General features: G+C 73.2%; 93 protein-coding genes (1 of these 93 running past the window's edge). 67 read left to right on the forward strand and 26 right to left on the reverse strand.

The features are described 5' to 3' along the window. The first annotated feature begins 204 nt into the window (after nt 1-204). The 4 genes from ABTY61_RS27430 to ABTY61_RS27445 all read left to right on the forward strand — a co-directional run bounded on the left by ABTY61_RS27430 (nt 205) and on the right by ABTY61_RS27445 (nt 3,776). Nucleotides 205-399 (forward strand): DUF3046 domain-containing protein, encoded by a 195-nt coding sequence (locus ABTY61_RS27430; RefSeq protein WP_350507756.1) that lies wholly within the window; start codon nt 205-207, stop codon nt 397-399. 36 nt (nt 400-435) lie between these two features. Then, on the forward strand, nt 436-1,641 hold the full coding sequence (locus ABTY61_RS27435; RefSeq protein WP_502895442.1) for an AI-2E family transporter: 1,206 nt from the start codon (nt 436-438) through the stop codon (nt 1,639-1,641). Between the two features lie 214 nt (nt 1,642-1,855). Beyond that, nucleotides 1,856-2,971 (forward strand): recombinase RecA, encoded by a 1,116-nt coding sequence (gene recA, locus ABTY61_RS27440; protein ID WP_350507757.1) that lies wholly within the window; start codon nt 1,856-1,858, stop codon nt 2,969-2,971. A 187-nt stretch (nt 2,972-3,158) separates the two neighbouring features. After that, nucleotides 3,159-3,776 (forward strand): regulatory protein RecX, encoded by a 618-nt coding sequence (locus ABTY61_RS27445; RefSeq protein ID WP_502895447.1) that lies wholly within the window; start codon nt 3,159-3,161, stop codon nt 3,774-3,776. Between the two features lie 217 nt (nt 3,777-3,993). Here ABTY61_RS27445 and ABTY61_RS27450 read toward each other — a convergent pair whose 3' ends face one another. From ABTY61_RS27450 to ABTY61_RS27470, 5 genes are all read right to left on the reverse strand, one after another. Beyond that, nucleotides 3,994-5,721: an FAD-dependent monooxygenase gene (locus tag ABTY61_RS27450; protein WP_350507758.1), complete on the reverse strand. Its 1,728-nt coding sequence runs from the start codon at nt 5,719-5,721 to the stop codon at nt 3,994-3,996. A gap of 122 nt (nt 5,722-5,843) precedes the next feature. After that, a complete protein-coding gene (locus ABTY61_RS27455; protein ID WP_350507759.1) occupies nt 5,844-6,692 on the reverse strand; it encodes an amino acid ABC transporter permease in 849 nt (282 codons plus the stop codon). Next, a complete protein-coding gene (locus ABTY61_RS27460; RefSeq protein WP_350507760.1) occupies nt 6,689-7,339 on the reverse strand; it encodes an amino acid ABC transporter permease in 651 nt (216 codons plus the stop codon). Before ABTY61_RS27460 ends, ABTY61_RS27455 begins: the two co-directional genes overlap by 4 nt. A gap of 47 nt (nt 7,340-7,386) precedes the next feature. Beyond that, nucleotides 7,387-8,295: a glutamate ABC transporter substrate-binding protein gene (locus ABTY61_RS27465; protein WP_350507761.1), complete on the reverse strand. Its 909-nt coding sequence runs from the start codon at nt 8,293-8,295 to the stop codon at nt 7,387-7,389. A 140-nt stretch (nt 8,296-8,435) separates the two neighbouring features. Further along, on the reverse strand, nt 8,436-9,209 hold the full coding sequence (locus ABTY61_RS27470) for an amino acid ABC transporter ATP-binding protein (protein WP_350507762.1): 774 nt from the start codon (nt 9,207-9,209) through the stop codon (nt 8,436-8,438). Between the two features lie 402 nt (nt 9,210-9,611). Between ABTY61_RS27470 and ABTY61_RS27475 the strand changes: the two genes are divergently transcribed. Both ABTY61_RS27475 and ABTY61_RS27480 read left to right on the forward strand, forming a co-directional pair. After that, entirely contained in the window at nt 9,612-10,370 is a 759-nt protein-coding gene (locus ABTY61_RS27475; protein ID WP_350507763.1) for a response regulator transcription factor, read from the forward strand. A 6-nt stretch (nt 10,371-10,376) separates the two neighbouring features. Further along, nucleotides 10,377-11,807 carry a sensor histidine kinase gene (locus ABTY61_RS27480; protein WP_350507764.1) on the forward strand — a complete coding sequence of 477 codons (1,431 nt, stop codon included), beginning with the start codon at nt 10,377-10,379 and terminating at the stop codon, nt 11,805-11,807. Here the strand turns inward: ABTY61_RS27480 and ABTY61_RS27485 are convergent. Further along, nucleotides 11,804-12,823: a TAXI family TRAP transporter solute-binding subunit gene (locus tag ABTY61_RS27485; RefSeq protein ID WP_350507765.1), complete on the reverse strand. Its 1,020-nt coding sequence runs from the start codon at nt 12,821-12,823 to the stop codon at nt 11,804-11,806. The two genes, ABTY61_RS27480 and ABTY61_RS27485, sit on opposite strands and share 4 nt — an antisense overlap. A gap of 119 nt (nt 12,824-12,942) precedes the next feature. On the opposite strand from ABTY61_RS27485, the gene miaB reads away from it, so the two are divergent. After that, the gene (gene miaB / locus ABTY61_RS27490; RefSeq protein WP_350507766.1) at nt 12,943-14,445 is read left to right on the forward strand and encodes a tRNA (N6-isopentenyl adenosine(37)-C2)-methylthiotransferase MiaB; all 1,503 of its coding nucleotides are present in this window, start codon (nt 12,943-12,945) and stop codon (nt 14,443-14,445) included. Nucleotides 14,446-14,529: 84 nt separating this feature from the next. After that, nucleotides 14,530-15,228: a class III extradiol dioxygenase subunit B-like domain-containing protein gene (locus ABTY61_RS27495; protein WP_350507767.1), complete on the forward strand. Its 699-nt coding sequence runs from the start codon at nt 14,530-14,532 to the stop codon at nt 15,226-15,228. 6 nt (nt 15,229-15,234) lie between these two features. Here ABTY61_RS27495 and ABTY61_RS27500 read toward each other — a convergent pair whose 3' ends face one another. Further along, nucleotides 15,235-15,480: an antitoxin gene (locus tag ABTY61_RS27500; RefSeq protein ID WP_350507768.1), complete on the reverse strand. Its 246-nt coding sequence runs from the start codon at nt 15,478-15,480 to the stop codon at nt 15,235-15,237. 177 nt (nt 15,481-15,657) lie between these two features. Here ABTY61_RS27500 and miaA point away from each other — a divergent pair, with 177 nt between their 5' ends. The 5 genes from miaA (at nt 15,658) to hflX (ending at nt 22,357) form a co-directional block, all read left to right on the forward strand. Next, nucleotides 15,658-16,593 carry a tRNA (adenosine(37)-N6)-dimethylallyltransferase MiaA gene (gene miaA, locus ABTY61_RS27505; protein ID WP_350507769.1) on the forward strand — a complete coding sequence of 312 codons (936 nt, stop codon included), beginning with the start codon at nt 15,658-15,660 and terminating at the stop codon, nt 16,591-16,593. Between the two features lie 229 nt (nt 16,594-16,822). Next, on the forward strand, nt 16,823-17,335 hold the full coding sequence (locus tag ABTY61_RS27510; protein ID WP_350507770.1) for a hypothetical protein: 513 nt from the start codon (nt 16,823-16,825) through the stop codon (nt 17,333-17,335). A gap of 71 nt (nt 17,336-17,406) precedes the next feature. Then, entirely contained in the window at nt 17,407-18,327 is a 921-nt protein-coding gene (dapF, locus tag ABTY61_RS27515) for a diaminopimelate epimerase (RefSeq protein ID WP_350507841.1), read from the forward strand. A 188-nt stretch (nt 18,328-18,515) separates the two neighbouring features. Next, nucleotides 18,516-20,858, forward strand: coding sequence for a RelA/SpoT family protein (locus tag ABTY61_RS27520; protein WP_350507771.1), 2,343 nt, complete (start codon nt 18,516-18,518; stop codon nt 20,856-20,858). Beyond that, nucleotides 20,855-22,357, forward strand: a complete 1,503-nt coding sequence (gene hflX / locus ABTY61_RS27525; protein WP_350507772.1) for a GTPase HflX — start codon at nt 20,855-20,857, stop codon at nt 22,355-22,357. Before ABTY61_RS27520 ends, hflX begins: the two co-directional genes overlap by 4 nt. A 41-nt stretch (nt 22,358-22,398) precedes the next feature. Here hflX and ABTY61_RS27530 read toward each other — a convergent pair whose 3' ends face one another. Both ABTY61_RS27530 and ABTY61_RS27535 read right to left on the reverse strand, forming a co-directional pair. Next, nucleotides 22,399-23,586 (reverse strand): trypsin-like serine peptidase, encoded by a 1,188-nt coding sequence (locus ABTY61_RS27530; RefSeq protein ID WP_350507773.1) that lies wholly within the window; start codon nt 23,584-23,586, stop codon nt 22,399-22,401. A 28-nt stretch (nt 23,587-23,614) separates the two neighbouring features. Then, the gene (locus ABTY61_RS27535; RefSeq protein ID WP_350507774.1) at nt 23,615-24,793 is read right to left on the reverse strand and encodes a trypsin-like serine peptidase; all 1,179 of its coding nucleotides are present in this window, start codon (nt 24,791-24,793) and stop codon (nt 23,615-23,617) included. Between the two features lie 360 nt (nt 24,794-25,153). Here ABTY61_RS27535 and ABTY61_RS27540 point away from each other — a divergent pair, with 360 nt between their 5' ends. The 5 genes from ABTY61_RS27540 to ABTY61_RS27560 are packed head-to-tail and all read left to right on the forward strand — an operon-like array spanning nt 25,154 to nt 32,935. Continuing rightward, the gene (locus ABTY61_RS27540; protein WP_350507775.1) at nt 25,154-26,968 is read left to right on the forward strand and encodes an IucA/IucC family protein; all 1,815 of its coding nucleotides are present in this window, start codon (nt 25,154-25,156) and stop codon (nt 26,966-26,968) included. Next, complete coding sequence (locus ABTY61_RS27545; RefSeq protein WP_350507842.1) at nt 26,857-27,531, forward strand: GNAT family N-acetyltransferase; 675 nt, start codon at nt 26,857-26,859, stop codon at nt 27,529-27,531. Before ABTY61_RS27540 ends, ABTY61_RS27545 begins: the two co-directional genes overlap by 112 nt. A 9-nt stretch (nt 27,532-27,540) precedes the next feature. Then, a complete protein-coding gene (locus ABTY61_RS27550; RefSeq protein WP_350507776.1) occupies nt 27,541-28,995 on the forward strand; it encodes a lysine N(6)-hydroxylase/L-ornithine N(5)-oxygenase family protein in 1,455 nt (484 codons plus the stop codon). After that, nucleotides 28,973-30,808, forward strand: a complete 1,836-nt coding sequence (locus ABTY61_RS27555; protein WP_350507777.1) for an IucA/IucC family protein — start codon at nt 28,973-28,975, stop codon at nt 30,806-30,808. The genes ABTY61_RS27550 and ABTY61_RS27555 overlap by 23 nt, the downstream gene beginning before the upstream one ends. 12 nt (nt 30,809-30,820) lie before the next feature. Further along, nucleotides 30,821-32,935, forward strand: coding sequence for an ATP-dependent DNA helicase (locus ABTY61_RS27560; protein WP_350507778.1), 2,115 nt, complete (start codon nt 30,821-30,823; stop codon nt 32,933-32,935). Between the two features lie 105 nt (nt 32,936-33,040). Here the strand turns inward: ABTY61_RS27560 and lexA are convergent, their stop codons facing one another. Next, nucleotides 33,041-33,736, reverse strand: a complete 696-nt coding sequence (gene lexA, locus ABTY61_RS27565; RefSeq protein ID WP_350507843.1) for a transcriptional repressor LexA — start codon at nt 33,734-33,736, stop codon at nt 33,041-33,043. Between the two features lie 529 nt (nt 33,737-34,265). Here lexA and nrdR point away from each other — a divergent pair. From nrdR to ABTY61_RS27630, 13 genes are all read left to right on the forward strand, one after another. Continuing rightward, nucleotides 34,266-34,763 (forward strand): transcriptional regulator NrdR, encoded by a 498-nt coding sequence (nrdR, locus tag ABTY61_RS27570; RefSeq protein WP_350507779.1) that lies wholly within the window; start codon nt 34,266-34,268, stop codon nt 34,761-34,763. 236 nt (nt 34,764-34,999) lie between these two features. Then, the gene (locus ABTY61_RS27575; RefSeq protein WP_350507780.1) at nt 35,000-37,873 is read left to right on the forward strand and encodes a vitamin B12-dependent ribonucleotide reductase; all 2,874 of its coding nucleotides are present in this window, start codon (nt 35,000-35,002) and stop codon (nt 37,871-37,873) included. A gap of 207 nt (nt 37,874-38,080) precedes the next feature. Continuing rightward, entirely contained in the window at nt 38,081-38,317 is a 237-nt protein-coding gene (locus tag ABTY61_RS27580) for an RNA polymerase subunit sigma-70 (RefSeq protein ID WP_350507781.1), read from the forward strand. A gap of 391 nt (nt 38,318-38,708) precedes the next feature. Further along, complete coding sequence (locus tag ABTY61_RS27585) at nt 38,709-40,481, forward strand: sensor histidine kinase (RefSeq protein ID WP_350507782.1); 1,773 nt, start codon at nt 38,709-38,711, stop codon at nt 40,479-40,481. Continuing rightward, complete coding sequence (locus ABTY61_RS27590) at nt 40,478-40,924, forward strand: roadblock/LC7 domain-containing protein (RefSeq protein WP_350507783.1); 447 nt, start codon at nt 40,478-40,480, stop codon at nt 40,922-40,924. Before ABTY61_RS27585 ends, ABTY61_RS27590 begins: the two co-directional genes overlap by 4 nt. Further along, a complete protein-coding gene (locus tag ABTY61_RS27595) occupies nt 40,921-41,289 on the forward strand; it encodes a DUF742 domain-containing protein (protein ID WP_350507784.1) in 369 nt (122 codons plus the stop codon). Before ABTY61_RS27590 ends, ABTY61_RS27595 begins: the two co-directional genes overlap by 4 nt. Then, nucleotides 41,270-42,025 (forward strand): GTP-binding protein, encoded by a 756-nt coding sequence (locus tag ABTY61_RS27600; RefSeq protein ID WP_350507785.1) that lies wholly within the window; start codon nt 41,270-41,272, stop codon nt 42,023-42,025. Before ABTY61_RS27595 ends, ABTY61_RS27600 begins: the two co-directional genes overlap by 20 nt. Next, nucleotides 42,022-43,260, forward strand: coding sequence for a cytochrome P450 (locus ABTY61_RS27605; RefSeq protein WP_350507786.1), 1,239 nt, complete (start codon nt 42,022-42,024; stop codon nt 43,258-43,260). Before ABTY61_RS27600 ends, ABTY61_RS27605 begins: the two co-directional genes overlap by 4 nt. Before the next feature lie 153 nt (nt 43,261-43,413). Further along, nucleotides 43,414-44,634, forward strand: a complete 1,221-nt coding sequence (locus tag ABTY61_RS27610) for a cytochrome P450 family protein (RefSeq protein ID WP_350507787.1) — start codon at nt 43,414-43,416, stop codon at nt 44,632-44,634. 316 nt (nt 44,635-44,950) lie between these two features. Beyond that, nucleotides 44,951-46,333: an ABC transporter substrate-binding protein gene (locus ABTY61_RS27615; RefSeq protein WP_350507788.1), complete on the forward strand. Its 1,383-nt coding sequence runs from the start codon at nt 44,951-44,953 to the stop codon at nt 46,331-46,333. A 144-nt stretch (nt 46,334-46,477) separates the two neighbouring features. Continuing rightward, nucleotides 46,478-47,500: a carbohydrate ABC transporter permease gene (locus ABTY61_RS27620; protein WP_350507789.1), complete on the forward strand. Its 1,023-nt coding sequence runs from the start codon at nt 46,478-46,480 to the stop codon at nt 47,498-47,500. Continuing rightward, nucleotides 47,497-48,441, forward strand: coding sequence for a carbohydrate ABC transporter permease (locus ABTY61_RS27625; protein ID WP_350507790.1), 945 nt, complete (start codon nt 47,497-47,499; stop codon nt 48,439-48,441). The genes ABTY61_RS27620 and ABTY61_RS27625 overlap by 4 nt, the downstream gene beginning before the upstream one ends. A gap of 210 nt (nt 48,442-48,651) precedes the next feature. After that, a complete protein-coding gene (locus ABTY61_RS27630; protein WP_350507791.1) occupies nt 48,652-50,310 on the forward strand; it encodes a DUF4153 domain-containing protein in 1,659 nt (552 codons plus the stop codon). A 113-nt stretch (nt 50,311-50,423) separates the two neighbouring features. Here ABTY61_RS27630 and ABTY61_RS27635 read toward each other — a convergent pair whose 3' ends face one another. Next, nucleotides 50,424-51,974, reverse strand: a complete 1,551-nt coding sequence (locus ABTY61_RS27635; RefSeq protein WP_350507792.1) for an MFS transporter — start codon at nt 51,972-51,974, stop codon at nt 50,424-50,426. A gap of 266 nt (nt 51,975-52,240) precedes the next feature. On the opposite strand from ABTY61_RS27635, the gene ABTY61_RS27640 reads away from it, so the two are divergent. The 3 genes from ABTY61_RS27640 (at nt 52,241) to ABTY61_RS27650 (ending at nt 54,640) form a co-directional block, all read left to right on the forward strand. Beyond that, nucleotides 52,241-53,017 carry a TetR-like C-terminal domain-containing protein gene (locus ABTY61_RS27640; RefSeq protein WP_350507793.1) on the forward strand — a complete coding sequence of 259 codons (777 nt, stop codon included), beginning with the start codon at nt 52,241-52,243 and terminating at the stop codon, nt 53,015-53,017. Between the two features lie 141 nt (nt 53,018-53,158). Beyond that, nucleotides 53,159-53,857, forward strand: coding sequence for a ribonuclease HII (gene rnhB, locus ABTY61_RS27645; RefSeq protein WP_350507794.1), 699 nt, complete (start codon nt 53,159-53,161; stop codon nt 53,855-53,857). Between the two features lie 99 nt (nt 53,858-53,956). After that, nucleotides 53,957-54,640 carry a hypothetical protein gene (locus tag ABTY61_RS27650; protein ID WP_350507795.1) on the forward strand — a complete coding sequence of 228 codons (684 nt, stop codon included), beginning with the start codon at nt 53,957-53,959 and terminating at the stop codon, nt 54,638-54,640. A gap of 274 nt (nt 54,641-54,914) precedes the next feature. Here the strand turns inward: ABTY61_RS27650 and ABTY61_RS27655 are convergent, their stop codons facing one another. Next, a complete protein-coding gene (locus ABTY61_RS27655) occupies nt 54,915-55,634 on the reverse strand; it encodes a hypothetical protein (RefSeq protein WP_502895443.1) in 720 nt (239 codons plus the stop codon). A gap of 365 nt (nt 55,635-55,999) precedes the next feature. After that, nucleotides 56,000-58,195, reverse strand: a complete 2,196-nt coding sequence (locus ABTY61_RS27660) for a RecQ family ATP-dependent DNA helicase (protein ID WP_350507796.1) — start codon at nt 58,193-58,195, stop codon at nt 56,000-56,002. Nucleotides 58,196-58,424: 229 nt separating this feature from the next. On the opposite strand from ABTY61_RS27660, the gene ABTY61_RS27665 reads away from it, so the two are divergent. Next, nucleotides 58,425-59,948: a DUF4192 domain-containing protein gene (locus ABTY61_RS27665; protein ID WP_350507797.1), complete on the forward strand. Its 1,524-nt coding sequence runs from the start codon at nt 58,425-58,427 to the stop codon at nt 59,946-59,948. 31 nt (nt 59,949-59,979) lie between these two features. Here the strand turns inward: ABTY61_RS27665 and ABTY61_RS27670 are convergent, their stop codons facing one another. Continuing rightward, nucleotides 59,980-61,293 (reverse strand): alpha/beta fold hydrolase, encoded by a 1,314-nt coding sequence (locus ABTY61_RS27670; RefSeq protein WP_350507798.1) that lies wholly within the window; start codon nt 61,291-61,293, stop codon nt 59,980-59,982. 702 nt (nt 61,294-61,995) lie between these two features. Between ABTY61_RS27670 and ABTY61_RS27675 the strand changes: the two genes are divergently transcribed. The 8 genes from ABTY61_RS27675 (at nt 61,996) to ABTY61_RS27710 (ending at nt 72,583) form a co-directional block, all read left to right on the forward strand. After that, nucleotides 61,996-64,119: an amylo-alpha-1,6-glucosidase gene (locus ABTY61_RS27675; RefSeq protein ID WP_350507845.1), complete on the forward strand. Its 2,124-nt coding sequence runs from the start codon at nt 61,996-61,998 to the stop codon at nt 64,117-64,119. A 223-nt stretch (nt 64,120-64,342) separates the two neighbouring features. Then, nucleotides 64,343-65,101, forward strand: coding sequence for an NUDIX hydrolase (locus ABTY61_RS27680; protein WP_350507799.1), 759 nt, complete (start codon nt 64,343-64,345; stop codon nt 65,099-65,101). 154 nt (nt 65,102-65,255) lie between these two features. Further along, a complete protein-coding gene (locus ABTY61_RS27685; protein WP_350507800.1) occupies nt 65,256-65,591 on the forward strand; it encodes a hypothetical protein in 336 nt (111 codons plus the stop codon). 159 nt (nt 65,592-65,750) lie between these two features. Then, a complete protein-coding gene (locus ABTY61_RS27690) occupies nt 65,751-67,223 on the forward strand; it encodes an ATP-binding cassette domain-containing protein (protein WP_350507801.1) in 1,473 nt (490 codons plus the stop codon). Nucleotides 67,224-67,226: 3 nt separating this feature from the next. Continuing rightward, a complete protein-coding gene (locus ABTY61_RS27695) occupies nt 67,227-68,132 on the forward strand; it encodes a hypothetical protein (RefSeq protein WP_350507802.1) in 906 nt (301 codons plus the stop codon). Nucleotides 68,133-68,295: 163 nt separating this feature from the next. Further along, nucleotides 68,296-69,228, forward strand: a complete 933-nt coding sequence (locus ABTY61_RS27700) for a FadR/GntR family transcriptional regulator (RefSeq protein WP_350507803.1) — start codon at nt 68,296-68,298, stop codon at nt 69,226-69,228. Between the two features lie 589 nt (nt 69,229-69,817). Beyond that, nucleotides 69,818-71,464, forward strand: a complete 1,647-nt coding sequence (locus tag ABTY61_RS27705) for an RNA polymerase sigma factor (RefSeq protein ID WP_350507804.1) — start codon at nt 69,818-69,820, stop codon at nt 71,462-71,464. 216 nt (nt 71,465-71,680) lie between these two features. Then, entirely contained in the window at nt 71,681-72,583 is a 903-nt protein-coding gene (locus tag ABTY61_RS27710; RefSeq protein WP_350507805.1) for a S1 family peptidase, read from the forward strand. Nucleotides 72,584-72,917: 334 nt separating this feature from the next. On the opposite strand, the gene ABTY61_RS27715 is transcribed toward ABTY61_RS27710, so the two are convergent. Beyond that, complete coding sequence (locus tag ABTY61_RS27715) at nt 72,918-73,151, reverse strand: DUF7455 domain-containing protein (protein WP_350507806.1); 234 nt, start codon at nt 73,149-73,151, stop codon at nt 72,918-72,920. A 538-nt stretch (nt 73,152-73,689) separates the two neighbouring features. Between ABTY61_RS27715 and ABTY61_RS27720 the strand changes: the two genes are divergently transcribed. The 6 genes from ABTY61_RS27720 (at nt 73,690) to ABTY61_RS27745 (ending at nt 80,827) form a co-directional block, all read left to right on the forward strand. After that, a complete protein-coding gene (locus ABTY61_RS27720; protein WP_350507807.1) occupies nt 73,690-75,801 on the forward strand; it encodes a DNA gyrase/topoisomerase IV subunit B in 2,112 nt (703 codons plus the stop codon). A 152-nt stretch (nt 75,802-75,953) separates the two neighbouring features. After that, nucleotides 75,954-76,439, forward strand: a complete 486-nt coding sequence (locus ABTY61_RS27725; protein ID WP_350507808.1) for a DUF1453 domain-containing protein — start codon at nt 75,954-75,956, stop codon at nt 76,437-76,439. Between the two features lie 30 nt (nt 76,440-76,469). After that, on the forward strand, nt 76,470-77,645 hold the full coding sequence (locus ABTY61_RS27730) for a sensor histidine kinase (protein WP_350507809.1): 1,176 nt from the start codon (nt 76,470-76,472) through the stop codon (nt 77,643-77,645). Then, the gene (locus ABTY61_RS27735; RefSeq protein ID WP_350507810.1) at nt 77,642-78,373 is read left to right on the forward strand and encodes a response regulator; all 732 of its coding nucleotides are present in this window, start codon (nt 77,642-77,644) and stop codon (nt 78,371-78,373) included. Before ABTY61_RS27730 ends, ABTY61_RS27735 begins: the two co-directional genes overlap by 4 nt. A 127-nt stretch (nt 78,374-78,500) precedes the next feature. After that, a complete protein-coding gene (locus ABTY61_RS27740; RefSeq protein WP_502895444.1) occupies nt 78,501-79,127 on the forward strand; it encodes a DUF485 domain-containing protein in 627 nt (208 codons plus the stop codon). Next, nucleotides 79,124-80,827, forward strand: coding sequence for a monocarboxylic acid transporter (locus ABTY61_RS27745; protein WP_502895445.1), 1,704 nt, complete (start codon nt 79,124-79,126; stop codon nt 80,825-80,827). The genes ABTY61_RS27740 and ABTY61_RS27745 overlap by 4 nt, the downstream gene beginning before the upstream one ends. 25 nt (nt 80,828-80,852) lie before the next feature. On the opposite strand, the gene ABTY61_RS27750 is transcribed toward ABTY61_RS27745, so the two are convergent. Both ABTY61_RS27750 and ABTY61_RS27755 read right to left on the reverse strand, forming a co-directional pair. Then, the gene (locus tag ABTY61_RS27750) at nt 80,853-81,539 is read right to left on the reverse strand and encodes a response regulator (protein WP_350507811.1); all 687 of its coding nucleotides are present in this window, start codon (nt 81,537-81,539) and stop codon (nt 80,853-80,855) included. Next, nucleotides 81,539-83,131, reverse strand: coding sequence for a sensor histidine kinase (locus tag ABTY61_RS27755; RefSeq protein ID WP_350507812.1), 1,593 nt, complete (start codon nt 83,129-83,131; stop codon nt 81,539-81,541). Before ABTY61_RS27755 ends, ABTY61_RS27750 begins: the two co-directional genes overlap by 1 nt. Nucleotides 83,132-83,352: 221 nt before the next feature. Between ABTY61_RS27755 and ABTY61_RS27760 the strand changes: the two genes are divergently transcribed. From ABTY61_RS27760 to ABTY61_RS27770, 3 genes are read left to right on the forward strand one after another with little or no spacing between them, the layout of a single operon-like run. Beyond that, nucleotides 83,353-84,162 carry an ABC transporter ATP-binding protein gene (locus ABTY61_RS27760; RefSeq protein ID WP_350507813.1) on the forward strand — a complete coding sequence of 270 codons (810 nt, stop codon included), beginning with the start codon at nt 83,353-83,355 and terminating at the stop codon, nt 84,160-84,162. Further along, nucleotides 84,152-85,033 (forward strand): ABC transporter permease, encoded by an 882-nt coding sequence (locus ABTY61_RS27765; RefSeq protein WP_350507814.1) that lies wholly within the window; start codon nt 84,152-84,154, stop codon nt 85,031-85,033. Before ABTY61_RS27760 ends, ABTY61_RS27765 begins: the two co-directional genes overlap by 11 nt. Before the next feature lie 38 nt (nt 85,034-85,071). Further along, nucleotides 85,072-86,142 carry an ABC transporter substrate-binding protein gene (locus tag ABTY61_RS27770; protein WP_350507815.1) on the forward strand — a complete coding sequence of 357 codons (1,071 nt, stop codon included), beginning with the start codon at nt 85,072-85,074 and terminating at the stop codon, nt 86,140-86,142. Nucleotides 86,143-86,222: 80 nt separating this feature from the next. Here the strand turns inward: ABTY61_RS27770 and ABTY61_RS27775 are convergent, their stop codons facing one another. Next, nucleotides 86,223-87,125: a ferredoxin family protein gene (locus ABTY61_RS27775; protein WP_350507816.1), complete on the reverse strand. Its 903-nt coding sequence runs from the start codon at nt 87,123-87,125 to the stop codon at nt 86,223-86,225. 196 nt (nt 87,126-87,321) lie between these two features. Then, complete coding sequence (locus ABTY61_RS27780; RefSeq protein ID WP_350507817.1) at nt 87,322-89,772, reverse strand: DNA gyrase/topoisomerase IV subunit A; 2,451 nt, start codon at nt 89,770-89,772, stop codon at nt 87,322-87,324. A 316-nt stretch (nt 89,773-90,088) separates the two neighbouring features. Between ABTY61_RS27780 and ABTY61_RS27785 the strand changes: the two genes are divergently transcribed. From ABTY61_RS27785 to ABTY61_RS27795, 3 genes are all read left to right on the forward strand, one after another. Continuing rightward, nucleotides 90,089-91,435 (forward strand): M16 family metallopeptidase, encoded by a 1,347-nt coding sequence (locus ABTY61_RS27785; RefSeq protein WP_350507818.1) that lies wholly within the window; start codon nt 90,089-90,091, stop codon nt 91,433-91,435. After that, nucleotides 91,432-92,820, forward strand: coding sequence for a M16 family metallopeptidase (locus tag ABTY61_RS27790; protein WP_350507819.1), 1,389 nt, complete (start codon nt 91,432-91,434; stop codon nt 92,818-92,820). Before ABTY61_RS27785 ends, ABTY61_RS27790 begins: the two co-directional genes overlap by 4 nt. 324 nt (nt 92,821-93,144) lie before the next feature. After that, the gene (locus ABTY61_RS27795; RefSeq protein WP_350507820.1) at nt 93,145-94,338 is read left to right on the forward strand and encodes an RtcB family protein; all 1,194 of its coding nucleotides are present in this window, start codon (nt 93,145-93,147) and stop codon (nt 94,336-94,338) included. Between the two features lie 42 nt (nt 94,339-94,380). Here ABTY61_RS27795 and ABTY61_RS27800 read toward each other — a convergent pair whose 3' ends face one another. Next, nucleotides 94,381-95,193: an LAGLIDADG family homing endonuclease gene (locus ABTY61_RS27800; protein WP_350507821.1), complete on the reverse strand. Its 813-nt coding sequence runs from the start codon at nt 95,191-95,193 to the stop codon at nt 94,381-94,383. 142 nt (nt 95,194-95,335) lie between these two features. Next, nucleotides 95,336-95,617 carry an HPr family phosphocarrier protein gene (locus ABTY61_RS27805; protein ID WP_350507822.1) on the reverse strand — a complete coding sequence of 94 codons (282 nt, stop codon included), beginning with the start codon at nt 95,615-95,617 and terminating at the stop codon, nt 95,336-95,338. 225 nt (nt 95,618-95,842) lie between these two features. Here ABTY61_RS27805 and ABTY61_RS27810 point away from each other — a divergent pair, with 225 nt between their 5' ends. The 4 genes from ABTY61_RS27810 (at nt 95,843) to ABTY61_RS27825 (ending at nt 101,411) form a co-directional block, all read left to right on the forward strand. Continuing rightward, nucleotides 95,843-98,689, forward strand: a complete 2,847-nt coding sequence (locus tag ABTY61_RS27810; RefSeq protein WP_350507823.1) for a bifunctional acetate--CoA ligase family protein/GNAT family N-acetyltransferase — start codon at nt 95,843-95,845, stop codon at nt 98,687-98,689. Between the two features lie 92 nt (nt 98,690-98,781). Continuing rightward, complete coding sequence (locus ABTY61_RS27815; RefSeq protein ID WP_350507824.1) at nt 98,782-99,381, forward strand: DUF5998 family protein; 600 nt, start codon at nt 98,782-98,784, stop codon at nt 99,379-99,381. Nucleotides 99,382-99,505: 124 nt separating this feature from the next. Further along, nucleotides 99,506-100,693, forward strand: a complete 1,188-nt coding sequence (locus ABTY61_RS27820; protein ID WP_350507825.1) for an alkaline phosphatase family protein — start codon at nt 99,506-99,508, stop codon at nt 100,691-100,693. A 61-nt stretch (nt 100,694-100,754) separates the two neighbouring features. Continuing rightward, the gene (locus ABTY61_RS27825) at nt 100,755-101,411 is read left to right on the forward strand and encodes a thymidine kinase (protein WP_350507826.1); all 657 of its coding nucleotides are present in this window, start codon (nt 100,755-100,757) and stop codon (nt 101,409-101,411) included. 46 nt (nt 101,412-101,457) lie between these two features. Here the strand turns inward: ABTY61_RS27825 and ABTY61_RS27830 are convergent, their stop codons facing one another. After that, nucleotides 101,458-102,201, reverse strand: coding sequence for a VOC family protein (locus ABTY61_RS27830; protein ID WP_350507848.1), 744 nt, complete (start codon nt 102,199-102,201; stop codon nt 101,458-101,460). Between the two features lie 177 nt (nt 102,202-102,378). On the opposite strand from ABTY61_RS27830, the gene ABTY61_RS27835 reads away from it, so the two are divergent. Continuing rightward, the gene (locus tag ABTY61_RS27835) at nt 102,379-103,254 is read left to right on the forward strand and encodes a sulfurtransferase (RefSeq protein ID WP_350507827.1); all 876 of its coding nucleotides are present in this window, start codon (nt 102,379-102,381) and stop codon (nt 103,252-103,254) included. A 58-nt stretch (nt 103,255-103,312) separates the two neighbouring features. Here ABTY61_RS27835 and sepH read toward each other — a convergent pair whose 3' ends face one another. Continuing rightward, nucleotides 103,313-104,392, reverse strand: coding sequence for a septation protein SepH (sepH, locus tag ABTY61_RS27840; RefSeq protein WP_350507828.1), 1,080 nt, complete (start codon nt 104,390-104,392; stop codon nt 103,313-103,315). A gap of 517 nt (nt 104,393-104,909) precedes the next feature. On the opposite strand from sepH, the gene ABTY61_RS27845 reads away from it, so the two are divergent. Next, nucleotides 104,910-105,761 carry a hypothetical protein gene (locus ABTY61_RS27845; protein WP_350507829.1) on the forward strand — a complete coding sequence of 284 codons (852 nt, stop codon included), beginning with the start codon at nt 104,910-104,912 and terminating at the stop codon, nt 105,759-105,761. 9 nt (nt 105,762-105,770) lie between these two features. Here the strand turns inward: ABTY61_RS27845 and ABTY61_RS27850 are convergent, their stop codons facing one another. Then, a complete protein-coding gene (locus ABTY61_RS27850) occupies nt 105,771-107,093 on the reverse strand; it encodes a D-arabinono-1,4-lactone oxidase (protein WP_350507830.1) in 1,323 nt (440 codons plus the stop codon). A gap of 123 nt (nt 107,094-107,216) precedes the next feature. After that, nucleotides 107,217-108,485: an MFS transporter gene (locus tag ABTY61_RS27855; RefSeq protein ID WP_350507831.1), complete on the reverse strand. Its 1,269-nt coding sequence runs from the start codon at nt 108,483-108,485 to the stop codon at nt 107,217-107,219. Nucleotides 108,486-108,616: 131 nt separating this feature from the next. Here ABTY61_RS27855 and ABTY61_RS27860 point away from each other — a divergent pair, with 131 nt between their 5' ends. Beyond that, complete coding sequence (locus tag ABTY61_RS27860; RefSeq protein WP_350507832.1) at nt 108,617-109,759, forward strand: ferrochelatase; 1,143 nt, start codon at nt 108,617-108,619, stop codon at nt 109,757-109,759. A 23-nt stretch (nt 109,760-109,782) separates the two neighbouring features. Beyond that, the gene (locus ABTY61_RS27865) at nt 109,783-110,601 is read left to right on the forward strand and encodes an inositol monophosphatase family protein (protein ID WP_350507833.1); all 819 of its coding nucleotides are present in this window, start codon (nt 109,783-109,785) and stop codon (nt 110,599-110,601) included. A 138-nt stretch (nt 110,602-110,739) separates the two neighbouring features. Here ABTY61_RS27865 and ABTY61_RS27870 read toward each other — a convergent pair whose 3' ends face one another. Then, a complete protein-coding gene (locus ABTY61_RS27870; RefSeq protein ID WP_030285471.1) occupies nt 110,740-110,925 on the reverse strand; it encodes a hypothetical protein in 186 nt (61 codons plus the stop codon). Nucleotides 110,926-111,370: 445 nt separating this feature from the next. Between ABTY61_RS27870 and ABTY61_RS27875 the strand changes: the two genes are divergently transcribed. The 4 genes from ABTY61_RS27875 to ABTY61_RS27890 all read left to right on the forward strand — a co-directional run. After that, complete coding sequence (locus ABTY61_RS27875) at nt 111,371-112,024, forward strand: response regulator transcription factor (protein ID WP_063349384.1); 654 nt, start codon at nt 111,371-111,373, stop codon at nt 112,022-112,024. A 168-nt stretch (nt 112,025-112,192) separates the two neighbouring features. Continuing rightward, the gene (locus tag ABTY61_RS27880) at nt 112,193-113,497 is read left to right on the forward strand and encodes a sensor histidine kinase (RefSeq protein ID WP_350507834.1); all 1,305 of its coding nucleotides are present in this window, start codon (nt 112,193-112,195) and stop codon (nt 113,495-113,497) included. A 301-nt stretch (nt 113,498-113,798) separates the two neighbouring features. Then, entirely contained in the window at nt 113,799-114,782 is a 984-nt protein-coding gene (locus ABTY61_RS27885) for an acyl-ACP desaturase (RefSeq protein ID WP_350507835.1), read from the forward strand. Between the two features lie 542 nt (nt 114,783-115,324). Continuing rightward, nucleotides 115,325-115,343 carry the start of a DUF4193 domain-containing protein gene (locus ABTY61_RS27890; protein WP_030057692.1) on the forward strand. 281 nt of this gene lie beyond the right edge of the window, so 19 of the gene's 300 nt are visible here — the first part of the coding sequence; it begins with the start codon at nt 115,325-115,327; its stop codon lies off the right edge, out of view.

Raw genomic sequence — 115,343 nt, forward strand, 5'->3', positions numbered from 1 at the left:
GGCGCCGTTGGCGGTCTGAAAATCACCCGTCACGCCCCTCTCCGCACCCACCCCCTCCACCGCCCCCTCCCGCAGCGCGTCCCTCTCGCCTGGGGTGGGGAGGGGGGAGGGGGTGGTGGGGGTGGGTGGGTTGGTGCGGGTGGGTGGTGCGGGTGGGTGGTGCGGGTTGGGGGTGGGGTCTGGTGGGTTCGGGATACTGGGGGCATGAGGCTGACGGAGTTCTGGCGACGGATGTACGCGCACTTCGGGGAGGGGTACGCGGAGTCGTTCGCGTCCGATCACGTGATGAGTGAGTTGGGTGGGCGGACGGTGCGCCAGGCGTTGGAGGCGGGGTGGGAGGCCAAGGACGTGTGGCGGGTGGTGTGTGAGACCCAGGGGGTCTCGGCGCAGTTGCGCTGAGCGGCTGTCGTGGGGCGGGTGGGACAGACTGTCCGGGTGACTACGAGTGGAGAGCAGAAGAGCCGGGGCGAGGGGGAGCGGACGGGCGGCGGGACGCTGTGGGGTGGGATGCCGCCCTGGTTGCCCCGGGCGATGGTGCTGTTCCTGGTGTTGGTGGGGCTGTTCCAGCTCGCCGACTGGGCCTTCCGGCAGTTGATCGATCTGTTCGTGATGTTGTTGGTGGCCTTCTTCCTGTCGCTGGCGCTGGAGCCGGCCGTGGACCGGATGGCGGCGCGCGGGGTGCGCCGGGGGGTGGGCACCTTCCTGGTGTTCGTCGCGGTCGGGGTGGCAGTGGTCGGGTTCCTGGCGGCGCTCGGGACCTTGTTGGTGGATCAGGTGGCGAAGATCGCGGGGGACCTGCCGCACCTGGTGGACAACCTGATCGGGTGGGTCAACCGGACCTTCCATCAGGACCTCTCGCTGGGTGAGCTGCAGAAGAAGCTGCTCAAGGACTCCGGCACGATCGAGAACTACGCCCAGCAGGCGGCCGACAACGTGTTGGGTGTCTCGTCCACCGTGCTCGGGGGGCTCTTCCAGACCTTCACGGTCGGGCTGTTCACCTTCTACTTCACCGCCGAGGGACCGCGGGTCCGCCGGACTGTGTGTTCGCTGCTGCCGCCCGCCAAGCAGGGCGAGGTGCTGCGGGCCTGGGAGATCGCGCTGGCCAAGACCGGCGGCTACCTGTACTCGCGGGCGGTGCTGGCGGTGGTGTCGGCGGCCGGGCACTGGCTGATGTTCGTGCTGATCGACCTGCCGTACTCGGCGGCGCTGGCGATCTGGGTCGGCGTCATGTCGCAGTTCGTGCCGACCATCGGGACGTACCTGGCGGGTGCCCTGCCGGTGCTGGTGGCGCTCACGGTGCAGCCGGTGGACGCGCTGTGGGTGCTGGTCTTCACGGTGGTCTACCAGCAGGTGGAGAACTACGTGCTGCATCCGAGGATCACCGCCCGGACGGTGGACGTGCACCCGGCGGTGGCCTTCGGCGCGGTGATCGCGGGGGCGGCGCTGCTGGGGGCGGTGGGTGCGCTGATCGCGATCCCGGCGGCGGCGACGCTGCAGGGCTTCGTCGGGACGTACGTGCGGCGGTACGAGGTGGCCACCGATCCGCGGATCGACCGGGGGGAGCAGCGGCGGGCGCGGCGGGAGCTGCGTCGGGAGGCGGCCCGGCGGCTGCGGCGGATGGTGGGTGGGGACGGGGAGTGATGGTGGGGCGGGGGTGACGGGGCGGGGCGGGTGGTCGGGGGACTGCCCGCCCTGCGGTGTGTTCGGACCTCGGGGCTTGAATCGAACAGATGTTCTTTGTACTCTCCGGCGTGGAGTTTTCCACAGGGCGAGCCGGGTGGGGCTCGTTTGTCAGTGGGACGCGCTAGCGTCGAGGACGATGAAGCGCACAGCACAGAACCCGAGGGAAAAAGCCATGGCAGGTACGGACAAGGAGAAGGCCCTCGAGGCCGCGCTCGCCCAGATCGAGCGGCAGTTCGGCAAGGGCTCGGTGATGCGCCTCGGTGAGAAGGCGAACGAGCCGGTCGAGGTGATCTCCACCGGGTCGACGGCCCTGGATGTCGCCCTCGGTGTCGGCGGCATCCCGCGCGGCCGGGTGGTCGAGATCTACGGCCCCGAGTCCTCCGGTAAGACCACCCTGACGCTGCACCTGGCGGCCAACGCGCAGCGGGCCGGCGGCACGGTCGCCTTCGTCGACGCGGAGCACGCGCTCGACCCCGAGTACGCCAAGAAGCTCGGCGTGGACACCGACGCCCTGCTGGTCAGCCAGCCGGACACCGGTGAGCAGGCCCTGGAGATCACCGACATGCTGATCCGCTCCGGCGCGATCGACCTGGTGATCATCGACTCGGTCGCGGCCCTTGTCCCGCGCGCCGAGATCGAGGGCGAGATGGGTGACTCGCACGTCGGTCTGCAGGCCCGTCTGATGAGCCAGGCGCTGCGCAAGATCGCCGGTGCGCTGAACCAGTCGAACACCACCGCGATCTTCATCAACCAGCTGCGCGAGAAGATCGGCGTCATGTTCGGCTCGCCGGAGACCACGACCGGTGGCCGGGCGCTCAAGTTCTACGCCTCGGTCCGACTGGACATCCGCCGGATCGAGACCCTGAAGGACGGCACCGAGGCGGTCGGTAACCGTACCCGTGTCAAGGTCGTCAAGAACAAGGTCGCCGCGCCGTTCAAGCAGGCCGAGTTCGACATCCTGTACGGCATCGGCATCAGCCGCGAGGGTGGCCTGATCGACATGGGCGTCGAGCACGGCTTCATCCGCAAGTCCGGCGCCTGGTACACCTACGAGGGCGACCAGCTGGGCCAGGGCAAGGAGAACGCCCGTAACTTCCTGCGGGACAACCCGCAGCTCGCCGACGAGATCGAGCGGAAGATCAAGGGCAAGCTCGGCATCGGCCCGAAGACCGAGGAGCCGGCCGAGGGCGAGCCGGAGGCCGCGGCGGCCGACGGCGCTGCCAAGCCGATCACCGCGACCGCAGCCAAGACGGCCGCGGCGAAGAAGACGGCGGCTGCCAAGGCCTGAGCTGTTGACGGAGTACGACATGGTGGGCGGCGGTCCGGCCGGGCCGGAGGACGACGACTACGGGCCGCCGGAGTGGTTCGCGGCGGTTGCTGAGGAGCCGGAGCCGGGTTCCGGGCAGCCGGTCGAGGGGCTTGGGCTGGTTTCGGCCTCCGAGCTGCCTGCCGGTCGGCGTCGGCGTCGTTCGGCGTTGGCGGACGCGGACGGGTGGCGGAGTGGGTCCGGGGCGGTCGGTCACGGGGGTGTGGCCGCCCCGGCGGCCCGGGCGCGGCGTGGCGAGGGCCGGTCGGCGGACGGGGGCGTCGGCCGTGGTGCCCGGAAGCGGGTCGAGGAGCAGGGCGATCCGGAGAACCGGGCCAGGGATATCTGCCTGCGGTTGCTGACCGGCGCGGCCAGGAGTCGCAAGCAGCTCGCCGACGCGCTGCGCAAGCGGGAGATCCCGGAGGACGTCGCCGAGCAGGTGCTCACCCGGCTGGAGGAGGTCGGGCTGATCGATGACGCGGCCTTCGCCGCGGCCTGGGTGGAGTCCCGGCACGCCGTCCGGGGGCTGTCCCGGCGGGCGCTGGCCCAGGAGCTGCGCACCAAGGGTGTCGCCGCCGACCTGGTCGAGCAGGCCCTCGTCCAGGTCGACCACGATGACGAGGAGGAGGCGGCCCGGGCGCTGGTCGAGCGCAAGCTGCGGTCCACCCGGGGGCTGGACCCGCAGGTCCGCACCCGGCGGCTGGTCGGCGTGCTGGCCCGGCGAGGGTACTCCGAGGGGCTGGCCTTCCGGGTGGTGCGCGCCGCGCTGGAGGACGAGGGGGAGTAGTTCCTGTTCGGGCGGGCGCCCGGGGGCGCGCAAGGAGTCGTCGGAGCTGTACGCGCGGCGGCCGGCCCGACTGGAGGAGATCACCCGTTCGAACGCCGGGGCGCCGAGGCGTACGCGATGCAGGCCGGGCGCGAGGTGCGGGTGATGGTGCGGCCGGACGCGGTGGACGACCTGGGGGCGGAGCTGACCCACCCGGCCACGGGGGTGGCGGGGTAGGTCAGGACGCGCTCCGGGTCGCGGAGTCCACCTGTTCGGGTTCCGGTGCCGCCTCCGGCTCGGGCGGGCCCTCGATCGGGGCCGGGCCGCCGCGGGCGCGGTCGGCCAGGGCCAGGAGGTCCTCGGCGGCGGCGCCCTGGGTGACGCCGACCAGGTGCCCGTCCGGCCGGATCAGCAGCACGGTGTGCGGCCCGGCGCCCGGGTACTCCTCGGTGACCAGCACCTCGGCCGGCACCGGCAGTGCGGCGGCGACCTCGGCGAGCCGGGGCATCAGGCCGGCGCCCAGCCAGTGCTCGGCCGACCAGACGGCGGTGCCGGGGGCGACCAGCAGCAGCAGGAAGGTGGCGCCGAGCCGGGCGTGGAGGTGGTCCGGGGTGCCGTCGGCGGAGAGCACCGGGAGGTCCGGGACGAGCACGCCGGGGGCGGTGGCGGGCAGCAGTTCGCTGAGCGAGGTGGTGCCGCGGGCGCCGCGCTGCACCGGGACCCGGCCGGGGACGCCGGAGGGCGCCGCCGGGTAGGCGGGCGCGCCGCCGAAGCGGCCGGTGCCCAGCTGGCCGTCGGCGAGCATCGGGGCGTGCTTGCGGAAGCCGCCGACCAGCAGCGAGCGGCGGGTCTGCTGCCAGCCGCGCAGCGGGCGCAGCAGCGGCATGGACTGGTCGACGGCGCGCAGCCGGGCGCCGACCGCGCCGCGCCGCTCGGCCTCGTAGCCGTCCAGTAGCGAGCCGCCGGGCTGGGGGCCGCCGGAGTGGAGGTGCCAGGCGAGGGCGAGCCGCCAGGCGAGGTTGTCGGCGTCGCGCAGCCCGTCGGCGAGGTTCTGCATGCCGAGGGCGCCGTGCAGGTGGGCGGCGTCGCCGGCCAGGAAGCAGCGGCCGCTGCGGAAGCGGGCGGCGAGGCGCTGCTGGGCGGTGTGGTCGGCGGCGGCGAGCAGCTCGTAGCGGGGGAGTTCGCCGCACCAGCCGGTGAGGGTGGCGGTGACCCGGGTGAGCAGGGTGTCGCCGGTGACGATGCCGGGCCAGGTGGCGTGCGGGTCGACCTGTTCGGTGGGGGCGGGGCGGCCGGGGGGCAGGCGCCAGTCGATCCGCCAGACGCCGTCGGGCAGCGGACGGGCGGTGGCCTCGCGGTCGCCCCGCCAGGGGGGTTCGCGGTGCAGCCGGGCGCCGTCGAAGGGCAGGTCGACCCGGACGGTGGCGATGGCGTTGCGGTCGACCGCGGGGCGGCCGGGGAAGCGGATCTTCAAGAGCTTGCGGACGGCGGAGCGGGCGCCGTCGCAGCCGACCAGGTGGCTGCCGCGCCACCAGGTGCTGGAGCCGTCCTGGGTGCCGTGGGTGCGGACGCTGACCCCGTCGCGGTCCTGTTCGAGCTCGACGACCCGGTTCAGCGGGACCAGCCGGACCAGCGGGGTGCCGGTCAGGGCGTCCCGCAGGCCGCGCTGGAGGCGGTGCTGGGGGAGGTGGAAGGTGGGCGAGTCGGTGAGGTCGATCCGCAGCACCTCCTGGCGCCGCCGCCAGACGGCGAAGGAGTCCCACAGGGCCGAGTCGGAGACGGCCCGGGAGTAGCCGATCCGGGTGAGGAAGGCGGCGGAGTCGGCGCCGAGGACGACGCTGCGGGGGCCCTCCGGGCAGAGCCCGGAGCCCTCGTCCAGGACGACGGTCGGCACCTCGTGCCGGGCCAGCGCGAGGGCCAGGGCCAGACCGACCGGTCCGGCCCCGACCACGATCACCGGATCCATGCGGGGACCTCCGGGGACGAACCGGCCCATGGGCCGGCGTCAGTTACCGCTGCCGCATATGCCGCGTGGATGCTCCCGGGAGGTGTCACGAAGAGCAATGCAACAGTTCGCCTGGGTGTCCGTCAAGCAGCAGCTGAAGTGCGCCGGTTCGCGCCGCGACGGCCACGTGCTTCGATCCACCGCGCGAGCGCGGTCAACAGGAGGCACAGGAGGATGTAGATCGGGGCGATCACCAGGACCACGGGGATGTAGGGGAAGCCCGCGGCGTTCAGCGGCTGGCTGGCGATCTTCTTGCCCATGAACAGCAGTTCGTTGTACGTGATGATGTAGCCCAGCGAGGTGTCCTTGAGGGTGACGACCAGCTGGCCGATCATCGACGGCAGCATCGAGCGGACGGCCTGCGGCACCAGGATGGCGGACATCACCTGGGTCTTGCGCATCCCGAGGGCGTACGCCGCCTCGCCCTGTCCGCGCGGCACGGCGTTGACGCCGCTGCGGATGATCTCCGCCTGGACCGCGCCGTTGTAGAGGGTGAGGCCGAGCACCAGCGCCCACATCGGGTCCTTGGCGAAGAACGCGTAGTAGAGCGCGACGATCAGGATCAGCAGCGGCATCGCCCGGAAGAACTGGACGATCGCGGTGCAGGTCCAGCGGAGCGGCTTGTGGTCGGACAGCTGTCCGGCGGCCAGCAGCGCGCCCAGGGTGAGCGAGAAGGCGGCCGCCAGGCCGAAGGCCTTGAGGGTGGCCAGCAGGCCGTCCACGATCATCTGCTGGACGAAGGTGTACTGGAACGGGTCCCACAGGTCGGCGTCGAACTGGCCGTTGTCGGCGAGCGTGGAGACGACGTACCAGAGGAGCCCCGCGATGCCGATCGCCCCGAGGGCGCCGAACAGGCGGTAGCGGGCGCGGGCCCGGGGGCCGGGGGTGTCGTAGAGGACACTGGCCGAGGCCTGGCGCTGGAACAAACTCATCGGGCCACCGCCAGTCGGGATTCCAGGAAGCGGAAGAACGAGGCGACCGTCGCGCTGATCAGCAGGTAGGCGCAGGCCACCCAGAAGAAGATCGAGAAGATCGAGTAGCCGCGTTCGGAGAAGGTCTGCTGGGCGCTGTACAGCTCGCCGACGCTGAACGCGCCGGCGATCGCCGAGTTCCTCGGCAGCGCGATGAACACGCTGCTCATCGGGGCCAGCACCGTCCGGGTGGCCTGCGGCAGGACGACCAGGGTGAGGGTCTGGAAGAAGTTCATGCCGAGGCTGCGGGCGGCCTCGGCCTGGCCGAGCGGCACGGTGTTGATGCCGGAGCGGATCACCTCGCAGACGAACGAGGCGGTGTACCCGCCGAGCGCCAGCACCGCGAAGACGAGGTGGCTGAAGTGCACGCCCAGCGGCGGCAGGCCGAAGGTGACGGCGAAGAACAGCAGGGTCAGCGGCGTGTTGCGGAACAGCGTCACCCAGGTGGTGCCGAAGGCACGCAGGACCGGGACCGGGGAGACCCGGAAGGCCGCCAGCAGGGTGCCCAGCAGCAGGGCGAGCAGGGCGCTGAGCGCGCTCAGCTCGATCGTCTGCAGGAAGCCGTCGCGGAACAACGCGAAGTTGTCCTGCTCGAACAGGAACCCCATCCGGCGGCCCTCCTCTCACAGATGGTCAGGGGCGGACAGTGTGCGGATCAGTAGCGGTCGAGGGTCGGGATCGCCGGAGCGGCCGAGCCGGACGCACCGAGGGTGGCGTCGTAGGCCTTCTTCCAGTCGCCGTTGTCCTCGTGGGCCTTGAGGGCGTCGCTGATCGCGTCCCGCAGCGCCTTGTCGTCCTTGTTCAGGCCGACGCCGTAGTTCTCCTTGGTGAAGGGCTTGCCGACGACCTTGAGCTTGGGGGCGTACTTGGAGGCGTAGCCGTTGAGGATCGCGTCGTCGGTGGTGACCGCGTCGACCTCGCCGTTGAGCAGCTTCTCGACGCAGGCCGAGTAGGTGTCGAACTGGGTGATCTTCGGGTTGTACTGCTGGATGTTCTTGATCGAGGTCGAGCCGGTGGCGGTGCAGACGTTCTTGCCGCTGATGCTGTCCGGGCCGGTGATCGAGGTGTTGTCCTTCTTCACCAGGAAGTCCTGGCCGGCGATGTAGTACGGGCCGGCGAAGGAGACCGTCTTCTTGCGCTCGTCGTTGATGCTGTAGGTGCCGACGTAGAAGTCGATCTGGCCCTTGGCGATGGCCGGCTCGCGCTGCGAGGAGACCAGGGTCTGCCACTTGATCTGCTGCGGGGTGAAGCCGAGGTCGGCGGCGACCATCTTGGCGATCTCGATGTCGAAACCGCTGCGGTCGCCGCTGGCGACGTCCTCCCAGCCGAGGTTCGGCTGGTCGGCCTTGGCGCCGATGATCAGCTGGCCGCGCTTCTTGGCCTCGGCCAGCACCGCGGAGTCGATCTTGACGTCGGTCTTGACCGTGTAGGTCGGCAGCGCCGGAGCGTTGCTCGCGCTCGCGGCGTTGCCGGAGGAGGCGGGGGTGCCGTCCTTGCCGCAGGCGGCGGTGGCGGTGAGCGCGACGGCACAGAGCGCCACGGCGAGGGTGCGGGAAGTCCTCATGAGGGTTGGTCTCCTGGGGCTGGGCCACGGCGTGGACCGGGCTCTGGCGTCTGGAAGTCGGGCACGGGCGGGGTCGGCCGGCGCCCTCGCCGGCGGCGGTCCCGCGTGGTCTCGGAGTCGGGCCCGATCGGGCCCCGGGCTCAGTGGTGCAGGATCTTCGAGAGGAAGTCCTTGGCGCGGTCGGAGCGCGGCGCGGTGAAGAAGGCCTCCGGGGTGTTCTGCTCGACGATCTTCCCGTCGGCCATGAACAGCACCCGGTTGGCGGCGGAGCGGGCGAAGCCCATCTCATGGGTGACCACGACCATCGTCATGCCGTCGGCGGCCAGTTGGCGCATGACCTCCAGCACCTCGTTGACCATCTCCGGGTCGAGCGCCGAGGTCGGCTCGTCGAAGAGCATCACCTTCGGCTTCATCGCCAGCGCCCGGGCGATCGCCACGCGCTGCTGCTGGCCGCCGGAGAGCTGGGCCGGGTACTTGTCCGCCTGGGCCGCGACGCCGACCCGCTCCAGCAGCTCGCGCGCGGTCTTCTCGGCGTGCGAACGGAGCACCTTGCGCACCTTGACCTGCGCGAGGACCACGTTCTCCAGCACGGTCTTGTGTGCGAACAGGTTGAACCCCTGGAAGACCATGCCGACCTCGGCGCGCAGCCGGGCCAGCTCCCGGCCCTCGGCGGGCAGCGGGCGGCCGGAGAGGGTGATCTCCCCGGAGTCGATGGTCTCCAGCCGGTTGATCGTCCGGCAGAGCGTGGACTTGCCCGACCCGGACGGGCCGATCAGCACCACGACCTCGCCCTGCCGGATCTCCAGGTCGATGTCCTGCAGCACGTGGAGCGCGCCGTAGTGCTTGTTGACCTTGTTCAACACGACCAGTGGGGCGGCTGCGGGGGTGGAGTCCTCGACCGGGCTCTCAGTCATCGCGCCTGCTTCCTCATGTGTCGAACTGTGTCGAACTGGGTTGATTCGTGCCTGCTCCGGAAGTTCCAACTCCCTTGAGCGGCAATGCTGGTAAGAATCCGGGAGCCGCGACCGGCGGAGCCGCAGCCCCCGGTGGGGCGACCTTAGGAGTGCTGACGGCGCCCCGTCAGCCGATCTGAGCGGAACTTGAGGATCACGAAACGGCCACGCCATGCGTACGTACTGTTCGCGAGTGCGTCGACGGGGCATGTCACAGCGGGAATCCGCGCCGGTGCCCGCCGTCCCCCACGAGGCCGGTCCGCGGCCGAACCTGGCGCCTGGCCGCCCGCTGGCCCATACTGCGCAGGGCCGGGCCCCGACCGATCGGCCCGGTGATCACAAGGGGGAAAGGAGGAGAACAGGATGCGACTGCTGCTCGTCGAGGACGACGAACGCGTGGCCGCGGCACTGGTAGCGGTGCTCGGCCGGCACGGCTTCCAGGTGCGGCACGCCCGCAGCGGGCACGAGGCGCTGGACGCCCTGGTGCCGGACGGCAACGACCCGTACCGCGTCGTGCTGCTCGACCTCGGGCTGCCCGACCGCGACGGCTTCGAGGTGTGCAGCCGGATCCGGGCCGGCAGCGGTGTGCCGGTGATCATGGTGACCGCCCGTGCCGACATCCGCTCCCGGATCCACGGCCTCAACCTGGGCGCCGACGACTACGTCACCAAGCCGTACGACATGGGCGAGCTGCTCGCCCGCATCCACGCCGTCGCCCGCCGCGGCGCCCAGCCGTCCTCGGTGGCGGTGCCCGCGCCCGACACCGTGCCGCAGCAGCGCGGCCCGCTGGAGTCCCGGGGCATCCGGATCGACCGGGAGCGCCGCCGGGTCAGCGTGGACGGCCGCGACGTGCCGCTCACCCGCAAGGAGTTCGACCTGCTGGCACTGCTCGCCCAGAGCCCCGGCGTGGTCTACCGGCGCGAGCAGATCTTCAGCGAGGTCTGGCGCAGCGGCTGGGAGGGCAACGGCCGCACCCTGGAGGTGCACATCGGCTCGCTGCGCAACAAGCTGGCGCTGCCCGGCCTGGTCGAGGCCGTGCGCGGCGTCGGCTACCGGCTGATACCCGACTCCCCGGCCGCCACCGCCGCCGACCAGGCCCCGTCCTCCTCCGCGGAGCACTGACCGCACGTGCGCACCCGCCTGCTCGGCATCCTGATCGCCCTCATGCTCTGTGTCCTGGCCGCCCTGGGGCTGCCGCTCGCGGCGGCGTTCGCGGCGGCCGAGCAGAGCAGGGTGGTCGTCGACCGGCTCGACGACGCCGCCCGCTTCGCCCAGGACCTGCCCACCTCCGGCGCCACGCTGGACTCCGCCCGCAAGGGCGACCCGGAGCCCGCCCCCGGCGACCTCAGCCGGCGCCACGCGATCAAGACCGAGGTCCAGCGCTACTTCGACCTGTACGGCGTCCGGCTGGGCATCTTCCAGCGCGACGGCATGCCGATAGCGGTCGCGCCCGAGGACTGGCGGGTGCCCGCCGTCGGCTGGGGTGCCCAGGCCTTCCAGGAGGCGCTGGACGGGCGGCGCAGCCACAACCCGCCGCAGGTCTGGCCGTGGACCGGGGACCGGACGATCACCGTCGCCGCCCCCGTGGTGCGCGACGGCGATGTGGTCGCGGTGGTGCTGAGCGAGTCCCCGACCGGGGCGCTGCGGGACCGGGTGCTGCACAAGTGGCTGGTGCTGGCCGGCGGCGAGGCGGCCGCGATGGCCGTCGCCGTGCTGCTGGCCGTCCGGCTCACCGAGTGGGTGCTGCGCCCCGTCCGCACCCTCGACCGGGCCACCCACGACATCGCCACCGGCCAGATGGCGGCCCGGGTCGCCCCCGGCGGCGGACCGCCCGAACTCCAGCGGCTGGCGCGCTCGTTCAACGAGATGGCGGACCACGTGGTGCTCGCCATGGACCAGCAGAAGGCCTTCGTCGCGGACGCCTCGCACCAGCTGCGCAACCCGCTCTCGGCCCTGCTGCTGCGGGTCGAGGTGCTCGGCCTGGAACTGCCCGAGGGGCACGAGGAGGAGCTCAGCGGGGTCCGGGAGGAGGGCTCCCGGCTGGCCCGGGTGCTGGACGACCTGCTCGGACTGGCCACCGCCGAGCACGCCCGCCCCGAACCCGAGCAGACCGACCTCGCCCAGCTGACCCTGGCCCGGGTGGACGGCTGGCGGCCGGTCGCCGAGCAGCGCGGGATCGAGCTGCGCTGGGACGGCCCGGCGCTGGCCATCGGGATGGCCGACCCGATCGGCTTCGGCTCCGCGCTGGACGCCGTCCTGGACAACGCGCTCAAGTTCGGCCCGACCGGCAGCCAGGTGCGGCTGCGGGTCGTGGTGCGCCGGGACGAGGTCGCGGTGACCGTCAGCGACGCCGGGCCGGGGCTGACCGAGGACGAGCTGTCCCGGGCCGGGGACCGGTTCTGGCGCAGCGCGCGGCACCAGAACGTGGACGGCTCCGGGCTCGGCCTGTCCATCGCCCGCACCCTGCTGGCGGCCGGCGGCGGCTCGCTCGGCTTCGCCCCGGTCAAACCGACCGGGCTCGCGGTGACCCTGGCGGTGCCCCGGCCGGAACGGCCCTAGGGTTTCACCGAGCGGTAGTAGCGCGCCGCGCCCGTGTGCAGCGGGAGCGGGTCGGTGTAGACGGCGGTGCGCAGGTCGACCAGCTGGGCGGCGTGCACCTGGGCGCCGATCTGGTCCCGGCTGTCGATCACCGCCCGGGTCATCCCCTCGACCAGCCCCGGGTCCACGTCGTCCCGGGTGACCAGCAGGTTGGGCACGGCCATGGTGGCCACGGCGTCCTTGGGCTCGGCGCTCGGGTAGGTGCCCTTGGGCATGGTGGCCGCCCGGTAGGCGTCCACGCCGTCGCCCTCCGCCTTGTGCAGCGCCTCGGACAGGTCGCCCAGCGGGACGATCCGGATCCGCATGTGGTCGGAGAGGTCGGTGAGCGCGCTGGTCGGCAGGCCGCCGGACCAGAAGAAGGCGTCGATCTTGTGGTCGCGCAGCTCGTCGGAACCGTCGCTGACGCCCCCGGGGACCGGGGTGATGTCGTGGTCCGGGTCCAGCCCGGCCGCGGTCAGCAGCTGCCTGGTCACCAGGTTCACCCCGGACTGCGGCAGGCCGATGCCCACCCGCAGGCCCTTGAGGTCGGCGGTGCGGTGCACCGGGGAGTCGGCCGGGACGATCAGCTGCAGGTAGTCGTCGTACAGCCGGGCGATCGCCCGGAGCCTGTCCTTGCCGGGGCCCTGGTAGGCGGCGACCGCGTCGGCGGTGGCGATGGCGAAGGTGTCCTGGCCCTTGATCACCCGGCGGAGGTTGTCCACCGAGCCCTCGGAGCTGTCCAGGGCCAGCCGCACCCCCGGCATGGTCTGCGACACGTGGCTCTGCAGCAGCTTCCCGTACCGGTCGTAGACCCCGCGCGGGACGCCGGTCGCGAAGCGGGTCTCCCCGCGCGGGTACCCCGGCGAGCGGCCCGCCGACAGCCACCAGCCGCCGAACCCGGCCACCAGCAGCACCAGCACCAGCACCGTCCGCCACAGCGGGCTGCGGGCCGCGCGGCGGACGGCGGCGCCGAGTCGTGACGGATCGGTGGGGGTCATGCAGGGATACTGCCAGGCGCTCCGGCCGAACGGGAGGGGAACGGCCGGGGGAAAGCTCCGGAACCGGCTCCGCGAAGATCCGGGGAAAGCCCGGCCGCGGCTGCCCGTACCCTGGTCTGGTGAGCGGTGAGAGCGGATTGAAGAGCTACAAGGTCGTCACGCACGGCTGCCAGATGAACGTCCACGACTCCGAGCGGCTGTCCGGCCTGCTGGAGGACGCGGGGTACGTCAAGGCCGGGCCGGAGGGCGATCCGGACCTGGTCGTGTTCAACACCTGCGCGGTGCGCGAGAACGCCGACAACAAGCTGTACGGCAACCTCGGGCAGCTCGCGCCGGTCAAGAGCCGCCACCAGGGCATGCAGATCGCCGTCGGCGGCTGCCTGGCCCAGAAGGACCGCGAGTCCATCGTCAAGCGCGCCCCCTGGGTCGACGTGGTGTTCGGCACCCACAACATCGGGCACCTGCCGGCGCTGCTGGAGCGGGCCGCGGTCGAGCGCAGGGCCCAGGTCGAGATCCTGGAGTCGCTGGAGACCTTCCCCTCCACGCTGCCCACCCGCCGTGAGTCGGCGTACGCGGCCTGGGTCGCGATCTCGGTCGGCTGCAACAACACCTGCACCTTCTGCATCGTCCCGGCGCTGCGCGGCAAGGAGGAGGACCGCCGCCCCGGCGACGTCCTCGCCGAGATCGAGGCGCTGGTCGACGAGGGCGTCATCGAGGTGACCCTGCTCGGCCAGAACGTCAACGCCTACGGCTCCGACCTGGGCGACCGCGAGGCCTTCTCCAAGCTGCTGCGCGCCGCCGGGCAGATCGAGGGCCTGGAGCGGATCCGCTTCACCTCGCCGCACCCGCGCGACTTCACCGACGACGTGATCGCCGCGATGGCCGAGACCCCGAGCGTGATGCACCAGCTGCACATGCCGCTGCAGTCCGGCTCGGACCGGGTCCTCAAGGCGATGCGCCGCTCGTACCGGCAGGACCGTTTCCTCGGGATCATCCGCAAGGTCCGCGAGGCGATGCCCGACGCGGCCATCTCCACCGACATCATCGTGGGCTTCCCCGGCGAGACCGAGGAGGACTTCGAGGAGACGATGCACGTCGTCCGCGAGGCCCGCTTCACCAACGCCTTCACCTTCCAGTACTCCAAGCGCCCCGGCACCCCCGCCGCGGAGATGGCGGACCAGGTGCCGAAGGAGGTCGTCCAGGCCCGCTACGACCGGCTGATCGCCCTCCAGGAGGAGATCTCCTGGGACGAGAACAAGAAGCAGGTCGGCCGCACCCTGGAGATCCTGGTCGCCGAGGGCGAGGGCAAGAAGGACGACAAGACCCAGCGGCTGTCCGGCCGCGCGCCCGACAACCGCCTCGTGCACTTCGCCAAGCCGGACGAGCCGGTGCGCCCCGGTGACGTGGTGACCGTCGAGATCACCTACGCCGCCCCGCACCACCTGCTCGCCGAGGGCCCCACCCTCGCGGTGCGCCGCACCCGGGCCGGCGACGCCTGGGAGAAGCGCCAGGCCAAGCCCGCCGACAAGCCGGCCGGAGTGCTGCTCGGCCTGCCGAAGATCGGCGCCCCGGCCGAGCTGCCGCCGGCCGCCCCGGCGGGCGGCGCCTGCTGCGGCGACTGACCCGTGTGACGGGAAGCCGAACGGTCCGGCCCGAGCTCTTCGGCTCCGGCCGGGCCGTTGGGCTTTCCGGCTAAGGTGATCCACATGCTGGTAGCCGCCGCCGTGTGCCCCTGTCCGCCGCTGCTCGTCCCCGAGGTCGCCGCCGGTGCCGCGCCCGAGCTGGACGGGCTGCGCGCCGCCTGCGACGAGGCGCTGGCGGCGCTGGTCGCGGCCGGGCCGCAGCTGGTCGTGGCGGTCGGCGCCGGGCCGGAGGCCGAGGTGTGGACCGAGGGCGGGGCCGGGTCCTTCCGGCGCTACGGGGTGCCGCTGGTCGCCAAGCTGCCCGGCGGGCGGGTCGAGGGCCCGGAGCTGGCGCCCTCGCTGACCGTCGGCGCCTGGCTGCTGGAGCGCGCCGGGGTGACCCTGCCGACGCACGCCTGCGCGGTGCCCGCCGACGCCCCCGCCGACCGGATGCTCGGCCTCGGCCAGGGCCTGGCCGGCCTGGCCGACCGGGTCGCCCTGCTGGTGCTCGGCGACGGCAGCGCCTGCCGCTCGGTGAAGGCCCCCGGCTACCTGGACGAGCGGGCCGAGGGCTTCGACGCCGCGACGGCCGCCGCCCTGGGCTCGGCCGACCTGCCCGCCCTGGCCGCCCTGGACCCGGCGCTGGCCGCCGAGCTCAAGGCCGAGGGCCGGGCGCCCTGGCAGGTGCTGGCCGGCGCCGCGGAGGGCGCCGGCCTCACCGCGCGGCTGGGCTACCAGGACGCGCCGTACGGGGTCGGGTACTTCGTGGCGTCCTGGTCGTAGCGCCGGTCAGGACTGCGGGGGCCGGTCCTCGTCGCCCGGCTTCGGCTTGTGGGCGAAGTCGCCCACCGCGCCCTTGGCCTTGTCGGCGCCGTGCTCGATCTTGTCGCTGTACTTGCCCTTGGTCGCCTTGTCGATCGCGCCGCCGGCCTTGTCGACCATGTGGTCGATCTGGTCGCTGTGCTTGCCGGCGAGCTCGCTGGCCTTCTCCTTGAGCTCCTCGGCCTTGCCCTTGATGTTGTCCATCAGGCCCATGGTGATCTCCTTCGTTCCCTGTCTCCTGCACAACGCACGGGGCCGGTCAAGAGTTCGCAAAGACGACCGGGGGCGGAGCAGGCCGGAGGCGGTCCGGGAAACAGTCACATCCTCGCGCAGTCGGTGCCGGGTGGCAGCCCGGCCCCGGGTGCGGCGGCGGTTTGGGAGACTGGAGCGGTGAGCAGCTCCCGTGTGATCAGCATCGTCGGCGCGACCGCCGCCGGAAAGTCCGACCTGGCCGTCGCCATCGCCCGCAGCCTCGACGGCGAGGTGATCAACACCGACTCGATGCAGCTGTACCGGGGCATGGACATCGGCACCGCGAAGCTGACCGTGGCCGAGCGCGGGGGAGTGCCGCACCACCTGCTGGACGTCTGGGACGTCACCGAGGCCGCCAGCGTCGCCGAGTACCAGCGGCTGGCCCGGGCCGAGATCGACCGGCTGCTCGCCGCCGGGCGCACCCCCGTCCTGGTCGGCGGCTCCGGCCTGTACGTCCGGGCGGCGATCGACGAGATGGAGTTCCCCGGCACGGACCCGCAGGTCCGCGCCCGGCTGGAGGCCGAACTGGAGCAGGACGGCCCGTACGCGCTGCACCGGCGGCTGGCCGGGCTGGACCCGGCGGCCGCCGAGGCGATCCTGACCAGCAACGGGCGGCGGATCGTCCGCGCCTTGGAGGTCATCGAGATCACCGGGCAGCCGTTCACCGCCAACCTGCCGAGCAACACCGCGGTGTACGAGGCCGTGCAGATCGGCGTCGCGGTGCCGCGCCCCGAGCTGGACGAGCGGATCACGCTGCGGGTCGACCGGATGTGGGAGGCCGGGCTGCTGGACGAGGTGCGCGGGCTGGAGCGGGTCGGGCTGCGGGAGGGCCGGACCGCCTCCCGGGCGCTCGGCTACCAGCAGGTGCTCGACCACTTCGCCGGCGGCTGCACCGAGGACGAGGCGCGGGCCGAGACGGTGCGGGCCACCAAGCGCTTCGCCCGCCGCCAGGAGTCCTGGTTCCGCCGGGACGACCGCATCCACTGGCTCTCCCGGCCGGCCGGCACCGACCCGGTCGAGCTGCTGGAACGGTCCCTGGAACTGGTCGGCCGTCAGGGAGTTCCGGCCGCATAGGACCTGTTCCGGCCAATTCGGCGGTGCACTTGCGCGCGCAGGCGACCGTGCAGGACGAACCGGGGGTCACGGCCCGATCACGTGATGGCCACGGATCACCCGAGGACCCCGGTCAGGCCCCGAACGTCCCCTCTGGACATGCCATCATCGATGCCGTAAGGGTCGGCCCGTGCGGGTCGGCCGTGCCCGGCCGCGAGTCCGCTCGTGTCGAACTGTCAGGGGAGGCCGTGTGTCGACGGGTACCGGCCCCGAACCCGGTCAGGGCGGAAGTGTCACCGCACCGGCCGAGGAGTTCGACGAGTCGACGAGGGGGGACCTCCCCGTGCTGACCGGGCTGGAGGCGCCGACCTCGTACGCGGCCGCGGTGCCCGCGCTGGACACCCGCACCCCGCCGGACGCCGCGGTGCACGAGCGGGAGATCCGGCCGCTGCGCCGGCTCCGCTGGTGGCAGACCCTGCCGATCGCCCTGCTCGGCACCCTCGGCTCGCTGATGTTCGCCTTCCCGCTCGCCTTCGGCTCGGCCGGGCCGCGGGCCACCATGGTCGGGATGCTCGGGCTGCTGTTCACCGCCGCCTCGTTCGGCTGGGGCGCGATGGCGGCCCGGCACGCCGGCTACAAGTGGCCGGGGTTGCCGCGCCGGGGCTCCGCGCAGCGGGCCGGCTGGCGGGCCATCGCGGTCTACACCCTGATCGCGCTGGCGGCCTGCGCGCTCGCGGTGTGGCGGGTCGCCTACCTGCGCTGAGCCGGGCCCCGGCGTCCCGGGTGCCTGCGCCGAGCCGGGCCCCGGCGTCCCGGGCCGGCGCGCTCAGTACCATCGGTGGGGTGAGCGCATCCTCTTCCCCGCAGGCCGGTCTCCCATTCTTCAAGGGGCACGGCACCCAGAACGACTTCGTGATCGTGCCGGACCCGGACGGGGTGCTGGAGATCGGCCCGGAGGCCGTCGCCGCGCTGTGCGACCGCCGGGCGGGCATCGGCGGGGACGGGCTGCTGCGCGTGGTGCGCGCGGCCGCCGACCCGGCCGCCGCGGACCAGGCCGACCGGGCCGAGTGGTTCATGGACTACCGCAACTCCGACGGCAGCATCGCCGAGATGTGCGGCAACGGCCTGCGGGTCTTCGCCCGCTTCCTGGTCGAGTCCGGCCTGGCGAAGTCCGGTGAGCTGATGATCGCCACCCGCTCCGGGGTGCTCAGCGCGACGGTCGGCGAGGACGCCGCGGACGGCACTCCGGGCGAGGTCACCATCGACATGGGCCGGGCGGGGCTGCCCGGGCCGGACGGCATCGAGGTCGCGGTCGGCGGGCGGCGCTGGCCCGCCCTGAACGTCAACATGGGCAACCCGCACGCGGTGGCCTTCGTCGAGAGCCTGGACCACGCCGGGGAGTTGCGCAGTGCCCCGCTCACCAGCCCGGAGGGCGTCTACCCGGAGGGCGTCAACGTCGAGTTCGTGGTGGACCGCGGCCCGCGGCACGTCGCGATGCGGGTGCACGAGCGCGGCTCGGGCGAGACCCTCTCGTGCGGCACCGGCGCCTGCGCCGTCGCGGTGGCGGCCATCCGCCGGGACGGCGTGGACCCGGCGGTCACCGGCGAGGCGGTCGCGTACACCGTGGACGTGCTGGGCGGCCGGCTGGTCATCACCGAGCACCCGGACGGCCGGGTGGAGATGACCGGTCCGGCGGTGATCGTGGCCGAGGGGCGGCTCGACGCTCGCTGGTGGGAGTCGCTGACCCGGCAGTGACGGCCCGGTTTGCCCAATTCGTACGGTGACGAATCCCCCCGATCGGGTGATACCGATCGCGGACGGGAATCATGGCGTCGCGGAACGTGCTCTGCTCGGTAGCATGGACCACCGGGTCGATCGCCCCTGGGAGGGGTGGCAGGATCCCCCACGAGGGGCCGCGCCCGGCGACGTTGCCGGAGGTGCCGATGACCATCGAAGCCGGGCAGCCCCTGACGGGGCAGCCGACGACCGCACGGCAGGCCGGGGCCAGGAGGCCCCTCGGAGAGCTCGGCCGGGCCGCCCTCGGCCGGGCCGGCCGGGCCGCCCTGCTGGCCACCGGCCGGCCGCCGGTGCCGGACGCCCTGGAGCCGCTGGTCCGGGTGCACCGGCGGCACCATCCGCAGGCGGACCTCGCCCTGCTGGCCCGGGCCTACCGGCTGGCCGAGGCCAGCCACCGCGGCCAGAAGCGCAAGAGCGGCGAGCCGTACATCACCCACCCGCTGGCCGTCACCATGATCCTGGCCCAACTCGGCGCCGGGACGACCACCTTGGTCGCCTCGCTGCTCCACGACACCGTCGAGGACACCGAGTTGACGCTGGACCAGGTGAGCGCCGGCTTCGGGCCCGAAGTCGCCTACCTGGTCGACGGGGTGACCAAACTGGAGAAGGTCGACTTCGGCGCCGCCGCCGAGGCCGAGACCTTCCGCAAGATGCTGGTCGCCACCGGGGACGACGTCCGGGTGATGGTGATCAAGCTCGCCGACCGGCTGCACAACATGCGCACCATCCGGCACATGAAGCCGGCCAGCCAGGTGCGGATCGCCAAGGTCACCAGGGACGTGCTGATCCCGCTGGCCGAGCGGCTGGGCATCCAGGTGCTCAAGGCGGAGCTGGAGGACATCGTCTTCGCCACCCTGCACCCCGAGGAGCACGCCCGCACCCGCGGCCTGATGGCCGGTCACGAGGGCGAGCCGGACGCCCTGCTGGAGCCCTTCGCCCGCCGGCTGGCCCGCCAGCTCGCCGAGACGGGGGTCGCCGCCGAGGTGACGGTGCGGCCCCGGCACTGCGTCTCGCTGCACCGGGTGCTGCTCAAGCGGGCCGCCGCGCCCGGCCGGGACGGCCGGCCGCAGGAGCCGCAGCCCGCCGACTTCGGGCGGCTGCTGGTGGTGGTCGAGGAGAACGCCGACTGCTACGCGGTGCTCGGCGAACTGCACACTTGCTGGACGCCGCTGCCCGGAGAGTTCAAGGACTTCGTCGCCGCTCCCAAGTTCAACCTCTACCAGTCGCTGCACACCGCCGTCGCGCTGGACGGCGGCGCGGTGGTCGAGGTGCTGGTGCGGACCCGGCGGATGCACGAGGTGGCCGAGACCGGGGTGGTCGCGCTCGGCGACCCGACCCCGGCCGGTCCGGCCCAGGACGCCGACGAGCTGGACCGCACCGACCCGGCCCGGCCCGGCTGGCTCAGCCGGCTGCTGGAGTGGCAGCAGGAGACCCCCGACCCGGACGCCTTCTGGTCCGCGCTCACCGCCGACCTGGCCGGCGACCGCGAGATCACCGTGGTGACGGAGAACGGTGAAACGCTTCAGCTACGGGCCGGGGCCAGCTGCGTGGACGCCGCCTACCTGCTCGGCGAGGAGACCGGCCACCGATGTATCGGCGCCCGGGTCAACGGCCGGCTCACCGCGCTGTCCACCGTGCTGCGGGACGGGGACGTCCTGGCGGTGCTCACCGAGAGCCTCCCGGCCGGCGGCGCGGCGCAGCCCTCCGGCCCGTCGCCGGAGTGGCTGGCGCACGCCCGCACCCCCGGCGCCCGGCTGGCCATCGAACGCTGGCTGGCCGACCACCCGGCCCGGGTGCCGGTGGTGCGCACCGGCCCGGCCGGGGGCCAGCCCGCCCCGCCCGCGCACCGGGCGGGGGAGCGGCGGTCCGCCCCGGTCGCGGTGGCCGGCCGGCCCGGGGCGACGGTGCGGCTGGCCCGCTGCTGCACGCCCGTCCCCCCGGACGCGGTGGCCGGCTACCCGATCCGCGGCGGTGCGGTGGCCGTGCACCGCGCCGCCTGCCCCGCCGGGCAGCGGCTGCGCGCCGACGGGCGGGCCGAACTGGAGGTCCGCTGGCAGCCCGAGGACGCCCCGGCGGCCGGCCACCGGGCGACCCTGCGGGCCGAGGCACTGAACCGGCCCCGGCTGCTCGCCGACCTCACCGCGGCGATCTCCGCCGAGGGCGTCGGCATCGTCTCCGCCGAGGTCGAGCCGCCGCAGGAGCTGCGGGTCCGGCACACCTACACCGTGGAGCTGCCCGAGCCGGGCGCGCTGCCCGCCCTGATGCGGGCGATGCTCAAGGTCTCCGGGGTGTACGACGTGAGCCGCCCGCACGCCCCCGAGGGGGCGCAGACCCGGCACTCCGGCGGAAATGGGGGTGACCGGCCCGCACCGGGCGTGCGACCATCGTGGGGAATTCACGGCCGGTCCACAGCGTTCTCAGGGCACAGGAGCCCCGGTGGGATCCAAGGGACCACGCCGAAGCCATCCAGCGACCAAAGGACAGAATGACCTCCACGTTCGAAGCCCGCGACCACGCCGACGCCCCGCGCCGCCTCGACGGTCTGCGAGCGGAAGCCCTCATGGACGAGGACCTCGCGGCCATCGACGAGGACCTCGGCCACAGCTACGACGGAGACCAGTACGACCGCAGCGAGCGCGCCGCCCTGCGCCGTGTCGCCGGCCTCTCCACCGAACTCCAGGACGTCACCGAGGTCGAGTACCGCCAGCTCCGCCTGGAGCGCGTGGTGCTCGTCGGCGTCTGGACCGACGGCACCCTGGAAGAGGCGGAGAACTCGATGGCCGAGCTCGCCGCACTCGCCGAGACGGCCGGCTCCGAGGTGCTGGACGGCGTCATCCAGCGCCGTGACAAGCCCGACGCGGCCACCTACATCGGCTCCGGCAAGGCGAAGGAGCTGCGCGACATCGTCGCCTCCACCGGCGCCGACACCGTGGTCTGCGACGGTGAGCTCACCCCCGGCCAGCTGATCCAGCTGGAGGACGTGGTCAAGGTCAAGGTCGTCGACCGGACGGCCCTGATCCTGGACATCTTCGCCCAGCACGCCAAGTCCCGGGAGGGCAAGGCGCAGGTCTCGCTCGCGCAGATGCAGTACATGCTGCCGCGCCTGCGAGGCTGGGGTCAGTCGCTGTCCCGGCAGATGGGTGGCGGTGGCTCCGGTTCCTCGGGCGGCGGCATGGCCACCCGCGGTCCCGGTGAGACCAAGATCGAGACCGACCGGCGTCGGATCCGCGAGAAGATGGCGAAGCTCCGCAGGGAGATCGCCGACATGAAGAAGGGCCGCGACACCAAGCGCCAGGAGCGCAAGCGCCACCAGGTGCCGTCCGTGGCCATCGCCGGCTACACCAACGCCGGCAAGTCCTCGCTGCTCAACCGGCTCACCGGCGCGGGCGTGCTGGTGGAGAACTCGCTGTTCGCCACCCTGGACCCGACCGTGCGCCGGGCCGAGACCCCGAGCGGGCGGCTCTACACCCTGGCCGACACCGTCGGCTTCGTCCGGCACCTGCCGCACCACCTGGTCGAGGCGTTCCGCTCGACCATGGAGGAGGTCGCCGACGCGGACCTCATCCTGCACGTGGTCGACGGCTCGCACCCCGAGCCGGAGACGCAGCTGGCCGCCGTCCGCGAGGTCATCGTCTCGGTCGACGCGCAGAACGTGCCGGAGATCGTGGTGATCAACAAGGCGGACGCCGCCGACCCGCACGTGCTGCAGCGCCTGCTGCGCCGCGAGCCGCACGCCATCGTGGTGTCGGCCCGCAGCGGTGCCGGCATCGAGGAGCTGCTCAAGCTCATCGACGACGAGCTGCCGCGCCCGGCCGTCGAGGTGCGGGCCCTGGTGCCCTACACCCAGGGCGCCCTGGTCTCCCGGGTGCACAAGGAGGGCGAGCTGATCGCCACCGAGCACACCGCCGACGGCACGCTGCTGCACGCCAAGGTGCCGGCCGAGCTGGCCGCCGAGCTGGAGTACTTCGCGGTGGCCCTGCAGGGCTGATCCGCCCGTCGAGGCAGCCCCCGGACGTCCGCGTCCGGGGGCTACTTCACGTTCTTGACGAAGTAGTCGAAGGCCTGCTTCGCCTGGTCCTGCAGCGACGGTCCGGCCCGGTAGCCCGCCGGGTTGCGGTTGCCGAGCGAGCTGACGCTGACCAGGTTGGGCTTGCCGTCCTTGGTGATGAACCAGCCGCCGCCGCCCGCGCCGCCGGTCATGGTGCAGCCGATCACGTACATCGGCGGGCGGGACCGGTCGAAGGACAGCCGGCCCGGCGCGGCGGGGGAGTCGCAGTGCTGCAGCTCCATGCCGTCGAAGGGCCGCTCGACCGGGTAGCCGAAGGCGGCGGCCGAGGTGACCTGCTCGCGCGGGGCGTTGAACCAGACCGGCACCGAACCGCCGACCGCCTCCTCCAGGGACGGGCCGGAGGCCGACTCGCCGCGCACCCGGACGATCCCGTAGTCGTACTGGTCGTGGGCGCCCACGCCGCTCTCCTGGAGCCAGGTCGGCGACACCATGGCGCGCACCGCCGTCCAGCGGCCGTACGGGGCGGCCTGCTGGTCGCCGTACGGCTTGCCGCGGGCCGCCTGGCCGTCCCGGTTGAAGGCGGGCACGAAGACCAGGTTCTTCACCCAGGCGCCGCCCTTGCCGTCGTGCAGGCAGTGCGCGGCGGTGTAGACCAGGTTGCTCCTCCCCGGGTTGAGCGGGTCGGAGACCACCGTGCCGGAGCAGGCCTCGTCGCCCTGCGGTGTGGTCATCAGCAGCCTGCCGACCAGGGCGGAGTCCGGGCCGTACGGGTGCGGCTGCGGCCGGGCCTGGACGGCGGCCGGCGGGGCGTCCCGCTCGACGCCGGCCGGCCCGGCGGCGGTCGGCCCGCCGGCGGTCGGCGGGTACTCGGGGGTGGGCCGGGCCTTGGCGGCCTCCGTCCGGGCGGTCGTCCAGTAGCCCGGGGGCACCTGGTTGGTGAAGCCGCTCTCGGCGACGTACCGGGCCCAGTCCGCCGGCTTCCAGCCGCTCAGGTCGCCCAGGCTGGTCGGCGCGGCCTTGGGCAGCGCCGACGGCGGGGCGGCCGGGGCGGCGGGGCCGTCCGGTCCGCAGGCGGCCGCGGTGAGCGTCAGGGCGGCGAGCAGTGCGGCGCCGGCCGTGGCGGCCCGCCGTCCCCGGACGCGGGTGGTGCCGGTGGTGCTGGTGGTCCTTGTGGTGCTGAAAGTGCTGACGGTGCTGACGGTGCGCAAGCTGAGGAGTCCCCCGTGGTGGTACCGGTCACTGCTTCCTGGAGATCCAGTCCAGGGCCTGCTTGGCGACCGTCTCCAGGTACGGGCCGCTCAGCGAGGTGTGATCCTGGGTGCCGATCGAGGTGTTGCTGACCAGGGCGGTCCTCCCGTCCGGCATGGTGGCGAACCAGCCGCCGCCGCTGGCGCCCTGGGTCATGTTGCAGCCGATGGTCAGCATGGACGGGCGCTGGGCGTCGAAGGACAGCCGGGTGGGCTTGCCGCCGTCGCACTTGTACAGCTCCTGGCCGTCGAACGGCTTGACCAGCGGGTAGCCGGCGGCCGAGACCTTGAGCTGGTCGCGGGGCGCGTCGAACCACACCGGGGCGGCCGAACCGACCGTCTCCTCAAGGGACTTGCCGGTGTCGCTCTGGTTGTGCACGCGCATCACGGCGAAGTCGTACTGGTTGGCGGCGTCCCCGGTCGGGCCGCCCTCGACCATCCACTGCGGGGAGGTCACGACCTGGTCGGCCCACCAGGTGCCCAGCGGGGCCAGCTCGGACAGCGGGGCCTTCTTGCCGCCGCTGGAGGCACCCGAGTTGTTGTAGGCGGGGACGAAGACCAGGTCCTTGTAGAAGTTGCCGCCCTTGCCCTCGTGCACGCAGTGGGCGGCCGTCCAGACCAGGTTGCTCTTGCCCGGGTGCTGGGGGTCGGCGATCACCGTCGCCGAGCAGTTGCCCCGGCCGCCCTGGGCGGAGAAGAACACCTTCCCGGAGGGCTGCTTGAGGTACGGGCGGGGCACCTGGACGGCCTTGACCACCGGCGGCTCGGGATCGGTCACGCCGTCGGCGGCGGCCGGCTTGGCGGTCGGCGGCGCCGGGTCGGCGGGCTTGGCGTCGCCCATCTTGTCGGGGTTCCAGAAGTCCTTCACCACCGGGTTGTTGAAGACGTGCTTGGAAGCCCACTTGTCCCAGTCGTCGAACTTCCACTTCTTCAGGTCGTCCCAGCTCTTCGGCAGGCCCTCCAGCAGGCTGGTCGGCAGGCCGGACGGCAGGGTGATCCCGCCGATGGCGCCGCCGGGGGCGGCGGAGGCGCTCGCGGCCGTGGCGGGCGGCGGCGCGGCGGCGGTCTTGTCGCCGCCCGCCGGGCCGTCCGGTCCGCAGGCGCTGACGGCCAGCAGCGTTCCCGCGGCCAGGGCGGCGGCCAGGGCTGACCGGTGGATCGGTGGCATCGGTGCGCTTCCCCCTGCGTTCGGTCGGACTGCTCGGGCTGTGTCGGGTCGGGCTTCGGTGCGGCGGCTCGCCGTCCTGGAGTCTTCCATCGCCGTACAGGACGGCGGCGGCCGCCCCCCGGGTTCCGGGGCCGGGCGGAGGTCACCGATCCGTGATGCGGAACCGGCCCCCTCGTTGGCGCAGCAGGGCCGCCCCGCCCGGTGGCGCACTATCCCCGATCTTCACCCGGACGAGTGAGCCGTCCTTGTGATCACCCGTCAGGGATAGGTAACCCTTACCTGACGCGACGGTGCGAGCGCCCGCCGAACCCCTCCACCACCCGCGCGCGTCCGCACCCCCACGCGCACCAAGGAGCAGCCTTGAGCACCGCCCTCACCGGAGCCCCGCCCGTACCGCCGCCGACCGCGGAACCCACGAGCGAGGAGTGCCAGCTCGGGCCCGACCCGCTGCTGCACCCCGACCCCGCCGTCGCCGCCGAACAGGCCGCCCTGGAAGCCCTGCTGCGCTGCTGGACCCGGGAGACCGGGGCGCGCCCCGGACCGGACGGCCGGCTGCGGGTCGACGTCCTCGGCGCCGCCGCCCGGCTCACCGCCCCGGTCCGCTACTGGTCGCCCGGCGGCTGGCACCGCTTCGGCCGGGCCACCCTCGCGGTCGGGGAGGGCACCGCCCAGGCCCCGGTGGACGCCGTCACCGCCGCCGCCCTGCTCGCCGCCGCGGCCGCCGAACGGCCCGACCCCGGACAGGTCGCCGACCTCGCCGCCCGGGTCGCCGACTCGGTGGTGCGCACCGCCGAGATCCTCGCCCACCGCCGCACCGCCGCCGAACCCGGCGGGCCGGAGCGCTCCCGGTTCCTCGCCGCCGAACAGGCCCTGCTGCTCGGCCACCCCCTGCACCCCACCCCGAAGAGCCGCGACGGCCTCGGCCCGGCCCAGAGCGCCGCCTACTCGCCCGAACTCCACGGCTCCTTCCCCCTGCACTGGTACGCCGTCGACCGCAGCCTGCTCGCGGCCGGCTCCGCCGTCGCCCGGAGCGCCGACCGGATCACCGCCGACCTGCTCGGCGACCGCACCCCCCTCCCGCCCGGCACCGCCGCCCTGCCGCTGCACCCCTGGCAGGCCCGCGAACTCGCCCACCGCCCGGCCGTCGCCGCGCTGCTCGCCGACGGGCTGCTGCACGACCTCGGCCCGGCCGGCGAGCCCTGGTACCCCACCTCCTCGGTGCGCACCGTCTACCGGCCCGGCACCCCGTGGATGCTCAAGCTCTCGCTCGGCCTGCGGATCACCAACTCCCGCCGGGAGAACCTGCGCAAGGAACTCCACCGCGGCCTGGAGGTGCACCGGCTGCTGGAGAGCGGCCTCGCCGCCGAATGGCGGGCCGCCCACCCCGGCTTCGACATCGTCCGCGACCCGGCCTGGATCGGCGTCGACCACCCCGACCTCGGCGACCCCGGCGGCCTGGACACCGTGCTGCGCGCCCAGCCCTTCGGGCCGGCCGAACGCGCCCTGTGCGTGGCCGGGTTCGTCGCCGAACAGCCGCGCGGCACCGGCAGCACCGTGCCCTCCGCCCTCGGCGACACCCTGCGCGCGCTCGCCGCCCGCACCGGCCGCCCGCTGCGCACCGTGGCCGCTGAATGGTTCCTGCGCTACCTGGACGCCGTCGTGCTGCCCGTCCTCTGGCTGGACGGCCGCGGCGGCATCGCCCTGGAGGCCCACCAGCAGAACAGCATCGTCCTGCTGGACGCCGAGGGCTGGCCCAGCGGCGGCCGCTACCGCGACAACCAGGGCTACTACTACCGGGAGAGCGCCGCCGAGCGGCTCACCGCCCGACTGCCCGGACTCGGCGCGCAGAGCGACACCTTCCTGCCGGACGCCGTCATCGACCACCACTTCGCCTACTACCTCGGCATCAACCACGTGCTCGGGCTGATCGGTGCCCTCGGCTCCCAGGGCCTCGCCGACGAAACGGTGCTGCTGGCCGGGCTGCGCCGCTTCCTGGCCGGCCCGCGCGCGGCCGCCACCGGATCGGCCCTGCCCGCCCTGCTGCTGGACGCGCCCACCCTGCCCTGCAAGGCCAACCTGCTCACCCGGATCAACGGGCTCGACGAACTGGTCGGCCCGGTCGCCACCCAGTCCGTGTACGTCGACATCCCCAACCCGGTGGCGGGCGCCCGATGACGGACGAGCTGCCCGGGTGGGGCGAAGTCCCCACCCCGGCCGGCCGGTTCCGACTCGGCCCGGTCCGGCTGCCCGAGCACCTGGAGCTGCTCACCGGATGGATGAACGACCCCGAGGTCGACGCCTTCTGGGAGCTCGCCGGGCCGCCCGCCGTCACCGAACGGCACGTCCGGGCCCAACTCGACGGTGACGGAAGCAGCCTGCCCTGCCTCGGCCTGCTCGACGGCGAGCCGATGAGCTACTGGGAGGTCTACCGCGCCGACCTCGACCCGCTCGCCGGCCACTACCCGGCCCGCCCGCACGACACCGGCGTGCACCTGCTGCTCGGCCCGGCCGCCAGCCGCGGGCGCGGCCTCGGTGCCCAACTGCTCGCCGCCGTCGCCGGACTCGTCCTCCGTCACCGACCCGCGTGCCAACGGGTGGTGGCCGAACCGGACGTCCGCAACCGGCGCTCGGTCCGGGCCTTCGAACGGGCCGGATTCCGGGCCGCCGCCGAACTCGACCTGCCCGACAAGCGCGCCGCCCTGATGGTCCGCGACCGCGATGCGCCGATCCCCGCCTAGGACACCCCTGTGGACACCTCGACACCGCACGATCCCCCCTACGACCTGCTCGGCGTCGGCATCGGCCCGTTCAACCTCTCGCTCGCCGCCCTCGCCGAGCCCGTCCCCGGCCTGCGCACGCTCTTCTGCGACCAGCGCCCCGAATTCCGCTGGCACCACGGCATGCTGGTGGACGGCGCCCGGATGCAGGTGCCCTTCCTCGCCGACCTGGTCTCGCTGGTCGACCCGACCAACCCGTGGTCCTTCCTCAACTACCTGCGCGCCCAGGACCGGCTGTTCCCGTTCTACTTCGCCGAACGCTTCCAGCTCCCCCGCCGCGAGTACGACCACTACTGCCGCTGGGCCGCCGACCGGCTGCCCAACTGCCGCTTCGGCACCGAGGTCACCGCCCTGCACCGGGACGGCCCGCTGTTCCTGGTCGAGCTGACCGACACCGCGACCGGCCGGCGCAGCACCGCCCGGGCCCGCAACCTCGCGCTCGGCGTCGGCACCCGGCCCGTGCTGCCCGAGACCTTCGCCGCCCTGGCGGACCACTCGCGGGCCTTCCACTCCGCCGAGTACCTGGACCGTCGCGCCGACCTCGCCGGCGCCCGGGACATCACGGTGATCGGCAGCGGACAGTCCGGCGCCGAGGTCTTCCTCGACCTGCTCCGCCGCCACCAGGACGACGGCGTCCGGCTGCGCTGGCTCACCCGCACCAGGGCGCTCGCCCCCATGGAGTACTCCAAGCTCGGCCTGGAACACTTCACCCCCGACTACACCCGCTACTTCCACGGCCTGCCCGGACCCGTCCGGGACGCCCTGGTCAGCGCCCAGTGGCAGCTGCACAAGGCCGCCAGCGCGGAAACCCTCGCCGAGATCCACGACCACCTCTACGAGCGCACCATCGGCCGTCCGATCGACACCGCCCCGGTCGAGATCACCCCCGGCACCGCCGTCACCGAGGCCCGCCCCGGCCCCTGCGGCGGCCTCGAACTGCACTGCCGGCACACCGACTCCGGCGCCGAGCACGTGCTGCGCACCGACGCCGTGGTGCTCGCCACCGGCTACCGAGCCGCCCGCCCGGCCGCGCTCGAACCGCTCGCCCACCTGATCGACTGGGACGAGAGCGGGCGCTACCGGGTCGACCTCGACCACCGGGTCGCCACCCGGCCCGAGCTCACCGGCGGCCTCTACGTCCAGAACGCCGAACTCCACACCCACGGCGTCGGCACCCCCGACCTCGGCCTCGGCGCCCACCGGGCCGCCGTCATCCTCAACGCCGTCACCGGCCGGACCGTCCACCGGCTGCCCGACCGCACCGCCTGGACCGGCTTCGCACCGCCCGCCGCCGGCACCACCGCCACACCCGCCGCCGGCGCCACCGCCACACCCGCGGCCGGCGCCGGCGCCGCACCGAACGCGCAGACCCCCGTCGTCCCCCGCCCCCAGGAGCTGACCCGTGCCGCAACCGTCGGCCACTGAACCGCCGCTCTACCTGCCCCCGCACCTCACCGCCGGGCACTGGCAGCGGGCCGGCCGCGCCCTGCTGGCAAAGATGCTCGGCGAATTCGCCTACGAGGACCTGCTCCGGCCCACCCCGGGAGCCCTCGACGGCGAGTACCTGCTGAAGCTCCCCGAGGCCGAGTACCGCTTCGCCGCCCGCCGCGGCGCCTACGACGGCTGGCAGGTCGACCCCGGGTCGATCCGCTGCTCCCGCCCGGACGGCCTGGACCCGCTGCGCTTCCTCCCGTACGCCGCGCAGACCCTCGGGATGCGCGGCGAGACCACCGCCCACCTGGTCCGCGAGCTCTCCGCCACGCTGACCGCCGACGCCCGCCAGCTCGCCACCGCGCTCACCGCCGCCGAACTCGCCGAGCTCGACCACCCCGCGCTGGAGGGCCGGCAGGGCGGCCACCCGTGGATCGTCCCCAGCAAGGGCCGGATCGGCTTCTCCGGCACCGACGCCGCCCGCTGGACCCCGGAGGCCCGCAGCCCCCGCCCGCTGCCCTGGATCGCCGTCCACCGCCGGCTCGCCGAGTACCGCGGCGTGCCCGGCCTGGAACACCCCGAGCAGCTGTACGCCCGCGAGCTGGACGACGTGGACGCGCTGCGCGCCCCGCTCGGGGCCGATGCCGACGACTACCTGCTGCTGCCCGTCCACCCCTGGCAGTGGGACGAGACGGTCCTGCCGCTGTTCGCGCCCTGGATCGCCACCGGCGAGATCGTCCCACTGGCCTCGGACGGCGACCCACGACTGCCCCAGCAGTCCATCCGCTCCTTCTTCAACACCGCCCACCCCGAGCGCTGCACCGTCAAGCTTCCGCTGTCCATCCTCAACACCCTGGTCTGGCGCGGACTGCCGGTCGAACGCACCCTCGCCGCGCCCGCCGTCACCGCCTGGCTGCACGGGCTGCGCGACGCCGACCCGTACCTTCGGGACGAATGCCGGGTGATCCTGCTCGGCGAGATCGCCTCCGTCACCGTCGACCACCCGCTCTACCGGGAGATGCCCGACTCGCCGTACCAGTACAAGGAGCTGCTCGGCGCGATCTGGCGCGAACCGCTCGGCCCCTTCCTGGCCGGGGACGAACGCGCCCGCACCCTCGCCGCCCTGCTGCAGACCGGCTCCGACGGGCGGGCCCTCGCCGCCGAACTGATCGCCCGCTCCGGCCTCACCCCCGCCGAGTGGACCGGCCGGCTGTTCGCCGCGATGCTGCCGCCGCTGCTGCACTTCCTCTACCGCTACGGCCTGGTCTTCTCCCCGCACGGCGAGAACGCCATCGTGGTCTTCGACGCCGCCGACGTGCCGGTGCGGCTCGCCGTCAAGGACTTCGTCGACGACGTCAACCTCAGCGACCAGGACCTCCCCGAACTGCGCGGACTGCCCGACGAGGTCGCCGACGTGTTGCTGCGGGACGACCCCCAGGGGCTCTGCCAGTTCATCCACTCCGGGCTGTTCATCGGCGTCTTCCGCTACCTCGCCCCGCTGCTGGAGGCGCAGGCCGGCCTCGCCGAGACCGCGTTCTGGGCGCTGTTGCGCGAGGAGGTCCACCGCTACCAGGCCCGCTTCCCCGAGCTGCGCGAGCGCTTCGACCTGTTCGACCTGTTCCTGCCCCGGATCGACCGGCTCTGCCTCAACCGCAACCGGCTGCTCATGGACGGCTACCAGGACCGCCCGCACCGCCCGCACGCCGTCCGGCACGGCACCGTGCCGAACGCCCTGGTCGGCGTGGACGTGCGTCCGCCCGGGCTCCTCCCCGGACAACGGGACCGGATTGTCGCCCCCGCCCCGTAGGGTGGAAGGGTCATGACGAACGACTCCGAATCCCAGCCCGCGACGGACCTCGGCGACGAGGCCGAGGAAGCCGTCGCCGTTCCGCGCTCGCGGATCCCCGAGCTGTTGCACGCCGCGGTCGAGGCCGTCGGCGGTGTGGAGCGCCCCGGCCAGATGCGGATGGCCGAGGCCGTCGCCGACGCCGTCGACCACTCCGAGCACCTGCTCGTCCAGGCCGGCACCGGCACCGGCAAGTCCCTCGCCTACCTGGTGCCGGCTCTCGCCCACGGCGACCGCGTGGTGGTCGCCACCGCCACCCTGGCCCTCCAACGCCAGCTGGTGGAACGGGACTTGCCGCGCACGGTGGAGGCGCTGCACCCGGTGCTGCGCCGCCGCCCGCTGTACGCGATGCTCAAGGGCCGCTCCAACTACCTGTGTCTGCACCGGGCCAACGAGGGGACCCCGAGCGACGAGGGCGAGGGCCTGTTCGACCCGGTCGACGCGCTCGGCGGCCCCACCGGCAAGCTCGGCCAGGACGTGCTGCGGCTGCGCGACTGGGCCGACGAGACCGAGACCGGCGACCGGGACGACATGAGCCCAGGCGTCTCGGACAAGGCCTGGGCGCAGCTGTCGGTCACCTCCAAGGAGTGCCTGGGCGCGACCCGCTGCGCGTACGGGCAGGAGTGCTTCGCGGAGAAGGCCCGGGAGCGCGCCAAACTCGCGGACGTCGTGGTCACCAACCACGCGATGCTCGCGATCGACGCGATCGAGGGCGCGCCGGTGCTGCCCGAGCACGGGCTGCTGATCGTCGACGAGGCGCACGAGCTGGTCAACCGGGTCACCGGCGCGGCCACCGCCGAGCTGACCGTCGGCGCCGTCAACCGGGCGGTGAAGCGGGCCGCCCGGCTGGCCAACGAGAAGGCCGTGGACGCCCTCCAGGCCGCCGCCGAGAACTACCACGGGCTGATGGAGACCGCCCAGCCCGGCCGGGTCGAGGAGCTGCCCGAGTACCTGGCCTACGCGGTCACCGCGATCCGGGACGCCTCCCGCCAGGTGATCACCTCGCTCGGCGAGACCAGGGACAAGGGCCTCAGCGACGAGGACGCCGTCCGCAAGCAGGCGATGGCCTCGGCCGAGACGCTGCACGAGACGGCCGACCGGCTGCTGGAGGGCTCCGAGTACGACGTGGTCTGGATCGAGCGCAGCGACCGCTACGGGCTGGGCACCGCCTCGCTCCGGGTCGCCCCGCTGAGCGTGTCCGGGCTGCTGCGCGAGGGGCTGTACAAGGAGCGCTCGGTCGTCCTCACCTCGGCCACGCTCAAGCTCGGCGGGGACTTCAACGGCGTGGCCGGCTCGCTCGGCCTGCCCAAGGAGACCCGACTGCCGGACCAGCGCACGCCGGGCGACAACCCCGAGGCCGGCTCCGGGTTCGGGGAGGACGCCGTCCCGCACTGGCGGGGCATCGACGTGGGCTCGCCGTTCAAGTACCCCAAGCAGGGCATCCTGTACGTCGCCAAGCACCTCGCCGACCCCGGGCGCGACCCCGAACGGCCGGACATGCTCGACGAGTTGGCCGAGCTGATCGACGCGGCCGGCGGGCGCACGCTGGGCCTGTTCTCCTCGATGCGCGGCGCCCAGACGGCCGCCGAGGCGATGCGGGAGCGGCTCGACCACCGGATCCTGCTCCAGGGGGAGGACACCCTCGGCGAGCTGATCCGCGAGTTCGCCTCGGACGCCACCACCTGCCTGTTCGGCACGCTCTCGCTCTGGCAGGGCGTCGACGTGCCCGGCTCGGCCTGCCAGCTGGTCGTGATGGACCGCATCCCCTTCCCGCGGCCGGACGACCCGCTGATGAGCGCCCGCCAGAAGGACGTCGAACAGCACGGCGGGAACGGCTTCATGGCGGTCGCGGCGACCCACGCGGCGCTGCTGATGGCGCAGGGCGCGGGCCGGCTGGTGCGCGCGGCGGACGACCGCGGCGTGGTCGCGGTGCTCGACCCCCGGGTGGAGACCAAGCGGTACGGGGGCTTCTTCCGGTCCTCGATGCCGGAGTTCTGGTACACCACGGACCGCAACCAGGTGCGCCGCTCGCTGGCGGCGATCGACGCCTCGGCGCCGCCGGTGCGGCCGGTGGTGAAGCGGGGCTGAGGGCCGGTCTTCTGCCGCAGGAAGACGGAGGGGCTCCCCGCTGACGCGGTGGAGCCCCTTCCCGTTGTCGTGGCAACCGCTCGCCGCGGCGGCCGGGCAGCGCCGTCAGAGGCGGCGCAGGACGGCGACCACCTTGCCCAGGATGGTGGCGTTGTCGCCGTTGATCGGCTCGTACGCCGGGTTGTGCGGCATCAGCCAGATCCGGCCGTCCTCGCGCTTGAGCCGCTTGACGGTGGCCTCGCCGTCGATCATGGCGGCCACGATGTCGCCGTTCTCGGCGACCGGCTGGCGGCGCACGGTGACCCAGTCGCCGTCGCAGATGGCCGCCTCGATCATCGAGTCGCCGCGCACGGTCAGGGCGAACAGCTCGCCCTCGCCGACCAGCTGCCGGGGCAGCGGGAAGACGTCCTCGACCGTCTGCTCGGCCAGGATCGGCCCGCCGGCCGCGATCCGGCCGACCAGCGGCACGTAGGAGGTGGAGGGCCGCCCGGCCGTCTCGGCGGTGTTGGGACGGGCCACCTCGACGCCGCGGACCTCGTAGGCGCGCGGGCGGTGCGGATCGCGGCGCAGGAAGCCCTTGCGCTCCAGGGCCATCAGCTGGTGGGCGACCGAGGAGGTGCTGGACAGGCCGACGGCCTGGCCGATCTCGCGCATGGACGGCGGGTAGCCGCGCCGCTGGACGGAGTCGCGGATGACCTCGATCACCCGGCGCTGGCGCTCGGTGAGGCCCGCCTCGTCGGTCCGGATGCCGGGGGGGCGGCCGGGCATCGAGCGGGCGGGGGAGGGATGGGTGTCGTCCATGGTGGGGGAGTGCTCGATCGGCTGGTCGGGGACGCGGCCCGTGGTGGAAACGGCCGGGCCGGAGAGGCGGTGGTCTTCGCTGCGGTCCATGCTGATGTCCACGCTCTGCTGATTCGTGGTGCGCTGCCCCACCTTGAACTGGGAGTGTTCCTGCACCGGGATGGTGTTGGTTTCGATGGTGTTCACGGCGGCCCCTCTCGACGGCTGTCCTCTCCCCTTTTCCAGCCCAACGCGCCTCCTATCGAAAGGTTGCGCCAAACACACGTTCGAGTGAATTATTCGGGAGTTGACTGACTCGATCAAGGCTTTGTTGTACATCGAGTAAATGTTCGACCTGATGCCGACCCCGGAAGTCTAATCGGCGCCGACACGCCAGGGGTGTCACTTCCCCCCGAGACCTAGATGTAGTGGCTAGAGTCCTCTCCGTGCCCAGTACTAGTGGTCAGGTCGCATGATCAGCTTGCCGAGGCCGGGGGCACATCGCATAGACTCGACCGGTCCGCACGTCCTGCCAGGGAGGGATCCCCAGGTGCACTGCCCCTTCTGCCGGCACTCCGACAGCCGCGTTGTCGACAGCCGGACCACCGAGGACGGCAGCTGCATCCGCCGTCGTCGACAGTGCCCGGACTGCGGCCGCCGTTTCACCACCGTGGAGACGGCCGCGCTCATGGTGATCAAGCGCAGCGGGGTCACCGAACCCTTCTCCCGCCAGAAGGTCATCACCGGCGTCCGCAAGGCCTGCCAAGGCCGCCCGGTCACCGAGGACGCCCTCGCCCAGCTTGGGCAGCGGGTCGAGGAGTGCGTGCGGGCCAGCGGCAGTGCCGAGCTGACCACCCACGACGTCGGGCTGGCCATACTCGGCCCGCTGCGGGACCTGGACGTGGTCGCCTACCTGCGCTTCGCCAGCGTGTACCAGGCGTACGACGGACTCGAGGACTTCGAGGCCGCCATCGCCGAGATCCGCGCCGAGCGGCCCGCCCCCGAGGCGGACGGCACCTGCGTGCCCGTTCCCGCCACCGCGCCCTAGGCGGCGCGCCGGGCCCTCGCGGGCCCGCCAGAGCCACCACCATGCGGCCCCCAGCGGGCCGGCAGCACCACATCGGCCCCGCGTGGGCCCGCGCGTGCCCGAAAACGGGGCACAGAACACTACAAACCGTGCGCAAGCGGACGGGTTCCCGTCTGCCCGCACACCGGAAGAACGAACCAGCGGTGCCCGGATTTTTCGGGGCACTTCGGGCGTTTGCCCAGGAGGAGGAGCGAGAAGTGACAGACACCACGAGCGGTTCCGCGCGCGGGTCGAAGTCCGAGAAGGCCGCGACCAAGGGCGCCAAGGCCCCGAAGGGCGGTCTCCGGATCGAGCGCATCTACACCACCCCTGGCGTGCACCCGTACGACGAGGTCCGCTGGGAGCGGCGCGACGTCGTCATGACCAACTGGCGCGACGGCTCCATCAACTTCGAGCAGCGCGGCGTCGAGTTCCCCGACTTCTGGTCGGTCAACGCCGTCAACATCGTCACGTCCAAGTACTTCCGCGGCGCCGTCGGCACCCCCCAGCGCGAGTGGAGCCTCAAGCAGATCATCGACCGCGTGGTGCTCACCTACCGCGCGGCGGGCGAGAAGCACGGCTACTTCGCCACCGCGGACGACGCCGAGATCTTCGAGCACGAGCTGACCCACGCCCTCCTCCACCAGGTGTTCAGCTTCAACTCGCCGGTCTGGTTCAACGTCGGCACCAAGCAGCCCCAGCAGGTCAGCGCCTGCTTCATCCTGTCCGTCGACGACTCCATGGAGTCGATCCTCGACTGGTACAAGGAAGAGGGCATGATCTTCAAGGGCGGCTCCGGCGCCGGCCTCAACCTCTCCCGGATCCGCTCCTCCAAGGAACTGCTCTCCTCCGGCGGCAACGCCTCCGGCCCGGTCTCCTTCATGCGCGGCGCCGACGCATCCGCCGGCACCATCAAGTCCGGCGGCGCCACCCGCCGCGCGGCCAAGATGGTCGTCCTCGACGTCGACCACCCGGACGTCGAGGCCTTCATCGAGACCAAGGTGAAGGAGGAGGAGAAGATCCGCGCGCTGCGCGACGCGGGCTTCGACATGGACCTCGGCGGCGACGACATCGCGTCCGTCCAGTACCAGAACGCCAACAACTCGGTCCGCGTCAACGACGAATTCATGACCGCCGTCGAGAACGGCACCGAATTCGGCCTGCGCGCCCGGATGACCGGCGAGGTCATCGAGACCGTCGACGCCAAGAAGCTGTTCCGCAAGATGGCCGAGGCCGCCTGGGCCTGCGCCGACCCCGGCATCCAGTACGACTCCACCATCAACCACTGGCACACCTGCCCCGAGTCCGGACGCATCAACGCCTCCAACCCGTGCTCGGAGTACATGCACCTGGACAACTCCAGCTGCAACCTCGCCTCGCTGAACCTGATGAAGTTCCTGCGCGACGACGACACCTTCGACGCCGAGAAGTTCGCCAAGGTCGTCGAGCTGGTCATCACCGCGATGGACATCTCCATCTGCTTCGCCGACTTCCCCACCGAGAAGATCGGCGAGACCACCCGCGCCTACCGCCAGCTCGGCATCGGCTACGCCAACCTCGGCGCCCTGCTGATGGCCACCGGCCACGCCTACGACAGCCAGGGCGGCCGCGCCCTGGCCGGCGCCATCACCTCGCTGATGACCGGCACCGCCTACCGCCGCGGCGCCGAACTCGCCGGCGTCGTCGGCCCGTACGACGGCTACGCCCGCAACGCGACCGCCCACCAGCAGGTCATGAAGCAGCACGCGGACGCCTCGCTGGACGCCGTCTCCTTCGACGACCTGGACGCCCCGGTCTGGCTCGCGGCCAACAAGTCCTGGCAGGACGTGCTGCGGGTCGGCGCCCAGAACGGCTTCCGCAACGCCCAGGCCTCGGTCCTCGCCCCGACCGGCACCATCGGCCTGATGATGGACTGCGACACCACCGGCGTCGAGCCCGACCTCGCCCTGGTCAAGTTCAAGAAGCTCGTCGGCGGCGGCTCGATGCAGATCGTCAACGGCACCGTCCCGCGCGCCCTCAAGCGCCTCGGCTACCAGGACGAGCAGATCGAGGCGGTCGTCGCCCACATCGCCGAGCACGGCAACGTGGTGGACGCGCCGGGCCTCAAGGCCGAGCACTACGAGGTGTTCGACTGCGCGATGGGCGAGCGCTCCATCTCCCCGATGGGCCACGTGCGGATGATGTCGGCGATCCAGCCGTGGATCTCCGGCGCCATCTCCAAGACGGTGAACATGCCCGCTGCGGCGACCGTCGAGGACGTCGAGGAGATCTACTTCGAGGCCTGGAAGATGGGCGTCAAGGCGCTCGCCATCTACCGCGAGAACTCGAAGGTCGGCCAGCCGCTCTCCGCCAAGAAGAAGGAATCCGAGGCCAAGGCCGAGGAGACCCCCGCCGCCGTGGTCGAGAAGGTCGTCGAGTACCGCCCCGTCCGCAAGCGCCTGCCCAAGGGCCGCCCGGGCATCACCACCTCCTTCACGGTCGGTGGCGCCGAGGGCTACATGACCGCCAACTCCTACCCGGACGACGGCCTCGGCGAGGTCTTCCTGAAGATGTCCAAGCAGGGTTCGACCCTCGCGGGCATGATGGACGCCTTCTCCATCGCCGTCTCGGTCGGCCTCCAGTACGGCGTGCCGCTGGAGACCTACGTCTCGAAGTTCACCAACATGCGCTTCGAGCCGGCCGGTCTGACCGACGACCCGGACGTGCGGATGGCCCAGTCGATCGTCGACTACATCTTCCGCCGCCTGGCGCTGGACTTCCTGCCGTTCGAGACCCGCTCGGCGCTCGGCATCCACTCCGTCGAGGAGCGCACCCGCCACCTGGAGACCGGCTCCTACGAGCCGCTGGAGGCCGAGGAGCTCGACACCGAGTCCCTCGCCCAGTCCGCCCCGGTCGCCGCGGCCAAGCCGGTCCCGGCCGTCGAGGCGCCCAAGGCGGCCCCGAAGCAGGCCCACAACTCCACGGAGCTGATGGAGATCCAGCTCGGCCTCAACGCCGACGCGCCGCTCTGCTTCTCCTGCGGCACCAAGATGCGCCGCGCCGGCAGCTGCTACCTCTGCGAGGGCTGCGGCTCCACCAGCGGCTGCAGCTGACCGCCGGACTGACCCCGCGCGGGTGAGCCACCGCTGAGGCGGGGCGAGGACTTCACGTCCTCGCCCCGCCTCTTCTCGTTGTCCGGGAGCGCCCCCTCGGGTGGAGATGTCACGAGCGGGGGTGGTGGTCGGCCAGCCCCGGGCGTCGGCGGCCCGAGCTGTCAACTGAGGTTGACAATCCCGAGGGTGTCAACCAGAGTTGACGCCATGAGCGAGAGCGGAGAGCTCGCGGCCGCCGCGAGCAGTCGTGACCCCGCCGTAGGGCTCCGGGCGGTCCGCGCCCTGCGTGATCTGGCGGACCGCCTGGAGGACCTCCAGGTGGGCAACGCCCGGTCGCAGGGCTGGTCCTGGCAGGACATCGCGGTCTGCCTCGGGGTGACACGGCAGGCGGTGCACAAGAAGCACGCACGGCGGGGGCCCGGCAAGGGCGAGGGCGGAGGCTGAGATGTTCGAACGGTTCACTCAGGGGCCCGGCGGGCCGTGGTCATCGCACAGGAGGAGGCGAGGCGGCTGCGGGACGACCGGGGCGACCGGGGCGGCCGTTCGGCAGGCGGTGGAGGCCGAACTGCTCTGAGTGCGATGCCTGGAAGGGGTGGAAGGTGTCGCCGTGCGGTGTCCTCGACGTGAATGAAGGAGATTGACCGTCAACTAGCGGGTTGAGGCCAATGTCTGAATCGATATGATCGGCTGAAAGCGTGAACCGATCAGCTGCCCGGAGGCGTTTCACGACGCCCCCGGGCGGTCTGGTATGCGCCCGACCAGCTGCCGGCGGCCGCAACCGTCGCCGATCCGCCGCCCGCGCCGCCGCCCGCCGACGTTGCCGAGGACCGCACCGATGAGAGAAGCCACCAGCCCCGACGGTCGGCCGCGCCGCCGCCCCGCGCCGCGCACCGTCGCCCTGACCGCGGCCGCCGTCCTGCTGGCGCTGGTCGCCGCGCCGGTCGGCATCGCCCGGGCCCTGGGCGCGCACCAGGCGCTCACCGCACTCGCGGTGGGCGCCGTCGCGGTGCTCTGGCTGATCGCGGTCGGCCTCGCTGCGGGCGGCGCCGAGCGCGCCCGCCGACTGGCCGAGGACCTGGCCGCCCAGCACGAGGAGACCCGGGCCGTGCTGGTCGCCGCCGGCACCGCCCGGCAGGCCGAGACGGCCGCCCAGGACCGGGCCGCCGCCGCGCTCGGCGAACGGGACGCCGCCCGGGCCGAGCTGGCCCGGGTCGAGGCGGACGTCACCGCCGCGCACGCCGAGCTGGCCCGGCTGCGGGCCGAACTCGACACCGAGCGGGCCGCGGCCGGAGCGGAGCGGGAGCGGGCCGCCGCCGAGCGGGCCGAGCTGGAGCGGATCCCCGAGGGCGTGCTGCCCGAGGTGGTGAAGAAGCTGCGCGGGGGCGCGTCCGTGGACAGCGCGCTGGCCGCCCACCGCAAGCACCCCCAGTACGCGCTGCTGCGCGCCGTCGGCGAGGAGGTCGGCCGGGGCGAGCGGCTGCGGGCCGCCGCGCTCGCGGTCTGCGCGACCGCCGCCGGGCGGGTCCAGGCGCTGGCCACGAGCATGCACGCCGAACTGCGCGAGATGCAGCACCGGCACGACGAGGAGGTCCTCGGCGACCTGCTGCGGCTGGACCACTCGACCGCCCAGGCGGGGCGGATGGCGGACAGCATCGCGGTGCTCACCGGCGCCCGCTCCGGCCGCCGCTGGGCCAAGCCGATCGCGGTGGAGTCGGTGCTGCGCGGCGCGCTCGGCCGGATCGGCGCCTACCAGCGGGTGCGGCTGCACAACGCCAGCACCGCCGCGGTGGCCGGCTTCGCGGCCGAGGGCGTGATGCACGCGCTGGCCGAACTGCTGGACAACGCCACCAACTTCTCCGCCCCGCCGGCCGAGGTGCACGTCTACGTCGAGGAGGTGCCGGCCGGCCTGGCGGTCACCGTCGAGGACAGCGGGCTGGGCCTGAGCGACAGTTGGCTGCGCCGAGCCGAACGCGCCGTCTCCACCGAGCCGTTGGACCTCGCCACGCTCTCCGCCGGCACCCGGCTGGGTCTCGCGGTGGTCGGCGTGCTGGCGCGCAAGCACGGGCTGCAGATCTCCTTCCGGCCGTCGGCGCGCGGCGGCACCGGGGTGGTGATGCTGATCCCCCAGCAGGTGGTCACCCACCCGGCTCCGGCGCCCGTCCCGGCCGCCGCGCCCGTGACGACTGCCGCGCCCGTGACGACTGCCGCGCCCGCGGTGGAGTCCGTGCGCCCCGCGCTCACCCCCGCCCGCCCGGCGCCCGCCTCGCTGCCGCCCGCGCCGGTCCCGGCGTCGACTGCCGCCGCCGTCCCGGTACCTGCCGCTCCCGCACCTGCCGACTCCACCCAGACCCCGTCCGGGCCCGCCCGGATGACCGACAGCGGCCTGCCGCAGCGCCGCCGCGGCCAGACGCTGGCCACCACCACCCCGGCGGCGGCTCCGGCCGCGAAGCCCGTACCGACCGACGCGGCGGGTGCCGCCGCCCGGTTCGGGGCGTTCCGTAGGGCGGCCCAGCCGGCGCTGCCCGCCCCCGGGGCGGTGCCGACCACGGACACCGACACCGACAGCACGCCCGACCCTTCCCCCGTCACTGAGAAGGACTCCCGATGAGCAGCGCCCCCGACCGCGACCTCGACTGGCTGCTGGAAAACCTGCTGGCAGCGACCCCCGGCACCCGGCACGCCCTGGTGCTGTCCGCCGACGGCCTCAAGCTCTGCCACACCGCGGGGTTGAGCGCCGACCAGGCCGACCAGCTGTCCGCGATCGCCTCCGGGCTGCAGAGCCTGGCGCACGGCGCCTCGATCGAGTTCGGGGACGGCAGCGGCGGCGTGCGGCAGTCGATGACCGAGTTCCACGGCGGCATCCTGTGCATCGTGGCGGCCGGCGAGGGCGCGCACCTCGCGGTGGTCACGGACGACGACGCGGACGTGGGCGTGGTCGGCCACAACATGCACGGCCTGATCGAGCAGATCGGCATCCACCTCAGCGCGCCCGCCCGGGAGGCGGACGCGGAGTCCGGCGGGGCCGCCGAGCGCGAGAGCGCCGGGATATGAACGCCGGGCCCGTGCTGCCGGGCCGGGACGATGACCCGGACCGCCTCTACACCATCACCGGGGGTCGCAGCCGCGCTCCGGAGAACGCCTTCGACCTGGTCACCCTGATCGTCGCGGAGCGGCAGCCGGCGCCGGGGATGCAGTCGGAGCACGTCCGGATCCTGCGGATGTGCGAGGCCCCGACCGCCGTGGTGGAGGTGGCGGCGGAGCTGTCGCTGCCGATCTCGGTGGTGAGGATCCTGCTCGGCGACCTGCTGGAGTCCGGGGCGGTCACCGCCCGGCACCCCAGGTTCGCGCCGAACAAGGCCCGGCTGCCCGATCTCGACACGTTGAAGCAGGTGCTGCATGGCCTCCAACGGCTCTGACCTCTCCGCCTCCACCGCCCTCCAGGACGTCCGGCCCGCGGGCCGCACCCCGCTGCGGGCGACCGCCGACAACGCGCTGAAGATCGTCGTGGTCGGCGGGTTCGGGGTGGGCAAGACCACCCTGGTCGGCTCGGTCAGCGAGATCCGGCCGCTGAACACGGAGGAGGTGATGACCCGGGCGGGGGAGGGCATCGACCCGGCCGGCAGCTGGGGCAAGCGCTCCACCACGGTCGCCTTCGACTTCGGCCGGATCACCCTGTCCGAGCGTCAGGTGCTGTACCTGTTCGGCGCGCCCGGGCAGGAGCGCTTCTGGTTCCTGTGGGACCGGCTGTTCAGCGGCGCCCTGGGCGCGGTCGTGCTGGTGGACACCCGGCGGCTGGAGGAGTCCTGGTACGCGATCGACCGGCTGGAGCACCACGGCACCCCGTTCATCGTGGCCCGCAACAACTTCGGCGAACCCGGCCACACCCTGGAGCAGGTCCGGGAGGCGCTGGACCTGCCGCCGGAGGTCCCGCTGGTGGACTGCGACGCCCGTGACCGGGAGTCCGGCAAGCGGGTGCTGATCGAGCTGGTCCACCACCTGGCGACCCTCGCCGGGGCCGACGCGGCCGCACTGGCCGAACCCGGTACGCCGGTCGGGCCCGCCGCGGTCGGCGAGTTCGGTATGCCGGTCGGGCCCGCTGCGGCCGCCGCCCCCGGAGCCCCCGACGCGATCAACGAGGAGAGCACCCCGTGACCGAGCCCGCCGTCACCCCGCCCCCGGGCTGCCCGGCGCACGCCGCCGCCACGCCGCTGTACGGGCCGCGCTTCCAGACCGACCCGGCTCAGCTCTACCGCGAACTGCGCGCCGCGCACGGCCCGGTCGCCCCGGTCGAGCTGGCCGGCGGCGTGCCCGCCTGGCTGGTCATCGGCTACCGGGAGCTGCAGCAGGTCACCGGCCAGCCGCAGCTGTTCGGCCGGGACTCCAGCCGCTGGCACGCCTGGGAGACGCTGCCCGCGGACTGGCCGCTGAAGCCGATGATGGCCCCAGTGCCGTCGATCCTGTACGCCGAGGGCGAGGAGCACGTCCGCCGGTCCCGGGCGGTCACCGACGCGCTGGCCGGGATCGACCCGTACGAGCTGCGCAAGCACGCCGAGGAGATCGCCGACGGGCTGATCGACGAGTTCGCCGGGCGCGGAGAGGCCGACCTGGTCGCCGAGTACGCGCACCGGATGCCGTTGCTGGTGCTCTGCCGGGTCCTCGGCCTGGACGAGGAGCAGGCGCCGCAGCTGATCACGGCGCTGCTGGCCATGCTGGACGGCGGTGCGGACGCCCCGGCGGGCGCCCAGCGGCTGCTGGAGCTGATGCTCGCGCTGGTGCGGGAGAAGGCCGAGCACCCGGGTGCGGACGTGGCCTCGCGGATGCTGGAGCACCCGGCGGGGCTGACCCACGACGAGGTGATGCGCGACCTGCGGGTGCTGCTGATCGCCGGTCACCAGCCCAGTTCGTACTGGATCTCCAACGCGCTGCGGCTGATGCTCACCGACGAGCGCTTCGCAGCCTCGCTGGCCGGTGGCCGGCGCAGCATCAGCCAGGCGCTCAACGAGGCGCTCTGGGAGGACACCCCGACCCAGATCTTCGCCGGCCGCTGGGCGGTCCGGGACACCCAGCTCGGCGGCCAGCGGATCGCCGAGGGCGACATGCTGCTGCTGGGCTTCGCCGGGGCCAACGCGGACCCGTCGGTGCGTCAGCCCGACGGCCGTCCGGCCGAGGGGAACCGGGCGCACATGAGCTACTCGTACGGCGAGCACGGCTGCCCGTTCCCGGCCCAGGAGGCGGCCGAAGTGATCGCCACCACCGCGATCGAGGTGCTGCTGGACCGGCTGCCGGACCTGCGGCTGGCGGTGGCCGAGCATGCGCTGGTGTGGCGGCCCTCGGCCTGGGTGCGCGGTCTGGTGGCGCTGCCGGTCTCGTTCAGCCCGGGTTACTGAGCCCGGGGCGCTCCGCCCGGGGCACCGGGACCTCCCCCCGGGGGGCTGGGCCGGGGAGCCTTGCGGATCTTGGTCGGGCCAGCCAGGATCCACGGGACGTGCACAACCGTTCGAAGACCCTCTACGTCACTACGTCAAGGAGAGTTGCCGCCGATGACCGCTGCCCCGGCCCCGGCCCCGATCGCCCTCGACCCGCTGGCCCGCGACAACGCCGCCGAGGGTGCCCTGCTGCGGGCCGCCGGTCCGGCGGTGCCGGTGGTGCTGCCCGGCGGGGTCGCCGCGTGGGCGGTGACCCGGCACGCGGCCGCGCGTGACCTGCTGACCGACGCCCGGCTGGTGAAGGACGCCCGGCACTGGGCCGCCTACCAGCGCGGCGAGGTGCCGAAGACCTGGCCGCTGATCGGCCTGGCGGTGCCCGGCCCGAGCATGGTGACCACGGACGGCGCCGAGCACCGCCGGCTGCGGGCGCTGGTCGCCCAGGCCTTCACCCCGCGCCGGGTCGAGCTGATGCGCCCGCGGGTGGAGGAGATCACCCACGCGCTGCTGGACGCCCTGGCGGCCGGGGAGCCGCTGGTCGACCTCAAGTCGTCCTTCGCCTTCCCGCTGCCGATGACGGTGATCTGCTCGCTGCTGGGCGTCCCGGAGTCGGACCACGGCCTGCTACGCGACCTGTACGAGCGGTTCTTCGGCGTCAAGCCCGACCCGGAGGGCATCCAGGCGACCGTCGCCGGGCTGAACGCCTTCGTCAACGGCCTGGTCGCGCAGCGCCGTTCGGCGCCGGGCGAGGACCTGGCGAGCGTGCTGCTGGCGGCGGACACCGAGGGCGGGGCGCTCACCGACGCGGAGGCGGCGGCCACCCTGCGGGTGATCATCGCGGCCGGCCACGAGACCACCGTCAACCTGATCGGCAACGCGGTGCGGGCGCTGCTGGCGCACCCGGACCAGCTGGAGCTGGTGCGCGCGGGCAAGGTGTCCTGGGACGCGGTGGTCGAGGAGTCGCTCCGCTGGACGCCGCCGACCAGCAACTTCCTGTTCCGCTTCGCCGCCGAGTCCATCGAGGTCGGCGAGGTGGTGATCCCGGCGGGCGACCCGGTGCTGGTCTCGTACAACGCGATCGGCCGGGACCCGTTGCAGCACGGGGTGACGGCGGAGCTGTTCGACATCACCCGGGATCCGACCCGGCACCTGTCCTTCGGCCACGGCCCGCACGTCTGCCCGGGCTCGCCGCTGGCCCGGCTGGAGGCGGCGGTCGCGCTGCCGGCACTGTTCGAGCGCTTCCCCGGGCTGTCACTGACGGTGCCGGACGGCGAGCTGCGGCCGAGCCCGTCGCTGGTGGTGAACAGCCTGTTGGAGCTGCCCGTCCGGCTCTGGTGACGTCGGGCCCTGGTGACGTCGGGCCCTGGCGATGTCGGGCCCTGGTGACGTCGGGCCCGCCCCGCCCCGCCCCGCCCGGTCTCCGGGCGGGGCGGTGGCGTCCGGTGCGCGCGGTCGGCGGTTTCGGAGGTCACGGTCCGGGCAACGGTGTGGGGGAAGGTCGACCAACGACCTTGGCGGCGGCGGAAGGCTGCGTTAACGTCGTCGAATCGGTTCGGTCGCCCGCTCGCCCTGCGATCCCTGCACGCCCATCTCCGGTACAGCGCAATGTCGTTCAGCCCACCCTAGGCAGCACGCCCTGGCGAGGAGGACCGCATTGACCATCAATCCGAACGCGCCGTCCGCGAGTTACCGCCGTCCACTGGTGGCCGTACCCGCCCTGCTGGCGGCCTTGGTCCTGACCGCGGCCTGCTCGAACAGCTCCGGTGGTTCGGGTGACGGCGGGGCGGCCCGGACGCTGACCGGCGACTGCGCCAAGTACCAGCCGTACGCTGGACATTCGGGCACCACGGTGACGATGTTCGCCTCGATCCTCAGCCCGGAGTCGGACAACCTGGAGAAGTCCTGGGCCGAGTTCAGCTCGTGTACCGGGATCAAGATCAGCTACGAGGGGTCCAACGACTTCGAGTCCCAGCTGCCGGTCCGGGTGGCCGGCGGCAACGCCCCGGACTTCGCGATCATCCCGCAGCCGGGCCTGCTGGCGCAGATGGTGAAGAGCGGCAAGGTGGTCAAGCCGCCCGCCCAGACCGTCGCCAACCAGGACAAGTGGAGCCCGGTCTGGAAGACCTACGGCTCGGTCGACGGCACCTTCTACGCGGCCCCGATGAGCGCCAACATGAAGTCCCTGGTCTGGTACTCGCCGAAGGCCTTTACAGCGGCCGGCTACGAGGTGCCGAAGACCTGGACCGACCTCATGGCGCTCAGCGACCGGATCGCCAAGGCGGGCGGCCCCAAGCCCTGGTGCGGCGGTATCGCCTCCGGCACGGCCACCGGCTGGCCGGCCACCGACTGGCTGGAGGAGGTGGTACTGGGCACGTACGGCGGTGACGTCTACGACCAGTGGGTCGGCCACCAGGTGAAGTTCTCCGACGAGAAGATCACCACGGCGATGAAGACCGTCGCCGACTGGATGCAGAACCCGGCCTGGGTCAACGGCGGTTACGGCGACGTCAAGTCGATCGCCACCACCACCTTCCAGGACGCGGGCGCGCCGATCCTGACCGGCAAGTGCGCGATGCTCCAGCAGGCCTCCTTCTATGAGGCGCAGTGGCCCAAGGGCACCAAGGTCGCCCCGGACGGCGACGTCTTCGCCTTCCACCTGCCCGCCGTCAATTCGGCGATCCCCAACCCGGTCGAGGGCGGCGGCGAGTTCCTGGCCGCCTTCTCCGGCAAGCCCGAGGCGCAGGCGGTGCAGAACTACCTGTCCAGCTCGGACTGGGCGAGCAGCCGGGTGAAGACCGCGACCGGCTGGGTCTCGGCCAACCAGGGCGTGGACAAGAGCCTTTACACCGACCCGATCGACAAGCTCTCCGCGGAGGCGCTGACCGACCCGAGTGCGACCTTCCGCTTCGACGCCTCCGACATGATGCCGGCGGCCGTCGGCTCCGGGCAGGAGTGGAAGTCGCTGACCGCCTGGTTCGCCGAGGGGCAGTCGGTCCAGAAGGTCGCCGCCGACATCGACGCCGCCTGGCCGAGGTAGTCCGACCGTCCGGGCGTCCGGGACCACCCGCCGAGGGCGGTGCGGGGCCACCCACCCGCACCGCCCGCTCCTCTCCCTCCCCCTCCCTCTCTTTCCCTCACCCGCTTCCCCTTCCCGATGGACGAACCGAAGGGATGTGCAGCCATGCCCGTATCCGGCTCCCCGCCGGGCGCCGACTCGCTGGCCGTCGGCGCCTGGGGCGACGCGGCGATCAAGTTCGGCAACAGCTTCGGCGCGATCGCGGGCTTCCTCGGCATCCTGCTGGTGGTCTTCCTGGTGGCCGGGCGCGCCCGGGGCCGGCTGGCCCGCCCGCTGGCCGTCCTGGTCTTCCTCGGCCCGGCGGTGCTGCTGCTGGCGGTCGGCCTGGTGGCGCCGCTGATCCGTACGGTCTACCTGAGCCTGCACGACAGAGATGGCAACGCCTTCGTCGGCGGCGAGAACTTCGGCTGGGCGTTCACCACCGACTCGGTGCGGAAGGTGCTGGTCAACACCCTGCTGTGGCTGGTGGTCGCGCCGCTGGTGGCGACCGGCCTCGGCCTGCTGCTGGCGCTGCTGGTGGACCGGATGCGCGGTCAGTCGGTGTACAAGTCGCTGATCTTCATGCCGATGGCGATCTCGCTGGTCGGCGCCTCGATCATCTTCAAGTTCGTCTACGAGGCCCGCGGCAAGGACCAGCCGCAGATCGGCCTGCTCAGCCAGCTCGCCCACGCGGTGGGCTGGTCGGACCCGCCGAACTGGCTGCTCAGCCAGCCGCTGAACACCTTCCTGCTGATGGCGGTGATGGTCTGGGTGCAGACCGGGTTCGCGATGGTGGTGCTCTCGGCGGCGATCAAGGCGATCCCGGACGAGGTGGTGGAGGCCGCCCGGCTGGACGGCGCGACCGGGGTGCGGCTGTTCTGGCACGTCACGGTGCCGATGATCCGCACCACGGTGATGGTCGTCCTGACCACCGTCATGATCATCACACTGAAGGCCTTCGACATCGTCCGCACCATGACCGGCGGCAACTTCGGCACCCAGGTGCTGGCCAACGAGATGTACTCGCAGTCCTTCGCGCAGTTCGACGACGGGCGGGGCGGCGCCCTCGCCGTCCTGCTGTTCCTCGCGGTGCTGCCGCTGGTGGCCTACAACATCGTCCAGCTGCGGAGGGAGCGTGAGGTGCGGTGAGCACTCCTGAGGCGAAAGCCGTCAGCCGCCGTCCGGTCGTGGGGAACCCCGTGCGGAAGGCCTTCAGCAGCCCCTTGGCCTCGGTGTTCGTGATCGGGGTGACGGTGCTCTGGACGATCCCGACCCTCGGCCTGCTGGTCACCTCGCTGCGTCCCAAGCAGGACGTGACGAAGGACGGCTGGTGGAACGCCCTGCTCCACCCGGACTTCGGCCTCGGCAACTACCACGCGGTGCTGTTCGAGGGCGGCTCCGGCAGCTCCACCGGTCTGCTGCCCTTCCTGGTGAACTCGCTGGCGATCAGCATCCCGGCCACCCTCTTCCCGCTGGTGCTCGCGGCGATGGCGGCGTACGCGCTGGCCTGGGTGCGGTTCCGGGGGAGCGACGCGGTGTTCTTCACGGTGTTCGCGCTCCAGGTGGTGCCGCTCCAGATGGCGCTGATCCCGCTGCTGCGGCTGTTCTCCAGCGGTGCGCACCTGGGGTCGCTGACGCTGATCCCGGCGGTGGACCTCAAGGGCAGCTACGCGCCGGTCTGGCTGGCGCACACCATGTTCGCGATGCCGCTGGCGGTGTTCCTGCTGCACAACTTCATCGCCCAGCTGCCGCGCGACCTGATGGAGGCGGCGGTGGTCGACGGCGCCTCGCACTTCAAGATCTTCCGTTCGATCGTGCTGCCGCTGTGCGCCCCGGCGCTGGCCTCGTTCGCGATCTTCCAGTTCCTCTGGGTCTGGAACGACCTGCTGGTCGCGCTCACCTTCGCCGGAGGGACGCCGGAGGTGGCGCCGATGACGGTCCGGCTGGCGCAGCTGTCCGGGTCGCTCGGCGGGCGCTGGGAGCTGCTCACGGCGGGGGCGTTCCTGTCGATCATCGTGCCGTTGATCGTCTTCTTCGGCCTCCAGCGGTACTTCGTCCGCGGACTGCTGGCGGGGTCGGTCAAGGGGTAGGGCGGGCGGCTCCGGTGGTGAGCCGTGGTGTCAGTGGGCCGCGGGATCTCCCGCCAGTGGTCCCGGGGTCTTCTGAACGTGTTCAGAATCAGCTTTTGAACTTGTTCAGAATCGTCTACAGTCGGCGGCGGCAGGGGCGTCGAGAACGCCCGCCCCGCGGACCGTCCGGAGGACGGCTTCCGCATGCCCGCCGACCACCGAGGGGGACCCATGTCAGGCCCGACCATGCCTGCCCCGACCGATCCGCTGCCCGCCGCCGACCACGGCCTGTCGGTCGACGAGGGTGCGCGGGCCGCTCCGGACGCGCAGGCCGCCCCGGCCTCGCCGTTCGACATGTACCGGCCCGTCGGCCCAGGGCGCTCGCCCGGCACTCCCGCCCCCTCGCGCGGGGACCGGCTGCGCGGCACCGACCCCGAGCAGCGGGCGGCCGCCACCCCCGGGGTCCTGCTGTCCGCCCTGCTCACCGGCCTGCTGACGGCCTGGCTGCTGTACGGCGGAGTGGGTGCCAACCTGCTGATCTGCGGCGCCGCCACGGCCGTCGTCGCCGGCCTGGTCGCCCGTGCGGCCGGCCGCCGGATCCGGCCCTGGACGCTCGTCTGGAGCCTGCTGGCCCTCGCCCTCCTCGCCGTCCCGGCCCGCTGGGACGCGGGCTGGCCCGCGCTGCTCGCCTCCGGCTGCGCGGTGGGACTGGCCTCGCTCGCCCTGCACGGCGGCCGCCGCTGGCCGGGGGTGCTGTTCGCCCTGCCCGGCGTGCTCTGGCAGCTGATCCCGGGTGTGGGCTGGGTCTGGGACGGCCTGGAGGGCCGGCCGCTGCCCGGCGTCGGGCGGATCGTCCCGTTGCTCAAGGCGCTCGCGGTCGCCGCCGTCCTGGTGACCGTGTTCGGCCTGCTGTTCGCCGGTGCCGACGCCGCCATGGCGGACCTGCTGACCGGCCTGATCCCCAGCTTCGACGTCAACCAACTGCCGGTGCGCGGGACGCTGTTCGCCCTCGGGACGCTCACCGCGCTCGCCTTCGCGCACATCGCGGCCGGCCCGCGCCGCTGGGACCGGATGGTGGTCCGCCCGGGCCGCGAACGGCGGCGGCTGGAATGGGCGCTGCCGCTGGTCGCGCTCAACCTGATGTTCGGTGCCTTCGCGGTGATCCGGGCGGTCGTGGTGCTCGGCGGCGCGGACGCCGTGCTGGCCAACACCGGGATGAGTCGCTCCGCGTACGCCCGGCAGGGCTTCTGGCAGCTGAGCGTGATCACCGTGCTGACCCTGGTCGTGGTGGCCGTCGCCAAGCGCTGGGCCCCGCGCACCACGCCGGCCGACCGTCGGCTGGCCCGGATCCTGCTCGGACTGCTCTGCCTGCTCGCGCTGGTCGTGGTCGCCTCGGCGCTCGGCCGGATGTGGTTCTACGTGGACGCCTCCGGGCTCACCAGGCTGCGGCTGTGGGTGCTGGTGGTCGAGGTCTGGCTGGGCGCCGTCTTCCTGCTGCTGATCACCGCCGGGCTCACCCGCGGCAGCGGTTGGCTGCCCCGCGCCGTCGTCCTCAGCGGCATGCTCACCGTCGCGGTGTACGGCCTGATGGGACCGGACGCGATCGTCGCGGAGCAGAACGTCGTCCGGTTCGAGCGGTCGAACCAGATCGACCTGCGCAACGTCCGCGGCCTCTCGGCGGACGCGGTGCCCGCCCTGGACCGGCTCCCCGAGCCGCAGCGCTCCTGCGCGCTGCAGCTGATCCGGCGCGACCTGGACCAGGACACCCGGCCCTGGTACGCGACCGGCGGCTCGGTCGCCGGGGCGCGGCAGATCCTGGCGGAGCGGCCGCTGGTCGAGGGGCCGCTGTCCGGGCGCGGGGCCTGCGCGTGGGCCGGGCTGGAGCCCTGACGGGGCTGGTCGCCGCCGCGGACGGGCACGGAACGCCGCCGGGCCGACCAGGAGCAACATGCTCCCGGCCGGCCCGTGGCTGTTCCGGTGATCCCGCAGGGGGCCGGTGCGGATCAGTGCATCGCGATGCCGGCGCTGTCGCCGCTCGGCAGGTCGCTCGCCTTCGCCTTGATGACGAAGACCGCGACCAGCAGCGCGACCCCGGCGAGCACCGCGCCGACGATGAAGCCGTGCGAGATCCCCTGGGCGAGCACCGAGTTGGCGGCGTCGGAACCCGGCGGGAAGTCGTGCTTCTCCAGCAGGTAGGCGAGCTGGTCCTTTGAGGCGGTCTGCTGGAAGACGGGCAGCTGCGCGTTGAACTCGGGCACGGCGTAGTGCGCGAAGACCGTGGTCAGGATCGAGAGGCCGAGCGAACCGCCGATCTGCTGCATCGAGTTGAGCAGGCCGGAGGCGGCGCCGGTCTCCTCGCCGGGAACGCCCGCGACCGAGAGCAGCATCACCGGGACGAAGATCAGGCCCATGCCGAGGCCGAAGATCACAGTCGGGGCCAGCACGCCGTCCACGTAGCCGCTGTCCTTGTGGATCTGGGTCAGCCAGGTGAGGCCGATGGTGACCAGCAGCGCGCCGCCCGCCATGAACGGCTTCGGGCCGTACTTGGCCTGCAGGGCCGAGGCGACCTGCGCGGCGATGATGATCGACACGCTGATCGGCAGGAACGAGACACCGGCCTTGAGCGGGCTGTAGCCGAGCGGCCCCTGCACGAACAGGACGACGTAGAAGAAGATGCCGAACATGGCCGCGGCCAGGCAGAGCATCATCACCAGGCCGCCGGTGCGGTTGCGGTCGGCGAACAGGTGCAGCGGGGTGATCGGCTGGTCGGTGCGCCGCTCGATCACGATGAACGCGGCCAGCAGGAGCGCGCCGGCGGCGAAGGAACCGAGCGTCACGGGGTCGGACCAGCCGTCCGAGGCGGCCCGGATGAAGCCGTAGACCAGGCCGACCAGGCCGAGCGTCGAGGTGAAGGCGCCGGGCAGGTCGAAGCGGCCCGGGTGGCGCTCGGACTCGGCGATGTAGCGCGGCGCGGCGATCGCGATCAGGACGGCGATCGGAACGTTGACGAAGAACACCCAGCGCCAGTCCAGGTACTCGGTGAGCAGGCCGCCGGCCAGCAGGCCGATCGCGGCGCCCGAACCGGCCACCGCCGAGAAGACGCCGAACGCCTTGTTGCGTTCCGGCCCCTCCTCGAAGTTGGTGGCGATCAGGGCGAAGGCGGTCGGCGAACAGATCGCGCCGCCGATGCCCTGGAGCGCGCGGGCGGCCAGCAGCAGCGTGCTGTCCTGGGCGAATCCGCCCAGCAGCGAGGCCAGGCCGAACAGCAACGTGCCGAAGATGAACACCCGGCGGCGGCCGAGGATGTCACCCGCGCGACCGCCGAGCAGCAGCAGTCCGCCGAAGGTCAGCGTGTAGGCGTTGATGACCCAGGACAGGTCGGTGGTCGAGAAGTTCAGCGCGTCCTTGATGTGCGGCAGCGCGATGTTCACGATGGTCGCGTCGAGCACCACCATGAGCTGGGTGGCCGCGATGACGGCCAGGGTGATGTTCTTCCCCCGGCCCTGGCCGGCCTTCGGCGGTGAGTTCTTGCTGAGCGTGTCGGAGATAGCCACGAATGTGCCCCCTGCTGGCTACGTGCGCGGTGCGGGTGGATGCGGATGGGTGTGGGTGGGTGTGGTGGTGCGATGGTGCGGTGCTTGCGGCGGGTGCGTGAAGGGTCCGGCGCCGGGTGCCCCGGGTGCCCGGGAATGCGGCGGATCCGCCGGCGCGGACAGGCCGCTGCGCGTCGGCGCGGGCTAGGAAGGAACGATGCCGTTCACTAATCTGGACGATAGCCTGGGGTCGATAGTGAACGCAAGCGTTCCTTAGGAGGGTGGCAATGGACCGTTTGATGCGGCGCCTGTCGGCGGACCGGGTGCCGGCGGGATCCGAGGACCCTGCGGCGCCGGAGCTGTCCGGCACACTCCTGCCGGTGCCGACGGTGCCGACGGTGCCGACGGTGCTGGACGCGTCGGAGGTGCCGAACGAGGGGATCGGGCCCTGTTGCCCGATCCGGGCCGCCCGGGAGGCGCTGGCGCGGCCGGTGCGGCGTCGGGGGAAGGAGTTGGAGAACGCGATCTTCGAAGCCGCGCTCGACCAGCTCACCTCCGGCGGTTACGCGCGACTGACGATGGAAGGCGTCGCCGCTGCGGCGCGGACCGGGAAGGCCGCGCTCTACCGGCGCTGGACGTCGAAGGTGGAACTCGTCATCGACGCCCTGGACGCCACTCTGCCACGCCCCTACGGCATCGCCGATCTCGGGTCCACCCGGGCCGAGTTGCTGCAGCTCATCGAGCTGTTCACGGATGCGATCTGCTCCCCGGCGGGTGCCGCCCTGCACGCGCTGATGGCCGAACTCTCCCAGCAGCAGGCCGAGGTGTTCAAGGACTTCATCGTGCAGCGGGTGATCGGGCCGACCAAGGACACCATCCTGGAGATCCTCCGCCGCGGCGTCGAGCGTGGCGATGTCCGCCCCGACGCGGTCAGCCCGCTGGTCGCCGACGTCGTCCCGGCGATGCTGATGTTCCAGATGAAGGTCTCGGAGTCCGACCCGGCCCCCGACTTCGCGGTCCGGCTGGTGGACGACGTACTGGTCCCGATGGTCCGCCGGCCGTAGCCGATCCCGGGGGGCGGGACACCGGGCGGTCCCGGCGCGTCCGTGAGCGGGCTTAGGCTGGAGGCCGCCCCACCGCAGGGGGCCGCCTGTCCGACGGGGTCTCCCCGCCCGGCCGGGCCGCTTTGCCGAACGGAGTCCGTCATGCCCATCGTCCCGCCGACCCACTCCGTGGAACGCTCGCTCCGCCGGGCCGGCGCCAAGGTCGTGGTCGGGCTGGACGAGGTGGGCCGTGGCGCCTGGGCCGGACCGGTCACCGTCGGCGCCGCCGTCACCGGCCTGCGCAAGCCGCCGGAGGGGCTCACCGACTCCAAGCTGCTCACCGAGCTGCGCCGCGAGGCCCTCGCGCCGGTGCTCGCCGACTGGGTCACCGCGTACGCGCTCGGCCACGCCTCGCCGCAGGAGTGCGACGACCTCGGCATGACGGCCGCGCTGCGACTGGCCGCCGTCCGCGCGCTGGAGGCGCTGCCGGTCGAACCCGACGCGGTGATCCTGGACGGCAAGCACGACTACCTCGGCGGCCCCTGGCGGGTGCGCACGGTGATCAAGGGCGACCAGTCCTGCATCTGCGTCTCCGCCGCCTCGGTGCTCGCGAAGGTCCACCGCGACGGGCTGATGGCCGAACTCGGCGAGGCCTGCCCGGAATACGGCTTCGCGGACAACGCGGGCTATCCCTCCCCGGTGCACCGTGCGGCGCTGGAGGAGTTCGGCCCCACCGAGCAGCACCGGCTCTCCTGGGCGTACTTGGACGCACTGCCCAAGTGGCGTCATCTGAAGCGCGGTCGGGACATCATCGGGGCCGGTCGGGGATCCGCCGACGAACAGTTGACGCTCGGTTTCTGACGGTCCGTCTGGAATTGCCGGGTGGGGGCGGCGGATGTCCGGTGCCCAATGGGTGGGGTGCCCGTGCGCGTTCGACTGGCATTTGATAGATATCCGGGTATGCCTGTCTTCCCCGAGGAGCCGGAGATTCACGAGAGCCTCCCGGGCCCCGGCGTTCCCTTCCCCCGCGAGTCGGACGCACAAGCCCTCCACGTGCCCGCCACCGGCGGCGCACCCGCCACCGCACCCACCACCACCGCCGCCGCGCCCCTCCCGGTGCCCGGCCCCCGCCCGGCGCCCCCGCGGCCGGCACCGCCGCGTGCCGACCGTTCGGGACCGCCGCGCCTGATCCCCAAGCCCGGTCCGGCGCCGCGCCGCCAGACCCCCGCCGCGCCGCAGGTCGAGGTCCAGCGCATCGCCGCCACCCCGGCGCAGGCGCTCGACCGCGCCGACGAAGCGGTCGATCGGCTCCTGGACTCGGGCCGCGACCCGGGCGAGATCCTGGTGCTGACCGTCGGTGACGCCCACCCCTGGCAGCAGCACGAGCTGTCCTTCGGTGAGGAGCGTTACTGGGCGCAACTCACCGAGGGCGGTGACGTGTTCTACGCGGACGCCGCGCCGGCCCGGCCGGTCCGCCGCGAGGTGGTCGTCCTGGTGGTCAACGGCGGCTCGCCCGCCCGGGCCGCCGAGGCGTACACCGAGGCGCTCGGCCGCGCGAACAGCCTGCTGCTGGTCTGCGGAGAGGCCGGCCCGACTGCCACGGGGGCGGCCGGAGCCGCACCGGGGCGTCCGGTCAAGGCCTGACCGCAGCTCCGCTCGTCGTCCCCACTCCGGGCCCGGTGCCGTACGGTGCCGGGCCCGGAGTCCTTCCCGCCACCGGCGTCCGGTGGCCGCCCCGCAGCTCGTCGGAGCCTCCCGGACACGGCGGCCGGAGCCGCTCAGGTGCCTGCCGGGCACGGCGGCCGGAGCCGCTCAGGTGTCTCCCGGGCACGGCGGCCGGAGCCGCTCAGGTGTCTCCCGGGCACGGCGGCCGGAGCCGCTCAGGTGCCTGCCGGTACGCGGCGGCGGCCGCAGCCGCTCAACGAGTGCCGGTACGGCGGCCGGGCTCGACGGTGGTGACCCGCGCCGGGATCCACGGCGGCTCGGACTGCGGGGAGCGCGGCGGGGCGTCGACCCGCTTGGCCGTCTCGGCGGCCAACTGCCGCGCCCGTTGGCTGCGCGGGGTGTCGGCGAGCACCGATCGTGGCGGCAGCTCCGTCACGGTGTGCACCGGCCCGTCCGCCCACGAACCCGCGTGCGGATTGCGTCCGCCCCGCCCGTCCCCGAGGACCTGCCATCCCCCCGGGGTGAGCCCGATGTACGAGCCGCAGCGCAGTCCGTGCAGCCCGGCCGCGTCCCGCAGCGCCCACATCCAGGCGCCGTCCTGTTCCGTCCAGCCCGGTGCGCCGTCGCGGCAGCGCAGCAGTAGGGCCGTCCGGGTCGGCTCGGGCCGGCGCAGATCGTGCGGGATGATCCGGCGCAGGTGCGTCAGCAGCGCGTTCCGGTGCTGCCAGCCGTCGGTGTCGTGTGGCCAGGGCGTGAACGAGGCCGAGGCGGCGAGGTGGTGGAGCGCGTCCAACACCGCCACCACGATGGTGCCCGGCTGGGGCAGGTGGCGCTGGTGCAGTTCCAGGACGAAGTCGCGCGGATCGCGCAGCAACGGGATCCCCGAGGCGGTCCAGGTCTCCAGGTCCAGCGACCGTCTGGGCGCCGGACCTCCGGAGAGGGGATGCTGACCTCGGCCGATACCGTTGATCACGATCCTCCTTCCTGGCCCGTGGGCAGGCGGGTGCCTGGGTACGCCGAAGGGCGGATCCAGCGGACCGGGTTTCGGGTACCTCCCAATTCTCAGGGCAACGGGGCCAGAGCGGCAATGATGAAATGATGAACGCCACCCGATAGCCCATGTTCTGCCGGATATGTTCCACGCCCACCCGAGCCCGGTTCGGGTGGTGCCCGGGCGTGATCCACGCCGCGCGAAGGGCATGTCGAACCGTCATCGGCATGGTGGGCACTCCTTTCTCGGGTCGGATCTCCGGTGTGATCGAAATCGCCCGGTCGGCTCCTTTCTGTTAGGCCATTCGAGTGAAGGCGGCTCTGGGGCGGCGGCCGCCCCCCGCCGACTCAGCCCTGTACCGCCAGGACCAGCGGCAACACCGCGCCGGCTCCCGCGCGGCGCAGCAGTCGGGCGGCCACGGTGACCGTCCACCCCGAGTCCACGAGGTCGTCCACCAGCAGCACCGGTCCGCCGGCGGCCGCCACCGCCTGTTCCAGCTCCGGAGGCAGGACCAGCGACCCGGCCAGCGAGTGCAGCCGTTGGGCGCTGTTGCTGCGGGCCCCGTGCGGCGGCAGGCCGCCGGCGTACTCGATCCGGCCGAGCATCGGCAGCCGCCCGATCTCGGCGATCCGCGCGCCGAGGCTGCCGACCAGCTGGGGCCGGGTCGAGGAGGCCATGGTCACCACGCCGACCGGCCGCTCCAGCCGGGTGCCCTCCGTCGTCGCGGGCCCGGCCCAGCCGCCGGGGCCGCGGGCCCAGTCGGCCAGCACCGCCACCAGCGCGTCCACCGCCTCGCCGGGCACCGGTACGTCCGGCGCCTGGTCGGCGAGCAGGGCGCGCAGCCGGTTGCCCCAGCCGATGTCGGACAGCCGGCCGAGCGCCCGGCCGGTCTCCGCCTGCTCGCCCGCCGGGATCCGGCCCTTCAGCGGCACCCCGAGCGCGTCCATCCCGGTCGGCCAGAGGCGGCGCGGCTCGAAGCTCACGCCGGGGCGGCCGAGTGCGGCCCGGGCTGCGGCCAGCGCCTCTGCGGAGACCTCCGGGGTGTGCAGCGGCCCGGCGCAGTTGTCGCACCGCCCGCACGGCATGGCCTGCTCGTCGTCCAGCTGGCGACGCAGGAACTCCATCCGGCAGCCGGTGGTCGCCGCATAGTCGCGCATCGCCCGCTGTTCCGCCTCCCGGGAGGCGGCGACCTTGGCGTAGCGGGCGGTGTCGTACGCCCAGCTCTGCCCGGTGGCCGTCCAGCCGCCCTTGACCCGTCGGACGGCGCCGTCCACGTCCAGCACCTTGAGCATGGTCTCCAGCCGGGCGCGGCGCAGGTCCACCCGGGGCTCCAGGGCGGCGGTGGAGAGCGGGCGGCCGGCCGCGGCGAGCGCGTCGATGGTGCGTCGCACCTGCTCCTCCGGAGGGAAGGCGAGCGAGGCGAAGTAGCGCCAGATCGCCTCGTCCTCGCGCCCGGGCAGCAGCAGCACCTCGGCCCGGTCCACTCCGCGGCCGGCCCGGCCGACCTGCTGGTAGTAGGCGATCGGGGAGCTGGGCGAGCCCAGGTGGACGACGAAGCCGAGGTCGGGCTTGTCGAAGCCCATGCCGAGCGCGGAGGTGGCGACCAGCGCCTTGACCCGGTTGGCCAGCAGGTCGGCCTCGGCGGTGCGGCGCTCGGCGTCCTCGGTGCGGCCGGAGTAGGAGGCCACCGGGAAGCCGCGCTCGCGCAGGAAGGCCGTCACCTCCTCGGCGGCGGCCACCGTCAGGGTGTAGACGATGCCCGAGCCGGGGAGCCGGTCGAGGTGGTCGGCCAGCCAGGCGAGCCGGTGCGCCGGGTCGGGCAGGGCGAGCACGCCCAGGGTGAGGCTCTCCCGGTCGAGCGGGCCGCGCAGCACCAGCGCGTGCTCGTCGGTGCTGCCGGTGCCGAGCTGCTCGGCGACGTCCGCGGTGACCCGGGCGTTGGCGGTGGCGGTGGTGGCCAGCACCGGCACGCCGGACGGCAGGTCGGCCAGCATGGTGCGCAGCCGGCGGTAGTCGGGGCGGAAGTCGTGGCCCCAGTCGGAGATGCAGTGGGCTTCGTCGACGACCAGGAGGCCGGTGGAGGCGGCGAGCTTCGGCAGCACCTGGTCGCGGAAGTCCGGGTTGTTCAGCCGCTCGGGGCTGACCAGCAGGACGTCGACCTTCCCGGCGGCGACCTCGGCCTGGACCTCGTCCCACTCCTCGGTGTTGGCGGAGTTGATGGTGCGGGCGTGGATCCCGGCCCGGGCCGCCGACTCGACCTGGTTGCGCATCAGGGCGAGCAGGGGGGAGACGATCACCGTCGGTCCGGCGCCGCGGGCGCGGAGCAGGGCGGTGGAGATGAAGTAGACCGCGGACTTCCCCCAGCCGGTGCGCTGGACGACCAGTGCGCGGCGGTGGTCGACCACGAGGGCCTCGATCGCCGTCCACTGGTCCTCGCGCAGGCTGGCGGCGGGGCCGGCCAGCTCGCGCAGGACGGCCTCGGCCCGCGCCCGGACCTCGGCGCGGTCGGCGGTGGCGGTGGTGTGGATGTCGGGCTGCTGCATGGCGTCGATGTAACCCCATGCCGCCGACAAGGGGCGAATGCGGACGGGATGGCGGAGTCGAAGGCGGGGTGTATTTCATCCGCTGATCCGCTGAACGGCCGCCGAAATCCACTCTCCGGAGTGGGTTTTGTGTGCTCCGGTCGGGTGAAGGAAAAATCGGGGGCCGAGTTATCCACAGGAAAAGAGAAAGTTCCGGAGTCGTTGTCGGATTGCGCCCACGCTTGCGGCCATGAACGCGATGAACAACGAACACGTCATCCTGTCCCTGGGCCCGGCCTCCGAGCAGCGGCCCGTCGTCATGCGCGGTCCGGCCGACATGGCCGAACTGTTGCCCTACCTCCTGGGGTTCTACCCGGACGACAGCATCGTCGCGGTGGGTCTCCAGGGCCCCGACCTCCACCAGGGCGGGGTCATCCGGGCGGACCTCCCGGCCTCGCCCGCGGCCTGGCCGGCCGCGGCGGACGAGACGGCCGCCCTGCTGGTCGCCCTCTCCGAGCGGCACGGCGGTCGGCCGCTCGAAGTGCTCCTCTACCTCTGCCAGGATCCGGTCGGGGCGCACGCCCCGCCCCCGGCGGAGGCGCTGCGGCCGCTGGCCGACCAGCTGCGCGCGGCCTTCGGACGCAGGGGAGTGGTCGTCAAGGAGTCGCTGTGCGTCTCGGACGGTCGCTGGTGGTCGTTCCTCTGCCGCCGCGAGGGCTGCTGCGATCCGGCCGGCAATCCGGTGCGGCGCGGTCCCGATCCGGGCCCGGCGGCAGCGGCCGCGACGGTGGCGGGCCTCGTGCCGCGCGGCAGCCGGAAGGCGATCGTCGGCGGGCTGGCCCCGGTCGGTCCGCCGGCGGACGCCGCCCAGCGGGAGGCGCTGGCCCGGGCCGAGCCCCTCGCGGGGTCCGTCTCCCGGGAGCAGGGCCTCGAACTGCTGGAGCAGGCCTTCGCCGAGTTCGCGGCAGGTGCCCGGGAGCTCGACGAGGAGCGGACGGCCGGGCTGCTGTTCGCCCTGCGGGACCGCCTCACCCGGGACCGCGGCGTCGAGTTCGTCCGGCCGGACGAACTCGCGCCCGCCGAGCGGCTATGGCGCTTCCTCGTACGGCGGGCCGTCCCGCCGTACGAGGACTGTGCGGTGGCCCCGCTCACCCTGCTGGCCTGGGCCTCCTGGGTCGCCGGGGACACGGCCACCGCCCGGGTGGTGCTCGGCCACGTCCTGCGGCTCTCGCCGGGCTACCTGCTCGCCGAGCTGCTGTACGAGTCCATGAACGACGGCATGACACCGGAGGCGCTGCTCTCCGCTGTCGAGGCCCAGCGGCGGCGGCGCGAGCACCGCGAGGTCGCGCCGCGGAGCGGGGCCGAGTCCGTGGCCGCGGCCGACGACGGGCCGGGGGCGCCGCCGGGGCCGGACCAGGCCCCGGGCGGCGACGCCGGGCAGCGCTCCGGCACGACGGGCGGTGCGCGCCGCCGACGCCGGGGCGGTCGACGGAAGGGCGGGGCCACGGCCTCGGCCTCGAGCCCGGCTCCGGCCGATCGGGGCCCGGACGGCCGCGACCGCTCCGGTGAGCCGGGGCCGTCCGGCAGCGCTCGGGGCTCGGTCGCCCTGCTCCCGGCGCCCGGACGCGGCTCGGGGCCCGGGGCGCGGCCCAGCCGGGGCGTGCGGCTCGGCCGGGCGGGCGCCTGCGCCTCGGCCGCCGTCCGGGCCGGCACGGGCCTGCACCGGTGCCGGGGCGCCCGGCAGGCGGCGAGAGGAGCACGCCGTGCGCACTGAGCCACTCGCCGCCCCACCGATCGGGAGGGGGCTACGCCTCGCCGTGGGCCATCTTGATCAGTCGGTCCAGCACCCTGCCGCCGCTCACCCGCAGGCCGTCGTGCTCCCACTCGTTGGTGATCCAGGTCCGCAGGCCGCGCACCCCGCGGGTGGTCTCCAGCGAGTCGGCGGTGTCCACGTACATGTCGTCGTGGTACACCGCCGCCACGGCCGGCACGGTGTTGGCGGCCAGCCGCGCCGGGTCGTAGAGGTCGGGCCAGTCGGTGCGGGCGGCGAGCAGGTCCGCGGTCTCCTTCAACGGGCGCAGCGCCGGGTCGGTGTCGAACATCCAGGGGTAGATCATCTCCCCGGTGAACAGCACCGGGGCGCCGGTCTCCAGCGCCGTCCGGGCGTCGAACTGCGGGAACTCCTTGCGGACCCGCTCGGCCGACCAGGCGGTGCCGCTCTGGTCAACCGAGCGCTGGCCGTAGATCGACTCGTGCAGCACCGCGTACAGCGGGCCCTCGGCGAAGGAGAGCCTGGCCTGGACGCCGGCCAGGAAGGTGTCGGAGAGCTCGGCCCCGGCCGGGCCCTCCACCCAAGCCTCCTCCAGGAGGTAGTGCAGGGCCCCGGAGCCGCTGCCGCCGCCGAGCATCATCCCGAGTGCCTGGAAGGCCTCGACGGTGAGCAGCCCGCCGTCTGGCAGCGTGGCGGGGGAGTCGGCGAGGTGGGCGGCGATCCGCCGCACGGCCTCGACGTCCTGCGGGAAGCGGGCGTAGTGGTCCTCGTTCTTGCGGACGACGCGCGGGTAGGCGGCGCGGTAGACGTCGTCCGCCGAGCTGCCGAGGCCGGAGAGGCCGCCGGTGATGAAGGCCTCCGTCAGGCCTTCGGGAGCGAAGGAGAGGTAGGTGAGGGTGCAGAAGCCGCCGAAGCTCTGGCCGAGCACGCTCCAGCGCCGGTCGGCGCCGAGCATCCGGTGGCGGATCAGCTCGGCGTCCCGGACGATCGCGTCCGCGCGGAAGTGGGCGAGGTAGTCCGCCTGCTCCTGCGGGCCGCCGCGGCGGGCGAGGGTCTGCCGGGTCGCGGGGGTGGACCGCCCGGTGCCGCGCTGGTCGAGCAGCAGCACGCGGTAGTCGTCCAGGGCGCGCTCCAGCCAGGCGTCCCGGCCGAGCGGGCGGGCGGCCTTGCCGCCGGGCCCGCCCTGGAGGAACAGCAGCCAGGGCAGGTCGTCCCGCTCGCGGCCGGGGGCCACCACCTCGCGGGCGTAGACCTCGATCTGCTCGCCCTCCGGGGAGGTGTGATCGAGCGGGACCTGGAAGACGTGGTCGGTCGTGACAATCCCGGGCAGCCGGCTGACGGTGGACATGCAACTCCTCGGTCTCTGCTGGTCACAGCGGTTGCGTCGCGGTTCGCGGGGTCACCGGGTACGGGCGCCGCGACCCCCGCACCGTATCCTGACCGCGGTCGAGCACCGGTTCGACCGCCGCCGCCCACCGGACTGCGCGGCCGGCCGCGACCCGGCCCCCGCTCCGGGCGCCGGAGCCCGGCTCGGGCCACCGGCGCCGCCGCCCCCTGACGAGGCCTCCGGTGACGGCCCGGCAGTGGTGGCACGACCGCCCGACGGACCGGACCTGACCAGTGGCGGCCCCGGCGGGCGTGACCTGGCGGCGGTGCGTGGCGTTCACCCCAGGGGCCCTGCGCGCGGACGGCGTTCGGATGCGGCCCGGTCCCGGGTGGCCGTCCGATGGCCGGGCCGGGCCGGGTGCGACCGTCGACCCGGCGGCCACGGGGCGCGGGGCGGGGCGTCACCGGCAGGCCGGGGCGCCGGACCTGAGGATGTGCCGGGCACGATGAGGTGCCCGACGCGAAAGGCGCGGAGCGCCGGTACCGGCCCGGTACCGCACACCGCATGGCACGGCCCAACGCCGGGTACGGCCAGACACGGCACACCCGCCGACGGGAGCGACCCCGTCGGCCGGGCACCAACAGCACGCGACCGAGCATGCTCGCGGCCCACCGGCCTGACCGGCCACCGGACCGCCGAGGGGAGGAGAGTCCGGTGACCGCCATGAGGCCACTACAGGCCATGCCGGCCGAGAGCGTGGTCGGCGCGCCCAGACCGGTCGGCCGCCCCGACCAGCTCCCGGCGGCCGGGCCCGCAGGCGCACCCGTCGGCCTCGGACGGCCCGCGACCCCGCCGCGCCCGCAGCCCCCGGCCGTCCACCACGCGCTGCTCTGCGTCAACGCCCCCGCAATGGCCGCCTCCGGCCCGGACGGCCAGCTGCGCGGCCAGGGCCTGCACGGCCTCTACCGCAACGGGGTCCGGGTGCTGGCCCGGATGGAGCTGCGGCTGGGCGGCATGGAGCCGCTGCCGCTCCAGGGCACCCTGACGAGCACCGCCCAGGCCCGCTTCCTCGGTGCCGTCCGCCTCCCCGGCGACCTGGACCCGGATCCAGCGCTCACCGTCGAGCGGCTGCGCCACGCCGATGGCGTGGAGACCGTCACCGTGCGCAACACCGGCGCCCGGCCCGCCCGGCTGCCGCTGGAGATCGCCCTCGGTACCGACCTCGGCCCCGTCGCCGAGATCGCCGCCGGGCACCGCCCGCCGGACCTGCCCGGCCAGGTGCAGTCCGCCGGGCTGCGCTGGTCCGGCCCGGTGCACAGCGCCGTGGTCAGCGCCAAGCCCTCCCCGCACGCCGTCCTCGCCGGGGCCGGGGTGCTCCGCTGGGATTTGGAGGTCCAGCCCGGTGCCCGCTGGTCGGTCGAGCTGCGCGCCGAGCTGGAGACCGCCCCCGGCGGCCCGCGCCCGCCGGGCGGGCGCGGCACCGGTGTCCCGCTGCCCTGGGCCGAACCGGAGGTGCGCAGCGACGACCTGCGCGCGGCTCTGCTGGTCGACCGCTCCCTGGACGCCCTCGGCGGGCTGCTGTTCGCCGACCCGGACCGCCCTACCGACCTCTACCCGGCCTCCGGCGCGCCCTGGCGCTTCGGTCTGGCCCCGGCCGACGCGCTCTGGGCCGCCCGGCTGACCCTCCCGCTCGGCACCCGGCTCGCGGGCGGCACCCTGCGCGCGCTGGCCCGTCGGCAGCAGCTCGCCCCCGCCCCCGGCCGCACCGAGGGCCTGCTGCCCGGCGCCCTGCGGCACGGCGGCCCCGAGCTGCCGCCGACCTGCACGGCCACCGAGGCCACCCTGCTGTTCGTCACCGTGCTGGCCGAGGCCTGGCGCTGGGGCCTGCCCCGGGCGGAGGTCGTCGAGCTGCTCCCGGCCGCCGAGCGGGCCCTGGCCGCCCTGCGCGCGGGCCTGGTCGACGGCTTCGTCACCGACCTGAGCCGCCCGGTGCAGGACCGCGCCGCCCAGCCGGTCGCCGCCCGCGCCGAGGTCCAGGCGCAGGCCCACCGCGCCGCCTTGCACGGCGCCGAGCTCCTGGAGGCCTTCGGCCGGCCGGGCGCCGGGGACTGGCGGAACTGGGCCGCCGGGCTGCGCGGGCGCTTCCGCGAGCGGTTCTGGATCGACGACCTCTCCGGCGGTCGCCCCGCCGCCGGACTGGCCCCGGGCGGCCAGCCGCTGCCGGCCGTCGCCTCCTCCCTGGTGCACCTGCTCGACACCGGGCTCGCCGGCGACGGCGGTCGGCACGAGAGCCTGCTGGACCGCGAGCGCACCCGGCTGCTCGCCCAGCGCCTGGTCGCGCCCGAGCTCGACAGCGGCTGGGGCTTGCGAACGCTCAGCGCCAAGTCCCCGCGATTCAACCCGCTGGGCCACCGTGGCGGCGCGGTGCGGATCCACGAGACCGCGCTGGCGATCGCCGGACTCGCCGAGGCCGGCCACGAGAACGAGGCCGGCACCCTGCTGGAGGGCCTGCTCGCCGCGTCCGCCCACTTCGAAGGGCGGCTGCCGGAGATGTACGCGGGTGAACAGCGCACCCCCGGCTGCCCACCGGTGCCGCACCCGGCCGCCTGCCGCCCGGCGGCGGTCTCCGCGGCTGGAGCCGTCCACGCCGTGTTCGCGCTCGCCGGAGTCCGGCCGGACGTCCCGGGCGGCCGCGTCATGGTCCGTCCGGCCAGCACCGCCCCGCTCGGCGAACTCGAACTGACCGGCCTGCGGGTTGCGGGGGAGCCATTCTCGGTGCGGGTGAGCCGGATCGGCGTGGCGATGGTCGAGGAGGCCTCCGCGGACCTGCAACTGGTCGCCCGCTGACACCGGCCTGTCGACACCGCCTGCCGACACCGCCTGCCGACACTTCCTGTCGACACCGACCACTGATGCCGGGCCCGGCCGCGGCCGCCTGATCAGCGGGTACGACGACCCGCGGTTCCGGCCGCCCGTGCGCGAACCGTGCCGGGCAGCCGCGGTCACCGGCGCTGTGCGCTCCTCGCACGGGCCTGTGCTTATCGTCAGAGAGACGACTATGATCGTCGCCATGTCGCGCTACGATCCGTCGGCCTTCCCCCCGTTCGCAGTCACGGTTGACCTGGTGGTTCTGACGGTGCGCGACCACTCGCTCTGCGCCCTGCTGGTCAGACGGGGTGAGCCGCCCTACCAGGGGTACTGGGCGCTGCCCGGCGGCTTCGTCCGCCCGGACGAGGGCCTGGCCGAGGCGGCCTCCCGCGAGCTGGCCGAGGAGACCGGCCTGCGCGCCCACTCCGCCCCCGGCCACGAGGCGGTCGGGCCCGGCGCGGCCGGTGCCCACCTGGAGCAGCTCGCCACCTACGGCCACCCGCAGCGCGACCCCCGGATGCGCGTGGTCAGCGTCGCCTACCTGGTGCTCGCCCCCGACCTGCCGACCCCCCGAGCGGGCGGCGACGCCAGCAGCGCCCGCTGGGCCCCGGTGAGCGAACTCCTCGGCGAGAACCCGGCCGACGGGGTCCCGCTGGCCTTCGACCACGGTCTGATCCTCGCCGACGGCGTGGAACGCGCCCGCTCCAAGATCGAGTACTCCTCCCTGGCCACCGCCTTCTGCCCGACCGAGTTCACCGTGGGCGAGCTGCGTCGCGTCTACGAGGCCGTCTGGGGCGTCGCCCTGGACCCGCGCAACTTCCATCGCAAGGTCACCGGCACGCCCGGCTTCCTGCTCCCCTCCGGCGGCACGACCACCCGTCAGGGCGGTCGCCCGGCGCAGCTCTTCACCGCCGGCGGCGCGACCGTCCTCAACCCGCCGATGCTGCGCCCCGACTCCTGAGTCGCCAGCCCCGTACCGGCCACCGACCCCTGACCCCCGACCGCCGACCGCCGAACGGCCCCGGTCCGGAGGCCGGCGGGGTGCCCTCGGCGCACAGTGACGGTGGACGCTTCGGTCGCCGGACCGAAGGCCTTCGGACCCTGGGAGCCCCGTGATGGCCGTCAGCGACGACTGCGCCCGGCAGCGAAGCATCATCGAAAGCCTCGTGGCGGACTTCAAGAACCTCACCACGGCCACCGACCGCACCGAGAAGCAGCTGGCCGCCCTGAAGGCCGCGCGCGCCGACCCGCAGACGATCGCCTCGGTGGAGGAGAGGCTGAGCGCGGAGCAGGAGCAGTTGGCCGAGACCGCCGTCGCGGGCAAGTCGGCGGTCGAGGAGTACCAGGGGGAGTGTGTCGACCGGCCGCTCCCTGCCGGTGCCACGGAATTCCTGACGACAGGCGCCCCGGCTTCCGGCCCGGGAACGGGGGGCGCGGCCGGCCGGTCGTAGGCGCCTCCCCCGTGAAACGGAGGATCGGATTTTCCCCTGATCGGGTGAGGTGGGCGGGCGGTGGGCCCGTGGCGGTTCGGTAATGCCCGGAATCGGCGGTGCTGACCCCTAATGTGCTGGCGTCGAGCAGGTCGGCCGAGGGCATGGGAGCAGCCAGCGATGATCCAGATCACCGGACTGACCAAGGTCCACCGCAAGGGCGCCCCGCCCGCGGTGCTCGATCTGACCTTCGACGCCCGGCCCGGGATGGTGACCGTGCTGCTCGGCGACGAGGGGGCGGGCAAGTCCACGGCGCTGCGGCTGATGCTCGAACTCGAACGCGGTCAGGGCATCACGCTCTTCGACGGCCGCACCTACCGCCGGATCCGCCGCCCCGAGCGCGAGGTCGGCGTGCTGTTGCCGGGGCCGGGGGAGGGCGCCGCGGCGCTGTCCGGGAACCCGGGCCGCAAGGCCCGCGGCCACCTCCGGATGCTGGCCGCGGCTGTCGGCGTCCCGGCCCGGCGGGCCGACGAGCTGCTGGAGCAGACCCGGCTGGCCGCCGTCGCCGGCCAGCGGCTGCGCACCTTCTCGTCCGGGATGCACCGCAGGCTCTCCTTGGCCGCCGCGCTGCTCGCGGACCCCGGCACCCTGCTGCTGGACACGCCGACCGAGGGCCTGTCCCTGCGCAACGTCGAGTGGTTCCACTCCTTCCTGCGCTCCTTCGCCGTCGCGGGCGGAACGGTGCTGGTGACCACCCGGACCCCGCAGGAGGCCGCCCAGCTCGGAGACCGGGTGGTCACCCTGGACCGCGGCCGGATGGTGGCCGACCAGCCGGTCGCGGAGTTCTGCCGGACCAGGCTCAGCCCCGAAGTGGCCGTCCGGGGACCGCAGATGGCGCGGCTGGCGGACCTGCTGGTCAGCCAGGGGGCCGAGGTCCGCCGGGACGGGGGCGCGAGGATCGCGGTGGCGGGCATCGACCGCACCGAGATCGGTGAACTCGCCTACCGCCACGGGATCCTGCTGCACGAGCTGGCCGACCGGGTGGTCGAGCAGCCGGCACCCCGGGCCGCCCTGCCGGTCGCCTCCGGACGCTCCGGCCACCTCCTGGTCCAACCGGAACCGGAGGCCGCGCAGCCCGAGTACGACCCCGGGCCCGACCCCGAGTCCAACCCCGACGCCAGCCCCGGTCCGCTCCGGCAGCCCACCGCCCCCGAGGCAGTCCTCCGGGGAGCCACCGTTCCGGAGCCCGCCACGGAGGGCCGCTCCCGCGAGGACACCGTCCGGAGCACCCGCGCGCTCCCCGTCGCCGCTGTGACGGCAGCCCTGCCCGTCCTCGCGGCCACCACCCGGAAGACCGCCCCCGCCCTCGCCCCTGCCCCTGCCCCTGCCCCCACCTCAACCCCAACCGTCGCCGTCGACCGGCTCTTCCGCGACCAGCCCACCCCGGCTGCCGCGCCCCTCCCGGTCGAGCCGGCCCGCACCGCGCCCGCGCCCCACCCACAGCCCGCGCCCAGCCCGGAACCCACTCCCGGGAACGAGCCCGCGCGCCGCCGGGAGAGCGCCGCCGACCTGCTCACCGACGACACCGTCCGCCTCGGCCGGGTCACCACCGACAACGCCCCCGCCACCCCCGACGACCACCGGAGCGAGTGAACCGTGCGTGTCCTGGCCTACGAGCTGCGCCGCCTGCGCGGCCTGCGTTCCACCTGGTTGCTGCTCGCCGCCGTCCTGCTCTGCGACGCGGTCGTGGCCGCCGTCCTGGCGAGCCAGGCCCCGCCCGGCCCGCTGGCCGGCCCGGCCGGGGTGCGGCTGCTGACCGCCGCCGTCCCGCTGATCCCGCTGCCCTTCGCGGCGCTCGGCGCAGGCGTGCTGGGCGCGCTCTCCTACGGGCACGAGGTGCGCCACCCGGGTTTGGCGGCCTCGCAGGTGGCCTACGGGCGCCGGGTGCGGCTGCTGCTGGCGAAGCTGGTGGTGGTCGGTCCGGTGGCGGCGCTGCTGGCGCTGACCACCCTGCTGGTCGACCTGGTGGCCGTGCACCTCGCGCTTCCGGGCGGCGTGACGGTGGCGGCCCGGACGGATCCGGCCGCGCTGTCCGACGGGGTCTCCGCGGCGCTGGGCGCCGTCGGGCCGAGCGGGTCGGCCGGCCTGTCGGGCCCGTTCGCCCCGCTGGCGCCGCTGGCCGGGCACGGGGTGCCGGCCGCGCTGCTGGCCTTCGTCCTGCTGACCGTGGTGGCGGCCTGGACCGGCGTGCTGACCGCCTCGCTGACCCGCAGCGCCGCCGCCGGGGTGCTGCTGCTGTGCGCGCTGCCGCCGCTGCTGGAGTCCGGTGTCGCCCTGCTGCTGCGCCGCACCGGCCGCCCGTGGCCGACCAGGGCGGCGGAGCTGCTGCCCTTCCAGTCCGGGATCGAGTGGGCCTACGGCTGGGTGTACGGCGGAGCGCACGAGGCGGCGGCCGGGAGCGCGGCGTTGACGGATCCGGCACTGCTCGCGGCGGTCGCGGCCCCTGCGGCGGCCCTGCTGCTGGCAGCCCTGCTCGTCCAGGCCCGCCGGCGTTCGATGTAGCCCGCCACCCGCCCGCGCCGGGGGCGGCGGCCGTCCGCCCCCGGGATCCGCCGCCCGGGCGTTGCGCTGTCCCGAAGCACCAAGATCGACCAGCAGTGGCCTTAATGCGCGGTTCTTCCTGATAAGAAGTCAATTATCCAGTCACGGCCGATCACCCTTTCGTGTGCTTTTCACGAGAATTCTCAAGCTGCGCCTGCCGATCGCCGACAAAGGAGGCGTGAGTACCCTTGCGCACCCCACCATGACCCCCGCCCGTTCCGCCGACGGGCCGATCCACGGCCCCGGCGATCTGGACCGCTTCTCGTACGCCGACCGGCCGACGCCGCCGGTGCCCCGCTGGGAGGGCGCCGAGTCCGACATCTCCCGGGTCGGCCGCAAGACCACCAGCAGCCGCGGCCGCGGTCTGCACGGCCAGCTGGTCCAGCAGCTCGGCCAGATGATCGTCTCCGGCGACCTCGGCGCCGACCGTCCGCTCGTGCCGGAGGAGATCGGCCAGCGGTTCGAGGTGTCCCGGACCGTCGTCCGCGAGTCGCTGCGCGTGCTGGAGGCCAAGGGCCTGGTCAGCGCCCGCCCGAACGTCGGCACCCGGGTCCGCCCGGTCGGCGACTGGAACCTGCTGGACCCGGACATCATCGAGTGGCGGGCCTTCGGTCCGCAGCGGGACGAGCAGCGCCGGGAGCTGTTCGAGCTCCGCTGGGCGATCGAGCCGCTGGCCGCCCGGCTCGCGGCCGGCCACGGCCGGGAGGACGTCCAGCAGCGCCTGGTCGAGCTGGTCGAGATCATGGGCCACGCCGCCGCCCAGGCCGACCTGTCCACCTACACCCGGGCCGACGCCGAGCTGCACGGCCTGATCCTGCAGATGGCCGGCAACCGGATGCTGGAGCACCTGTCCGGGATCGTCTCCTGCGCGCTCCAGGTCTCCGGCGGTCCGACCATCTCCTGCGAGCGGGCCTCCGAGTCCTCGGTCAGCCTGCACGCCCGGCTGGTGGACGCGCTGGGCACCGGCGACGGCACCGCGGGCGAGGCCGCGATGCGCGCGCTGCTCACCGTCCACCCCGAGATGGAGCCCTCCGTCCCCGCCCCCCGGGAGCACTGAGCGGGCTGTTCTCCGCGAGCGGGCCCGCACTGCGTGGTCCGCTCCGCCAGGGCCCTCCGGCCGCACCGCGCGGCGCAGCCGGGGGGCCTTCGTGCGGACGCGGCACCCCTCGACGGCCACGCGACGGCCACGCGACGCCCATGCCGAGCGCACCGCGAAGCCCACCAAGCCCGCGCGACCCACCCGCCAAGCCCGCCGAAGCCCACCGAAGCCCGCCGAAGCTCCCGCGAGCTCCCCCGCGAAGCCCCCGCCAGCTCATGTCCCGGCCATGACAACAGGTTCCGCGCGAGTGCGCGATGATGGATGTCGGCCCCGGGCCGCGGGCGCCGTGCGGTGTGACCCGCGACACGAAGGCCATGCGTAACACTTGACGAGTAGCAGCGATGTCTCCTGAGCGGGAGCAGCTCCGGAATACTCCAACATGTCAGAATGCTGTGTTGGTCCGCGGCGCTGCTGCCGTCCTGCAAACCCAGTCCTCAAGCCCGAGTCGGTCGGAATCGACACCGCGCGTCCGACGCGCGATCTCCTTCCCCGCCCGCTCGGGCGGCCGGTACGGGTTCGAGTCCACTCATCGTCCGAGAGGTTGTTCGTGTCGGCCAGCACATCCCGTTCGCTTCCCCCCGAGATCGCCGAGTCCGCGGCTCTGCTGGCGCTCATCGAGCGGGGCAAGGCCCAGGGGCAGATCGCCGGTGACGACGTGCGCCAGGCGTTCGAGGCGGACCAGATCCCGGTCACCAAGTGGAAGAACGTCATGCGCAGCCTCAACCAGGTGCTGATTGAGGAGGGGGTGGACCTCATGGTCAGCGCGGCCGAACCGGCTGGCGCCAAGCGCAAGAGCGTTGCTGCCAAGAGCCCCACCAAGCGCACCGCCACCAAGGCTGTCACCACCCGGACCCCGGCCGCTCCGTCGGCCCCGACCAAGCCGCCCGTGCGGATCGCCCCCGGCGCTCCCGTCGCGGCTCCGGCCGTCGCCGCTGCCGCGGCGCCCGCCCCCACCGTGTCCGCCGACATCACCGCCCTGGAGACGACCACCGTCGTCGCCGAGGCGAAGGCCGTTCCGGCCAAGAAGACCGCCGCCCCGGCCAAGAAGGCCGCGGCCAAGAAGACCGCCGCCCCGGCCAAGAAGACCGCCGCCAAGAAGACCGCCGGCGCCAAGGCCGGCAAGGGCGACGAGGAGCTCATCGGCGAGGAGGAGCTGCTCGAGGATGTCGCGCTGCCCGGCGACAAGGCGGGCGAGGAGGCGGAGCCCGAGGAGGAGTCGCAGGGCTTCGTCCTCTCCGACGACGACGAGGACGACGCGCCGGCCCAGCAGGTCGCCGTCGCCGGTGCCACCGCCGACCCGGTCAAGGACTACCTGAAGCAGATCGGCAAGGTCCCGCTGCTCAACGCCGAGCAGGAGGTCGAGCTCGCCAAGCGCATCGAGGCCGGCCTGTTCGCCGAGGACAAGCTCTCGGCCGCCGACAAGCTCGCCCCCAAGCTCAAGCGCGAGCTGGAGATCATCGCCGAGGACGGCCGCCGGGCCAAGAACCACCTGCTGGAGGCCAACCTCCGCCTGGTGGTCTCGCTGGCGAAGCGCTACACCGGTCGCGGCATGCTGTTCCTGGACCTGATCCAGGAGGGCAACCTCGGTCTGATCCGTGCGGTCGAGAAGTTCGACTACACCAAGGGCTACAAGTTCTCGACCTATGCCACCTGGTGGATCCGCCAGGCGATCACCCGCGCCATGGCCGACCAGGCCCGCACCATCCGCATCCCGGTGCACATGGTCGAGGTCATCAACAAGCTGGCCCGCGTCCAGCGCCAGATGCTCCAGGACCTGGGCCGCGAGCCCACCCCGGAGGAGCTGGCCAAGGAACTCGACATGACCCCCGAGAAGGTCATCGAGGTCCAGAAGTACGGCCGCGAGCCGATCTCGCTGCACACCCCGCTGGGCGAGGACGGCGACAGCGAGTTCGGTGACCTGATCGAGGACTCCGAGGCGGTCGTCCCGGCCGACGCGGTCTCCTTCACCCTGCTCCAGGAGCAGCTCCACTCGGTGCTGGACACCCTGTCCGAGCGCGAGGCCGGCGTGGTCTCGATGCGCTTCGGCCTGACCGACGGCCAGCCGAAGACGCTCGACGAGATCGGCAAGGTTTACGGGGTCACCCGTGAGCGCATTCGCCAGATCGAGTCGAAGACCATGTCGAAGCTGCGCCACCCGTCCCGCTCCCAGGTGCTGCGCGACTACCTGGACTGATCGACGGATCGACCGGTCGGCCCGACCGGCGACAGTGCGAGACGAAGGCCCGGAACCCCACGGTTCCGGGCCTTCGGGCCGTTCGGGGGCGGTCTGTCAGCGTCCGGGTGGTGCTTGTCGCTCGTCCGGGTGGTGGCATACGGGGAAGCGGTCGCGCAGTGTAGTCGATCACCTACGCTGTGCCGGTTGCCTGCTGCCGAGCCTTGTGGAGTCACGGTGCTGACCGACCCGGACCGAGCCGACCTGCCGACCCCCGACCCCCGCCGGGGCGACCCGGCCGCCGCCCGGACGGGTCGCCGCCTGCGGCGGCGGGGCGCCCTGCTGGCGCTGCTCGCGGCCGCCCCCGTGCCGCTGGTGGCGCTCGGGGCGGCCGGCCCCGCCGACGCACAGCGCCGGGTCGTCGGGGGCGGCACCGTGAGCACCGCGGACCATCCGTGGATCGTGGCGCTGGCCAGCCGCCCGCAGTTCGGCAGCGGGCGCTCCGGCCAGTTCTGCGGGGGCGCCCTGGTCACCCCGACCAAGGTGGTGACGGCCGCGCACTGCTTCTACGACGAGTCCAAGGGGCGGGTGGACCGGCCGGGCCTGAAGGTGATCGTCGGCCGGGACGACATGCGCGGCTCGGCCGGCCGTGAGGTGCCGGTCCAGCGGGTCTGGATCCACCCCGACTACAGCTACGCCGCGAACATGAACGACGTCGCGGTGCTCACCCTGGACGAGTCGCAGGGCTCCCGGCCGGTGGTCGAGCTGGTCGGCCAGGGCGAGAGCGGGCCGTACGCGGCCGGGACCGCCGCGCAGGTCTACGGCTGGGGAGACACCAGCGGGCGGGGCGACTACTCGCCGGTGCTGCGCCGGGTGGACGTGCCGATCGTCGCGGACCAGACCTGTGCGCACGCCTACCCGGGCGGGGCGGACGGCAAGTTCGAGGCTCGCGGGATGGTCTGCGCGGGCGCGGAGAAGGGCGGCAAGGACGCCTGCCAGGGCGACAGCGGTGGGCCGCTGATCGTGGCCGGCCGGCTGGTCGGGCTGGTGTCCTGGGGGACGGGCTGCGCGGAGGCGGCGCACCCGGGGGTGTACACCAGGGTGTCCTCGGTCACGGACGCGGTGCGCTCGGCGCTCTGAGTGCTCCGTGCTCTGAGTGCCCCGTGCTCCGAGTGCCCGATGCTCTGAGGGTACGGTGCGTTGAGGGTCCGGTGCTCTGGGTACTCGGTGCTCTGGGCGTCGCCGCGGGTGATGGCGTGCTGACGTTCTGATGCCGTTTCGGCTCCGGCCCGCCGCGAGACCGTCAGGACAACGCTGCCGACGGCCCGCGCGGGGGCGAACGCGGGAGAACGGCCAGGAGAACATCGGAGCCGGGTGACCGGCCCCCGAAGGGGCCGGTCACCCGGCTCCCCGGTCGCGCGCGGTGCGCGGCCGGACACAGCTCGGCGCTGGCTGCTGGTGATGGCGCCTGGGATCAGCGCTCTTCTTCGGCGGCCGTCGCGTTGGTGCTGGTGGTGAGACGGCCGCTCTCGTCCTGTATCTCCACGGCGATCTTCTTGAGCTCCGGCTCGAACTTCCGGCCGTGGTGGGCGCAGAAGAGCAGCTCTCCGCCGCTGGCGAGTACGACGCGCAGGTAGGCCTGGGCGCCGCAGCGGTCGCAGCGGTCAGCCGCGGTGAGCGGGCTCGCAGGTGTCAGAACAGTAGTCACGTCGCCTCTTCTCTAGCTCGACGAGCTGTCGTACCAGGGTCAACATCCAACCAGGCCGAAAACGTTCCCGCTCGTGGCTTTTCTTCTCTGAGGATTCTGCTGTGTTGATGAGGAGGTGCCCCGGGCGTCGGTGGTTCATGCGTACCGAATCCCGGGATCCGCCCGTGCCTCGAACGTCCGATCGGGACCGGGGTCGAGGTCCGCGTAGCATAATCCTCTGCCGGGTTGGAGCATAAGCCCCGTCCCGGGCCCCGGTAGCCTGCATAACGGCAGTTCCGGAGCCTGTGCCGGACCCCACGATCCGCCAGGACCGGTGGTACCGGGAGGAGATGGCGCCCCCGGGGCCCACACCCGGGCGCGGTGCTTGTTCGCGCAGCGCGTACAAGCTGCGCGGGGCCGGCCCGTCGTGCTGTGCACCCGTCGCAGGGGCGCGAGCACACAGAGCGACGACTGTCGGTGCGGCGTGCTGCACTGGCGGTTGGTCCGGATGCGTCCGGATGTGACCGATGAGACAGAACTTCACCGAGGAGAGTGCCGCGTGAGTGCCGAAACGACCGTGCCGTCCGCGCTGCTGGCCGGCGACGACGGTTCCAACTACACCGCGCGGCACCTGCTCGTCCTGGAGGGCCTGGAGGCCGTCCGCAAGCGCCCCGGCATGTACATCGGCTCCACCGACAGCCGGGGCCTGATGCACTGCCTCTGGGAGATCATCGACAACTCGGTCGACGAGGCGCTGGGCGGCTACTGCGACCGCATCGAGGTCCTGCTGCACCCGGACTCCTCGGTGGAGGTCCGCGACAACGGCCGCGGCATCCCGGTCGACGTCGAGCCCAAGACCGGGCTGTCCGGCGTCGAGGTCGTGATGACCAAGCTGCACGCGGGCGGCAAGTTCGGCGGCGGCTCGTACGCGGCCTCCGGCGGTCTGCACGGCGTCGGCGCCTCGGTCGTCAACGCGCTCTCCGCCCGTCTGGACGTCGAGGTCGACCGCAGCGGCCACACCCACGCGATCAGCTTCCGCCGCGGCACCCCCGGCATCTTCACCGAGGCCAGCCCGGACGCGCCCTTCGAGCCCGCCAACGGCACGACCCGGACCCGCAAGGTGCCGAAGACCCGCACCGGCACCCGGATCCGCTACTGGGCCGACCGGCAGATCTTCCTCAAGGACGCCAAGCTCTCCCTGGAGCACCTGCACAACCGCGCCCGGCAGACGGCCTTCCTCGTCCCCGGTCTGACCATCGTCGTGCGTGACGAGCGGCTCACCGAGAGCGAGAAGGTCGAGGAGTCGGTCTTCCACTACGACGGCGGCATCGCCGAGTTCTGCGAGTTCCTGGCCCCCGACAAGCCGGTCAGCGACGTGGTGCGGCTGCAGGGCGAGGGCACCTTCAAGGAGACCGTGCCGGTCCTGGACGAGCTCGGCCACATGACCCCCACCGAGGTCACCCGCCACCTCGGGGTGGACATCGCGCTGCGCTGGGGTACCGGGTACGACACCACCCTGCGTTCCTTCGTCAACATCATCGCCACCCCCAAGGGCGGCACCCACGTCACCGGCTTCGAGCGCTCGCTGGCCAAGACCGTCAACGAGGTGCTGCGCGCCAGCAAGCTGCTGCGCGTCGCCGAGGACGACATCACCAAGGACGACGCCACCGAGGGCCTCACCGCCGTGGTCACCGTCCGGCTCGCCGAGCCGCAGTTCGAGGGCCAGACCAAGGAGGTGCTCGGCACCTCGGCGGCCAACCGGATCGTCGCGGCCGTCGTCGCCAAGGAGCTCAAGGCCTTCCTCACCTCGGCCAAGAAGGACCAGAAGCAGCAGGCCCGGTCCGTGCTGGAGAAGGTCGTGGCCGCCGCCCGCACCCGGGTCGCCGCCCGTCAGCACAAGGAGGCCCAGCGCCGCAAGACGGCGCTGGAGACCAGCTCGCTGCCCGCCAAGCTGGCGGACTGCCGCAGCGACGACGTCGACCGCAGCGAACTGTTCATCGTCGAGGGGGACTCCGCGCTCGGCACCGCCAAGCTCGCCCGCAACTCCGAGTTCCAGGCGCTGCTGCCGATCCGCGGCAAGATCCTCAATGTGCAGAAGGCCTCGGTGAGCGACATGCTCAAGAACGCCGAGTGCGCCGCGATCATCCAGGTGATAGGGGCCGGTTCGGGCCGCACCTTCGACATCGACCAGGCCCGCTACGGCCGGGTGATCTTCATGGCCGACGCCGACGTCGACGGCTCGCACATCCGCACCCTGCTGCTGACCCTCTTCCACCGGTACATGCGGCCGATGGTCGAGCAGGGCCGGGTCTTCGCCGCCGTCCCGCCGCTGCACCGGATCGAGCTCACCAACCCGAAGCGCGGCCAGGAGAAGTACCACTACACCTACTCCGACGCCGAGCTGCGCTCCACCCTGCTGGAGTTCCAGCGCAAGGGGCAGCGCTGGAAGGAGCCGGTGCAGCGGTACAAGGGTCTGGGCGAGATGGACGCCGACCAGCTGGCCGAGACCACCATGGACCCGCGCCACCGCACCCTGCGCCGGATCAACCTGGGCGACCTCGAGCAGGCCGAGCGGATCTTCGACCTGCTGATGGGCAACGACGTCGCCCCGCGCAAGGAGTTCATCGTGGACTCGGCGGCCACCCTGGACCGCTCCCGCATCGACGCCTGACCCGGCCGGGCGAAGGGCCCTCCACCCACGGGTGGAGGGCCCTTCGCCATCGGTTCCACCCGGGGTCCACCCCGGCTCCGATCAGCGGGGAGCGCCGGATCCGTAGCGTCGGAGAGGTCAGCAACAAGCCTCTCCTCGAGACGGAGAATCCGATGGGATCCCTCGCCAACCTCCTCGTGATCGTCGCGGTGGTGGTCCTGGTGGTCGGACGCCAGATGCGCGTCCAGCGACTGGACACCGAACGCCGCTTCTGGCTGCTCCCGCTGATCCTGGGTGTGCTCGCGCTGCGCGACCCGCAGATCATCGACCACCAGCACACCGCGCTGTCGGCCGCCCTGCTCGCCGCCGGACTGGTCACCACCCTCGGGATGGGGACGGTCTGGGGCTGGACCGTCCGGATCTGGCGGGCCGCCGACGGCAACGTCATGGTCAAGGGCACCAAGGCCACCCTGGCCGCCTGGGGCGGCATGCTCGCCGTCCGGATCGGCCTGTACGCGGCCGGCTCGGCCCTGGGCGTCCACCAGGCGGGCAGCTCGCTGATGCTCGGCATGGCGGTCCTGCTGCTGGTCCGCTCGCTCGTGGTCAACTGGAGGGCCCGGACGCTGGAGCCCGCGCGGGCGACCGCCGTACTGCACTGATCCGCCGCCGTGAGCACCGAGGAGGCAGCTTTGCCCGGGTGGTACTGGACCCGCTGGCAGTCCCGGGAGGGGCTGGAGCGCGAGGCCGAGAGCCGACCGCGGCGGGTCCTCACCGTGTTCGGCCGGGCCGTCCTGCTGGTCGTCATCGGGTGGGGGACCTTCTCCGGCGGCAAGTACGCGGGCTGGGCGGCAGCGGCAGCGGCCGCCGGGCTGGCCGCGGCCTTCGGGCTCTGCGCGGTGTACCTGCGGGTCAGCCGGGAACAGCACCCGGCGGCCTCCTACCTGCTGACCGCGGCCCTGATCGGGGCCGGTTGGCTCGCCAACTGGGGACTGGCCTACACGCTGGCCGACTTCCTCTGGATCGGGCTGGCCGTCACGGCGCTGATCCGGCTGCCGCCCGCGCCCGCGCTGCTCGCCGCGGCGGCCGCGCTGGGCTCGTACACGGCGGCCTCCCCGGCGAGTTGGCTCAGCGTCGCCGCCACCATCGGAGGGTCCGTCCTGGTCGGCGTCCTGCTGCGGCTGGACATCGAGGCGCGCGGCACCGCCCGTCGGCTGCTGGTCCAGGAGCGGGCCGTCCGGGCCGCCGAGGCGGAGAACGCGGCGCTTGCCGAACGGGCCAGGATCGCCCGGGAGATCCACGACGTGCTGGCCCACAGCCTCTCCGCGCAACTGGTCCACCTGGAGGCGGCCCGGCTGATGCTGGACGCCGGGACGGACCGCGCGCAGATCCGCGAACGGGTCGTCGCCGCACGGCGGATGGCGCAGGACGGGCTGGTCGAGACCCGGCAGGCGCTGTCCGCGCTGCGCGGGGAGTTCACGCCGGTCGGGGAGTTCCTGGTGGAACTGGCCGGGCGGGAGCGGGCCCGGCTCACCGTGACCGGCACGCCCCGGCCGCTGGCCGCCGAGGCCGGTCTGGCGGTGCGGCGCACGGCGCAGGAAGCGGTGACCAACGTCCGCAAGCACGCGCCGGGCGCCCACTGCTCGATCGAACTGCGCTACCTGGACGACGAGGTCGAGCTGGAGGTGCGCAACACCCGGGCGCCACGTGGCCAGTCGGCGGGTGAGCTGTCCTCCGGTGAACTGGCCGACAGCGGCAGCGGGTACGGTCTGCTGGGGATGCGCGAACGCGCGGAACTGCTCGGCGGCGCCCTGCTGGCGGGCCCGGACGACGGAGGGTGGCGGGTGTTGCTGCGGGTGCCGGCATGAACGGAGCGGTCACCAGGGTGTTGGTGGCGGACGACCAGACCGTGGTGCGCGAGGGCATCGTGATGCTGCTGGGACTGCTGCCCGGCATCGAGGTGGTCGGCGCGGCGGCGGACGGGGAGGAGGCCGTCACCCTGGTGGAGCGTCATCACCCGGACGTGGTGCTGATGGACCTGCGGATGCCGCGGGTGGACGGCGTCGAGGCCACCCGGCGGATCCGGGCCGCGTACCCGGGGACCGAGGTCGTGGTGCTCACCACCTACGCCGACGACGAATCGCTGTTCCCGGCGCTGCAGGCCGGAGCGCGCGGCTACCTCACCAAGGACGCCGGCGGCGAGGAGATCGCCAAGGCCATCGCGGACGTCCGCGCGGGTGCGGCCGGGCTCTCCCCGCAGGTCCAACTCCGTTTGCTGGAACGGCTTGCGGAGGGTCCGGCGCAGTCCGCGGCACCGAGCGCACCGAGCGCACCGAGCGCACCGAGCGCGTCGAGCCCGGAGCGGCCGGCCGCCAGGGGCGGGGAGCTTCCGGACGGGTTGACGGTGCGGGAGGCCGAGGTGCTCGCGCTGATCGCCGAGGGGCTCTCCAACGCGGAGATCGCCCAACGGCTGTTCGTCAGCCAGGCCACCGTGAAGACGCACATCAACAACCTGTTCGCCAAGACCGCGGTGCGGGACCGCGCGCAGGCGGTCGCGTACGCCTTCCGGCACGGAATCACCGGTACGCAGCAGTAGTCGGATGAGCGTCCGTCAGATGATCGATCACCTCATTGAGTGAACGTATCTGCGATGGTCAGGGACGGTGTCCGGCGGCCTCCATGATGGTTCGGGTCAGAACGCCCGCCCCGGCCCAGGAGCAGCAGTGCCACAGCAGCAGACCAGCAGTCCCGGCCAGGGGCAGCGATTCGACTGGTGGGCCGCTCCGGCCACCGCCACCGCTTCCGAGCCTGCTGCCGCCCCCCGCCGAACGGCCGTACCGGTCCAGCCGGTGCCCACCCGTCCGGCCGCCGCCCGGTCGGCCGCTCCCGAGCCGGTGGCCGCGCCGCTCGCCCCCACCGCCCGGCCGGCCGCTCCGGTCGGGCCGCCCGCCGTGCCGCCTCGGGTACCGGCCGCCGCGGCGCCGCCCGCCCCGGCCGTCGCGCCGCGGGAGCCGGCCCCGCCGGTGAGCACCACCGACAGCACCGAGGTCTACCGGAGCGTCCAGGCCAGCGCGGCCTTCCAGGACATCCGCCGCAGCTACCGCGCCTTCGTCTTCCCGGTCAGCGGCGCCTTCCTCGGCTGGTACCTGCTGTACGTCGCCGCCGAGGCCGCCGCGCCCGGCGCGATGCGCAGCCCGGTGGCCGGCCCGCTCAACGTGGCCTGGGTGCTCGGCCTGCTGCAGTTCGCCTCCACCTTCCTGCTCACCTGGCTCTACGCCCGCAACGCCCGGACCAAGCGCGACCGCGCCGCCCTGGGCCTGCGCTGGGACACCCAGGACCAGCTGCGGTGACGGCCACGACCGGCGTGCTGACCACCGCCACCCCGCCCCCCGTCGCCCCCGCCGGCCAGCACCACGGCCTGGCGATCGCGCTGTTCGCCGTGATCGTCCTGGTCACCCTGGGGATCACCCTCTGGGTCGGCCGCCAGGGCAGCGCCGCCGAGGACTTCTACGCCGGCGGGCGCGACTTCACCCCATTGCAGAACGGCTTCGCCCTCTCCGGCGACTACCTCTCCGCCGCCTCCTTCCTCGGCGTCGCCGGGCTGATCGCCCTGTACGGCTACGACGGCGTGCTCTACAGCATCGGCTTCCTGGTCGCCTGGCTCGTCGTGCTGATGCTGGTCGCCGAACTCGTCCGCAACGCCGGGCGGTACACCCTCGCCGACGTGCTCGCGCTGCGGCTGCGCCGCCGCAAGGTCCGGGCGGCGGCCGGCGGCGCCAGCGTCGTGGTCACCCTGCTCTACCTGGTCGCCCAGATGGTCGGCGCCGGCTCGCTGGTCGCCCTGCTGCTCGGCACCAACAGCGCCCAGGCCCGGACCTGGACCATCATCGCGGTCGGCGCCCTGATGATCGTCTACGTCACGATCGGCGGGATGCGGGCCACCACCTGGATCCAGATCGTCAAGGCGGTCCTGCTGATCGCCGGTTCGGTGCTGCTCACGGTGCTGCTGCTGGTCCGCTTCCACGGCGACCTGTTCGAGCTGATGCGCCAGGCCGCCCGGCACAGCGGCGCCGGACAGCGCTACCTCGAACCCGGGCTCAAGTACGGCGCCACCTTCACCAGCCGGCTGGACTTCTTCAGCCTCGGCCTGGCCCTGGTGCTCGGCACCGCGGGCCTGCCGCACATCCTGTCCCGCTTCTACACGGTGCCCACCGCGCGGGCCGCCCGCCGCTCCACGATGTGGGCGATCGGCCTGGTCGGCGGCTTCTACCTGATGGCCATCGCGCTCGGCCTGGGCGCCACCGCGCTGGTCGGCTCCGCCGAGGTGCGGCACGCCAACTCGGCCGGGAACACCGCCGTCCCGCTGCTCGCCCTGGTGCTCGGCGGCGGCAACGGCAGTACCGGCGGGGTGGTGCTGTTCGCGCTGATCTCGGCGATCGCCTTCGCCACCATCCTCGCCGTGGTCGCCGGGCTGACCCTGGCCTCCTCCGCCGCCTTCGCCCACGACATCTGGGCCGGCGCCTGGCGGGGCCGTCGGCGCCGCGTCGCCGCGGCGGGGACCCACCGCGGCGACGCGGAGGAGGAGGGCGCGGAGAACCCGAGCGAGCAGCAGGAGGTGGTGGTGGCCCGGTTCGCCGCCGCCGGGATCGGCGCGGCGGCGATCGTGATCAGCCTGTACGCCCAGCAGCTGAACGTCGCCTTCCTGGTCGGCCTGGCCTTCGCGGTGGCGGCCTCGTCCAACCTGCCGGTGCTGCTGTACAGCCTGTTCTGGTCGCGGTTCACCGCCCGGGGCGCGGTCTGGTCGGTGTACGGCGGGCTCGTCCCGGCGATCGTGCTGGTGTTCTTCTCGCCGGTGGTCTCCGGTACCAAGGTGGCGCTGTTCCCCGGCGTGGACTTCCACTGGTTCCCACTGGAGAACCCCGGGATCGTCTCCATCCCGCTCGGCTTCCTGGCCGGCTGGATCGGGACGCTCACCTCTCCCGAACCGGCCGACGCGGACCGCTTCGCCGAGCTGGAGGTGCGCGCCCTCACCGGTGCGGGCGCGGCCTAGGGTCGCGCCCCGGATCCGGGGGCGGTCAGGCCCGGGCGGCCAGCCCGTAGCGGTGCTCGGGGCGGCCGGTGTCGCCGTAGCGCAGGGTCAGCCGCAGCCGGCTGTCGCGTTCCAGCTGCTTGAGGTAGCGCTGGGCCGTCGAGCGGCTGAGCCCGGTTGCGTCGGCGACCTCCTGGGCGGACAGCGGCCGGCCCGCCCGGCGCAGCACGCCCAGCACCAGGTCGGTGGTGGGCGCGGAGTGGCCCTTCGGCAGCGTCCCGGCGGGTGCGGCGGCGCTGCGCAGGGTGGCGAACAGCCGGTCCACCTCGTCCTGGCCGGCCTCCCGGGCCGGTGCGGCCAGTGCGTGCCGCAGCTGGGCGTAGCAGACCAGCTTGTCCCGCAGTCCGCCGAAGGTGAAGGGCTTGACCAGGTACTGCAGGGCGCCGTGCTGCATCGCGGCGTGCACGGTGGAGACGTCCCGGGCGGCGGTCACCATCATCACGTCGCAGGTGACCTGGCGCTCCCGCAGCCGGCGGACCAGGGCCAGGCCGGTCTCGTCCGGCAGGTGGTGGTCCAGCAACAGGAGGTCCACCGGGCGGCGTTCCAGCGCGGCCAGGGCCTCCCCGGCCGAGTGGGCGGTGCCGGTGACCCGGAAGCCCGGCACCTTGGCCACGTACGCGGCGTGCACGTCCGCGACCCGGAAGTCGTCGTCCACCACGAGTACGTCGATCATCACGCCTCCACGAGCTGAGTGGTGAGCAGGGCCTCGGGCAGCTCGACGGTGAACCGGGCGCCGCCGAGCGGGCCGGTGTCGAGCACGATCCGGCCGCCGGTCCGTTCGACCAGCCGTCGCACCATCGCCAGGCCCAGCCCGCGCGGACGGTGCGCGGGCGCGTCCTTGCTGGTCCACCCCTCCTCGAAGACCTGCTCGCGCAGGTCCTCCGGGACGCCCGGGCCGCTGTCCGCGACCTGGAGCAGCAGGGTGGAGCCGGCCGCCGCCAGCGTCACCTCCAGCCGCCCGGCGCCGCTGGGCACCAGGGCGTCCACCGCGTTGTCGATCAGGTTGCCGAGCACCGTGACCAGCGCCCGGGCGTCCACCACCGCGTCCGGCAGGTGCGCCGCCGGGGCCAGCACCAGCCGCACCCCGCGCTCGCCGGCCACCGCCGTCTTGCCCGCCAGCAGCGCCGCCACGTGCGGGTCCTGCACCTGCTCGGCGATCCGGGCGGCGACCACGGCGTGCGAGCCGGACTGCTCCGAGATGAAGGCCACCGCCTGCTCGTGGCGGCCGAGTTCGAGCAGGCCGAGCAGGGTGTGCATCCGGTTGGCGTGCTCGTGGTCCTGGGCGCGCAGCGCCTCGGTCAGGCTGCGGGTGGTGTCCAGTTCGCGGACCAGTGACTCCAACTCGGTGCGGTCGCGCAGCGTCACCACGGCGCCTTCGGCGGTGGCCGTCCGGTTGACCACCAGCACCCGGTCGTCCCGGACGGCCGGCAGGTCGGTGCCGGTGATCCGCCCGGTCAGCACGTCGGCCAGCCGGCCCGGCGGCAGCACCGCGGCGATCGGGTGGCCGGTGCAGTCCTCGGGCAGGCCGAGCAGCCGCACGGCCTCGTCGTTGGCCAGCCGGATCCTGCCCCGCTCGTCCAGTGCCACCAGGCCCTCGCGGATGCCGTGCAGCATGGCCTCGCGCTCGACCAGCAGCGCGGAGATGTCGGCCAGCGCGATGTTGTGGGTGCGGCGCTTGAGCCGGCGGGCCAGCACCAGGGTGGCGAGGGTGCCGGCGGCCAGGCCGGCCGCGGCGCACAGCAGGATGCCGGTGAGCATCTTCAGCAGGCGGCGGCGGATCGAGTCGTCGCTGATCCCGACCGACACCTCGCCGACGATCCGGCCGTCCGCCGTTCGCAGCGGCACCTTGCCGCGGGCGGTGCGGCCGAGGGTGCCCTGCTGGATCGCGGTGACGCTGCGGCCGCTGAGCGCGGGCTCGGGGTCGGTGCTGACCCGGTGGCCGATCCGGGCCGGGTCGGTGTGCGAGAGGCGGATGCCGTCCAGGTCGGTGACCACGACGAAGCTGGCGCCGGTGGCGAGCCGGATCTGCTCGGCGTTGCGCTGCGCGGTGACGACGTCCCGGGCGTCGGCGGCCCGGGCGATGGTCTCGTCGGTGGCGGTGGCCTGGGCGATGGACAGCGCGCGCTGCATCGCGTCGTGGTCCAGTTCGTTGCTGACCGGGGCCAGGAACAGCCCGGCGGTCACGGCGGTGACGCCGACGGTGACGACGGTCTGGCTCAGCAGGAGCTGGGCGAAGACCCGGCGGGGCCAGTGGGGGAGCTTCATCCTGGCCTCCTCTCGTCGGGGGCGAGGTCCTTCAGGGGTGGAGTCGGGACACCCTATGTTTCCGATGTGTTTCTGTCAGCCCGCGTCCCCGCAGTTGTAGCGGAAGCAAAAGGAGCAGAACACCCCTCAAAGCGGAGAAGTCGCACTACGCGGAGAAGGCTCCCGCCGGGGCCCGGACCGCTCCTACCTTTCCGGGGCAAGCACTGACCCGGGAGGAATGAATGACCGATACCCCGGCGATCGAGCTGACCGGCGCGACGAAACGCTTCCGCACCCCCTCCGGTGCGCTGCACACCGCCGTCCGCGATCTCGATCTGACCGTCGCCCAGGGCGAGTTCGTCGCCGTCGTCGGCCCCACCGGCTGCGGCAAGTCCACCACGCTGACCCTGGTCAGCGGTCTGGAGGAGCCCACCGAGGGCGAGGTCCGGGTGTACGGCGAGCCCGTGCGGGGGATCGACCCCAAGGTCGGGTTCGTCTTCCAGCAGGACGCCGTCTTCCCCTGGCGGACCGTGCTGTCCAACGTGATGGCCGGGCCGCGCTTCCGCGGCGTGCCCGCCGCCGAGGCCCGGGAGCGGGCCCGGGACTGGCTTGCCCGGGTCGGCCTGGCCGCCTTCGAGGACCGCTACCCGCACCAGCTGTCCGGCGGCATGCGCAAGCGCGTCGCACTCGCCCAGACCTTCGTCAACGACCCGACCATCCTGCTGATGGACGAGCCGTTCTCGGCGCTGGACGTGCAGACCCGCGCCCTGATGTCAGACCAGCTGCTGGAGCTGTGGGCCGGAACGGGGTCTTCGGTGGTGTTCGTCACCCACGACCTGGACGAGGCCATCGCCCTCGCCGACCGGGTCGTCGTGATGACGGCCGGGCCGGCCACCGTCAAGGAGATCTTCCCCGTCGACCTGCCACGACCGCGCACCGTGGAGGCCGTCCGGCTGGAACCGAGGTTCGTCGAGCTGTACCGCGAGATCTGGGCCTCGCTCGGCGAAGAGGTGCGCATCACCCGGGAGAGAGGAGCGGGTCGTGCCGCTTGAGACCGCGTCCGAGACCGCTTCGACCGCCGCCGGGAAGCCCCCGGCCGTCACCAGCAGGACCGAGGCCCGCGAACGGGCCGCCCGCAACCGGAAGTTGACCGTCTACGCGGCCCGGATCGGGGTGCTGGTCGCCTTCCTCGGCCTGTGGGAGGTGTGCGCCCGCACCGAGGTCATCGACCCGTTCAACTTCTCGCAGCCGTCCAGGATCTGGGACCAGATCTGGCAGTGGATCACCCACGGCACCGCCCAGGGCTCGCTCGGCGAGCAGATCGGCTACACCCTGTACGAGGCGCTCACCGGCTGGGTGATCGGCGTGGTCGGCGGTGTGCTGCTGGGCATCGCGCTCGGCCGGATCCGGTTCCTGGCCGATGTGTTCGGGCCGTACATCAAGGTGCTCAACGCGATCCCGCGGATCGTGCTCGCCCCGATCTTCCTGATCTGGTTCGGCCTCGGCCCGGCCTCCAAGGTCGCCTCCGCGGTGGTGCTGGTGTTCTTCCCGGTGTTCTTCAACGCCTTCCAGGGTGCCCGCGAGGTGGACCGCAACCTGGTCGCCAACGCCCGCATCCTGGGCGCCGACAACCGCAGGGTCACGCTCCAGGTGGTCATCCCCGCCGCCACCACCTGGATCTTCACCAGCCTGCACGTCAGCTTCGGCTTCGCGCTGATCGGCGCGATCGTCGGCGAGTACATCGGCGCCACCAAGGGCCTCGGCCTGCTGGTCGCCGCAGCCCAGGGCACCTTCAACGCGGCCGGGGTGTACGCCGCCATGACCATCCTCGCCGTCGTCGCGCTGCTCACCGAGGGGCTGCTGACCTTCGCCGAGAAGAGACTCTTCCGCTGGAAGCCCGCCGACGCGGGCGACGGCCGCTGAACTCCCCCCGCCCGTACGTACCGAGAGGTTCCCCCACGATGCGCCCGAACCCGACGAGCAGAGCCGTCACTGCCGTCCTCGCCGCCGCCCTGCTCGTCCCGCTCTCCGCCTGCGCCAACGACGCCGCCACCTCGACCCACGGTGCCGCGCCGGCCGGGCAGCAGGTCGACGGCCCCAAGGTCAAGATCATGGTCGGCGGCCTGGACAAGGTCATCTACCTGCCCGCGATGCTCACCCAGCGGCTCGGCTACTTCGCCGAGGCCGGCGTCAACGTCGAACTGCTCACCGAGCCGGCCGGCGTCAACGCCACCACCGCGCTGCTGGCCGGCGACGTCCAGGGCGCCGTCGGCTTCTACGACCACACCATCGACCTTCAGGCCAAGGGCAAGCACGTCGAGTCCGTGGTCCAGTTCGCCCAGGCCCCCGGCGAGGTCGAACTGGTCTCCACCAAGCAGGCGGACGCCATCAGGTCCGGCGCCGACTTCAAGGGCAGGAAGCTCGGCGTCACCAGCATCGGCTCCTCCACCGACTTTCTCACCAAGTACCTCGCGGTCAAGAACGGCGCCTCCGTCAGCGAGTTCAGCCCGATCGCGGTCGGCGCCGGCCAGACCTTCATCGCCGCCCTCCAACAGGGCAGCATCGACGCCGGGATGACCACCGACCCGACCGTCGCCACCGTCCTCGACAAGGGCCTCGGCAAGATCCTCTACGACATGCGCACCCCCGAGGGCTCGCGCCAGGCGCTCGGCGGGCTCTACCCGTCGTCCTCGCTGTACATGAACACCGAGTGGGTCGAGAAGAACAAGGACACCACCCAGAAGCTCACCAACGCCTTCGTCAAGACCCTCAAGTGGATGTCCACCCACAGCCCCGAGGAGATCGCCGCGAAGATGCCCGCCGACTACGCGCAGGGCGGCGCCGAGCAGTACGCGGCGGCGATCAAGTCCACCCTGCCGATGTTCACCACCGACGGGGTGATGCCCGCCGACGGGCCGAAGACCGTGCTCGCGGTGCTCGCCGCCTTCCACCCGGACGTCAAGGGCAAGGAGGGGACGATCGACCTGTCCAAGACCTACACCACGGAGTTCGTCGGCAAGGCCGCCGGCTGACGCTCCGCCGCCGCGGTCCCGCGCTCACCCCCACGGGCGCGGGGCCTCCGTGGTGTTCGGGCCCCCGTCCCCCGTCCTGTTCAGACCCCCCGGACGGAGAGCACCTCCATCCGGGACGGCGTCCCCGCCGCCTTGCCGCAGCTCTCCGGACGGGCCGGCTCGCTCACCGACTCGATCACGTCCACCTCCCAGGCCCGCCCGTCCCGGTGGATCACCGCCACCAGCCAGCGGCCCGGGCCGTCCGGCCGCTGCGTCAGGGTCAGCGCGTCCACCCCGGTCTCGCCGATCGCCAGCCGCACCGCGTGCTCGGCCGCCTGGCCCGGCCGCTCCCAGCCCGAGCAGCCCCGGGACCACTCCGGCACCATGTGCCCGGCGGCCGTCGCGGCCAGCACCTCCTTGGCGCTCTCCGACGTCAGCCGCCCGTACGCGTAGCCGTACGGCAGCACCAGCATCGTGGGGGAGAAGCGGTGCCCGCCCAGGTGGGTGACCTCCCACACCTCGCTGTGCCCGGCCGCCGCCAGCTCCGCGGCCAGCGGACGGCCCAGCAGCGCGCAGCAGCGGTCCCGGCGGCCGTTGGTGCACACCAGCGCCAGCGGGCCGCCGACGTGCTCCACCCCGAAACCCCCGCGGTCACCGGCGCCCAGCGCGGCGAAGTCCAGCTCCAGCAGCTCCGCCGGGTCCGTCACCTGCGCCCGGCGGACCCAGCCGCGGCCCGGCACCGTGTGCGCCACGACCACCTCGTGCCGCGCCGTCGGCAGGCAGTCCGCGTGCCGGCCCGGCCGCCGGATCAGGGCCACCCGTACGCCGGTGCCCGCCGCGGCGGCCTCCAGCGCGCGCCCGACCGCCCGGTCCAGGTGGCTCTCGCCCAATGCCTTCGCACCCCACGGGCCGCTCTGCTCCAGCAGCAGCCAGGTGGTCGCCACCGCCGCCGTGGCGGTCAGCGGCTCCGAAAGTTCACGCGAGAGGGTCGCACAGGTGCTCACCCGGGCAAGGCTACCCTCAGCGCCCCGGTCCGGTCCGGGCGCCGGAAGGGGGCCCTCGCCGGGGCCGGCGCCCAGGGCGCCGGAAGGGGCCCCGGACGCGCCGGAGGGCGGGGCACCCGCAGGCACCCCGCCCTCCGTCACGCGACAGACCGGGCCGGGCCGGGCATCATGCCGGGCCCGACGCGCGCCGGACCCGTCACGCCGGGCCGGCCACCACCTCGATCGACGCCGTCACCGGCGTGCCCGAGCCGTCCCGGCGCGGGTCGCGCTCCGGCAGGTCGACCGGCGCGCCCTTGGCACCGGCGGCCCGGGCCGGGGCCGCACCCGCCCAGGCGAACGCCAGGCCGTCCTCGCCGCGCAGGAAGCGCTGGCAGCGGACACCGCCGGTCGCCCGGCCCTTGCGCGGGTACTGCTCGAACGGGGTGACCTTCCACGACGACTGCTCGTCACCGGACAGGGTGCCCGAGGCGCCCGCCACCGAGACCACCACCGCGTCCACGGCCGGGTCCACCGCCGTGAACGACAGCACCCGGGCGCCGTCCGACAGCTTGATGCCCGCCATGCCGCCCGCCGGACGGCCCTGCGGCCGGACCTGACCCGCCGGGTAGCGCAGCAGCTGGGCGTCCGAGGTGATGAAGACCAAGTCCTCCTCGCCGGTGCGCAGTTCGACCGCGCCCACCAGCTCGTCGCCGTCCTTGAGGGCGATCACCTCGAACTCGTCCTTGTTCGCCGGCCACTCCGGCACCACCCGCTTCACCACGCCCTGCACCGTGCCCAGCGCCAGCCCCGGCGAGGACTCGTCCAGCGTGGTCAGCGCCAGCACCCGCTCCCCGGCCTCCAACCGCAGGAACTCCTCCACCGCTGCCCCGCCCGCCAGCGTCGGCGAGGGCATCGGCGGCAGCGCCGGCAGGTCGATCACCGGCAGCCGCAGCACCCGGCCCGCGGACGTCACCACACCCACGTCCGCCCGCGCCGTGGCCGGCACCGCCGACACGATCACGTCGTGCTTCGCCCGCTTCTCCGACAGTTCGAACGGCTCGCCGTCCGCCGTCCGCGCCAGCAGCCCGGTCGAGGACAGCAACACCCGGCACGGGTCGTCCGCCACCTCCAGCGGCACCGCCAGCGCCGCCGACGGAGCCGCCCCCGCCTCCAGCAGCACCGTGCGCCGCTCCGTCCCGAACTGCTTGGACACCGCGCCCAGTTCGGAGGACACCACGCTTCGCAGCCTGCTGTCCGACTCCAGGATCTCGGTCAGCTCCGCGATCTCCGCGGTCAGCTTCGCCTTCTCCTGCTCCAGCTCCACCCGGTCGAACCTGGTCAGCCGGCGCAGCGGGGTGTCCAGGATGTAGCCGGTCTGCGTCTCCGACAGTGAGAAGCGCTCCATCAGGCGCTCCTTCGCCTGCTGGGCGTTGTCACTCGACCGGATGATCGCGATGACCTCGTCGATGTCCACCAGGGCCACCAGCAGGCCCTCGACCAGGTGCAGCCGCTCCTCCCGCTTGCGGCGGCGGAAGTCGCTGCGCCGACGCACCACGGTGAACCGGTGGTCGACGTAGACCTCCAGCAGCTCCTTGAGGCCCAGCGTCAGCGGCTGCCCGTCCACCAGCGCCACGTTGTTGATGCCGAAGGTCTCCTCCAGCGGCGTCAACTTGTAGAGCTGCTCCAGCAGCGCCTCCGGCACGAAGCCGTTCTTCACCTCGATCACCAGCCGCAGCCCGTGCTCGCGGTCGGTCAGGTCCTTGACGTCCGCGATGCCCTGCAGCTTCTTCGCGTTGACCAGGTCCTTGATCTTCGAGATGACCTTCTCCGGGCCGACGTTGTACGGCAGCTCGGTCACCACGATGCCCTTGCGGCGCGCCGTGACGTTCTCGATCGTCGTGGTGGCCCGGATCTTGAAAGTGCCACGGCCCGACTCGTACGCGTCCCGGATGCCCGACAGGCCCACGATCCGCCCGCCCGTCGGCAGGTCCGGACCGGGCACGAACCGCATCAGCGTGTCCAGGTCGGCGGTCGGGTGCTTGATCAGGTGCCGGGCCGCGGCCACCACCTCGGACAGGTTGTGCGGCGGCATGTTCGTCGCCATGCCCACCGCGATGCCCGTCGCGCCGTTCACCAGCAGGTTCGGGAACGCGGCCGGCAGCGCCAGCGGCTCCTGCTCGCTGCCGTCGTAGTTCGGCCCGAAGTCGACGGTGTCCTCGTGGATCGACTCCACCATCGCCATCGAGGCGGCCGTCAGCCGCGACTCGGTGTACCGCATCGCGGCCGGCGGGTCGTCGTTGCCCAGCGAACCGAAGTTGCCGTGCCCGTCGATCAGCGGCAGCCGCATCGAGAACGGCTGCGCCATGCGCACGACCGAGTCGTAGATCGACTGGTCACCGTGCGGGTGCAGCCGGCCCATCACCTCGCCCACCACACGCGCGCACTTCACGTGCGCGCGGTCCGGACGCAGGCCCATCTCGTTGGCCTGGTACAGGATCCGGCGGTGCACCGGCTTCAGACCGTCCCGCGCGTCGGGCAGCGCACGCGAGTAGATCACCGAGTAGGCGTACTCCAGGAAGGAGCCCTGCATCTCGTCCACGACGTCGACGTCGAGGATCCGCTCCTCGAAGTCTCCGGGCGGCGGGGTCTGCGAACTGCGGCGGGCCATCGCGGCGGGGCTCCCTTACGTGTCGCTGGCTGTGTCGTCGGCCGGTCGTCGGCCGGCCGGGTCGGTCACCGGACGGGCTTCGCCGCCCCGGCTCCCTGATTCACCGTCCTGCCGCCGCGACCCGTCAACCGGGCGCGACCGACAGGGCACGGCGCCCCCATTGTGGACCCTCGCGCCGACACTCCCGGTCAGCGGCCCTCTTCCGCCCCTGGCGAACGCTGCTTCCGCGCGGACACAAACACGCCCCCCACGCGTTGCACCACAATGGGGGACGCCACACGAACCCCGACATCGACGACGGGAAGGACCCGAGCGCATGGCCAACCCGGCCCCCGCCTCCAGCCGAGGCATCGCCATCACCGAGCACCGCCTGGCCAACGGCCTGCGTGTCGTCCTCTCCGAGGACCGCCTCACCCCGGTCGCCGCGGTCTGCCTCTGGTACGACGTGGGCTCCCGCCACGAGGTCAAGGGCCGCACCGGCCTCGCCCACCTCTTCGAGCACCTGATGTTCCAGGGCTCCGCCAACGTCTCCAACAACGGCCACTTCGAGCTCGTCCAGGGCGCCGGCGGCTCGCTCAACGGCACCACCAGCTTCGAGCGCACCAACTACTACGAGACCATGCCCGCCCACCAGCTGGAGCTCGCCCTCTGGCTGGAGGCCGACCGCATGGGCTCGCTGCTCGCCGCCCTCGACGAGACGTCCATGGAGAACCAGCGCGCCGTCGTCAAGAACGAACGCCGCCAGCGCTACGACAACGTCCCGTACGGCACCGCCTTCGAGAAGCTCACCGCGCTCTCGTACCCCGACGGGCACCCGTACCACCACACCCCGATCGGCTCCATGGCCGACCTCGACGCCGCCACCCTCGAGGACGCCCGGACGTTCTTCCGCACCTACTACGCGCCCAACAACGCGGTGCTCTCCGTGGTCGGCGACATCGACCCCGAGCAGACCATCGCCTGGGTCGAGAAGTACTTCGGCTCCATCCCCGCGCACGACGGCAAGCAGCCCCCGCGCTCCGGCGAACTCCCCGACACCATCGGCCGCGAGCTGCGCCAGGAACTCGCCGAGGACGTCCCCTCCCGCGCCCTGATGGCCGCCTACCGCCTGCCGCACGACGGCACCCGCGAGGCCGACGCCGCCGACCTGGCGCTCACCATCCTCGGCAGCGGCGAGTCCAGCCGCCTCTACAACCGGCTCGTCCGCCGCGACCGCACCGCCGTCGCCGCCGGCTTCGGCCTGCTGCGCCTCGCCGGCGCCCCCAGCCTCGGCTGGCTCGACGTCAAGACCTCCGGCGACGCCACCATCGCGCAGATCGACGCCGCCGTCGACGAGGAACTCGCCCGCTTCGCCGCCGAGGGCCCCACCGCCGAGGAACTCGAACGCGCCCAGGCCCAGATCGAGCGCGAGTGGCTCGACCGGCTCACCACCGTCGCCGGCCGCGCCGACGAACTCTGCCGCTACGCCGTCCTGTTCGGCGACCCCAAGCTGCTGAACGACGCCCTCCCCAAGGTCCTCGACGTCACCGCCGAGGAGGTCCAGGCCGTCGCCGAGGCCCGGCTCCACCCCGACAACCGGGCCGTCCTCGTCTACGAGCCGACCGCGACCGCCGCCGACGACGCTTCCGACGCCGCTTCCGAAGAGGAGGGTGCCGCCGTATGAGCACCGACTACGTCCCCGCGATGACCTTCCACCCCCAGCCCCAGCCCGGCACCCCCAGCCCCTGGGCCTTCCCCGCCCCCGAGCGGGCCGCCCTCGGCAACGGCATCACCGTGCTGCACTGCCACCGGCCCGGCCAGCAGCTGGTCGCCGTCGAGGTCCTCCTCGACGCCCCGCTCGCGGCCGAGCCCGAGGGCCTCGACGGCGTCGCCGCCATCCTCGCCCGCGCCCTCAACGAGGGCACCGACACCCTCACCGCCGAGGAGTTCGCCGGCGAGCTGGAGCGCGCCGGGGCCACCCTCGACGCCCACGCCGACCACCCCTGCATCCGGGTCGCCCTCGAAGTCCCCGCCTCCCGGCTCCAGCGCGGCCTCACCCTGCTCGCCGACGCCCTGCGCGCCCCCGCCCTCCCGGCGGAGGAGATCGAGCGCCTCGTCGCCAACCGCCTCGACGAGATCGTCCACGAGCAGGCCAACCCCGCCCGGCGCGCCGCCAAGGCCCTCTACGCCGAGCTCTTCGACGCCGCGGACCGCCTCTCCCGGCCCCGCAGCGGCACCGCCGACACCGTCAAGTCGATCGACCGCGCCGCCGTCAAGGCCTTCTACGACGCCCACGTGCGCCCCGCCACCACCACCGTCGTGGTGGTCGGCGACCTCACCGGCGTCGACCTGCCCGCCCTGCTCGAGAGCACCCTCGGCACCTGGACCGGCACCACCGCCGCGCCCTCCGTCCACGCCCCCGTCACCGGCGACGACCGCGGCCGCGTCCTCATCGTCGACCGCCCCGGCTCCGTCCAGACCCAGCTGCTGATCGGCCGGATCGGTCCCGACCGCCACGACCCGGTCTGGGCCGCCCAGATCCTCGGCACCTACTGCCTCGGCGGCACCCTCACCTCCCGCCTCGACCGCGTCCTGCGCGAGGAGAAGGGCTACACCTACGGCGTCCGCGCCTTCGCCCAGCCGCTGCGCTCCGCCGCCGACGGCAGCGGGCGCTCGCTGATCGCCATCAGCGGCTCGGTGGACACCGCCTCCACCGCCCCCGCGCTCGCCGACACCTGGACCATCCTGCGCACCCTCGCCGCCGAGGGCCTCACCGACGCCGAGCGCGACGAGGCCGTGCAGTTCCTGGTCGGCGTCGCGCCGCTGAAGTACGAGACCGCGGGCTCGGTCGCCGGCACCCTGGCCGACCAGGTCGAGCAGTACCTCGCCGACGACTACCAGGCCGAGGTCTACCGGCAGCTGGCCGAACTCTCCACCGCGGCGGCCACCGAGGCCGTGGTCGCGGCCTTCCCGCCGGACCGCCTGGTCACCGTGCTGGTCGGCGACGCCGCCGCGATCGAGGCGGACGTGCGGGCGCTGGGGATCGGCGAGGTCACCGTCGTCAGCTGACGCCTTCGGACATCCCCTCCGGCCCGGTGGAGCACCTTCGCTCCGCCGGGCCGGACGCGTTCGTAAATCCGTTGCGGGCCCGGCCCGTTCCATGGATAGATGTTCCCCGACGCACCACACGTGCGAACTGCGAGCAGCGAAGGGAGGCGGTCACCATGCGGGTCGAGCAAGCCATACGACGACGCTCCCCGGGGCCGTATCTCCCATGCCTCGCCACGGCTGCCTGAGCGCACCCGTCCCCGAACTTCCCCGAGCCGCGCCGGGATCGCATGCGCGCGGCGTTCCTTTCCACTGAACCACCCGACCCATGGAGGTCGTTCAACCATGACGTACACCGAGGTCCCGGGCATCCGGGTGCCGATCCGGATGTGGACCGACCCGGCGACGGTCGAGGGCGCGGCCCTCCAGCAGCTGCGCAACATCAGCTCCCTGCCCTGGCTGCACGGCCTCGCCGTGATGCCGGACGTCCACCTGGGCAAGGGCGCGACGGTCGGCTCCGTCATCGCGATGAAGGACGCGGTCTGCCCGGCGGCGGTCGGCGTCGACATCGGCTGCGGGATGAGCGCGGTGAAGACCTCCCTCACCGCCAAGGACCTCCCGGACGACCTCTCCGGCCTGCGGAGCAGGATCGAGCAGGCCATCCCGGTCGGCCGCGGCCTGCACGCCGACCCGGTCGACCCGACCGCGCTGCCCGGGTTCCGCACGGAGGGCTGGGACGACTTCTGGCACCGCTTCGACGACATCGCGGAGGACGTCAAGTGGCGCCGTGAGCGGGCGATGCAGCAGATGGGAACGCTCGGAAGCGGCAACCACATGATCGAACTGTGTGTCGACACGGTCGGGTCGGTGTGGCTGATGCTGCACTCCGGCTCGCGCAACATCGGCAAGGAGCTGGCGGAGCACCACATGACCGTCGCCCGCTCGCTTCCGCACAACCAGGGCCTGGTCGACCGGGATCTGGCGGTCTTCCTAGCGAAGACCCCGGAGATGGCCGACTACCGCTCGGACTTGTACTGGGCACAGGAGTACGCGAAGCACAACCGCGCCCTGATGATGGCGCTCTTCCAGGATGTCATCCGGCGCGAGTTCACCAAGGCCAAGGTCACCTTCGACGAGGTGATCAGCTGCCACCACAACTACGTGGCGGAGGAGCGGTACGACGGCGTCGACCTGCTCGTGACCCGCAAGGGTGCGATCCGGGCTGGAACCGGTGAGTACGGGATCATCCCGGGTTCGATGGGCACCAGTTCGTTCATCGTTCGTGGCCTCGGTAACACTGCGGCCTTCAACTCGGCCTCGCACGGTGCCGGCCGGAAGATGAGCCGGACGGCGGCGAAGAAGCGCTTCACGGTACGGGATCTGGAGGAGCAGACCCGGGGCGTGGAGTGCCGTAAGGACAGCGGCGTCGTGGATGAGATCCCGGGTGCGTACAAGTCGATCGAGAAGGTCATGGAGCAGCAGCGCGACCTGGTCGAGATCGTCGCTCAGATCAAGCAGGTCATCTGCATCAAGGGTTGAGCAGTCGAAATGAGATGGCCCCCGACGATGTCGGGGGCCATCTCATCGGCCTGGCAGGACTCTCGGCCGTTTGGGGCCTACGAGGCGCCATTTGCGAATGGTGCAGCTCTTTATGGTCCGGCCCAGTTGGGCGGCGGCCGAGTCCATACTGACCGCGCCCAGGAGCGCAGCGTCCTCCTCGCTGGTCCAGCTGCGCCGAGGTGCGGCGATCCCCATGTCCGGCGGGCGGACCCACCTGCTGACTTGAGCAGCACTCGCCTGCTTGCGAGGCAATGCGAGGCCGCTCGAGTAGTACATCTCATCAACGATGGTTACGGCGGCTTCCCTTGTGTAGAGGATGTTGTAGATGCCGTCTCGCTTGTTCCTGGCGAGTTTGCGAGAGATGCCGCAGATGCTCTCGGCGTAGCCGGCATAGAACTCGGCCATCGAGTCGCTCTGGGTGGTAAAGCAGACGAATGGCAGCTCCTTGGCGGTGAGGCCGGTCGAGCCATCGGCGTCGATCAGTCCGCGCACGTAGTCGCGCCGGGAGAACGGGACGTTCGGCGGCGTGAGGATCGCGGACTTTCGCCCAACCGGCAGGCCGAGTGCCTGTAGCTCCTCGCGGAACTCGCGGGCGCTCACTGTCCAGATCACCGAGGTGTGTTGCGCCTTGAAGTTGGTGCTGCGCGTCCGGTAGCGGATGCTGCTGTAGAACGGGCAGAGCCGCTGGAACTCATCCAGGATCGGGGCGTCCCTCGCGGACAGCTCCACTGTGAGTCGGCCCTTGTTGCCGACTCCCTGTGCGAGGTGTCCGTCCGCCTGAAGGAAGGCGAACATGTAGGCGTGCTCGGGTCGTTCGAGGTCGAAGAACGTCATGGTGCGAGCATCGGCGCGATCCGTCGTTCGAGGGGTCGAACGATCACCGGTTCGCTCAATGGTGTGGATGCGACCGAATCCGCGAACAGAAGCGCCCGGCAGTGCTGGGCACTGCCGGGCGCTGCGTGGGCGCTGCGAGGGCTCAGGCCGCGGCCGGGAGCTCGTCGAGGCCTTCGGCGACGAGCTTGGCGAGGCGGTCGAGGGCCTCGTCGGCGCCGGGGGCGTCGGAGGCGAGGATGACCTCGTCGCCGCCCTGGGCGCCCAGGGCGAGGAGGCCGAGCATGGAGGCGGCGTTGACGGGGTTGCCGCCCGGCTTGGCGATGGTGATCGGCACGCCGGTGGCCGTGACGGCCCGGACGAAGACGGAGGCGGGACGGGCGTGCAGGCCCTCGGCCCAACCGATGGTGACGCGGCGCTCGGCCATGAGACGTGCCTTTCCGGTGAAGCTGGTCACGGCCGTGCTCGGGGAGCGGGGGAAACGGCCGTGTTGTCTAGACCAGTGTTGCACGCAGACAACCCTGCGAGGCGTCGCGTTCGGGACTTGTGATTGTTTCTTTTCGGGGCATAAGGCCCGGCCAGTGGCCCTGTCCACCCTGCCGTGAGCGTGCACCCGGCGCCATTCGGCTCGCCGCCGGATAACCTGACGAATGTGGAAGACCCCGCGGTGGCGAACCCCGAGCAGCCCGACTATCCGCAGCACTGGGAAGCCGACGTCCTGCTGCGCGACGGCGGCACGGCCCGGATCCGGCCGATCACCCCGGGCGACGCCGGGCGCCTGGTGGAGTTCTATGAACAGGTCTCGGACCAGTCCAAGTACTTCCGCTTCTTCGCCCCCTACCCGCGGCTCTCCGACAAGGACGTCCGCCGCTTCACCCACCACGACTTCGTGAACCGGGTCGGCCTCGCCGTGGTGGTCCGCGACCACTTCATCGCGACCGTCCGCTACGACCGGATCGACGCCGAGGGCCGCCCCTCCGACCACGGTACCGACGCCGAGGTCGCCTTCCTGGTCCAGGACGCCCACCAGGGCCGCGGCGTGGCCTCCGCACTGCTGGAGCACATCGCGGCGGTGGCCCAGGAGCGCGGCATCCGCCGCTTCCAGGCCGAGGTGCTGCCGGAGAACCGCAAGATGGTGAAGGTCTTCACCGACGCCGGCTACACCCAGCACCGCAGCTTCGCGGACGGCGTGGTGCACCTGGAGTTCGACCTCGAACAGACCGACCGCTCGCTCGCCGTGATGCGCGCCCGCGAGCACCGTGCCGAGGCCCGCTCGGTGCAGCGGCTGCTGACCCCGCGCTCGGTGGCCGTGATCGGGGTCTCCCGCAATCCGCAGACCGTCGGCCGGGCCCTGCTGCGCGACCTGCTCGGCAGCTTCGACACCGAGTTCGAGAGCCGGTACGAGTCCAAGGGCGCCCCGCGCACCGTCTACGCGGTGAACCGCAGTGCCCCGCCCGGAACCGAGCTGGACGGCGTCCCGGTGCACCGTTCGATTCTGGACATTCCCGGTCCGGTGGACCTCGCGGTGATCGCCGTCCCCGAGAGCGTCGTCCCGGCGGCCGTCGCGGAGTGCGGCGCCCACGGTGTGCAGGGCCTGGTGGTGGTCACCGCCGGCTACGCGGAGACCGGCCCGGAGGGCCGGGCCCGTCAGCGCGCCCTGGTGCGCCAGGCCCGCGCGGCGGGCATGCGGGTGGTCGGCCCGAACGCCTTCGGCCTGATCAACACCGACCCCGACCGCCCGCTGAACGCCTCGCTCGCCCCGCACCTGCCCGACCGCGGCGGCTTCGGGATCTTCTGCCAGTCCGGGGCGATCGGCGTGGCCCTGCTGGAGTCCGCCCACCGGCGCGGCCTCGGGGTCTCCTCCTTCGCCTCGGTCGGCAACCGCTCGGACGTCTCCGGCAACGACTTCCTCCAGTACTGGGCCGAGGACGACGCCACCGAGGTGGTGCTGCTCTACCTGGAGTCCTTCGGCAACCCCCGCAAGTTCACCCGGATCGCGCGCCGACTGGCCACCGCCAAGCCGGTGGTCGTGGTCAAGGGGGCCCGCCACACCGGCAGCCTGCCGCCCGGCCACGCCGTCCCGGCCACCGCCACCGGCCTGCGGGACGCCACCGTGGACGCGCTGTTCGAACAGGCCGGGGTCACCAGGGTGGCGACCATCACCGAGCTGTTCGACACCGGTGAGCTGCTCGCCCAGCAGCCGCTGCCGCCCGGCGACCGGGTCGCCGTGGTCGGCAACTCCGACTCGCTGGGCCTGCTCACCTACGACACCTGCCTGAGTGCCGGGCTGCGGCCGCGCACGCCGGTCGACCTCACCACGGCCGCGACCGGCGAGAACTTCCGGATCGCGCTGGACGTCGCGCTCAGCGATCCGGCCGTGGACGCGGTGATCGCCGTCGCCATCCCCCCGATCGGCACCTCCGCGCACGCCTTCATGGGCGGCCGGCTGACCGGCCCGGGCGATCCGGAGATGGGCTCGGACGACCCGGAGATCGCCACCGCCCTGCTCGAAGCGGGCGAGCGGGCGCGGGAGTTGGGCAAGCCCCTGGTGCTGGCCCATCTGGCTCTGACCGACCTGCCGACCCGGCTGCGTCCCGGCGGCATCCCGGCCTACGCGGCGCCCGAGCGGGCCGTGCGCGCCCTGGCGCACGCCGTGCACTACGCCCAGTGGCGCCGCCGCACCGCCGCGGCGGAGGAGACGGCGCGGGTCCCCGACCTGGACCGGATCGACGAGCCCGGCGTCCGCGCCCTGGTGGAAGCGGCGCTGAGCACCCACGCCGCGGTCGCCGCGCGCACCCAGCCCGGTGGTGCGCGGATCACCCTGTCCGACGCCGAGGCCCGGCTGCTGCTGGCCCGCTACGGCATCGACGTCTCGCCCACGCTGCCCGCGCCGGACGAGGAGGAGGCCGTCCGGGCCGCCGGGCAGCTCGGCTACCCGGTGGCCCTGAAGGCGACCGCCCCGCACCTGCGCCACCGCCCCGACCTGGGCAGCGTCCGGCTGGACCTGACCGGCGAGGCGGGCCTGCGCCGTGCCCACCGAGAGCTGGACGCCCTGCTCGGCGGCGCGGCCGAGGCCCAGCTGGTGGTGCAGCGGCTGGCACCGCGCGGCGTGGACACCGTGATCGGCGCCACGGTCGACCCGGCCGTCGGCGCGATCCTCTCCTTCGGCCTGGCCGGCGCCCCCGCCGAACTGCTGGGCGACGTGGCCCACCGCCTCGTCCCGGCCACCGACCAGGACGTCGCCGGGCTGATCCGCGAGGTGCGGGCGGCGCCGCTGCTGTTCGGCTGGCGCGGTGCCGAGGCGGTGGACACCGCCGCGCTGGAGGAGCTGCTGCTGCGGGTGTCGCAGTTGGTGGACGACGTACCGGAGATCGCCTCGGTGGACCTCGAACCGGTGGTCGTGGCCCCGCACGGACTGGCGATCCTGGGGGCGCGGGTGCGGGTCGCACCGCTGCCTGTCCGCAGCGATCTGGGCCCGCGCGCGATGAGCACGCTGTAACCTTCCTTGGTTGCGCCTGCCCGTGGGCGCTGATGTCCGAAGCTCGGCGCCGCGCCGCCCGCTTCGTCGGCGGACCATGCCAGGATGGAGTTATGGCGAAGACCGGTACCACCACCACTCAGGACCTGCGCTCGGCGATCGAGCGCAGCGGCTACTACCCGGCCCTGGTGTCCGAGGCGGTGGAGGCCGCGGTGGGCCCGGAGCCGATCAGCTCCTACCTGGTGCACCAGGAGACGACCTTCGACTCCAACGAGGTGCGTCGGCACGTGACGGTGCTGGTGCTGACCCCGACCCGCTTCGTGGTGAGCCACACCGACGAGCAGTCGGGCGACGCGGGCAGTCCCGCGGTGCCGTTCGCCACGACCTCGACGGAGAGCGTCCGGCTGGACCGGATCGGCTCGGTCGTGCTGAGCCGGATGGTGGCGAACCCGGAGACGTACACGCCGGGCACGCTGCCGCGCGAGGTCGTGCTGACCATCGGCTGGGGCGCGGTGCAGCGCCTGGACCTGGAGCCGGCCGGCTGCTCGGACCCGAACTGCGAGGCCGACCACGGCTACACCGGCTCGGCGACGGCCGACGACCTCTCGCTGCGGGTGAGCGAGGCCGGCGACGGCCCGGAGACGGTGGCCCAGGCGCTGGTGTTCGCCCGGGCGCTGTCCGACGCGACGATCGACAACGCTCCGCGGGTCTGAGGCCCCGGCCGAGCCCCGTCGCTCCCGGCCGAGCGCCGTCGTTCCCGACCGCGGTCCCGTCCGAGCCCCCGCCGTCCCCGATCGCGCTCCTGCCCGCGGTCCCGCCCGCTACGAATCCGGTTCCATGTCCTTCGCACCCTCCGACGGCTACGACGCCTTCGAGATCCTCGACCCGGCCGCCGCCCCCGCGCCCCCGTACGGCAGCGGCTCGCTCTGCGACCTGCTGCCCTCGGTGGCGGCGGGGCTGGGCGTCCCGGGGTTCACCGCGACGCTGCCGATCGCCCCGGCCGACCGGGCGGTGGTGTTCCTGGTGGACGGCCTCGGCTGGGAGCTGCTGCTGCGCCACCCCGAGTACGCGCCGTTCCTGTCCTCGCTGGCCGGGAGCTCGATGGGCGGCTCCGGCCGTCCGCTGACCGCGGGCTTCCCGTCGACCACCGCGACCTCGCTGGCCTCGGTCGGCACGGGTACGCCGCCGGGCCTGCACGGCCTGGCCGGGTACACGGTGGCGGTGCCGGGCACCGACTACCTGATGAACCAGCTGCGCTGGCAGCCGCACACCGACCCGCACGTCTGGCAGCCGTACCCGACGGTGTTCGAGCAGACCCACCGGGCCGGAGTGGCGACCGCCCAGGTGTCCTCTCCGCTGTTCGCCCAGACCCCGCTGACCAGGGTGGCGCTGTCCGGCGGCACCTTCCTGGGCCGCACCACCGGCGAGGAGCGGATGGACCTGGCCGCCTCCTGGCTGGCCGAGCACGACCGGGCGCTGGTGTACACCTACGTGAGCGAGCTGGACGGCGCCGGCCACCGCTTCGGGGTGGACTCCGACGAGTGGCGGATGACGCTGGACGCGGTGGACCGGCTGGCCCGTCGGCTGGCCGAGCAGCTGCCGCCGCGTTCGGCGATGTACGTGACGGCGGACCACGGCATGATCGACATCGCCCCCGAGGACCGGATCGACTTCGACGAGGACTGGGAGCTCGGTGCGGGTGTCGCCCTGCTGGGCGGCGAGGGCCGGGCCCGGCACGTGTACGCGGTGCCGGGTGCCGCGGCCGACGTGCACACGGTCTGGAGCGAGGTGCTGGGCGACCGGATGTGGGTGGCCACCCGGGACGAGGCGATCGAGGCGGGCTGGTTCGGTCCGACCGTCGACGAGCGGGTGTACCGGCGGATCGGCGACGTGGTCGCCGCGGCGCGCGACGACATCGCGATCATCGCCTCCCGCAACGAGCCCGGCGAGTCCGCGATGATCGGTCTGCACGGCTCGATGACCCCGGTCGAGCAGTTCGTGCCGCTCCTCGAAGTCCGGGGCTGAGTCGGACCCTTGACTTCCCTGTGCCCGAACCCCCTTGATGTGAAAGGCCCTTGCTCCACCCATGGCTGAACTGGTGTTCTTCTCGGGCACGATGGACTGCGGCAAGTCGACGCTGGCGCTGCAGATGGACCACAACCACGCCGCGCGCGGCCGACAGGGCGTCATCCTGACCCGCAACGACCGGGCCGGCGCCGCCACCATCTCCAGCCGGCTGGGCCTGCGCGCCGACGCGGTCGAGGTGACGGACGACTTCGACTTCCTCGCGCACGTGGTGCAGCGGCTCTCGGCGGGCGGCCGGGTGGACTACCTGATCTGCGACGAGGCCCAGTTCTTCGCTGCCGAGCAGGTGGACCAGCTGGCCCGGGTGGTCGACGAGCTGGACATCGACGTCTACACCTTCGGCATCACCACCGACTTCCGCACCCGGCTGTTCCCCGGTTCGCAGCGGCTGATCGAGCTGGCCGACCGGGTGGAGGTGCTCCAGGTCGAGGCGCTGTGCTGGTGCGGCGGGCGGGCGACCCACAACGCCCGTACGGTCGGCGGGGTGATGGTCGTCGAGGGCGCCCAGGTGGTGATCGGCGACATCTCGGTGAGCGAGGACGAGATCGGCTACGAGGTGCTGTGCCGCCGCCACCACCGCCGCCGGATGACCGCCGCGACCGCGCGCGCCTCGGTGCTCTCCCCGGACGTGCTGCCCTTCGAGGAGCAGCAGGCGTAGGGCCTCCCAGCCGGGCGCGCTGACCTGCGGCTTCGAGCCGGGCGGGTCAGCCCGCGGCTTCGAGCACCGAGAAGTGCCCGCCCTGCGGGTCGGCCAGCCGGGCGGCGCGGCCGCGGGCGGTGTCGTGCGGTTCGACCAGGACGCGGCCGCCGAGTTCGACGGTGTGACGGGCGGTCAGCGCTGCGTCCCGGACGGCGAAGTGGGTGCGCCAGCGCGGCGGGTGGCCGCGCAGGTCGGCGTGGTGGCGGATGCCGGCGACCGGGCGCCCGTGCACCAGCAGGGCGGTCTCGTCGGCGGCGGGCCGGACCGGGCGGTCCAGCACCGCGCCGTAGAAGACGGCGGCGCCGTCGGCGTCGGGGGTGAGCAGTTCGGCCCAGGCTGGGCCGCCGGGTTCCGTTCCGGCCTCCCGGCCGAGGTGCTCCTCGCCCTGCCAGAGGCCGAAGACGGCGCCGGAGAGGTCGGAGGCGATGGCCATCCGCCCGGCGGCCTCGGCCTGCAGCGGCCCGACCGCGACGGTGCCGCCGCACTCGCGCACCAGTTGGGCGGTGTGGTCGGCGTCGTCCACGGCGAAGTAGGTGGTCCACTGCACCGGGAAGCCGGTGGCGGTGGAGACGCCGAGGCCGGCGACGGGGGCGCCGTCGAGCTCGGCCCGGACGTAGGCGCCGAGTTGGCCCGGCCCGGGGGAGTACGTCCAGCCGAGCAGCTCGCCGTAGAAGGCCTGGGCGCCGGTCAGGTCGTCGGTCAGCAGGCTGACCCAGCAGGGCGTGCCCTGGGCCAGTCGGAGTTCCACCGCGGGCAATGCGGGCCTCCTCACGGGTGGTTGGCGCACGGAAATCCGGGCGCGCGAGGGTGATGCTTCCACTCTGGCGCGCGCCCAACCCTCGACCCGCGCGGAAAGTCCGGCAAAGAGCGCACAAAGAGCGGTGGTTCGGGCACCAGGGGCGCGCGCTGCGCGACAATGGCCGGCATGACCACCTTCAACGACGGTTCCCCGCTGATCTCCGCGGCCGAGCTGCGGGAGGCGCTCGCCTCCGCGCGCCCGCCGGTGCTGCTGGACGTGCGCTACCAGCTGGTCGGTGCCGCGCCGGGCGGCCCGACCGCGGCCGAGGAGTACCGGGCCGGGCACCTGCCCGGTGCGCACTTCGTCGAGCTGGACCGGGACCTCGCGGCCCCGCCCGGCGCCCCGGGCCGGGGCGGGCGCCACCCGCTGCCGGATCCGGAGGAGTTCGGTGCGGCGATGCGCGGGTTCGGGGTGAGCTCCGGGCGTCCGGTCGTGGTGTACGACGGTGCGGCGTCGATGGCGGCGGCCCGGGCCTGGTGGCTGCTGCGCTGGGCCGGGCACCGCGACGTACGGGTGCTGGACGGCGGCTTCGCGGCCTGGCAGTCGGCCGGGCTGCCGGTGACGGCCGAGCTGCCGGAGCCGGCGGAGGGCGACTTCAAGCCCGTGCCGGGGCAGCTGCCGACGCTGGACGCGGACGGCGCCGCGGCCTGGGCGCGCAGCGGCCTGCTGCTGGACGCCCGTTCCGGCGAGCGCTACCGGGGCGAGACCGAGCCGGTGGACCCGCGGGCCGGGCACATCCCGGGCGCGGTGTCGGCACCGACCTCCGAGAACGTGGGCCCGGACGGGCGGTTCCGCCCGGCGGCCGAACTGCTGGACCGTTTCCGGGCGTTCGGCGTGGGGGAGCGGAAGGCCGCGGTGTACTGCGGTTCGGGGGTGACGGCGGCGCACCAGATCCTGGCGATGGAGGCGGCCGGTCTGGACGCGGTGCTGTACCCGGGTTCGTGGAGCGAGTGGTCGAGCGACGCGAGCCGCCCGGTGGCGGTGACCGACCAGCCGGGCTGAGTCCCCGGACACGCCGGAGGGGCGGGAGGCCCGGCCTCCCGCCCCTCCGGCGTCGGTACTACTCCTGCTTCTTGCGCCGGCTGCCGAAGACGATCTCGTCCCAGCTGGGCACGGTGGCCCGGCGGCCGGGCCGGACGCCGTCCGCTTCGGCCTGCCGGTCGGTGGTGCCGACCAGGCGTTCGCGGTGCGGGGCGACGGCGCGCGGCATCAGGATGTCGGCGTAGGCCGAGCCCGCGCCGACCGCCGGGGCGGCGGCCGCGGCCGGCTCCTCGTTCTCCTCGGCGACCTCGGCGGGCACCGGTTCGATCGGGGCGGGGCCGCCGACGGCGAGGTCGCCGCGGAAGGCCGGGACCACGTCGAGCAGGCTGGTCAGCGAGTCCCGGGACTCGGCGGTGGCCTCGCGCGACTCGCGGACCTCGCGGGCCGACATGATGCGGTCGGCGGAGGGCCGGTCGATCATCGGGCGGGGCGGCCGGTCCTGGGGGAGCCGGGCGATCCGCGGGATGAACGGGAAGACCGAGTCCTCCTCGCGCTCGACGCTCTCGCCGATCAGCGCGCGGGCCTCGTCGTCGTTGGGCTGGACCAGGCGCCGGGGCGGGTCGTACGTCCAGGACGCGCTGCGGCCCTCGCCGTCGGCACGGTAGTAGAGGATGACCTCCCAGGTGCCGTCGTCGCGCCGCCAGGAGTCCCAGCGTTCGGTGTCCTTCTCGGCGCCGCGCAGGGCGAGCCGCTCGGCGACGGCCTCGCCGAGCTGCGGCCCGGGGGACTCGCCGTTGCGGCGGATGGCGGTCTTGCGGGCGCGCTCGGCCATGAAGGCGCGTTCGGCGAGGACCGGCCCCTCGAAGCGGCGGACGCGGTCGACGGAGATGCCGGCGGCCTGGGCGACCTCCTCGGCGGAGGCTCCGGCTCGTATCCGGGCCTGGATGTCCCGGGGGCGGAGGTGGCTCTCGACCTCGATCTCGATCTGGCCGAGGCGCGGCCGGTCGCCGCGGATGGCGGCGCGCAGCCGCTCGTCGATGGGGAGGGTGTACTCCGTGCTGTCGGCAGCCTTGAGCACCAGCCGTGTGCCGTCGTTGCTGACGGCCACAACCCGCAGTTCGGGCACGGTTACCTCCCGGGTGGTGCCTGCCGACGTCACCTGCGTCGCTGCTCCCGTACTGAGTGTGGCCTGCCCACTCGCGACTGGCCACAACCTTGCTGAGTTCCCCGGCGTGTCGGGCTTACGCCCGGCTGCGCCGCTGTGGCACGGTTGCCTTTTTGCCACGTCATCCGTCGACGTCGCGCCTGGGTGTCCCGGCCGTCCTCGCACGCGGAGTGTTCGCGACGATCCGGGACCGGCGTCGCCGTGCGTGCCCGTTCAGTGGCTCTTCGTCAAGCTGTCGGTGAAGGCACAGTCGACAAGTCGACCCAAGGCTCGGGCTTTACGAACAGTACTCCATTCGTGGCATCCGAAGGGGCGGCTCGCCGCTCAAGTCTCCCGCGATTCACGGGAATCTCAAGAGCGCGCACCCCTGACGGCGGACCATCGCCGGATGAACGGTGATCATCTTCACACAATCCGGGCGCGGAGAACCGCATTTTCGCCCCTTGTGTCCTTCTTTGGGCAAGATGGAGAAACTTGTTCGAGTCGGAGTCGTACGGACCGAGGGATGTTGATGCCGGAGCGGAGCCCCGCCGAGGAGGGCGGCAAGGAGGAGCGCAAGCGGATCGATCTGAGCATGGCTCAGGTCGCGGCGAGCGCGTTGGCCGCGGTGGTGGGCGCGCTGCTCGCCTCCGAACTCGGCGTGTACGGAACGATCATGGGCGCGGCGGTGGTCAGCATCGGGGCCACCACCGGCGGCGCCGTGTTCCAGCACGTGTTCCGGCGGACCGGTGAGCAGCTGCGCGACGCGGTGGACCGCGGGCCGAACCTGGCGGTGAACGGGCTGCGCCAGGTGCCGGCGGAGCAGGAGGACCCGGCGGGGGAGCCGGCCGGGCCGCCGGTGATCACCTCGGAGTGGAACGAGCCGCAGGTGGTGCGGGCGCGCCGGCGGCTGGGCTGGAAGGGCTACGCGGCGGTCTCCGGGCTGGTCTTCGTCCTGGCGATGACGCCGATCGTGGCGTTCGAAGTGGCCACTCAGCAGCCGCTCTCGGCGACGGTGCGGGGTGAGACCGGCAGCGGGACGTCCTTCGGCGGCACGGTGACGGGCAAGGATCCGGCGCCGCCGGACGTCCCCTCGCAGCGCCCGTCCACCGGGCGCGGTTCGCAGGACCCGCCGTCCGGCGGGGCGTCGGCCCCGGCGACGACGCGGCCCGGCCGGGAGCCGACCGCCACCCCGAGCGGCGGTTCGAGCGGGAGCGCCTCGCCCTCGGCGGGTCCGAGTGCGAGCCCGTCGGCCGGCGCCTCGCCGTCGGCGGGCGGTTCGGGCCGGCCCACCGATGGGGCCACGCCGCAGCCGCCGGTACCGGGCGACGCCCCGGCGAACGCGACGGTGGCGCCGCCCCCGCCCGCCACCGGGACGCCTTGAGGCCCCCGGTCAGGCCCCCAGTACCCGCCGCAGGTAGTCGTTGCCGAACAGGCGCTGGGGGTCGACCTCGTCGCGCAGCGCCGTGAAGTCCCCGAAGTGCGGGTAGACGCCGGCCAGGTACTCGGCGTCGCGGGTGTGCAGCTTGCCCCAGTGCGGACGGCCCTGATGGGCGGTCATCAGCTGTTCCACGCCGGTGAAGTAGCCCTGGTCGCGGGTGCCCCGGTAGAGGTGGACGGCGATGTAGGCGCTGTCCCGGCCGGAGGCGGTGGAGAGCCAGAGGTCGTCGGCGGGGGCGAAGCGCACCTCGACCGGGAAGCTGACCTTCCAGTCGGAGCGTTCGACCAGGGCCTTCAGCTCGCGCAGCACCTCGGCCACGGCGGCCCGCGGGACGGCGTACTCCATCTCCAGGAAGCGGACCTTGCGCGGGCTGGTGAACACCTTGTACGCGGTGTCCGTGTAGCTGCGGTCGGACCAGGCGCGGCTGGCGAGCGAGGCGATCGAGGGGATGGAGCCGGGGAAGCGGCGGCCGACCCGGCAGGCGCCCTCCCAGACGGTGTTGGAGAGGAAGTCGTCCTCCAGCCACCCCTTGAACCGGGGAAGCGGGGCGGCCGGCCCCTGGCTGCGGTTGTTGCGCTTGGTGGCGCAGCGGGCGGTGTGCGGGAACCAGTAGAACTCGAAGTGCTCGTTGACGGCGGTGAGGTCGTCGAGGCGTTCCAGCACCTCGTCGAAGGCCATCGGCTGCTCGTGGGCGGTGAGCAGGAAGGCCGGTTCGACGCCGAAGGTGAGGGCGGTGATCACGCCGAGGGCGCCGAGGCCGAGCCGGGCGCCCTGGAAGAGCCGGGGGTTCTCGGTGGGGGAGCAGTGCCGGACGCTGCCGTCGGCGAGCACGATCTCCAGGGCGCGCACCTGGGCGGCGAGCGAGCCGGAGTCGCGGCCGGTGCCGTGGGTCCCGGTGCTGGTGGCGCCGGCGACGGTCTGGACCTCGATGTCGCCCATGTTGGTGAGGGAGAGGCCCTCGCCGGCGAGGAGCCGGTTGAGGTGGCTGAGCGGGAGGCCGGATTCGACGGTGACGGTGCCGGCCTCGCGGTCGATCGCGCGGACGGCGGTGAGCGCGTGGGGCCGGACCAGCAGGCCGTCGCCGGGCGAGGCGATCGCGGTGAAGGAGTGGCCGGAGCCGACGGCCTTGACGCTGCGGCCCTGTTCGGCGGCGCGCGCGAGCTCCCTGGCCAGTTCCTCCGCGGTGCCCGGGGTGGCGGTGCGGGCCGGGTCGGCGCTCTGGTTGCCGGCCCAGTTGGTCCACCGGGTGCGGGTCGCGGTGCTGGCCTGGGGCATCTGCGCTGCCTCCTGCTCCGTGGCCGAACGGGTCGGCGCGGTCCGGGGCGGCCTGGTCCGGGGGATCCCGGGGGACAGGCCCTACCCACGGGTAGGGCCGCGGGTAGGGCGAGATTAGTCAGTTCACCGTTCGACGTCTACGGGTCGGCCGGACGTTCCGTCGGCCAGGTCGGCGGGGTGTCCGGAGGCGAGTCCGGCGCGCAGCCGGCCGAGTCCGGCGAGGGCGGCGAGTGCTCCGAGCGCGCCGGCGGTCAGCGGGACCCAGTAGCCGGCGGCGGCGCCGGAGGCGTCGATCACCCAGCCCGCGGCGGAGGAGCCGACCGCGACACCGAGGGCGAGGCCGGTGGTGGTCCAGGTCATGCCCTCGGTGAGCTGGGCGGCCGGGACGAGCCGTTCGACCAGGGCCATCGCGGTGATCAGGGTGGGGGAGATGGCGATGCCGGCGACGAGCAGCGCGGCGCCGACCGCGACGAGCCCGCCGATGCCGTGCACGGCGTGGGCGACCAGCAGGATCGGCACCATGCTGAGCGCCATGAACAGCACACCGAGGAAGAATCGTTTCGCCATGGAGCCGGTGAGCCTGAGGGCGCCGAACACCACCCCGGCCAGGCAGGAACCGAGCGCCCACAGGGCGAGGATCACGCTGGAGACCGACTTGTGCCCCTGGGCCTCGGAGTAGGCGACGGTGACCACCTCGACCGAGCCGAAGATCGCGCCGGTGGCGACGAAGGTGAGGATCAGCACCTGGAGGCCGCGGTTGCGGATCACCGAGCCGCCCTGGTGCCGGGCGGCCTCGTGGACCGGGGGCTCGGTGGAGCGCTGGCCGGCGAACAGCAGCACGCCGACGGTCAGGAAGATCCCGGCGAGCAGCAAGCCGGCCTCCGGGAAGACCGAGGTGGCCAGGCCGATGGAGAGGATCGGGCCGACGATGAAGCAGACCTCGTCGACCACCGCCTCGAAGGAGTACGCGGTGTGCAGCCGGTCGGCGTCCTCGCGGTAGAGGTGCGCCCAGCGGGCGCGGACCATGGCGCCGGTGCTCGGCATGACGCCCATGCCAGCGGCGAAGAGGAACAGCGTCCAGTCCGGGGCGTCCAGCCGGGCGCAGAGCAGCAGGCCGACGACCGAGCCGATGGTGAGGGCCATGGCCGGGACGATGATCCTCGCCTGGCCGTGCCGGTCCACCAGCCGGGAGACCTGGGGGCCCAGGACCGCGGCGGAGACCGCCAGGGCCGCCGAGACGAGGCCGGCCACGCCGTACGAGCCGCGCAGCTGGGACAGCATGGTCACGATGCCGATGCCGGTCATCGAGATCGGCAGCCGGGAGACGAAGCCGGTGGCGGAGAAGGCCACGGTGCCGGACGCGGCGAATATTCGGCGGTAGCTGGACAGCACGGGAACTCCGGGCAGTGGGGTAAGGAACGACGCTGGCTTAGACAGCTTACGTAGGTTGGCAAACGGTATTTTCCGGACGCCCGCGCGGTCCCGGTGCCGGTGTCCGACCCCTCAGTGGCAGGATCGGTGCCATGTCCGACGCGCGCAAACCCTCCCCCTCCGGCGCCGCCCCGTACGACGCCCTGCTGCTCCTGTCCTTCGGCGGGCCCGAGGCTCCCGAGGACGTCGTCCCGTTCCTGGAGAACGTCACCCGGGGCCGCGGCATCCCCCGGGAGCGGCTCAAGGAGGTGGGCAAGCACTACTTCATGTTCGGCGGGGTCAGTCCGATCAACGGGCAGAACCGCGAGCTGCTCACCGCCCTGCGCAAGGACTTCGCCGAGCACGGGCTGGACCTGCCGGTCCACTGGGGCAACCGCAACTGGGCCCCGTACCTGGTGGACACCCTGCGGGAGATGGCCGAGGCCGGCCACCGCCGGATCGCCGTGCTCGCCACCAGCGCCTACGCCGGCTACTCGGGCTGCCGCCAGTACCGGGAGAACCTGGCCGACGCGCTGGCCACGCTGGCCGAGGAGGGGCGTCCGGCGCTCACCGTCGACAAGCTGCGGCACTTCTACAACCACCCCGGCTTCGTCGAGCCGATGATCGACGCGACCCTGGCCGCGCTCGCCGAGCTGCCCGAGGCCGCCCGCCCCGGCGCCCGGCTGGCCTTCACCACCCACTCCATCCCGGACGCGATGGCCGAGACCTCCGGCGCCCCGGACGACCCGGCCCGCGGCACCCCCGGCGGCGCCTACGTCGCCCAGCACCTGGACGTGGCCCGGCTGATCGCCGCGGCCGTCGCCGAGCGCACCGGCGTGGCCGACCGGCCGTGGCAGCTGGTGTTCCAGAGCCGCAGCGGCGCCCCGCACACCCCGTGGCTGGAACCGGACATCTGCGACCACCTGGAGGCCCAGCACGCCGACGGCGCGCCGGCCGTGGTGATGGTCCCGATCGGCTTCGTCTCCGACCACATGGAGGTCAAGTACGACCTCGACACCGAGGCCGTGGCCAAGGCCGCCGAACTCGGCCTGCCGGTCTCCCGCGCGGCCACCGTCGGCGCCGACCCGCGGTTCACCGCCGCCGTCCGCGAGCTCGTCCTGGAGCGGGCCGCCACCGAGCGCGGCGAGGCCGTGACCCGCTGCGCCCTCGGCGCGCTCGGCCCCAGCCACGACGTCTGCGCGGTGGCCTGCTGCCCCAACCCGCGCACCCCGCGCCCGGCCGCCGCCGAGTGCTGAACCCCCTTCCGGAGGAGAACCCCGTGCCCACCCCCGCCCAGCCCGACGACCGGCTCCTCGACGACCTGCTCGACGTCGCCCTGGACGCGGCCCGGCAGGCCGGCGCCCTGCTGCGCGACGGCCGCCCCGCCGACCTCGGCGTGGCCGGCACCAAGAGCAGTCCGGTCGACGTGGTCACCGAGATGGACCTCGCCTCGGAGAAGCTCGTCGTGGAGCTGATCGCCGAGCGCCGCCCCCAGGACGGCTACCTCGGCGAGGAGGGCACCGAGCGGCCCGGCACCAGCGGGGTGCGCTGGGTCGTCGACCCGCTCGACGGAACGGTCAACTACCTGTACGGGCTGCCCTCCTGGGCGGTCAGCGTGGCCGCGGAGGTGGACGGCCGGGCCGCCGTCGGGGTGGTGTACGTACCGGCCCGCGGCGAGCTGTTCCACGCCGTGCTGGGCCGCGGCGCCCGCCTCGACGGCCGGCCGATCTCGGCCCGCCCGGCTCCGCCCTGGGGCCAGGCGCTGATCGCCACCGGGTTCAACTACGTCCAGCCGGTGCGGGTGCGCCAGGCCGAGGTGCTGCTGGCACTGATGCCCGAGGTGCGGGACGTCCGCCGGGGCGGGGCGGCCGCGGTCGACCTGTGCGACGTGGCCGCCGGGCGGCTGGACGGCTACTACGAGCGAGGCCTCGCCCCCTGGGACCGCGCGGCCGGCTGCCTGATCGCCACCGAGGCCGGCGCCCTGGTCGGCGGACGCCCCGGGCACGGCCCGGACGGCGAGCTGACGGTGGCCGCCGCCCCGGGCGTGTACCAGCCGCTCCAGGAGCGGCTGGCCGAGCTGCGCGCCTGGGCGGACTGACCCGGCCCCGGGAATCCGGAGGGCCCCCGGCGAGAACCCCTCGGGACATGCGAAGAGCCCTGGCACACGGGGGATGCCAGGGCTTGGGGTTTCGCACGGCCCCCGCAGGGCCGCTGGTGCCGGAGGACCGGCGTCGGGTCAGGCGGCGGTGCGGTGGCGGTCCAGCACGGTGTCCACACCGTGCTCGGCGGCGAGACGACGGAGGTCGTCCAGCTCGGACTGCTCCACCTCGGCGAGGAACTCGTCCCCGGCCTCGATCGCGCGGTGCAGGTCCTGCTCGGCGTTGGCTATGCGCTGCAGGATTCCGGCCTTGAAGGCGTCCATACGGGCCCCCTTACTGTGTCGGACGTGCACGGTCGTACGTTCTCCGCCCCGAGGAGGGTTCAGCCGGTGAATGCGCCCGGTCCGACGGGTGGTGGATCTCCGGTCGGGCGCGGAGACGGCCCTTCGGCCGCTCCCGGTGACGTCCCAGCCCCAGGGCCGGCGCGGATGAACGCACGGCGGGTGGGTGCGATCGGCCATCAGCCAGATCGCGGGTGTGCAGCTGTCCTCCCCGCCCGGGGGGCGGGGAAACCTCCCGGCGGAAGAAAGTTGCCCGTGTCACAGTCCAAGCGGAGCGTTCCCGATACGAACGGTCGCCGCCACGTGGTCCGGGCTTCCTGCCCGAGGGGCAGCTTATCGCTGCTTTACCGCAGGACCAGGCAGGATGGAGGCACCGTCGGAGCCGTGCGTCCGCTTCCGGGGCCGGCCTGGAGAAGGGACAACGACCGTGCGGGTTCTCGTCGTCGAGGACGAGCAGCTGCTCGCCGAGGCTGTCGCGACCGGCCTGCGCCGCGAGGCGATGGCCGTCGACGTGGTGTACGACGGGGAGGCCGCGCTCCAGCGCATCGCGGTCAACGACTACGACGTGGTGGTCCTGGACCGCGACCTCCCGCTGGTCCACGGCGACGACGTCTGCCGCAAGGTGGTCGAGCAGGGCCTGGCCACCCGGGTGATCATGCTGACCGCCTCCGGCGACATCAGCGACCGGGTCGAGGGCCTGGAGATCGGCGCCGATGACTACCTTCCGAAGCCGTTCGCCTTCAGCGAACTCGTCGCCCGGGTGCGGGCGTTGGGTCGCCGCGCGACCGTCCCGCTGCCCCCGGTGCTGGAGCGGGCCGGTATCTCGCTCGACCCCGGCCGGCGCGAGGTGATCCGCGAGGGGCGCACCGTCCAGCTCGCGCCCAAGGAGTTCGCCGTCCTGGAGGTGCTGATGCGGGCCGGCGGCGCGGTCGTCTCCGCCGAGCAGCTCCTGGAGAAGGCCTGGGACGAGCACACCGACCCGTTCACCAACGTCGTGCGGGTCACCGTGATGACGCTGCGCCGCAAGCTCGGCGACCCGCCGGTGATCGTCACCGTGCCCGGTTCCGGCTACCGGATCTGACCGGAACCCGCCCCCGGAGTCCGAACCCCGGAACCTGACCCCCGGAGTCCGCCCCCCGGAGTTCGAACCCCGGAGAACCGAGCTCCGGACTCCATCCCCCGGGCCGTGCCCCCGAGGATCCCCCGCCGTACCCAGCGCCCGCCCCGGCGGACGCCCGAGAGGACGATCATGACCACCCCGCCGCCCCCGGCCGGCGGGCCCTCCGGCGCGCCCGCCGGCGGCCCGCGAGCCGTACCGCCCAAGCCCGTGCACCCGCCGCGCCCGACCCGCCCGGGCCAGCCCGAGACCTACGTCCCCGGCGACGGCCTGCTCGCCTGGCTGCCGTTCCGCCCGACCATCCGGATGCGGCTCACCCTGCTGTACGGCGGGGTGTTCCTGATGGCCGGCGTGGTGCTGCTGCTGGTGATGTACTTCTTCGTCCAGCAGGCGCTCCAGCAGGTCGGCCAGCCCCACCTGGTGCTCAACGGCATCCCCGTGCGGACGGCGGACGGCCAGGTCATCACCACTCAGTCCGCGCTCGACCAGTGGCTGAACGACCAGCGCTCCTTCCAGGCCGGCCAGGCGCTCAACACCCTGCTGCGCAAGCTGCTCACGGTGCTCGTCTGCCTCGCCGTGATCGCCTTCGCGGCCGGCTACGCGATGGCCGGCCGGGTGCTGCGCCCGCTCGGCCGGATCACCCGCACCGCCCGTGACGTCGCCTCCTCCGACCTGCACCGCCGGATCGAGCTGGACGGCCCGGACGACGAGCTCAAGGAGCTCGCCGACACCTTCGACGACATGCTGGACCGGCTGGACCGCTCCTTCGACTCCCAGCGCCGCTTCGTCGCCAACGCCTCGCACGAGCTGCGCACCCCGCTGGCGATCAACCGCACCCTGCTGGAGGTCCAGCTCTCCGACCCGGCCGCCTCGCCCGACCTCCAGCAGCTCGGCAAGACCCTGCTGGCCACCAACGAGCGCAGCGAGCAGCTGGTGGAAGGCCTGCTGCTGCTGGCCCGCAGCGAGAACGAGCTGACCGACCGCCGCGCCGTGGAGCTGTCCGAGGTGGCCACCCGGGCGCTGGAGCAGACCCGGGGCGAGGCCGACAAGCGGGAGGTCGAGCTGCGGTCCAAGCTCGACCCGGCGGTGGTCGCGGGCAACGGCGTGCTGCTGGAGCGGCTGGCGCTCAACCTGCTGCAGAACGCCGTCCGCTACAACACCCCCGGCGGCTGGGTCGAGCTGGCCACCGCGACCGTGCCGGGCGGCGGCGAGCTGGTGGTCTCCAACACCGGCCCGGTGGTGCCCGGGTACGAGCTGGAGCACATCTTCGAGCCGTTCCGCCGGATCAAGGGCGCCGACCGCACCCGCAGCGACAAGGGGGTCGGCCTGGGCCTGTCCATCGTCCGCTCGGTGGTGCGCGCCCACGGCGGCACCATCGAGGCCACCCCGCGCGCCGGGGGCGGCCTCACCATGCGGGTGCGGATTCCCTCGCCCTAGCGACCCTCCAGGCCCCTCCTCGCCGCCACGGCGCCCCACGGCGCGACGCCGTTCCCGCCGTGGCGGCCCCCGGTGCTGCCACGTTCCGTGGGCGACCGTTCCCAGCCGCCCCCGCCAGGCCCGTCAAGACGACATAAGGCCTGGCGGGGGCGGCTTGTCTTTTCCGCCCCGAGCAACTTACGGTGTCGTAACCTACGCAACCGTAAGTGCGCCCGCCGGCTCGTCCGCCGAAGGCTCCCGACACGACGCGTGCCCGCCCAACGCGCCCGTCCAGCGCGTATCCGTCCCCAGGAGCAAGACCGTGACCATCGCCCCTGTGCAGAGCAGCCCGTCGCTCGGATCGAGCGGCTGGACCGACACGCGGCTCATCCTGGCCCTCGAAGAGGTCGTCGAGAAGGAGCTCAACCGCCACCTGGGCGTGGCCAAGGAGTGGATGCCGCACGAGTTCGTGCCGTGGAGCCAGGGCCGTGACTTCGACGGCGTGCTGGGCGGCGAGGCCTGGTCGCTGGACCAGTCCCAGGTGACCCCGCTCGGCCGGGTCTCGCTGGTGGTGAACCTGCTGACCGAGGACAACCTGCCCAGCTACCACCACGAGATCGCGACCATGTTCGGCCGCGAGGGCGCCTGGGGCACCTGGGTGCACCGCTGGACCGCCGAGGAGGGCCGGCACGGAATAGCCATCCGCGACTTCCTGCTCGCCACCCGGGCCGTCGACCCGGTGGAGCTGGAGCGGGCCCGGATGTCCCACATGTCCGAGGGCTTCGAGTCCGACAACTCGCACAGCATGCTCCACTCGGTCGCGTACGTGGCCTTCCAGGAGCTCGCGACCCGCATCTCGCACCGCAACACCGGCAAGTACGCGGGCGACCCGCTGGCCGACCAGCTGCTGGCGAAGATCGCCAACGACGAGAACCTGCACATGGTCTTCTACCGGAACCTGCTGAAGGCCGCCCTGGAGATCGCCCCGGACCAGGCCATGCGCGCCATCGCCGACGTGGTGGTCAACTTCCGGATGCCCGGCCACGGCATCCCCGGCTTCGAGCGCGCCGCCGCCCAGATCGCCATCGGCGGGGTGTACAACCTGCGCATCCACCACGACGACGTGCTGCAGCCGGTGCTGCGCAAGCTGCGCGTGATGGAGCTCGACGGCCTCGGCCCGGAGGGCCTGCTGGCGCAGAACGAGCTGGGCGTCTTCCTGGACGGGCTGGACGGACAGGCGCGCAAGTTCGAGGAGCGCCAGGCCGCGCTGCTGGCCCGCCGGGAGGCCCGCCGCAACGCGGGCTAGCAGGTCGGCCGGGACGGTGGCCAGGACGGCGACCGGGACGCCGGCGGGGGCGCTCCCGCCGGGCCGTCACGCCCCCTGGAGGAGGGGGCGGAGTGGGTGGATTTTCCGTGGTTTGCCCCGGAAGATTCTGAACGTGACCAAGCTCACATCGTGTCGCTCCGCGATTCCGGGTGACCCCGGAGAGTGATCACCCCATCGGGGCAGCCGATCGCCGTCCGTGACCGGAATCCGGCCTGCCGTCGGTCCGCAGGATTGGTCGGCATCGCTGGTGGGCAAGGGATTGGGCGGACACCAGTACGGCTTCCGATCACTGTGAGTCGCCGGTTCAGAGGGCTCACGGCGGGTCGAAGATGGCCCAGCGTGAGGCCTTCCGCGCCCTGGAGGATCACCCCAACGGAGCCCTGGCTGAGTGTCGATTGAGTAACAGGGCTTGAAGTAAGGCAAAATCTCCGCCTCGGGTCGGGCACAAGACCGACCCCCCATGCGTTACGTGCGCTGGAGATACCGCACACACCGCACAAACCCGGAGGGGGAGAGCGACAATGGCAACCGACTACGACA

The sequence above is a fragment of the Kitasatospora sp. NPDC096128 genome (genome assembly GCF_040303105.1).
Lineage (GTDB): Bacteria > Actinomycetota > Actinomycetes > Streptomycetales > Streptomycetaceae > Kitasatospora.

Bases quoted from the DNA above. Each gene is read 5' to 3' on its own strand.
- ABTY61_RS27690 (WP_350507801.1), top strand. From the start codon at position 65,751: ATGATCCAGATCACCGGACTGACCAAGGTCCACCGCAAGGGCGCCCCG.
- ABTY61_RS27785 (WP_350507818.1), top strand. From the start codon at position 90,089: ATGGCCAACCCGGCCCCCGCCTCCAGCCGAGGCATCGCCATCACCGAG.
- ABTY61_RS27790 (WP_350507819.1), top strand. From the start codon at position 91,432: ATGAGCACCGACTACGTCCCCGCGATGACCTTCCACCCCCAGCCCCAG.
- ABTY61_RS27755 (WP_350507812.1), bottom strand. From the start codon at position 83,131: ATGAAGCTCCCCCACTGGCCCCGCCGGGTCTTCGCCCAGCTCCTGCTG.
- ABTY61_RS27600 (WP_350507785.1), top strand. From the start codon at position 41,270: ATGGCCTCCAACGGCTCTGACCTCTCCGCCTCCACCGCCCTCCAGGAC.
- ABTY61_RS27735 (WP_350507810.1), top strand. From the start codon at position 77,642: ATGAACGGAGCGGTCACCAGGGTGTTGGTGGCGGACGACCAGACCGTG.
- lexA (WP_350507843.1), bottom strand. From the start codon at position 33,736: ATGGACGACACCCATCCCTCCCCCGCCCGCTCGATGCCCGGCCGCCCC.
- ABTY61_RS27485 (WP_350507765.1), bottom strand. From the start codon at position 12,823: ATGACCCCCACCGATCCGTCACGACTCGGCGCCGCCGTCCGCCGCGCG.
- ABTY61_RS27650 (WP_350507795.1), top strand. From the start codon at position 53,957: ATGCCTGTCTTCCCCGAGGAGCCGGAGATTCACGAGAGCCTCCCGGGC.
- ABTY61_RS27590 (WP_350507783.1), top strand. From the start codon at position 40,478: ATGAGCAGCGCCCCCGACCGCGACCTCGACTGGCTGCTGGAAAACCTG.
- ABTY61_RS27460 (WP_350507760.1), bottom strand. From the start codon at position 7,339: ATGGGGTTCCTGTTCGAGCAGGACAACTTCGCGTTGTTCCGCGACGGC.
- ABTY61_RS27685 (WP_350507800.1), top strand. From the start codon at position 65,256: ATGGCCGTCAGCGACGACTGCGCCCGGCAGCGAAGCATCATCGAAAGC.
- ABTY61_RS27630 (WP_350507791.1), top strand. From the start codon at position 48,652: ATGTCAGGCCCGACCATGCCTGCCCCGACCGATCCGCTGCCCGCCGCC.
- ABTY61_RS27500 (WP_350507768.1), bottom strand. From the start codon at position 15,480: ATGGGCCTGATGGACAACATCAAGGGCAAGGCCGAGGAGCTCAAGGAG.
- ABTY61_RS27850 (WP_350507830.1), bottom strand. From the start codon at position 107,093: ATGCCCCAGGCCAGCACCGCGACCCGCACCCGGTGGACCAACTGGGCC.
- ABTY61_RS27680 (WP_350507799.1), top strand. From the start codon at position 64,343: ATGTCGCGCTACGATCCGTCGGCCTTCCCCCCGTTCGCAGTCACGGTT.
- ABTY61_RS27585 (WP_350507782.1), top strand. From the start codon at position 38,709: ATGAGAGAAGCCACCAGCCCCGACGGTCGGCCGCGCCGCCGCCCCGCG.
- ABTY61_RS27580 (WP_350507781.1), top strand. From the start codon at position 38,081: ATGAGCGAGAGCGGAGAGCTCGCGGCCGCCGCGAGCAGTCGTGACCCC.
- ABTY61_RS27800 (WP_350507821.1), bottom strand. From the start codon at position 95,193: ATGACGTTCTTCGACCTCGAACGACCCGAGCACGCCTACATGTTCGCC.
- ABTY61_RS27455 (WP_350507759.1), bottom strand. From the start codon at position 6,692: ATGAGTTTGTTCCAGCGCCAGGCCTCGGCCAGTGTCCTCTACGACACC.
- ABTY61_RS27820 (WP_350507825.1), top strand. From the start codon at position 99,506: ATGTCCTTCGCACCCTCCGACGGCTACGACGCCTTCGAGATCCTCGAC.
- ABTY61_RS27450 (WP_350507758.1), bottom strand. From the start codon at position 5,721: ATGGATCCGGTGATCGTGGTCGGGGCCGGACCGGTCGGTCTGGCCCTG.
- ABTY61_RS27760 (WP_350507813.1), top strand. From the start codon at position 83,353: ATGACCGATACCCCGGCGATCGAGCTGACCGGCGCGACGAAACGCTTC.
- ABTY61_RS27825 (WP_350507826.1), top strand. From the start codon at position 100,755: ATGGCTGAACTGGTGTTCTTCTCGGGCACGATGGACTGCGGCAAGTCG.
- ABTY61_RS27495 (WP_350507767.1), top strand. From the start codon at position 14,530: ATGCTGGTAGCCGCCGCCGTGTGCCCCTGTCCGCCGCTGCTCGTCCCC.
- ABTY61_RS27660 (WP_350507796.1), bottom strand. From the start codon at position 58,195: ATGCAGCAGCCCGACATCCACACCACCGCCACCGCCGACCGCGCCGAG.
- hflX (WP_350507772.1), top strand. From the start codon at position 20,855: ATGACCTCCACGTTCGAAGCCCGCGACCACGCCGACGCCCCGCGCCGC.
- ABTY61_RS27520 (WP_350507771.1), top strand. From the start codon at position 18,516: ATGACCATCGAAGCCGGGCAGCCCCTGACGGGGCAGCCGACGACCGCA.
- ABTY61_RS27795 (WP_350507820.1), top strand. From the start codon at position 93,145: ATGACGTACACCGAGGTCCCGGGCATCCGGGTGCCGATCCGGATGTGG.
- ABTY61_RS27620 (WP_350507789.1), top strand. From the start codon at position 46,478: ATGCCCGTATCCGGCTCCCCGCCGGGCGCCGACTCGCTGGCCGTCGGC.
- ABTY61_RS27560 (WP_350507778.1), top strand. From the start codon at position 30,821: ATGACGAACGACTCCGAATCCCAGCCCGCGACGGACCTCGGCGACGAG.
- ABTY61_RS27470 (WP_350507762.1), bottom strand. From the start codon at position 9,209: ATGACTGAGAGCCCGGTCGAGGACTCCACCCCCGCAGCCGCCCCACTG.
- ABTY61_RS27640 (WP_350507793.1), top strand. From the start codon at position 52,241: ATGGACCGTTTGATGCGGCGCCTGTCGGCGGACCGGGTGCCGGCGGGA.
- ABTY61_RS27430 (WP_350507756.1), top strand. From the start codon at position 205: ATGAGGCTGACGGAGTTCTGGCGACGGATGTACGCGCACTTCGGGGAG.
- ABTY61_RS27535 (WP_350507774.1), bottom strand. From the start codon at position 24,793: ATGCCACCGATCCACCGGTCAGCCCTGGCCGCCGCCCTGGCCGCGGGA.
- ABTY61_RS27770 (WP_350507815.1), top strand. From the start codon at position 85,072: ATGCGCCCGAACCCGACGAGCAGAGCCGTCACTGCCGTCCTCGCCGCC.
- ABTY61_RS27475 (WP_350507763.1), top strand. From the start codon at position 9,612: ATGCGACTGCTGCTCGTCGAGGACGACGAACGCGTGGCCGCGGCACTG.
- ABTY61_RS27595 (WP_350507784.1), top strand. From the start codon at position 40,921: ATGAACGCCGGGCCCGTGCTGCCGGGCCGGGACGATGACCCGGACCGC.
- ABTY61_RS27835 (WP_350507827.1), top strand. From the start codon at position 102,379: ATGACCACCTTCAACGACGGTTCCCCGCTGATCTCCGCGGCCGAGCTG.
- ABTY61_RS27870 (WP_030285471.1), bottom strand. From the start codon at position 110,925: ATGGACGCCTTCAAGGCCGGAATCCTGCAGCGCATAGCCAACGCCGAG.
- ABTY61_RS27860 (WP_350507832.1), top strand. From the start codon at position 108,617: ATGTCCGACGCGCGCAAACCCTCCCCCTCCGGCGCCGCCCCGTACGAC.
- ABTY61_RS27805 (WP_350507822.1), bottom strand. From the start codon at position 95,617: ATGGCCGAGCGCCGCGTCACCATCGGTTGGGCCGAGGGCCTGCACGCC.
- ABTY61_RS27465 (WP_350507761.1), bottom strand. From the start codon at position 8,295: ATGAGGACTTCCCGCACCCTCGCCGTGGCGCTCTGTGCCGTCGCGCTC.
- ABTY61_RS27845 (WP_350507829.1), top strand. From the start codon at position 104,910: ATGCCGGAGCGGAGCCCCGCCGAGGAGGGCGGCAAGGAGGAGCGCAAG.
- ABTY61_RS27780 (WP_350507817.1), bottom strand. From the start codon at position 89,772: ATGGCCCGCCGCAGTTCGCAGACCCCGCCGCCCGGAGACTTCGAGGAG.
- ABTY61_RS27750 (WP_350507811.1), bottom strand. From the start codon at position 81,539: ATGATCGACGTACTCGTGGTGGACGACGACTTCCGGGTCGCGGACGTG.
- ABTY61_RS27725 (WP_350507808.1), top strand. From the start codon at position 75,954: ATGGGATCCCTCGCCAACCTCCTCGTGATCGTCGCGGTGGTGGTCCTG.
- ABTY61_RS27665 (WP_350507797.1), top strand. From the start codon at position 58,425: ATGAACGCGATGAACAACGAACACGTCATCCTGTCCCTGGGCCCGGCC.
- recA (WP_350507757.1), top strand. From the start codon at position 1,856: ATGGCAGGTACGGACAAGGAGAAGGCCCTCGAGGCCGCGCTCGCCCAG.
- ABTY61_RS27675 (WP_350507845.1), top strand. From the start codon at position 61,996: ATGAGGCCACTACAGGCCATGCCGGCCGAGAGCGTGGTCGGCGCGCCC.
- ABTY61_RS27670 (WP_350507798.1), bottom strand. From the start codon at position 61,293: ATGTCCACCGTCAGCCGGCTGCCCGGGATTGTCACGACCGACCACGTC.
- rnhB (WP_350507794.1), top strand. From the start codon at position 53,159: ATGCCCATCGTCCCGCCGACCCACTCCGTGGAACGCTCGCTCCGCCGG.
- ABTY61_RS27815 (WP_350507824.1), top strand. From the start codon at position 98,782: ATGGCGAAGACCGGTACCACCACCACTCAGGACCTGCGCTCGGCGATC.
- ABTY61_RS27880 (WP_350507834.1), top strand. From the start codon at position 112,193: ATGACCACCCCGCCGCCCCCGGCCGGCGGGCCCTCCGGCGCGCCCGCC.
- ABTY61_RS27610 (WP_350507787.1), top strand. From the start codon at position 43,414: ATGACCGCTGCCCCGGCCCCGGCCCCGATCGCCCTCGACCCGCTGGCC.